Source organism: Ohtaekwangia kribbensis, assembly GCF_042676245.1.
Classification (GTDB): Bacteria; Bacteroidota; Bacteroidia; order Cytophagales; family Cyclobacteriaceae; genus Ohtaekwangia; species Ohtaekwangia kribbensis.
In genome coordinates this window covers 342,688-458,030 of record NZ_JBHTKA010000003.1, presented here as the reverse complement: position 1 = coordinate 458,030, position 115,343 = coordinate 342,688, and the positions used below count along the sequence as shown (strand labels likewise).

Annotated in this window: 107 protein-coding genes and 1 riboswitch (2 of these 108 only partly in view); of the genes, 46 read left to right on the top strand and 61 right to left on the bottom strand. The window is 43.2% G+C overall.

Annotation, left to right across the window (positions count from 1 at the left end):
- Nucleotides 1–294: the end of an agmatine deiminase family protein gene (locus ACFQ21_RS12625; RefSeq protein ID WP_377579535.1), read on the top strand. Its footprint begins 789 nt before the window's first position; the window shows 294 of its 1,083 coding nt (coding positions 790–1,083); its start codon lies off the left edge, out of view; the stop codon is at nt 292–294.
- A gap of 12 nt (nt 295–306) precedes the next feature.
- On the opposite strand, the gene ACFQ21_RS12620 is transcribed toward ACFQ21_RS12625, so the two are convergent.
- The 3 genes from ACFQ21_RS12620 to rimO all read right to left on the bottom strand — a co-directional run bounded on the left by ACFQ21_RS12620 (nt 307) and on the right by rimO (nt 3,978).
- Nucleotides 307–885: a 5-formyltetrahydrofolate cyclo-ligase gene (locus tag ACFQ21_RS12620; RefSeq protein ID WP_377579533.1), complete on the bottom strand. Its 579-nt coding sequence runs from the start codon at nt 883–885 to the stop codon at nt 307–309.
- Nucleotides 886–894: 9 nt separating this feature from the next.
- A complete protein-coding gene (gene bshC, locus ACFQ21_RS12615) occupies nt 895–2,469 on the bottom strand; it encodes a bacillithiol biosynthesis cysteine-adding enzyme BshC (protein ID WP_377579531.1) in 1,575 nt (524 codons plus the stop codon).
- Between the two features lie 195 nt (nt 2,470–2,664).
- Complete coding sequence (gene rimO, locus ACFQ21_RS12610; RefSeq protein ID WP_377579529.1) at nt 2,665–3,978, bottom strand: 30S ribosomal protein S12 methylthiotransferase RimO; 1,314 nt, start codon at nt 3,976–3,978, stop codon at nt 2,665–2,667.
- Between the two features lie 232 nt (nt 3,979–4,210).
- Between rimO and ACFQ21_RS12605 the strand changes: the two genes are divergently transcribed.
- Together ACFQ21_RS12605 and ACFQ21_RS12600 are read left to right on the top strand one after the other, a co-directional pair.
- On the top strand, nt 4,211–5,470 hold the full coding sequence (locus ACFQ21_RS12605) for a DUF6452 family protein (protein ID WP_377579527.1): 1,260 nt from the start codon (nt 4,211–4,213) through the stop codon (nt 5,468–5,470).
- A 10-nt stretch (nt 5,471–5,480) separates the two neighbouring features.
- Nucleotides 5,481–6,167, top strand: coding sequence for a DUF6048 family protein (locus ACFQ21_RS12600; protein WP_377579525.1), 687 nt, complete (start codon nt 5,481–5,483; stop codon nt 6,165–6,167).
- An 11-nt stretch (nt 6,168–6,178) separates the two neighbouring features.
- On the opposite strand, the gene ftsY is transcribed toward ACFQ21_RS12600, so the two are convergent.
- The 6 genes from ftsY to ACFQ21_RS12570 form a co-directional block, all read right to left on the bottom strand.
- On the bottom strand, nt 6,179–7,129 hold the full coding sequence (ftsY, locus tag ACFQ21_RS12595; protein WP_377579523.1) for a signal recognition particle-docking protein FtsY: 951 nt from the start codon (nt 7,127–7,129) through the stop codon (nt 6,179–6,181).
- Nucleotides 7,130–7,272: 143 nt separating this feature from the next.
- A complete protein-coding gene (locus ACFQ21_RS12590) occupies nt 7,273–7,428 on the bottom strand; it encodes a DUF4295 domain-containing protein (RefSeq protein ID WP_377579521.1) in 156 nt (51 codons plus the stop codon).
- Between the two features lie 2 nt (nt 7,429–7,430).
- Complete coding sequence (gene rpmG, locus ACFQ21_RS12585) at nt 7,431–7,613, bottom strand: 50S ribosomal protein L33 (RefSeq protein WP_254082664.1); 183 nt, start codon at nt 7,611–7,613, stop codon at nt 7,431–7,433.
- Between the two features lie 94 nt (nt 7,614–7,707).
- The gene (rpmB, locus tag ACFQ21_RS12580) at nt 7,708–7,947 is read right to left on the bottom strand and encodes a 50S ribosomal protein L28 (protein WP_377579519.1); all 240 of its coding nucleotides are present in this window, start codon (nt 7,945–7,947) and stop codon (nt 7,708–7,710) included.
- Nucleotides 7,948–8,047: 100 nt separating this feature from the next.
- Nucleotides 8,048–8,698, bottom strand: a complete 651-nt coding sequence (locus tag ACFQ21_RS12575; RefSeq protein WP_377579517.1) for an HAD family hydrolase — start codon at nt 8,696–8,698, stop codon at nt 8,048–8,050.
- 93 nt (nt 8,699–8,791) lie between these two features.
- Nucleotides 8,792–10,996 (bottom strand): T9SS type A sorting domain-containing protein, encoded by a 2,205-nt coding sequence (locus ACFQ21_RS12570; RefSeq protein ID WP_377579515.1) that lies wholly within the window; start codon nt 10,994–10,996, stop codon nt 8,792–8,794.
- Nucleotides 10,997–11,083: 87 nt separating this feature from the next.
- On the opposite strand from ACFQ21_RS12570, the gene ACFQ21_RS12565 reads away from it, so the two are divergent.
- Together ACFQ21_RS12565 and ACFQ21_RS12560 are read left to right on the top strand one after the other, a co-directional pair.
- Nucleotides 11,084–12,415, top strand: a complete 1,332-nt coding sequence (locus ACFQ21_RS12565; protein ID WP_377579513.1) for a UDP-N-acetylmuramoyl-tripeptide--D-alanyl-D-alanine ligase — start codon at nt 11,084–11,086, stop codon at nt 12,413–12,415.
- A 37-nt stretch (nt 12,416–12,452) separates the two neighbouring features.
- A complete protein-coding gene (locus ACFQ21_RS12560; RefSeq protein WP_377579511.1) occupies nt 12,453–13,115 on the top strand; it encodes a DUF2461 domain-containing protein in 663 nt (220 codons plus the stop codon).
- A 77-nt stretch (nt 13,116–13,192) separates the two neighbouring features.
- Here ACFQ21_RS12560 and ACFQ21_RS12555 read toward each other — a convergent pair whose 3' ends face one another.
- Nucleotides 13,193–14,455, bottom strand: coding sequence for a sugar MFS transporter (locus ACFQ21_RS12555; RefSeq protein ID WP_377579509.1), 1,263 nt, complete (start codon nt 14,453–14,455; stop codon nt 13,193–13,195).
- A 258-nt stretch (nt 14,456–14,713) separates the two neighbouring features.
- Here ACFQ21_RS12555 and ACFQ21_RS12550 point away from each other — a divergent pair, with 258 nt between their 5' ends.
- Together ACFQ21_RS12550 and ACFQ21_RS12545 are read left to right on the top strand one after the other, a co-directional pair.
- Nucleotides 14,714–15,631 carry a nucleotidyltransferase family protein gene (locus ACFQ21_RS12550; protein WP_377579507.1) on the top strand — a complete coding sequence of 306 codons (918 nt, stop codon included), beginning with the start codon at nt 14,714–14,716 and terminating at the stop codon, nt 15,629–15,631.
- Between the two features lie 45 nt (nt 15,632–15,676).
- Nucleotides 15,677–16,702: a phosphotransferase enzyme family protein gene (locus ACFQ21_RS12545; protein ID WP_377579505.1), complete on the top strand. Its 1,026-nt coding sequence runs from the start codon at nt 15,677–15,679 to the stop codon at nt 16,700–16,702.
- Nucleotides 16,703–16,754: 52 nt separating this feature from the next.
- Here ACFQ21_RS12545 and ACFQ21_RS12540 read toward each other — a convergent pair whose 3' ends face one another.
- Nucleotides 16,755–17,834, bottom strand: a complete 1,080-nt coding sequence (locus ACFQ21_RS12540) for a mannose-1-phosphate guanylyltransferase (protein WP_377579502.1) — start codon at nt 17,832–17,834, stop codon at nt 16,755–16,757.
- Between the two features lie 72 nt (nt 17,835–17,906).
- Nucleotides 17,907–18,875, bottom strand: a complete 969-nt coding sequence (locus ACFQ21_RS12535) for a KpsF/GutQ family sugar-phosphate isomerase (protein ID WP_377579659.1) — start codon at nt 18,873–18,875, stop codon at nt 17,907–17,909.
- Between the two features lie 58 nt (nt 18,876–18,933).
- On the opposite strand from ACFQ21_RS12535, the gene recQ reads away from it, so the two are divergent.
- The 4 genes from recQ (at nt 18,934) to ACFQ21_RS12515 (ending at nt 24,688) form a co-directional block, all read left to right on the top strand.
- Nucleotides 18,934–21,123 (top strand): DNA helicase RecQ, encoded by a 2,190-nt coding sequence (recQ, locus tag ACFQ21_RS12530; protein WP_377579658.1) that lies wholly within the window; start codon nt 18,934–18,936, stop codon nt 21,121–21,123.
- A 265-nt stretch (nt 21,124–21,388) separates the two neighbouring features.
- Entirely contained in the window at nt 21,389–22,675 is a 1,287-nt protein-coding gene (gene purD / locus ACFQ21_RS12525) for a phosphoribosylamine--glycine ligase (RefSeq protein WP_377579500.1), read from the top strand.
- Nucleotides 22,676–22,679: 4 nt separating this feature from the next.
- Complete coding sequence (ricT, locus tag ACFQ21_RS12520; RefSeq protein ID WP_377579498.1) at nt 22,680–24,212, top strand: PSP1 domain-containing protein; 1,533 nt, start codon at nt 22,680–22,682, stop codon at nt 24,210–24,212.
- Complete coding sequence (locus ACFQ21_RS12515) at nt 24,209–24,688, top strand: gliding motility lipoprotein GldH (protein WP_377579496.1); 480 nt, start codon at nt 24,209–24,211, stop codon at nt 24,686–24,688. The genes ricT and ACFQ21_RS12515 overlap by 4 nt, the downstream gene beginning before the upstream one ends.
- A 77-nt stretch (nt 24,689–24,765) precedes the next feature.
- Here ACFQ21_RS12515 and ACFQ21_RS12510 read toward each other — a convergent pair whose 3' ends face one another.
- The 7 genes from ACFQ21_RS12510 to ACFQ21_RS12480 all read right to left on the bottom strand — a co-directional run bounded on the left by ACFQ21_RS12510 (nt 24,766) and on the right by ACFQ21_RS12480 (nt 33,729).
- A complete protein-coding gene (locus ACFQ21_RS12510) occupies nt 24,766–25,842 on the bottom strand; it encodes a transporter (RefSeq protein WP_377579494.1) in 1,077 nt (358 codons plus the stop codon).
- A 55-nt stretch (nt 25,843–25,897) separates the two neighbouring features.
- Nucleotides 25,898–26,971 (bottom strand): hypothetical protein, encoded by a 1,074-nt coding sequence (locus ACFQ21_RS12505; RefSeq protein ID WP_377579492.1) that lies wholly within the window; start codon nt 26,969–26,971, stop codon nt 25,898–25,900.
- A 105-nt stretch (nt 26,972–27,076) separates the two neighbouring features.
- Nucleotides 27,077–27,625 carry a hypothetical protein gene (locus tag ACFQ21_RS12500; RefSeq protein WP_377579490.1) on the bottom strand — a complete coding sequence of 183 codons (549 nt, stop codon included), beginning with the start codon at nt 27,623–27,625 and terminating at the stop codon, nt 27,077–27,079.
- A gap of 113 nt (nt 27,626–27,738) precedes the next feature.
- Nucleotides 27,739–28,968, bottom strand: coding sequence for a homoserine dehydrogenase (locus tag ACFQ21_RS12495; protein WP_377579488.1), 1,230 nt, complete (start codon nt 28,966–28,968; stop codon nt 27,739–27,741).
- Nucleotides 28,965–30,011, bottom strand: coding sequence for a homoserine O-acetyltransferase family protein (locus ACFQ21_RS12490; RefSeq protein ID WP_377579486.1), 1,047 nt, complete (start codon nt 30,009–30,011; stop codon nt 28,965–28,967). Before ACFQ21_RS12490 ends, ACFQ21_RS12495 begins: the two co-directional genes overlap by 4 nt.
- Before the next feature lie 96 nt (nt 30,012–30,107).
- Nucleotides 30,108–31,430 (bottom strand): O-acetylhomoserine aminocarboxypropyltransferase/cysteine synthase family protein, encoded by a 1,323-nt coding sequence (locus ACFQ21_RS12485; protein ID WP_377579484.1) that lies wholly within the window; start codon nt 31,428–31,430, stop codon nt 30,108–30,110.
- A gap of 285 nt (nt 31,431–31,715) precedes the next feature.
- Nucleotides 31,716–31,836: riboswitch (SAM riboswitch) on the bottom strand.
- A 132-nt stretch (nt 31,837–31,968) separates the two neighbouring features.
- The gene (locus ACFQ21_RS12480; protein WP_377579482.1) at nt 31,969–33,729 is read right to left on the bottom strand and encodes a tetratricopeptide repeat protein; all 1,761 of its coding nucleotides are present in this window, start codon (nt 33,727–33,729) and stop codon (nt 31,969–31,971) included.
- A gap of 293 nt (nt 33,730–34,022) precedes the next feature.
- Between ACFQ21_RS12480 and ACFQ21_RS12475 the strand changes: the two genes are divergently transcribed.
- On the top strand, nt 34,023–35,732 hold the full coding sequence (locus ACFQ21_RS12475; protein ID WP_377579480.1) for a GMC oxidoreductase: 1,710 nt from the start codon (nt 34,023–34,025) through the stop codon (nt 35,730–35,732).
- Between the two features lie 47 nt (nt 35,733–35,779).
- The gene (locus tag ACFQ21_RS12470) at nt 35,780–36,382 is read left to right on the top strand and encodes a gluconate 2-dehydrogenase subunit 3 family protein (protein ID WP_377579478.1); all 603 of its coding nucleotides are present in this window, start codon (nt 35,780–35,782) and stop codon (nt 36,380–36,382) included.
- Nucleotides 36,383–36,644: 262 nt separating this feature from the next.
- On the opposite strand, the gene fabG is transcribed toward ACFQ21_RS12470, so the two are convergent.
- The gene (gene fabG / locus ACFQ21_RS12465) at nt 36,645–37,391 is read right to left on the bottom strand and encodes a 3-oxoacyl-[acyl-carrier-protein] reductase (protein WP_377579476.1); all 747 of its coding nucleotides are present in this window, start codon (nt 37,389–37,391) and stop codon (nt 36,645–36,647) included.
- 138 nt (nt 37,392–37,529) lie between these two features.
- Here fabG and lpdA point away from each other — a divergent pair, with 138 nt between their 5' ends.
- Nucleotides 37,530–38,921 (top strand): dihydrolipoyl dehydrogenase, encoded by a 1,392-nt coding sequence (gene lpdA, locus ACFQ21_RS12460; RefSeq protein ID WP_377579474.1) that lies wholly within the window; start codon nt 37,530–37,532, stop codon nt 38,919–38,921.
- Between the two features lie 89 nt (nt 38,922–39,010).
- On the opposite strand, the gene ACFQ21_RS12455 is transcribed toward lpdA, so the two are convergent.
- From ACFQ21_RS12455 to ACFQ21_RS12445, 3 genes are all read right to left on the bottom strand, one after another.
- Nucleotides 39,011–41,266 (bottom strand): TonB-dependent receptor, encoded by a 2,256-nt coding sequence (locus tag ACFQ21_RS12455; protein ID WP_377579472.1) that lies wholly within the window; start codon nt 41,264–41,266, stop codon nt 39,011–39,013.
- Between the two features lie 154 nt (nt 41,267–41,420).
- Nucleotides 41,421–41,801, bottom strand: a complete 381-nt coding sequence (locus ACFQ21_RS12450) for a hypothetical protein (RefSeq protein WP_377579470.1) — start codon at nt 41,799–41,801, stop codon at nt 41,421–41,423.
- A gap of 137 nt (nt 41,802–41,938) precedes the next feature.
- Nucleotides 41,939–44,902, bottom strand: a complete 2,964-nt coding sequence (locus ACFQ21_RS12445; protein ID WP_377579468.1) for a glycosyltransferase family 117 protein — start codon at nt 44,900–44,902, stop codon at nt 41,939–41,941.
- 144 nt (nt 44,903–45,046) lie between these two features.
- Between ACFQ21_RS12445 and ACFQ21_RS12440 the strand changes: the two genes are divergently transcribed.
- Nucleotides 45,047–46,159 (top strand): DegT/DnrJ/EryC1/StrS family aminotransferase, encoded by a 1,113-nt coding sequence (locus ACFQ21_RS12440; RefSeq protein WP_377579466.1) that lies wholly within the window; start codon nt 45,047–45,049, stop codon nt 46,157–46,159.
- A 278-nt stretch (nt 46,160–46,437) separates the two neighbouring features.
- Here the strand turns inward: ACFQ21_RS12440 and ACFQ21_RS12435 are convergent, their stop codons facing one another.
- Nucleotides 46,438–47,076, bottom strand: a complete 639-nt coding sequence (locus ACFQ21_RS12435) for a hypothetical protein (protein WP_377579464.1) — start codon at nt 47,074–47,076, stop codon at nt 46,438–46,440.
- 65 nt (nt 47,077–47,141) lie between these two features.
- Between ACFQ21_RS12435 and ACFQ21_RS12430 the strand changes: the two genes are divergently transcribed.
- On the top strand, nt 47,142–48,374 hold the full coding sequence (locus ACFQ21_RS12430) for a tetratricopeptide repeat protein (protein ID WP_377579462.1): 1,233 nt from the start codon (nt 47,142–47,144) through the stop codon (nt 48,372–48,374).
- A 71-nt stretch (nt 48,375–48,445) separates the two neighbouring features.
- On the top strand, nt 48,446–49,774 hold the full coding sequence (locus tag ACFQ21_RS12425; protein WP_377579460.1) for a hypothetical protein: 1,329 nt from the start codon (nt 48,446–48,448) through the stop codon (nt 49,772–49,774).
- On the opposite strand, the gene ACFQ21_RS12420 is transcribed toward ACFQ21_RS12425, so the two are convergent.
- Nucleotides 49,726–50,628 carry a glycosyltransferase gene (locus tag ACFQ21_RS12420; RefSeq protein ID WP_377579457.1) on the bottom strand — a complete coding sequence of 301 codons (903 nt, stop codon included), beginning with the start codon at nt 50,626–50,628 and terminating at the stop codon, nt 49,726–49,728. The genes ACFQ21_RS12425 and ACFQ21_RS12420 overlap by 49 nt on opposite strands.
- Before the next feature lie 362 nt (nt 50,629–50,990).
- On the opposite strand from ACFQ21_RS12420, the gene ACFQ21_RS12415 reads away from it, so the two are divergent.
- From ACFQ21_RS12415 to panB, 16 genes are all read left to right on the top strand, one after another.
- A complete protein-coding gene (locus ACFQ21_RS12415) occupies nt 50,991–51,824 on the top strand; it encodes an ABC transporter permease (protein WP_377579455.1) in 834 nt (277 codons plus the stop codon).
- Nucleotides 51,821–53,014 carry an ABC transporter ATP-binding protein gene (locus tag ACFQ21_RS12410; RefSeq protein WP_377579453.1) on the top strand — a complete coding sequence of 398 codons (1,194 nt, stop codon included), beginning with the start codon at nt 51,821–51,823 and terminating at the stop codon, nt 53,012–53,014. The genes ACFQ21_RS12415 and ACFQ21_RS12410 overlap by 4 nt, the downstream gene beginning before the upstream one ends.
- Nucleotides 53,007–53,705, top strand: coding sequence for a TylF/MycF/NovP-related O-methyltransferase (locus tag ACFQ21_RS12405; RefSeq protein WP_377579451.1), 699 nt, complete (start codon nt 53,007–53,009; stop codon nt 53,703–53,705). Before ACFQ21_RS12410 ends, ACFQ21_RS12405 begins: the two co-directional genes overlap by 8 nt.
- Nucleotides 53,702–54,433, top strand: a complete 732-nt coding sequence (locus ACFQ21_RS12400) for a class I SAM-dependent methyltransferase (RefSeq protein WP_377579449.1) — start codon at nt 53,702–53,704, stop codon at nt 54,431–54,433. Before ACFQ21_RS12405 ends, ACFQ21_RS12400 begins: the two co-directional genes overlap by 4 nt.
- Before the next feature lie 156 nt (nt 54,434–54,589).
- Nucleotides 54,590–55,609 carry a glycosyltransferase family 2 protein gene (locus ACFQ21_RS12395; protein ID WP_377579447.1) on the top strand — a complete coding sequence of 340 codons (1,020 nt, stop codon included), beginning with the start codon at nt 54,590–54,592 and terminating at the stop codon, nt 55,607–55,609.
- Nucleotides 55,610–55,648: 39 nt separating this feature from the next.
- Nucleotides 55,649–56,590 carry a hypothetical protein gene (locus ACFQ21_RS12390; protein ID WP_377579445.1) on the top strand — a complete coding sequence of 314 codons (942 nt, stop codon included), beginning with the start codon at nt 55,649–55,651 and terminating at the stop codon, nt 56,588–56,590.
- A 210-nt stretch (nt 56,591–56,800) separates the two neighbouring features.
- Entirely contained in the window at nt 56,801–57,628 is an 828-nt protein-coding gene (locus tag ACFQ21_RS12385) for a glycosyltransferase family 2 protein (RefSeq protein WP_377579443.1), read from the top strand.
- Between the two features lie 4 nt (nt 57,629–57,632).
- Entirely contained in the window at nt 57,633–58,535 is a 903-nt protein-coding gene (locus ACFQ21_RS12380; protein ID WP_377579441.1) for a glycosyltransferase, read from the top strand.
- Complete coding sequence (locus ACFQ21_RS12375) at nt 58,532–59,650, top strand: glycosyltransferase family 4 protein (protein ID WP_377579439.1); 1,119 nt, start codon at nt 58,532–58,534, stop codon at nt 59,648–59,650. The genes ACFQ21_RS12380 and ACFQ21_RS12375 overlap by 4 nt, the downstream gene beginning before the upstream one ends.
- Entirely contained in the window at nt 59,650–60,534 is an 885-nt protein-coding gene (locus tag ACFQ21_RS12370) for a glycosyltransferase family 2 protein (RefSeq protein WP_377579437.1), read from the top strand. Before ACFQ21_RS12375 ends, ACFQ21_RS12370 begins: the two co-directional genes overlap by 1 nt.
- A 119-nt stretch (nt 60,535–60,653) precedes the next feature.
- Nucleotides 60,654–61,268, top strand: a complete 615-nt coding sequence (locus ACFQ21_RS12365) for an FkbM family methyltransferase (RefSeq protein WP_377579435.1) — start codon at nt 60,654–60,656, stop codon at nt 61,266–61,268.
- Nucleotides 61,269–61,273: 5 nt separating this feature from the next.
- A complete protein-coding gene (asnB, locus tag ACFQ21_RS12360; RefSeq protein ID WP_377579433.1) occupies nt 61,274–63,142 on the top strand; it encodes an asparagine synthase (glutamine-hydrolyzing) in 1,869 nt (622 codons plus the stop codon).
- Nucleotides 63,139–64,326 carry a glycosyltransferase gene (locus tag ACFQ21_RS12355; protein WP_377579431.1) on the top strand — a complete coding sequence of 396 codons (1,188 nt, stop codon included), beginning with the start codon at nt 63,139–63,141 and terminating at the stop codon, nt 64,324–64,326. Before asnB ends, ACFQ21_RS12355 begins: the two co-directional genes overlap by 4 nt.
- Nucleotides 64,327–64,416: 90 nt before the next feature.
- Entirely contained in the window at nt 64,417–64,893 is a 477-nt protein-coding gene (locus ACFQ21_RS12350) for an Lrp/AsnC family transcriptional regulator (protein ID WP_377579428.1), read from the top strand.
- 51 nt (nt 64,894–64,944) lie between these two features.
- A complete protein-coding gene (locus tag ACFQ21_RS12345; protein WP_377579426.1) occupies nt 64,945–65,451 on the top strand; it encodes a phosphoribosyltransferase family protein in 507 nt (168 codons plus the stop codon).
- Nucleotides 65,452–65,489: 38 nt separating this feature from the next.
- Nucleotides 65,490–66,308: a 3-methyl-2-oxobutanoate hydroxymethyltransferase gene (gene panB, locus ACFQ21_RS12340; RefSeq protein ID WP_377579424.1), complete on the top strand. Its 819-nt coding sequence runs from the start codon at nt 65,490–65,492 to the stop codon at nt 66,306–66,308.
- A 35-nt stretch (nt 66,309–66,343) separates the two neighbouring features.
- Here panB and ACFQ21_RS12335 read toward each other — a convergent pair whose 3' ends face one another.
- From ACFQ21_RS12335 to ACFQ21_RS12325, 3 genes are read right to left on the bottom strand one after another with little or no spacing between them, the layout of a single operon-like run.
- On the bottom strand, nt 66,344–67,243 hold the full coding sequence (locus tag ACFQ21_RS12335) for a methylated-DNA--[protein]-cysteine S-methyltransferase (protein WP_377579422.1): 900 nt from the start codon (nt 67,241–67,243) through the stop codon (nt 66,344–66,346).
- 47 nt (nt 67,244–67,290) lie between these two features.
- Nucleotides 67,291–67,545, bottom strand: a complete 255-nt coding sequence (locus ACFQ21_RS12330; RefSeq protein WP_377579419.1) for an Ada metal-binding domain-containing protein — start codon at nt 67,543–67,545, stop codon at nt 67,291–67,293.
- Nucleotides 67,542–68,240: a 2OG-Fe(II) oxygenase gene (locus ACFQ21_RS12325; RefSeq protein WP_377579417.1), complete on the bottom strand. Its 699-nt coding sequence runs from the start codon at nt 68,238–68,240 to the stop codon at nt 67,542–67,544. The genes ACFQ21_RS12330 and ACFQ21_RS12325 overlap by 4 nt, the downstream gene beginning before the upstream one ends.
- A 137-nt stretch (nt 68,241–68,377) precedes the next feature.
- Between ACFQ21_RS12325 and ACFQ21_RS12320 the strand changes: the two genes are divergently transcribed.
- Together ACFQ21_RS12320 and ACFQ21_RS12315 are read left to right on the top strand one after the other, a co-directional pair.
- Nucleotides 68,378–69,262 carry a DNA-3-methyladenine glycosylase family protein gene (locus ACFQ21_RS12320; protein WP_377579415.1) on the top strand — a complete coding sequence of 295 codons (885 nt, stop codon included), beginning with the start codon at nt 68,378–68,380 and terminating at the stop codon, nt 69,260–69,262.
- 53 nt (nt 69,263–69,315) lie between these two features.
- Nucleotides 69,316–69,642 (top strand): DMT family transporter, encoded by a 327-nt coding sequence (locus ACFQ21_RS12315; protein WP_377579413.1) that lies wholly within the window; start codon nt 69,316–69,318, stop codon nt 69,640–69,642.
- 58 nt (nt 69,643–69,700) lie between these two features.
- Here ACFQ21_RS12315 and ACFQ21_RS12310 read toward each other — a convergent pair whose 3' ends face one another.
- The 10 genes from ACFQ21_RS12310 to ACFQ21_RS12265 form a co-directional block, all read right to left on the bottom strand.
- Nucleotides 69,701–70,780: a beta-ketoacyl synthase chain length factor gene (locus ACFQ21_RS12310; RefSeq protein WP_377579411.1), complete on the bottom strand. Its 1,080-nt coding sequence runs from the start codon at nt 70,778–70,780 to the stop codon at nt 69,701–69,703.
- A gap of 2 nt (nt 70,781–70,782) precedes the next feature.
- Complete coding sequence (locus ACFQ21_RS12305; protein WP_377579409.1) at nt 70,783–71,991, bottom strand: beta-ketoacyl-[acyl-carrier-protein] synthase family protein; 1,209 nt, start codon at nt 71,989–71,991, stop codon at nt 70,783–70,785.
- Nucleotides 71,988–72,260 carry a phosphopantetheine-binding protein gene (locus tag ACFQ21_RS12300; RefSeq protein ID WP_377579407.1) on the bottom strand — a complete coding sequence of 91 codons (273 nt, stop codon included), beginning with the start codon at nt 72,258–72,260 and terminating at the stop codon, nt 71,988–71,990. Before ACFQ21_RS12300 ends, ACFQ21_RS12305 begins: the two co-directional genes overlap by 4 nt.
- Before the next feature lie 24 nt (nt 72,261–72,284).
- On the bottom strand, nt 72,285–73,556 hold the full coding sequence (locus ACFQ21_RS12295; RefSeq protein ID WP_377579405.1) for an ABC transporter permease: 1,272 nt from the start codon (nt 73,554–73,556) through the stop codon (nt 72,285–72,287).
- Nucleotides 73,553–74,302, bottom strand: a complete 750-nt coding sequence (locus ACFQ21_RS12290; RefSeq protein ID WP_377579403.1) for an ABC transporter ATP-binding protein — start codon at nt 74,300–74,302, stop codon at nt 73,553–73,555. The genes ACFQ21_RS12295 and ACFQ21_RS12290 overlap by 4 nt, the downstream gene beginning before the upstream one ends.
- A complete protein-coding gene (locus tag ACFQ21_RS12285) occupies nt 74,299–75,306 on the bottom strand; it encodes a BtrH N-terminal domain-containing protein (RefSeq protein WP_377579401.1) in 1,008 nt (335 codons plus the stop codon). The genes ACFQ21_RS12290 and ACFQ21_RS12285 overlap by 4 nt, the downstream gene beginning before the upstream one ends.
- The gene (locus ACFQ21_RS12280; protein WP_377579399.1) at nt 75,296–75,715 is read right to left on the bottom strand and encodes a hypothetical protein; all 420 of its coding nucleotides are present in this window, start codon (nt 75,713–75,715) and stop codon (nt 75,296–75,298) included. The genes ACFQ21_RS12285 and ACFQ21_RS12280 overlap by 11 nt, the downstream gene beginning before the upstream one ends.
- Nucleotides 75,716–75,833: 118 nt before the next feature.
- Nucleotides 75,834–76,976: a beta-ketoacyl-ACP synthase III gene (locus ACFQ21_RS12275; RefSeq protein WP_377579397.1), complete on the bottom strand. Its 1,143-nt coding sequence runs from the start codon at nt 76,974–76,976 to the stop codon at nt 75,834–75,836.
- Nucleotides 76,977–77,157: 181 nt separating this feature from the next.
- Nucleotides 77,158–78,078, bottom strand: coding sequence for a hypothetical protein (locus ACFQ21_RS12270; protein ID WP_377579395.1), 921 nt, complete (start codon nt 78,076–78,078; stop codon nt 77,158–77,160).
- Between the two features lie 242 nt (nt 78,079–78,320).
- Nucleotides 78,321–79,751, bottom strand: coding sequence for an alginate lyase family protein (locus tag ACFQ21_RS12265; protein WP_377579393.1), 1,431 nt, complete (start codon nt 79,749–79,751; stop codon nt 78,321–78,323).
- Between the two features lie 322 nt (nt 79,752–80,073).
- Here ACFQ21_RS12265 and ACFQ21_RS12260 point away from each other — a divergent pair, with 322 nt between their 5' ends.
- The 4 genes from ACFQ21_RS12260 (at nt 80,074) to pgeF (ending at nt 85,088) form a co-directional block, all read left to right on the top strand.
- Nucleotides 80,074–81,492: a hypothetical protein gene (locus ACFQ21_RS12260; protein WP_377579391.1), complete on the top strand. Its 1,419-nt coding sequence runs from the start codon at nt 80,074–80,076 to the stop codon at nt 81,490–81,492.
- Between the two features lie 167 nt (nt 81,493–81,659).
- Nucleotides 81,660–83,075, top strand: coding sequence for a hypothetical protein (locus ACFQ21_RS12255; protein ID WP_377579389.1), 1,416 nt, complete (start codon nt 81,660–81,662; stop codon nt 83,073–83,075).
- A 323-nt stretch (nt 83,076–83,398) separates the two neighbouring features.
- Nucleotides 83,399–84,160, top strand: coding sequence for a hypothetical protein (locus ACFQ21_RS12250; RefSeq protein WP_377579387.1), 762 nt, complete (start codon nt 83,399–83,401; stop codon nt 84,158–84,160).
- 154 nt (nt 84,161–84,314) lie between these two features.
- The gene (gene pgeF / locus ACFQ21_RS12245) at nt 84,315–85,088 is read left to right on the top strand and encodes a peptidoglycan editing factor PgeF (RefSeq protein ID WP_377579385.1); all 774 of its coding nucleotides are present in this window, start codon (nt 84,315–84,317) and stop codon (nt 85,086–85,088) included.
- Nucleotides 85,089–85,113: 25 nt separating this feature from the next.
- Here the strand turns inward: pgeF and ACFQ21_RS12240 are convergent, their stop codons facing one another.
- From ACFQ21_RS12240 to ACFQ21_RS12230, 3 genes are read right to left on the bottom strand one after another with little or no spacing between them, the layout of a single operon-like run.
- On the bottom strand, nt 85,114–85,479 hold the full coding sequence (locus tag ACFQ21_RS12240; RefSeq protein WP_377579383.1) for a TfoX/Sxy family protein: 366 nt from the start codon (nt 85,477–85,479) through the stop codon (nt 85,114–85,116).
- 19 nt (nt 85,480–85,498) lie between these two features.
- On the bottom strand, nt 85,499–86,179 hold the full coding sequence (locus ACFQ21_RS12235; protein WP_377579381.1) for a DJ-1/PfpI family protein: 681 nt from the start codon (nt 86,177–86,179) through the stop codon (nt 85,499–85,501).
- 10 nt (nt 86,180–86,189) lie between these two features.
- Nucleotides 86,190–87,101: a polysaccharide deacetylase family protein gene (locus tag ACFQ21_RS12230; protein WP_377579379.1), complete on the bottom strand. Its 912-nt coding sequence runs from the start codon at nt 87,099–87,101 to the stop codon at nt 86,190–86,192.
- A 114-nt stretch (nt 87,102–87,215) separates the two neighbouring features.
- On the opposite strand from ACFQ21_RS12230, the gene ACFQ21_RS12225 reads away from it, so the two are divergent.
- Both ACFQ21_RS12225 and ACFQ21_RS12220 read left to right on the top strand, forming a co-directional pair.
- The gene (locus tag ACFQ21_RS12225; RefSeq protein WP_377579377.1) at nt 87,216–87,917 is read left to right on the top strand and encodes a 3-keto-disaccharide hydrolase; all 702 of its coding nucleotides are present in this window, start codon (nt 87,216–87,218) and stop codon (nt 87,915–87,917) included.
- Nucleotides 87,918–88,071: 154 nt separating this feature from the next.
- On the top strand, nt 88,072–89,142 hold the full coding sequence (locus tag ACFQ21_RS12220) for an NAD(P)H-dependent flavin oxidoreductase (RefSeq protein ID WP_377579375.1): 1,071 nt from the start codon (nt 88,072–88,074) through the stop codon (nt 89,140–89,142).
- Between the two features lie 68 nt (nt 89,143–89,210).
- Here ACFQ21_RS12220 and ACFQ21_RS12215 read toward each other — a convergent pair whose 3' ends face one another.
- From ACFQ21_RS12215 to ACFQ21_RS12200, 4 genes are read right to left on the bottom strand one after another with little or no spacing between them, the layout of a single operon-like run.
- Nucleotides 89,211–89,528 carry a hypothetical protein gene (locus tag ACFQ21_RS12215; protein ID WP_377579373.1) on the bottom strand — a complete coding sequence of 106 codons (318 nt, stop codon included), beginning with the start codon at nt 89,526–89,528 and terminating at the stop codon, nt 89,211–89,213.
- Nucleotides 89,509–89,940, bottom strand: coding sequence for a VOC family protein (locus ACFQ21_RS12210; RefSeq protein ID WP_377579371.1), 432 nt, complete (start codon nt 89,938–89,940; stop codon nt 89,509–89,511). Before ACFQ21_RS12210 ends, ACFQ21_RS12215 begins: the two co-directional genes overlap by 20 nt.
- A 19-nt stretch (nt 89,941–89,959) precedes the next feature.
- The gene (locus tag ACFQ21_RS12205) at nt 89,960–90,409 is read right to left on the bottom strand and encodes a transcriptional regulator (protein WP_377579369.1); all 450 of its coding nucleotides are present in this window, start codon (nt 90,407–90,409) and stop codon (nt 89,960–89,962) included.
- Between the two features lie 30 nt (nt 90,410–90,439).
- Nucleotides 90,440–91,540 carry an adenylate/guanylate cyclase domain-containing protein gene (locus tag ACFQ21_RS12200; protein ID WP_377579367.1) on the bottom strand — a complete coding sequence of 367 codons (1,101 nt, stop codon included), beginning with the start codon at nt 91,538–91,540 and terminating at the stop codon, nt 90,440–90,442.
- A 211-nt stretch (nt 91,541–91,751) separates the two neighbouring features.
- On the opposite strand from ACFQ21_RS12200, the gene ACFQ21_RS12195 reads away from it, so the two are divergent.
- Nucleotides 91,752–92,735 carry a GlxA family transcriptional regulator gene (locus ACFQ21_RS12195; RefSeq protein ID WP_377579365.1) on the top strand — a complete coding sequence of 328 codons (984 nt, stop codon included), beginning with the start codon at nt 91,752–91,754 and terminating at the stop codon, nt 92,733–92,735.
- Nucleotides 92,736–92,826: 91 nt separating this feature from the next.
- On the opposite strand, the gene ACFQ21_RS12190 is transcribed toward ACFQ21_RS12195, so the two are convergent.
- The 5 genes from ACFQ21_RS12190 to ACFQ21_RS12170 all read right to left on the bottom strand — a co-directional run bounded on the left by ACFQ21_RS12190 (nt 92,827) and on the right by ACFQ21_RS12170 (nt 96,617).
- A complete protein-coding gene (locus tag ACFQ21_RS12190) occupies nt 92,827–93,336 on the bottom strand; it encodes an SRPBCC family protein (RefSeq protein ID WP_377579363.1) in 510 nt (169 codons plus the stop codon).
- A 95-nt stretch (nt 93,337–93,431) separates the two neighbouring features.
- Nucleotides 93,432–93,908: an SRPBCC family protein gene (locus ACFQ21_RS12185; protein WP_377579361.1), complete on the bottom strand. Its 477-nt coding sequence runs from the start codon at nt 93,906–93,908 to the stop codon at nt 93,432–93,434.
- A gap of 31 nt (nt 93,909–93,939) precedes the next feature.
- Entirely contained in the window at nt 93,940–94,464 is a 525-nt protein-coding gene (locus ACFQ21_RS12180) for an SRPBCC family protein (protein ID WP_377579359.1), read from the bottom strand.
- Nucleotides 94,442–94,786: an ArsR/SmtB family transcription factor gene (locus ACFQ21_RS12175; protein ID WP_377579357.1), complete on the bottom strand. Its 345-nt coding sequence runs from the start codon at nt 94,784–94,786 to the stop codon at nt 94,442–94,444. The genes ACFQ21_RS12180 and ACFQ21_RS12175 overlap by 23 nt, the downstream gene beginning before the upstream one ends.
- 250 nt (nt 94,787–95,036) lie before the next feature.
- Complete coding sequence (locus tag ACFQ21_RS12170; RefSeq protein ID WP_377579355.1) at nt 95,037–96,617, bottom strand: tetratricopeptide repeat protein; 1,581 nt, start codon at nt 96,615–96,617, stop codon at nt 95,037–95,039.
- Between the two features lie 638 nt (nt 96,618–97,255).
- Between ACFQ21_RS12170 and ACFQ21_RS12165 the strand changes: the two genes are divergently transcribed.
- On the top strand, nt 97,256–99,739 hold the full coding sequence (locus ACFQ21_RS12165; protein WP_377579353.1) for a GAF domain-containing protein: 2,484 nt from the start codon (nt 97,256–97,258) through the stop codon (nt 99,737–99,739).
- Between the two features lie 20 nt (nt 99,740–99,759).
- Here the strand turns inward: ACFQ21_RS12165 and ACFQ21_RS12160 are convergent, their stop codons facing one another.
- Genes ACFQ21_RS12160 through ACFQ21_RS12150 form a run of 3 tightly spaced genes read right to left on the bottom strand, consistent with a single transcriptional unit; the run spans nt 99,760 to nt 103,293 of the window.
- On the bottom strand, nt 99,760–100,536 hold the full coding sequence (locus tag ACFQ21_RS12160; RefSeq protein WP_377579351.1) for a TSUP family transporter: 777 nt from the start codon (nt 100,534–100,536) through the stop codon (nt 99,760–99,762).
- Nucleotides 100,537–100,579: 43 nt separating this feature from the next.
- Nucleotides 100,580–101,929: a sensor histidine kinase gene (locus tag ACFQ21_RS12155; protein ID WP_377579349.1), complete on the bottom strand. Its 1,350-nt coding sequence runs from the start codon at nt 101,927–101,929 to the stop codon at nt 100,580–100,582.
- A gap of 2 nt (nt 101,930–101,931) precedes the next feature.
- Nucleotides 101,932–103,293, bottom strand: coding sequence for a sigma-54-dependent transcriptional regulator (locus tag ACFQ21_RS12150; RefSeq protein WP_377579347.1), 1,362 nt, complete (start codon nt 103,291–103,293; stop codon nt 101,932–101,934).
- A gap of 149 nt (nt 103,294–103,442) precedes the next feature.
- Between ACFQ21_RS12150 and ACFQ21_RS12145 the strand changes: the two genes are divergently transcribed.
- Complete coding sequence (locus ACFQ21_RS12145) at nt 103,443–105,851, top strand: ABC transporter permease (RefSeq protein WP_377579345.1); 2,409 nt, start codon at nt 103,443–103,445, stop codon at nt 105,849–105,851.
- A 73-nt stretch (nt 105,852–105,924) separates the two neighbouring features.
- On the opposite strand, the gene ACFQ21_RS12140 is transcribed toward ACFQ21_RS12145, so the two are convergent.
- The 6 genes from ACFQ21_RS12140 to ACFQ21_RS12115 all read right to left on the bottom strand — a co-directional run bounded on the left by ACFQ21_RS12140 (nt 105,925) and on the right by ACFQ21_RS12115 (nt 110,852).
- Nucleotides 105,925–107,529 carry a hydrolase gene (locus ACFQ21_RS12140; RefSeq protein ID WP_377579343.1) on the bottom strand — a complete coding sequence of 535 codons (1,605 nt, stop codon included), beginning with the start codon at nt 107,527–107,529 and terminating at the stop codon, nt 105,925–105,927.
- Nucleotides 107,530–107,752: 223 nt separating this feature from the next.
- Nucleotides 107,753–108,499, bottom strand: coding sequence for a PA3715 family protein (locus ACFQ21_RS12135; protein WP_377579341.1), 747 nt, complete (start codon nt 108,497–108,499; stop codon nt 107,753–107,755).
- A gap of 25 nt (nt 108,500–108,524) precedes the next feature.
- Nucleotides 108,525–108,926: a hypothetical protein gene (locus ACFQ21_RS12130; RefSeq protein WP_377579339.1), complete on the bottom strand. Its 402-nt coding sequence runs from the start codon at nt 108,924–108,926 to the stop codon at nt 108,525–108,527.
- The gene (locus ACFQ21_RS12125) at nt 108,923–109,681 is read right to left on the bottom strand and encodes a class I SAM-dependent methyltransferase (protein WP_377579337.1); all 759 of its coding nucleotides are present in this window, start codon (nt 109,679–109,681) and stop codon (nt 108,923–108,925) included. Before ACFQ21_RS12125 ends, ACFQ21_RS12130 begins: the two co-directional genes overlap by 4 nt.
- Nucleotides 109,669–110,412, bottom strand: coding sequence for a DUF2071 domain-containing protein (locus ACFQ21_RS12120; protein WP_377579335.1), 744 nt, complete (start codon nt 110,410–110,412; stop codon nt 109,669–109,671). The genes ACFQ21_RS12125 and ACFQ21_RS12120 overlap by 13 nt, the downstream gene beginning before the upstream one ends.
- 14 nt (nt 110,413–110,426) lie before the next feature.
- Nucleotides 110,427–110,852 carry a DoxX-like family protein gene (locus ACFQ21_RS12115; RefSeq protein ID WP_377579333.1) on the bottom strand — a complete coding sequence of 142 codons (426 nt, stop codon included), beginning with the start codon at nt 110,850–110,852 and terminating at the stop codon, nt 110,427–110,429.
- Nucleotides 110,853–111,071: 219 nt separating this feature from the next.
- On the opposite strand from ACFQ21_RS12115, the gene ACFQ21_RS12110 reads away from it, so the two are divergent.
- On the top strand, nt 111,072–111,410 hold the full coding sequence (locus ACFQ21_RS12110; RefSeq protein WP_377579331.1) for a PadR family transcriptional regulator: 339 nt from the start codon (nt 111,072–111,074) through the stop codon (nt 111,408–111,410).
- Nucleotides 111,407–114,097, top strand: coding sequence for an ABC transporter permease (locus ACFQ21_RS12105; RefSeq protein ID WP_377579329.1), 2,691 nt, complete (start codon nt 111,407–111,409; stop codon nt 114,095–114,097). Before ACFQ21_RS12110 ends, ACFQ21_RS12105 begins: the two co-directional genes overlap by 4 nt.
- Nucleotides 114,098–114,305: 208 nt before the next feature.
- Here the strand turns inward: ACFQ21_RS12105 and ACFQ21_RS12100 are convergent, their stop codons facing one another.
- Both ACFQ21_RS12100 and ACFQ21_RS12095 read right to left on the bottom strand, forming a co-directional pair.
- Nucleotides 114,306–114,710, bottom strand: coding sequence for a DoxX family protein (locus ACFQ21_RS12100; protein WP_377579327.1), 405 nt, complete (start codon nt 114,708–114,710; stop codon nt 114,306–114,308).
- A 365-nt stretch (nt 114,711–115,075) separates the two neighbouring features.
- On the bottom strand, nt 115,076–115,343 hold the 3' portion of the coding sequence (locus ACFQ21_RS12095) for a DNA alkylation repair protein (protein WP_377579325.1). The gene runs 482 nt beyond the window's last position; the window shows 268 of its 750 coding nt (coding positions 483–750); the start codon falls outside the window, past its right edge — the gene reads right to left on this strand; its stop codon occupies nt 115,076–115,078.

Below are 115,343 nucleotides of genomic sequence, written 5' to 3'. Positions count from 1 at the left end.
AAAGAGTTGAGCAAGCTTCGTCTGGAGAATGGAAAGCAGATGAATATAGTGGAGCTGCCGATGCCGGAAGCTATCGTTTATGAAGATATGCGTCTGCCTGCATCGTATGCTAACTTCTATATAAGTAATAAATATGTAGTTGTGCCTACATTCCGCGATAAGAATGATGATAAAGCTTTGGAGATTCTTCAGAAAACTTTCAACGACAGAAAAGTTGTAGGACTTGACTCGTTAGACATCATCTGGGGACTTGGTTCATTCCATTGTCTCAGTCAGCAGGAACCTTCTATTTAGAGTATATATAGCTTACGATTGAAAGCTGAAGGCTTGTGTAGGCGTAACACAATAGGTTAAGGGGACATCGTGATCTTCGATGTCCTGTATTATTTCTACCGGTTCGTAGAGAGAAAGCCCCACACTCTTAACGGTAGGTCTACACGTTGCCAGAAAGCGATCATAAAAACCTTTGCCATAGCCAACCCGCTGGCCGTTCATATCGAAGGTAAGCATGGGCACCAGTACCATATCAATCTTCTCCGGCTCTGTAGGTATACCTTGTTTTGGCTCGAGTATTCCCCAGGTATTGAGTGTGAGCTGATGCATGCCTTCAAGGAAGAAATTTTCGAGCCCACCCGTTTCGGTATTTATCTTGGGGATGGATAATCGTATATGCGGAAACTCTCTGCGAATGCGATCGATGATGAGCCAGGTGTTAGGCTCCCGATTTTTTTCGATCGGTATAAAGGTGTGCAGCACCCTGATGAACGAGAGATCAACAAGCGCAAAAAAGTTTTCACAAAGCTGATGATTGAGCTGCAGGTACTCTGCCTCTGAAATAGACTTTCGTTTTGCCAGGTATATTTTTCGCAGCTCCGCTTTTGTCATGTTAGCAAATTACGGCTGACTGTTGTAAGAAAGAATATTAAACTGGTAATCGAACGGATCAAATTTTTCAATCAGCTTGTCAATAAACGCTTTGTCCTGCTGGTAGAAATTCAGGAAGTTATCCGTGCGTTCCTGCAGGCTTCCGTTGGGGAAGAGTATATCTTTTACAGCTTCTATTTGTTTAAGCTTGTCGGTATGCAGGCGTTTTTCGGCACGCAGTAATTTTCGTTCTATTTTCTCAAGGCTATTCAGTGCGCGCTTTCCTTCAGCACCGATATAGGCTGTTAGTGTCGTATCAATGGCATCCGATCTTTTCTTCAGCTCTTCAAAAAGATCGAGCACTTGTTTTCGCTCTGCACCAACGGTAAGGTTACGTGGTGAATGCTTCAGCACCCAGTGATTGAAGAGATAATTTTTTTCTTCGAAAAGATCTTTCAACTCGAGTCCTGTCTTGTCGAACTTGCGCATAACGGTGTGTTCCATCACCATGGCAAAATTGCGCGGCATAAGCATCGGGAATGGTGTGTTGAAATGCTCGAATACACTTTTTAATTGAAGCCAGTATACTACTTCTGAAGGACCACCCACATACGCGAGGTTGGGTAATATCATCTCCTGGTATAGTGGTCGTAGAATTACATTAGGACTGAATCGCTCAGGATACTCGTCAATAAGTTTTTTTATTTCTCCTGCTGAGAAAGTTATATCAGTATCAACAACCTGGTAAGTATCTCCTGATTTTTCAATCCGGCTGCGCAGGTCTTTATCGAGATAAAAGAAATTTATATCACGACAGAATACCTGTATTTTATAGCCTTCGTTTTCGAGCGCGCTGTTTGTTTGGTCTACAAGTTTCTTGGTAGTGTTATCAAGTATATCCTGACGAATAACCTCTTTGAAGATCGATTTCAATTCAACGTTATCGGCATCTACTACAACAAGGCCTTCTTTACCAAAGAGTGTATGTACATATTGCCGTACCGCATCACTCAGTGATTTACCTTTTGTATAAGCTTCACGGAAGATTGATATATCTCCGGGGATTTCATTCAGCAAGGGTAAAAGATCCTTCGTTGAAAATCTTCCCACAGCACCTGTTTGATTAGTGCCCCAGCTATATTTCTTACCGTATAGTCTGAAGTATTTTATTTCATTATAATCATGATCTTCTGAAGCCATCCAGTAGACCGGAACAAAATTATAGTCGGGGTATAAAGCCTTTAACTTTTTACAGGTGTTGATCACCGTAACGATTTTGTAAATGAAATATAGCGGTCCTGTAAAAATGTTTAGCTGATGGCCGGTTACAACGGTAAATGTATTAGGCTGTTGCAATGCTTCGATGTTCTGCTGAACAGCCGGAATATTTTGGACAGCTATATATTGTTGCTGAAGAACTTTTGCCAGCGTATGGCGTGTCTCCATTGGGAAAGACTTCTGTTTATCGGCAAGCTGACCTTTGAAATTTTCCAGTTGCGGAAAGCGACTGTAGAATGGCTTAAGAGATTCTTTCTGTTGGATGTAGTCAAGGAAAAACGAACTGAATGATCGCGTTTCAGCGAAGGAAATCTGCTCCAGGTGCATACGTTAAGAACACGGATTGGTGGTACGTGAATTCACAACCCGAATAACGACAATTTCCTGTATTAAGTTTAGGAAAATGTGACTCGAGGTTGTGAATCCTTCATAGCCAGCATCAAAACTTTGTTAATGATATGTTAAAGCTTTAAGCCGGCAAAGTATAACTCCCACAGGTTGCACTATAGCAAAGTAACAAGCCTATTGCACAATGCTGCCGCTAAGATCAAACTCGGTAGCCGATTTGATTTTTACATTCACAAAATCGCCGATGCGAATGTAGTTGTCAGGGCTGTGAATAATCACTTCGTTATCAACTTCCGGTGAATCAAATTCGGTTCGTCCTATAAATGCACCGCCTTCTTTACGATCCACCAGCGTCTTATAGATTTTGCCGATCTTCTGCTGGTTCAGTTCAAGCGATATACCTTGTTGTAACTCCATGATCTCGTCAACACGTTGCTGCTTTACTTCGTCCGGCACATCGTCAGCCATGGAATAAGCATGTGTATTCTCTTCATGTGAATAAGCAAATACTCCCAGACGATCGAATCGTGATCGCTCAATGAAACTCAGCATCTCCTGGTATTCTGCTTCTGTTTCTCCCGGGTGACCCGCGATCATGGTAGTACGAATAGCAATACCCGGAACCTTCTCACGAATGGTGTTAAGCAATTGCTCAGTCTTTTCGCGCGTTATACCTCTGCGCATAATCTGTAGCATGTTGGTTGAACCATGCTGAAGCGGAATATCAATATACTTGCAGATGTTGGAACGTTCGGCCATTACCTGCAGAGCATCCATCGGGAAACCGGCAGGGAATGCATAGTGTAAGCGGATCCAGTCAATACCTTCTACATCCGACAGGCGCTGCAGAAGTTCAGCAAGATTTCTTTTCTTATATAGATCAAGACCGTAATAAGTTGAGTCTTGAGCAATGAGCAACAATTCTTTGGTGCCGTTTTTAGCGAGGTTCTTTGCTTCAAGCACCAGCTCTTCCATCGGGCGTGAAATGTGTCCTCCACGCATTAGAGGAATAGCACAGAACGAACAAGGACGATCACAGCCTTCGGATATTTTCAGGTAAGCATAATGACTCGGGTTCGTGAGAATGCGCTCACCTACGAGCTCGTGCTTATAATCAGCCTTGAATACTTTCAGAATGCGCGACAGGTCGCGGGTTCCGAACCAGGCATCAACATCCGGTATTTCTTTTTCGAGGTCGTCTTTATAGCGTTGTGAGAGACAGCCCGTAACATAAACTTTATCTACAATGCCTTCTTCTTTGGCATCTACATAGCGTAAAATCGTATCGATGGATTCCTGCTTGGCATTATCAATAAATCCGCAGGTGTTAATCACCACAACGCTGGCATCGTCTTCATTTGATTCGTGCACGGCATCAATGCCGTTACCGCGTAATTGCGTCAATAAGACTTCAGAGTCCACCAGATTTTTGGAGCAACCCAGTGTAACTATATTGACCTTCGTTTTCTTATTACCCTTTGTTTTCATTTCAGTTGATACCTCTTGCCTCGTTTCCTGTCACAAACAATAACGCAATTCCAATAATTCAATATTCAATATTCAATAAAGCGTGGTGCGCCAGCATTGAAAGTTTGAATTGGATGCAGATTAGCGGTTTATGGCTGTGACTTCTCTATTCCAGATGCAAAAGTACTAAAAATAAATGGGCACAGAATTTGGGCTTTGGGGCGTTGAAGTATCTTTACGCCCGCAAAAATCTATGAAAAGAACAGGCTGGTTCATCTTTTTTCTTATTCTGGCTGCCTCTTGCCTGGACGACCCCGATTGTTTTCAGCTTAATAATAATTATCTGGGAGTTTCTTTTTATGTAATGGGCTCCGGTGGTGCCGATACGCTCAAGGCCACTGAAATTGTGCTGTCGGGTGCCAGTGTAGTGTATGCTGATACGGCTACCAGCGTTTCGTTGCCGCTGAACTATACAACAACCAACACCGATATTATTATTACGCGGGCTGACGGAAGCAAAGACACGTTGAACGTTACGTATAATGCTCAGATGCAATACGTGTCAGAAGACTGTGGATCTCGCTATATATTGGGGGGGCTTGCTGTAACCGAGCATTCTTTTGATTCGATCAGACTTGTAAGTGATGTGCCTACGAAGAGCGGAGGGACAAACATTGCTGTATACCGGTGTCCGCAAATCACTACCATGGGACTCTCACTTCAGCAACTCTATATCTCCGGAACTACTACGCAATCGGCTACTACACGCAGCACAGAGTTTAACAGCATTACAGCAGATTTTAGTGGTGAGAAGCTCTATGTGGACAAGACTGCATCAACACTATATTTACCGGTGGACCTGAATACAGAGAAATCAAGCTATACATTTGATTTTGCCGATGATTTTGGATTGAAGGAAACCGTGCGAAAGCTTGTGGTAAACTATAAGATTCATAACGTAGAACGTTACAAGCAATGTGGTACGCAGAAGTTTATCGATTCGCTTTATATCGACAAAACTCAAACAACCTTTGATACAGCTGCGATTGCACTTGACAGCGATGGCGACTCACTGAGTACGATTCAGGATCCTGCGGTTGTAAACGTAAAGTTACTTCGCTGCCCGGAGACGAATCTGACGCAGGTTGTATTCAGAAGACCTAATACAACCACAACCCGCGCGATATATATAAAAGGTATAACGATGAATTATTCTGACGATGTACTTTATGCGGGCGATACGACTACAACGGTCAAGCTTCCGCTGAATCCTGATGCAACTACCACCGTGTTCCAGGTGGAGTATACTACTGCCACGAATACTACTACCGTAGTCACAACGATAGCCGTAAACTATACGGTAACTTTCGATACATTATTCCCAGGATGTGGTGTTCAGAATATATATTCCGATCTGACGACTGCTACGAATGCAAGTGCCAATGTAGAAGTACTCACTACAAATGATGTTAAATTTCCAGCCGTAACAAACATTGCCGTTGAAGTCGATTAACATATTGCTAATGGTGCTGTGCAGTTCGCTGGCATGGGCGCAGAAGGATACTACTGCCGTAACACCAGCTGATACCGCGAAGAGTAAATGGTATATACCTACCGGAGTTCGTATTGGAACCGATGCACTTTCGATAGCACGAACATACTATAGCAAAAGCTTTAATGGCTGGGAAGTTAATGGCGATGTTGATTTCGGACGATACTACCTCTCTGTAGACTATGGCTATTGGGCCAGAGATTATGCCAGCGATAAAGGTATATATGATAACAACGGCAATTACTTCAGGGTAGGTGTTGATGTAAACTTTCTGACGAAAGATCCCGAAAAAAATATGTTCTTCATAGGAGCTCGCTACGGACACGCTACCTTTTCGGAGCATCTTGTTGTAGAAGGTATTGAGGACCCGGTATGGGGCACATTAAATGAAGACTTGCGGAACGTCAATATCAACGGACACTGGTTTGAATTAACCACCGGCATAAAAGTAAAGATGTGGAAGTTCTTCTGGATGGGATATACCGCGCGCTTCAAGTTCGGACTTGGCACCAATGAAACCGGAAGACTTGTTCCTGCGGATGTTCCCGGCTATGGCCGCACGGATAAAGAATCAGTGTGGGGATTTAACTATCAGTTATTCTTCCGCATTCCAGTACGGAAAAGTCCAGCGATTATAACGGAGAAAGATAAGAAGTAGCCAGTCCGTTGTTAATCACGTTTGAACAGCGAATCAACAAACTCGGTTCTGTCAAACACCTGGAGATCGTCTACTTTTTCGCCAACGCCTATATATTTCACCGGTATTTTGAATTCGTCTGATATGCCAATTACAACACCACCTTTGGCAGTGCCGTCCAGCTTGGTAATGGCGAGTGAAGTAACTTCTGTAGCCTTGGTAAATTCGCGTGCTTGAATTACAGCATTTTGTCCGGTGCTGCCATCGAGTACAAGCAATACTTCGTGAGGAGCATCCGGTATAACTTTCTGCATCACACGTTTAATCTTGGTAAGCTCGGCCATCAGGTTGATTTTGGTGTGAAGCCTTCCGGCTGTATCTATAATAATTACATCTGCACCTTGATCGGCTCCGGCACGTACAGCATCAAATGCAACAGCTGACGGATCAGTATTCATTCCTTTCGCAATTACCGGTACCCCTACACGCTCGCCCCACAACTTCAATTGATCTACCGCAGCAGCGCGGAATGTATCGGCAGCACCTAAAACTACTTTCTTGCCTTTCTTTTTGAATTGAGATGAGAGCTTACCGATGGTGGTTGTTTTACCCACTCCGTTTACACCCACTACCATAATTACGTAAGGCTTTTTATCAGCAGGTGTCTCAAATTCTTCTATCTCTTTAGCATTGGTTTCTGCCAGTAGTGCAGCAACTTCTTCTTTCAGAATTCTATCAAGTTCAGATGCACCGAGGTATTTGTCACGCGCCACGCGATCCTGGATGCGTGCTATAATTTTGAGTGTTGTTTCAACGCCTACATCAGAAGATACGAGTATCTCTTCGAGATTGTCCAGTACTTCATCATCAACAGTAGATTTGCCGACAAGGGCTTTACCGAGTTTGCCAAAAAAACTTTCCTTGGATTTCTCCAGGCCTTTGTCGAGTGATTCTTTTTTATCTTTTGAGAAAAGTCCGAACATAATATATTCTGAGTGACAAGGTTCAAATATCAACAAAATCCGATAATCAGGTAAATACCAGCCGGACAGGTTGCAAGTTCAATGACGCAAAACGACAAAAAAAAAGTCCCTCATCAGGGACTTTTGTAGCTTTTTAAACCAGCTTATTTTTTAGCAAGTGTTTCCTTTACTAAATCAGCTGGAACGATTTCTTCTTTGAAGGTGTAAGCACCTGTCTTTTCAGACTTAATGGCACGGATTACTTTTGCAAAGCTTTTTCCGTCACCTTTCTTCAGCGTAGCAACTACTTTCTTTGCCATGGTTATTTAATTTCTTTGTGAACAGTTACTTTTTTCAGAATAGAATTGTACTTCTTCAGTTCCAATCTTTCTGTTGTGTTTTTACGATTCTTGGTGGTGATGTAACGGCTCATGCCTGGCTGGCCGCTTGTTTTATGCTCTGTGCACTCTAAGATCACCTGAATCCTGTTGCCTTTCTTTGCCATTGTCTTTTACGTTATTCGTTAAACGCGTTATTTGTTAATCGTCTCTGGCTGTACGGATAACCTATAACCATTAACGACTTTCCGTGATGTATTACTATAGTACCAGATTTCCGTTAGCTCTGGCTTCTTTCAATACAGCCGTTATACCATTCTTATTGATGGTCTTGATTGCTTTCGTAGATACTTTCAAAGTGATCCACTTGTTCTCCTCAGGAATGAAGAAACGCTTCTTCTGAAGATTCGGTAAAAATCTACGCTTCGTTTTGTTGTTAGCGTGCGATACGTTGTTACCAACCTGAGGTCTTTTTCCAGTTATTTCACAAACTCGTGCCATAATCAGCTCAATTTTAGCCCCTTCTAAAAAGGGATTGCAAATATCGGTAAAACCTGTTCAATAATCCAAAGCCAAATTCAAATTAATCCAAAGTCTTTTCTTAAAAAAGCCTGGAAATCAAGGTTTCAGGGTCAAGGCCCTCAAAATTCTCAATAATTAAGTCCGTCTGGTGCAGTTCTTCGCGCGTATGGGTGGTGGTAATGCCCACCACTTTGCATCCTGCAGCTTTACCTGCTGCTACTCCTGAAAGCGAATCTTCAAACACAATGCAGTGCTCGGGCTTGTAGCTCAACGCGGCTGCTGACTTTAAGTAAATCTCCGGATCGGGCTTGCCCTTGCTCACAAACGAATCATCAAGGATGGTTGGGAAGAATCGTTCGGTGTGAGTTTTTGACAACGAGAAATCAACATTGGCACGTGGCGCAGACGTTGCAACCGCACGGGGTATACCAGCTTTCTCTGATTTTTCCAAGAAGCTGATCAGTCCATCAACCGGTTTCACATCGTTGTCGTACAGCTTGCGATAGAGTGCTTCTTTCTCTTCTGTATACTGGCGGATCTTTTCATCGCCTATGTTCCCGAAAATATTCATGATCCAGTCGCGGTTGGTGCGGCCGTATATCTTTTCGCGAAGCTGCTGCTCATCCAGATCATATCCGTGTTCTTTACAAAATTGTATCAGCGCTATTTTATGATAAGGATTGCTGTCAACAATTACGCCATCCATGTCGAAAAGAAAAGCATGCTTCATAATTTACATTCTTTAGATTAATAGATTAATGAGTCAGTCTGTTAGTCTGCTGACTCATGCTTTTGCGGGCGCAAAGATGGAGGAATACAGGAATTAATGAACTACAATTTTCTTGGAGAACGATTTCTCATTCCAGATGAAGCGAAGAACATACAGGCCTGCCGATAGTCTGGCGACATTAGTCTGGCTCGCCTGGTTAGCCTGAATTAAAACCGGTTGTGTGAGTTGTTGCCCGGTAGCAGAGAATATCATCATGAACACAGATCGATCGGATGTTACTGCGAATACATCATCGTTCACAGGATTCGGGTAGACTGAGATAACGGGTTCGCCCGGTAACTCATTAGTGTTGTCATGCTGCAAAACTGTTAGCCCACCCGTTACATTGCCCGTAACGATAGCCGGCTTGGCAGTGCCATACAGGTTTACAATGGTTGGCCACACACGGCCACCGAAGTTTCGAGACTGGTATGTTTCGCTGAGCGGGTTCCACACTATATTATTAATAGCAGCATCTGCATTACTGACTTTTCTGAAATTATCAACGATACGAAGTTCTCCGGTTTGATCGCCAATAACCAAATCAGCCGATCCATCACCATCTAAATCGCCAACTGCGAATGCAAGATTCTGTCGCAGTACACTCGAGCCAATGCCGAGGTATGTACTGTTCTGCAGTGAATAGCTCGGTGCTGCGTTGCTGCCAGAGTTCTTCCAATAATATATAGCACCGTTGCTTCTGCCATGCAACAAGTCCAGTCGACCATCCAGATCTACATCTGTTACCAGAATATTTTCAGTGGAGGCAAGATCGGTTGTAGTTGCCGGGTTGAAGTCAACGGACTGGATATCCGCAGTAGAAAAGCTTAGTCCGGCAGCAGCTTTGTTCGGAATATAGTTGAGCCGGGTAATGCCATCGAAGAAACCCGTAGCGGTAAATACAAGATCCAGGTTGCCATCGCCAGTTATATCTACAAATTGGATCTTTAGGTTGTATAGGGCAAGCGTTGTAAAGTTTAGGTAATTATCTTCAATCAATTTAAAACTTGGTGTTGATGCCGTTCCCGTATTTTCATATACCTGAATGGTAGCAGCCGTAACCTCTGATGTATTCTGACTGATAAAGAGATCATAATCACCATCTACATCAAAGTCAACAAAGGCAGGCACTGCGTTATCGCCTACATCGATCATTTGTTCCTGCAGAAAATTTACTTTATTAAATGCAAATACAGGACTCGCGTTGGTGCCGGTGTTCTTATAGGTCCAATTTGAATTCGCGAGGTTTGTGCCCAAGTCTGTTTTGGTAAATATATTGGGTGTAATGATGAGATCTTTCAGTCCATCGAAATCTATATCTTCATAATACGGAGCGGGATAAAGAAAATTACTCGTATTGGTGGATGGAAAATTCTGATCGGAGTTTATAACCGGATTTAATAGATCTCCCTGATTCGGCAACATAGAAAGCCGAGTACAGGTAGCTTCAGACAGCAGTACATCGAGCTCACCATCCTGCGTTACATCCAGCATCAATAAGCTTTTTCCCCCGGCATGTTCAACACGGCCACCCGTACTACACTCTGTACTGTTGAACGCAAAATTGCCGCAGGTACATTCGGTAAAACCTCCCCACTGTATAGTAAGTCTTTTGAAGTCAAGCGAATCACAACGGTTGTGATCTTCTATACCCAGGTTCTGATGATATTCAATTGTGCCATTGCCAGCGAAGCGGACCGTGAAAATGTCGAGGTCTCCATCGCCATCAGCATCCACGATGGTGGGCAGGTCATCAAACTGAAGTTGCAGGTTAATCTTCTCATCTGAAAATCCCTTGGTTAACAGCACATCACTCTTGGCACCGTTATCGTAAAATATATGATGCTTCCACGTTAGTGTTCCGCCTGTCTCGGTCACGTTATCATATACTTTCATCCCAAGTATGTTGCCGGTAAAAATATCTTTGCGTCCATCGCAGTTCAGGTCGCGTAACAGCAACCAATTAGCAACATCACTCGGGAAAAACGATTCATACTCCGGGGTGTATTTGTATTTATTATCCTGGTTCAGAAAAGTATAGATCTTGTTGGCCATGCGATCGAAGAGTACCAGATCGTCATGACCATCTTCATTCAGATCCATCGTATTATACTGCGCAGTGTTAAGTCCTCCTGCCCACGGCATGCTGAGTGTTCCTTTATCCGTTTCAACGGGAATACTTTGATCCAGTACATAGGTGAATTGTGCGTAAGCACTCAGTGAAATACAGAGGAAGAGGCAGGATAAAAATGGTCTCATCAAAATAATTTTTCTACCTACTATAACGTACTGGTCTGCGAGGCTGTTATCTTGCCACCAAGATACTTTTTCCGGTGCACAATCCCTATGCAGTTTACAACACCGGGCGAAATAAAAGACAGTATAATGATGATGGATATTGGAGAGCTATATTCGAAATTTCTAAAGTCGGGCAAGGTATCAACGGATACACGACAGATCACTCCGGGCTCAATCTTTTTTGCTTTGCGGGGCGATCGCTTTAATGCCAATGAGTTTGCTGCGCAGGCACTCGAGAAAGGTGCCAGCTGTGTTGTGATCGATGATGCAGCCTATAAAGTTGATGAACGCTGTATAGTTGCAGACAATGTTCTGGAAACTTTGCAGAAGCTTGCGCGCCATCATCGCGATCAATTGAAAATACCAGTAGTAGGACTTACCGGGTCGAATGGTAAAACGACCAGCAAGGAACTGGTGAGCACGGTGCTGAGTAAAAAATTCAAGACCTATGCTACCAAAGGAAATCTGAACAACCACATTGGTGTACCGCTTACTATACTTTCTATCGATTCATCATACGAGATGGCGGTGGTAGAGATGGGAGCGAACCATTTAGGAGAGATTGCGTTGCTGTGTTCAATCGCCAATCCAACACATGGTTTTATCACCAATATTGGTAAAGCACATATAGGTACATTTGGCGGATATGAAAATATAATTCGAGCGAAGTCTGAATTGTACCAGCATCTTATCACAACGCAGGGAACGGTGTTCATCAATTCGCAGAATGCTATACTGGCAAATATGGCCAAGCGATTCAGTAGTCCCGTGCTATACCCGGCAAAAGGTGATTACTATCATTGCGAACTGATTGGCGCTGATCCGTTTGTGAAGCTTAAGGCTGAGAACGGTGAAGTCGTAACTACGAATCTGATCGGCACGTATAATTTTGAGAACATGGCCGCTGCGTTGTGCATCGGTAAATTTTTTGGTGTTGATGGTGTTGATGCTAATCGTGCTATAGCGGAATATATACCTTCTAACATGCGGTCGCAGATGGTAACGAAAGGCACTAACACGATTATACTGGATGCCTATAATGCCAACCCAAGTTCCATGCAGGCAGCCATTGAAAATATAGCGGCTATGAAAGCACCTCGCAAGGTTGTTATATTGGGCGATATGTTTGAGTTGGAAGAGGAGGCTGAAAAAGAGCATCGCAGCTTAGGTAAGCTTGTTCGTGAAAAGGGATTACAGGAAGTATATTTCTGTGGTAACCTGATCAAGACAGCATTGGAAGAAGTTCCATCAGCCAAGCACTTCACTACCAAAGATGCATTGATGGAACAACTGAGAAAAGATAAACTGACCGATGCCACTATCCTGGTAAAAGCATCGCGTGGTATAGGACTAGAAACCATTGTAGAAGTTTTCGAATAGCAAACTATATATTAACCGTTAAATCACTACGCTATATATGAATTTTCCCCTCATACTGAAATTTCTCAAAGACCTAGCGAAGAATAACGACCGTGAATGGTTTGAAAAGAACAAACCGAAATACCTGGAAGCGAAGGAATCGTTTGACGAAGTTGTTGCCAACCTGCTCGGCGAAATGATAAAGTTTGATGACTCGCTCGGTGGACTCGATCCGAAGAAATTAGTCTTTCGTATATACCGTGATGTTCGCTTCAGTAAAGACAAACGTCCCTATAAAAATAATTTCGGAGCAGCGATGTCTGCTGAAGGTAAAGGATTGGGAACACCGGGATACTATTTTCAGATACAACCCGGCAACCAGAGTTTTGTTGCTATAGGTTTGTTTCAGCCGCAGCCGGAAATTCTTGCCAAAGTGCGACAGGAGATTGACTACAACGGTGATAACCTGAAGAAGATATTCAATGAAAAGAAATTCAAAAGTAATTTCTCTAAGTTCTGGGATGAAGGTGCGTTGAAGAAAGCACCGAAGGGATATGCGCCTGATCATGCGTACGCAGACTGGCTAAAACTGAAGAGCTTCGTTGTTACGCACGAGTTTAAGGACAGTGAAGTAACAGACAAGAAATTTATGAAGACAGTTGTAGAGACATTAAAGTCTGCTAAGCCTCTGAATGATTTTTTGAAAGAGGCTTTGCATTAGGATAGGATAGAACTGCCTTGAAATGAAAAGAGCATTCAGTTTTGAATGCTCTTTTGTTTACGATTGGTCGGCTTCTACTATGCCTTTCTTCCGGCCTTATAGCCATTAGTTGCAAAATATAGTATATAAAGATAGCACGGCACCATTAGTAAGTATGCATGCTGCGAATTCCAGATCTCAGAAAACTTACCATATACCAACGGCAGTATAGCACCGCCAGCGATGGCCATTACTAACAGAGCAGAGCCTGTTTTTGTAAAGCGTCCGAGCCTGTCAATAGCCAGCGGAAATATAGCGGGCCACATTAATGAATTGGCAAGTCCGAGAGCGGCTATAAACGCCACAGAGGTATATCCGGTTGTTACAACTGCCAGCACAGTGAATGCAACGCCTAGTATAGCACAAAATTTCAACGCCACTGCCTGTGAAATATATTTTGGTATCGTAATAATACCAATAACGTATCCCAGTAACATAAAGGCGAGTGTTATCTGCGTAAAGTATCGAGCTGTTGATAATTCAATCCCCAACGATTTGCCATAGCTGATAATGGTATCTCCTGCCATTACTTCTACGCCTACATATAAGAACAAGGCAAGCACACCAAGCAGCAAATGTGGAAATTGAAATACACTGGTTTTAGACCCATCTGAAGCGTGGCTGCCGGAGTCTTCGCCGTCATCTTTGATATCAGGTAAGCCGGAGAATAATATAGCCACAGCAAGCACAACCAGTACGCCTGCTATAATCATATAAGGAACAATCACACGGCTGGCAAGTTCATCAAGTTTAGCTTCACGTGCTGCAGCATCCATTGTCTGTAAACTCTTCTCAAGTACATCGGCATCATTCAATGCTATATATCCAAAGATAAGTCCGGCAAGTATACCAGCTACTTTATTACATATACCCATAATACTGATGCGGGTAGCAGCGCTTTCTATAGGGCCTATAATCGAAACATACGGGTTTGAAGCAGTTTGTAAAAGAGCTAGTCCGGTGCCTATAATGAATAATCCTACAAGAAAGAGATTGAAGTTGCGCGATTGAGCGGCAGGTACGAAGAGAATTGCACCAATGGCCATGATCGCTAAACCTAATGCCATACCTCTTTTATAACCTGTTTTACTTAACACAAAAGATGAAGGTATAGCCATTACTGTATAGGCTATAAAGAAAGCTGTAGCTACAAGATAAGATTGGAAATCACTTTCGAGCTGGCAGGCAATCTTCAGGTAAGGAATAAGTGTTCCGTTTACCCAGGTTACAAACCCAAAAATAAAGAACAACGCTCCAATGATAATCATCGGCACCAGGTATTCATTCTTCTGCTTTGTCATAATAGGCTTTTTAAGGTTTACGTATTAGGTGGTTCAACTTCTATATAGGATAAGTGTGCATTGAAGCACACATCTTCTCTTAAAACTTTTATTTTTGCGCCCTGATATTTTTTAAAATCGCGTGGTGTTTTTTGAATGCTATTTTTTTGTTCTGCCAGGAAGACAATATAAACTTCCGTTAAAACCAATAAATCCGCTTCAGAGCACGTGTTTGCGGAAACACCACCGTCTAATAATTCTGAAATAAACTAAAACACAATGGACACACCAAATCGCACACAAAAAAAAGTAGCCCTGCTGGTAATGGCCGCGGGCATCGGAAGTCGCTACGGAGGCATAAAACAGATCGATGGATTTGGCCCAAATGGCGAAACGATTATGGATTACTCGCTTTTTGACGCTGTTCGTGCAGGCTTCACAAAAATTGTGTTCATCGTTCGTGATGAAATTCTCGAAACAGTAAAAGAAAAATTTTTGCCTAAACTTCAGGGCAAAGTAGAGGTTGAGTTCGTTGTGCAGTCTATCGACAAACTTATTCCTGCTCAATATAAAAATGCGGAACGTACTAAACCCTGGGGAACAGGACACGCTTTGCTTTGTGCGAAAGACGTGATCTCTGAACCGTTCATCGCTATTAATGCAGATGACTTTTATGGTAAAGATGCATTTGAATCTGTAGCCAACTATTTCAAGAACGATACTACCGGTGCGCATGCTATGGTGGGCTTTACCTTAAGCAAAGTATTATCAGAGCACGGAAGTGTATCGCGTGGTGTTGGTGAAGCTGACAAGGACGGATACCTTCAATCTGTTGTAGAGCGCACTACCATTGTAAAAGAAAATGGCAAGATCATTTCGAAAGAAAAAGATGCTGATCGCGAGCTCGACCCGAATGCTCCTACATCGATGAACTTCTGGGGATTTCACCCGGAAGTATTCAAACTTGCGTCAACGATGTTCGAAGACTTTTTGAAAGAGCATCATCAAAACCTGAAATCAGAATTCTATATACCGCTTATCGTAAATGAACTGATCCACCGTGGTATTGGTAAAGTTAAAGTATTGGGTGGCGGAAATATATGGTTTGGTGTTACGTACAAAGAAGACAAGGAGGAAGTTTCTGCACGCATCAAATCATTGATTGATAAAGGCGACTATCCGCAGAAGTTGTGGTAGTATAATACAAGACTTACTTTAGTCTTCAGTTTTGTATTTTACACCATGATATTGGATAACATTCTGAAAGACTTTGGTCTCGGCATTGATCAGTTCCATGTAGAACCAATCAATGCCGGGTACATCAATCAAACGTATAAGCTCACCAGTACAAAGTCATATATACTGCAGCGACTGAACCGGAATGTATTTAAAAAGCCCGAGACAGTAGCCGGTAACATTCGCGCTGCAGCCGACTATATAAAACAACACCATCCTGATTATTTATTTCTCTCCGGTATAAAAACAACTTCCGGAAAAGAGATGAGCTACGATGCCGAAGGATTCCCTTGGCGACTCTTTCCTTATATAGCCAACACCATTACTATAAATAAGGTTGAAACAGAAACGGAAGCCTATAATGCTGCCAGTGGTTTCGCACGACTTACCCGCATGCTGGAAGGTGTAGAAGCATCGTTATTCGAACCGACCATCGATCGCTTTCATGATCTTAAACTTCGATACCAGCAATTTGAAGATGCTTTAGCAAATGCTGCTGCCGACAGAAAAGAAGCAGCAGCAGATGCAATTGCAGCATGTCAGCGCTATATATACCTGGTGAATCGATATGATCAATTGATCGTGAGCGGAGATTTAAAACTTCGCATCATGCACAACGATACCAAGATCAACAATATACTCTTTGATGCCACCACACGTAAAGATGTGGTTGTGATTGATCTCGATACACTCATGCCTGGTTATTTCATTTATGATCTGGGCGACATGATCCGCACCTTTGTGAGTCCGGTGGATGAAGAAGAAAAAGATCTTTCTAAAATAAAAGTCCGGCAGAATATTTACGATGCGCTCGTGAAAGGATACCTCTCCGAGATGAACGCTATACTTTCAGACAAAGAAAAAAGTTCAATTGAATTTTCAGGTCAGATGATGACCTATATTATGGCGCTGCGTATGTTGGCTGATTTTCTGAACGGAGATATATACTATCAAACAACGTATCCAAAACAAAATCTGATTCGCGCCCGCAACCAGCTTCGACTGCTGGATTTACTGACCGGTGCCGGATAAAAAATATACCTCCCGCTATACTTTGCAAACCAGGCGGGAGGTAAGATATATACTATATAAACTCGGCCGCGTTGGGGCGAGTCTTTACATCGTTCACAAATTTTCTGAACTGCTCTTCTTTATCCTTCTCGCATACAATTACCACGTTACCGAATTCACCGATCAGGTATCCGTTCAATCCTTGTACAACAATGAGTTTATCAGGTGAGCCTTTAATGATAGAGTTACGAGTCTCGTACGTAAGCGCATTCGCAGCGAGTACGTTATTGTTATCATCTTTTTCAGAGATCTCGTGAATTGATCCCCATGAACCGAGATCGCTCCAGGTAAAATTACCAAGGCACACATATACATTGGAGGCTTTCTCCATGACGCCATAGTCGATGGATATACTTTTACTTTGCGAGTATGCAGCGAGTATAGCATCCTTTTCTCCTGTGGTATTAAGCTTTGGCTTTACAATCTCGTCAAACACCTCTGCCATCTCTGGTAAGTGTTGATGGAATGCATCGACAATTGCTTTAACACCCCATATAAAAATCCCCGAGTTCCACACGAAGTCTCCACTCTCCAGAAATTTTTTCGCCAGCGAGAGTTCAGGTTTTTCCGTGAAGGTCTTTACCTTTTTAGCAAAGGTCTTGTCAGTATGATACTGTATATACCCGTAGCCGGTTTCTGGTCGTGTAGGCGTTATACCGAGCGTCATTAATTTATCCTGACTCTTTGCCTGGTCTGCAGCTTTCTTGATCACATCCAGAAACTCCTGCTCTTTTAAGATGAGGTGATCAGAAGGAGTAACTACAATAACCGCTTCAGAATTTTTCTGGGCAATTTTATAGCTCGCATAAGCAATACAACAAGCCGTATTTTTTCGCATCGGCTCGGTAAGTACTTGCTCTTCGTTTAGCGCTGGTAGTTGTTGACGCACGAGCGAGGCATGCTCTTCGTGTGTAACGACATAAATGTTTTCAACAGGACAGATTGGGAGGAACCGATCGAAGGTCGATTGAAGTAGGGTTTTTCCAGTTCCTAAAACATCCAGAAATTGTTTGGGTTTTGAGTTACGACTGTATGGCCAAAAGCGTACGCCTACGCCTCCAGCCATGAGTACAACATATAAGTTTTTGTTCATTGAGTTTTTAGACGTAAGACGTTTTACAAAAGACGTTAGTAGCAGAATTTTATGAAAGAAAATTTTGAAAAATTAGACAATTCCTTCCTTTAATAAGTCATGCAAGTGAACAAAACCGACAACCTGTTCGCCATCCATTACCGCCAACTGGGTAATATTACTCTCTTGCATTTGATGTAAGGCTTTGACAGCAAATTCATCTTTTTCGATTCTTTTGGGAGTGCGCGTCATAATGTCGGTCGCCTTTATATCTGCGAGGTTGGTATTCTTTTCAAGCATGCGTCTGAGATCTCCATCGGTGATAATGCCCAATAGATTTTTGTTTTCATCTATAACGGCAGTACAACCAAGACGTTTCGATGATATTTCCAATATAACATCCTTGAGTGGAGTATTTGCTTTTACAAGCGGTAGCTCGTTGTGAGTATAAACGTCTGATACTTTTAGATATAGTTGCTTGCCTAATGCGCCACCCGGATGATATTCTGCAAAATCCCGACTGGAAAAATCTCGTATCTCCAATAAACTTACTGCTAATGCGTCTCCTAAAGCAAGGTGTGCTGTAGTGCTGGTTGTAGGAGCAAGATTATGTGGACATGCTTCTTCTGCAATCGTTGCATTTAACACGAAATCGGCTTGCTGTGCTAAATATGAATTTGTATTACTAACTAAAGCAACAAGCTTTGATCCTCTGCGTTTGAGTAATGGAACTAATACTTTGATCTCCGGAGTGTTTCCACTTTTAGAGATACAAATAACTATATCATCTTTTTGTATCATGCCTAAGTCGCCATGTATAGCATCGGCAGCATGCATAAAAATAGATGGAGTTCCAGTGGAGTTTAGCGTAGCAACAATTTTATTGGCGATGATAGCACTTTTGCCAACGCCTGTTATGACAACGCGGCCTTTTGCAGAATAAATTTCTTTCACACAGGCTTCGAAATCGTCATCAATAAAATTGGTGAGTTTCTGAATTGCTAAGGATTCATTTATTAATACATCCCGTGCAATTTTTTTAATATTTTTTCCTAAATTCAATGCCTTTTCAAAATTAGCTTTGTCTACGGACAAAGATATAACTTATCAGAACGAAATGATGTTGGTCGAAGAGAAAGATGCTCTAAAAGAAAGACTCAAGGAAATTTTTGGGTATAGCCAGTTCCGTGGTAATCAGGAAACGATTATCCGTAATTTGCTTGACGGACGGAATACATTTGTAATTATGCCTACAGGAGCAGGTAAGTCACTGTGTTATCAGTTACCTGCTATGATCAATGATGGACTAGCAATTGTTATATCACCGCTTATCGCGTTGATGAAAAATCAGGTAGACCAGATGAATGCGTACGGTGTTAACGCGCGCTTCCTCAACTCTACATTAAGTAAAAGCGAAATCACTAGGTTGAAGAAAGAGTGTATGAACGGTAACGTAAAATTACTTTACGTTGCGCCTGAATCACTCAACAAAGAAGAGACTATAGAATTTCTCAAGAAAGTAAATGTCTCATTCGTTGCTATAGATGAAGCGCACTGTATATCTGAGTGGGGACACGACTTCCGTCCGGAGTATAGAAGGATCAAAGCGATGATCCATAACTTGGGTGATATGCCGGTGATTGCACTCACAGCAACGGCTACACCGAAAGTACAGATCGATATACAGAAGAACCTGCAGATGGAAGAAGCAGATGTATTCATCTCTTCTTTCAATCGTAAAAATTTATACTACGAAGTTCGCCCGAAGAAAGAGACGAAGAAGCAGCTCATCAAATTCCTGAAAGATCACAAAGGTAAATCCGGTGTTATATACTGTCTCAGCCGCAAGAAGGTTGAAGAGATAGCACAGTTACTGAATGTAAACGGATTTAAAGCAGCACCGTATCATGCAGGTCTTGATCCGGACGTGCGCATGAAAAATCAGGATGACTTTCTGAATGAAGAAGTAGATATCATCGTTGCAACGATAGCGTTCGGTATGGGTATAGATAAACCCGATGTTCGCTTTGTTGTACACTACGATGTTCCGAAATCACTTGAAGGGTATTACCAAGAAACAGGTCGTGCAGGTCGCGATGGTCTCGAAGGTTTGTGTCTCATGTTCTATAGTCACAACGACTTGAACAAACTAGAGAAGTTCAACAAAGACAAACCGGTGCAGGAGCGTGAGAACGCACGTATACTCTTGCAGGAGATGGAATACTATGCCGAGTCACCGGTATGTCGCAGAAGGCAATTGCTTCATTACTTTGGTGAAGAGTATAAAGAAGAGAACTGCGGCATGTGTGACAACTGTGTGCATCCGCGCGAGCGCTTCGAAGGTATGGATGCTGTGAAGCTTGTTATACAAGCCGTGAAGCAAACCAACGAACGCTTCGGTCTCAATCACCTGGTAAATGTTGTTCGTGGTGTTGAAGATGAATACGTAAAAAGCTATGGCCACTTCGACCTTGCTATATATGGCAAAGGTTCAGAAGAGGATGCTGATTACTGGAAATCAGTTATACGCCAGACATTGATCTATCAATACCTGGAGAAAGATATAGATAACATCGGTGCGTTAAGGGTTACGAAAAGAGGTGAAGACTTCCTGAAGAAGCCTCACTCAATTGAACTGGCGCGCGACCACGACTTTACTACGGAGGTTGAAGAAGAAGAAGAATCAGAAGCACGCACTCCGGTAAATACGAAGTCGTATGATGTGAAGCTGTTTGAGATACTCAAAACACTTCGCAAGAAGATCGCGAAGGATAAGAACCTTCCTCCGTATGTGATCTTCCAGGATCCATCACTCGAAGAGATGGCTACCACATACCCGACAACGAAAGATGATCTCGCGCAGGTCAATGGAGTGGGTATGGGTAAGGTGAATAAGTTCGGAAAAGAATTTCTCGAAGTTATTCAGCAATATGTAGATGAGAATGATATTGAGACAGCGAGCGATGTAGTTGTAAAAGCTTCTGTCAATAAATCGAAGACGAAGATCTTTATCATTCAGCAGATCGATCGCAAAGTTGATCTGGAAGAGATTGCAGAAACAATCAACTTATCATTCGAAGATATGTTGACTGAGATCGAAAACATCTGCTACTCCGGAACAAAGCTTAACCTGAACTACTATATAGATCAGGTGCTCGATCCGCACAAGCAGGATGATATACATGATTACTTTATGAATGCTGATACCGACAGTCTTGAAGCAGCACTCAATGATGACTCGATCGCTGATTACTCCGAAGAAGAGATCAGAATGATGCGCATCAAGTTCATGTCAGAATACGCAAACTGATGAGATGTTAATCGTTATCAAGTATCCGTAAAACGTGAATGGGATTTTTCTCATTCACGTTTTTCATTTCAGGAGTTGTCGTTAATTGCTTGCGTTATCAGCAGCTTCCATCACGATATATCTTCGGCTTTTCTCTTGCATTTATTTACAATAACGGTTAGCGAATAACCGATAACGATTAACGAATAACGGGCCCGCTGCCCGGGGCCGTTTTATTTAACCGATTTCGCGGCTATCTTTGGGATTCAACTAGATTTTGACCTCAATGAATATACTCATTATAGGGAACGGAGGCAGAGAGCATGCTCTTGCCTGGAAGATAAAGCAAAGCCCGCAGTGCGGGAAACTTTATGTTGCACCGGGTAATCCGGGCACGGCGCAGATTGCCGAAAATGTAGCCATCGCGGCTGACGACTTTTTAAAGCTTGGGCAATTCTGCCTGGACAGCGCTATAGACCTCATTGTGGTAGGTCCGGAAGCACCACTGGTAAAAGGTATTCGCGATTTTTTTGAAGCTGATCCCAAGCTTAAAAACATTCTGATGGTTGGTCCTGGTAAACTGGGTGCCCAACTGGAAGGAAGTAAAGATTTCTCGAAGCAGTTTATGATCCGCAATAATATACCAACTGCAAAGGCCAGAACCTTTCAGGTTGCGGAGCTCGATCAGGCGTTTGACTATATCGCTACCTGCAAACCTCCCATCGTATTAAAGGCCGATGGACTGGCTGCCGGTAAAGGCGTTATTATCAGTCTGAGTCAGGCAGAGGCAAAAGCGGTGGTGAAGGAAATGCTTGTAAATAAAAAATTCGGAGAGGCCAGCGCGAAAGTGCTCATCGAAGAATTTTTGAATGGTATAGAACTCTCTGTATTTGTTCTGACAGACGGTAAGGATTATGTGATCCTGCCGGAAGCCAAAGACTATAAACGCATCGGAGATGGTGATACAGGACCTAATACCGGAGGCATGGGTGCGGTATCGCCCGTAGTGTTTGCTACCAATTCTTTTATGAAACGCGTAGAAGATGAAGTGGTAAAACCAACCATTGAAGGTTTGAAGAAAGATGCGATTGACTATAAAGGATTCATCTTTGTTGGATTGATGAATGTTGGCGGCACGCCATACGTTATTGAATATAACGCGCGCATGGGCGATCCGGAAACACAGGCTGTGATGCCTCGCATTAAAAGCGATTTCCTGGAATTGCTCGTGGCTGCTGCAAATGGTTCATTGGCGGGTAAGATTATTGATATAGACGATCAACACGCTGTTACCATCGCATTGGTATCGGGCGGTTATCCGGGTGATTATGAAAAAGGCAAAGTGATCAGCGGTCTTCATAATCATGCGAAAGCATTGGTGTTCCACGCAGGAACAAAACAGCACCAGGAAAATGTAGTTACAGAAGGAGGGCGCGTACTCGCTATATCCGGTAAGGGAAACTCGCTGAACGAAGCGCGTGAAAAGGCGTATGAGACAGCCGAGCAGATACAGTGGGATGGCTTGTACTTCCGCAAAGATATAGGGCAGGATTTGTTGAACTATAAAGTGTAAACAAATGGGATGTTCATGCGGATCTGTAAAAGATAAAAACGGCAAAACAGCCGGTTGCAACAACAACGGAGCCTGTGGCACGGGCGGCTGCAACAAAATGAATGTATTCGATTGGCTGTCGAACATGGACATGCCAACGCAGGATCGATTTGATATAGCAGAGGTACGTTTCAAAAACGGTAGAAAAGAATTTTTCCGTAACACCGATAAATTGCTTCTTACTACGGGCGATGCTGTTGTGGTGGAAGTCCCCAACGGTCATCATATAGGCTATATATCACTTCAGGGCGAACTCGTGCGTCTGCAAATGCAGAAGAAAAAAGTAGCCAACGATGGTGAGATCAAAAAGATATACCGCATCGCGCATCAGAAAGACCTCGAGAAATTCGAGGAGGTGAAGAAGCGCGAGATGCCAACACTATATCGCACGCGCGAGATCATTCGTGACCTGAAACTCGAAATGAAACTTTCAGACATCGAGTATCAGGCCGATAACATGAAGGCTACATTCTTTTACTCGGCTGATGATCGTGTTGACTTTCGCGAGTTGATTAAACTACTCGCGGGCGAATTCAAGATCAGGGTAGAAATGCGCCAGATAAGTTTGCGCCAGGAAGCAGGTCGTTTGGGAGGTATAGGTGTATGTGGTCGTGAACTATGCTGTGCTACATGGTTAAGTGAATTTAAAAACGTAGCCACCAGTGCAGCACGCTATCAAAATCTGTCACTCAATCCAAGCAAACTTTCAGGACAATGCGGACGATTGAAGTGTTGTCTCAACTACGAGCTTGAGACCTATATGGAAGCACTGGAAGATATACCGAAGGTAGAAGCTCCGCTGCTCACAGAGAAAGGTGAAGCTGTTCTGCAGAAGACAGATATATTCAGAAAGATCATGTGGTTCGGTTTCAAAGAAGAGAATACATGGTACCCGTTAAATATACAGCGGGTCAATCATATTCTTCAAATGAATCGTGATGGCAAGCGCCCCGCTACACTTGAGATTGATATAGTTGAAGAGAAGGTAACAACCGGACCACTCAACAGCGATCTCGACCAGATGGACAAGCGCTTCAAGAGTAAGTCACGTAACAAAAAGAAAAAAGGTAAAGGCGGAGCTCCGGGTAATCAGAACCAGGGCAACCAGAATCAGCAGGCACAAACTTCCGGCCCCCAGCCCAACCGTGGTAATCAGGGTAATCGTGACAATCGTCAGCAACGACATAACCAGGGGCAGGGCGATGTACAAGGACCACGTGATAAGCAACAGCAACGTTCGAACCAGGGACAAGGCGATATACAGGGACCGCGCGATAAACAACAGCAACGCTCTAATCAGGGGCAGGGTGATGTACAAGGGCCGCGTGAAGGTAAAACCCAACAACGTTCGAATCAGGGCCAGGGAGATATACAGGGACCGCGCGAAAACAAACCGCAGCGTTCTAACCAGGGGCCGCGCGAGAACCGACCGAACCGAGATAACCGCGGAGGTAATCAAAATCCAAATAAACCAAAGCCAGGTAATCAGCCGTCATGAGATTTTTCTGGATAGTAATAATCATCACCATCCTTGCAACGGGATGTGAAGACAACCGGATCTATGAACAGTATACTGACTTCGAAGAAGGGTATTGGCTCGTAAACAATAAACCGGAATTTGAGTTTGTTATCGATGATAGCAATGTAAAGTATAATTTATATGGAAATGTGCGAAATGCTGTTTCGTATCCATGGTCAAGATTGTTTATGACCTATTACCTGCAGGATTCGATAGGTAATGTAGTGCACAAAAGTCTCACCAACGATTATCTTTTCGAAGCTAAATCCGGAAAGCCGCTGGGCAACAGCGGACTTGGAGATATATATGATCACCGGTTATTACTGCTAAAGAACTACCAGTTTCAGAAGCCTGGTAAATATAAAATCAAGTTCGAGCAGTTTATGCGCACCGATACACTGCAAGGTATACTCGCGGTAGGTTTACGTGTTGAAAAGTCAATGCCAGCCGAGTAACTATATAGTAGCAGATAACGGAATAAAAAAGGAGAGTCATTACGACTCTCCTTTTTTCATGTAGGGGTATATATAGATTATTTTGCAAATCGGAATGCATACGTAACAGACAACAGCCAATCTGCAAAGGCAGCATCTCCCTGGGTGAAGTTACCGCTGAGCTCAGTGCGCTTCTTGTCAATAACGCTTTGCGTACGATTTCTCGCCAACGCTATCGGGAAATTTACACCAATGAAGTGTTTACCGGTAACATAGTTGACAGAAGGTTCAACGGAAAGAATACGACCCGGTCTGCGGAAACCATCGCTATCACCAAATATATCTTCAGAAGGTATACCCTCATAGCGACCGCCCAGCGCAAACTGAAGCTTGTTTACGGAATAGCGTGCACCCAGGCGAACCTGGAATTGATCGCACACCGACATTTCATTTGAAAGTGGTATGCCATCGGTCAGGTTCTGACTTCTTAGTGTTCCATTTGTATTGCGCGGGTTGAACAAGTATACTCCTGTTGAGTAGATCGCAAATTTATGACTAAGCTTTTGCAGGAAGTCAAACTCCGTGATGATCCCTGTTCCGCCATCGCCAGGTTGAATAGACTGATCTACCGGCAATGTTTGTATACCATCGGCTTTGTGGAACTCGTCTTTGTAATTATAGTTACCGGTTGGCAGCTTAACACCAAGTCCTACCAACAATTGTGTTTTTTGATTGTGTGGTAATACGGTATAATAACCGGTAATTCGAACATCGCCTAATCCTTGTGACGATGTGTGGTAACGCTCTCCGCTATTGTTGCCCTTATGCTCGTAGAGAGAAGAGCGGTCGATATATATCAACGGTATAGTAGCACTTACACTCCAGCGTCTGTTAATGGTATAAGATATACCCAGTAATATAGAGTTATCGTTGTTGATAACTTCCGTTCCGTCTTCAACACGATTCTTTTCCTCGTGTGTTCCACGAAAGTGCCTGAAGGATCGGAAGTAACGATAGTTCAGGGAGAACTGCCATGAGCTGCTGGCAGTACTGTCGAATTCCAGCGCACAGGAAGACATGTTGCGTACAGCAACGCAACCTTGTGCCGCGGCCTCGGTGTTGGCGAGCAGTACGCCTGCAAGTACTAAGGATAAATAGTAGAGTTTTAGTTTCATAGATGTGGTTTGGGAATTATATAGTTTTTTAGATAGAGTATATATAGTTAAAATATTAGTGTGAGAATCGGAATGCGTAGGTAACCGATAGTAACCAATCTGCAAAGGCGGCATCACCATGCACATCGTTGCCATCACCGTTTTGATCTTGCAGACGTTGGTCCGCTACGCTTTTTGTACGGTTGCGATATAATGCTATCGGTACATTTACACCTACAACGTGCTTACCCAGACTTACCAATGCCGAAGGCTCAAGCGATACAATGTAGCCTGGTCTTCTGAAGCCGTCTGTCTTGCCGATAATATCGTGCGTAGGTATACCTTCTACGCGTCCGCCTATACCAAGCTGAAATTGTTTGATCATATAGCGGGCACCGGCACGTAAAAACAATTGATCAGGCACCGACATTTCTGCTTCGAACGGATTGCTTCGGTTTGTTTTGGTTCCGTTTGTGTTCTTAGGATTGAAGAGATACGATCCGTTGGCATATACATATATATTCCGGCTAACCTCGCGGAGGAAATCCACTTCGACAATAATTCCTAATCCGCCATCACCGGGTTGAATTGACTGGTCAACAGGTCGTCTGTTATAATTGCCATTTACATACGCATCATCTTCATATTTATAATTGCCAGTGGGGAGTTTAACACCAACGCCTGCGAGTAAACTTCCGGAAGGATTGTTGGGTACAATAGCATAATATCCCATCAGGCGAATGTCACCCAGGCCTTTTGAAGTTGTATAGTGGCGTTCGGGTACACGTTGGCCATCGGCATTACGCGGACGTGACGACCGGTCTATATATACCATCGGTACACCCACGGATACAGACCATCTGCGATTGATGGTATAGTTGATGCCCAGTATCACAGAGTTGTCGTGATTGATCACGTTTGTGTTTTCTTCCACGCGTTCTTTATCTTCTTCGCTTCCTGTAAAATGGCGGAAGGATTTAAAGTAGCGATAGTTGAGTGAGAACTGCCACGATTTACTGGTGGTGCTGTCGAAGATCATGGAGCATGAAGACATATTACGTACCGCTACACAACCTTGTGCGAAGCTATCGGTATTAATAACGAGTATGCCCAACAGTGCTATAGAAAAATAGTATAATTTCAGTTTCATAGATATCGTTTAGTAGTTATGAGATAGAATTACGCGCACGTATATATTCGCATACATGCGCACCATCACATCGTCTGCAGACGATGTGATCACGGAAATAAAATTCTATAACATAAATACTTCCGGAGGAGGCGTATCGATGGCGTGATCGGGTTGCGTTACCGGGGGTGAACTTATTAGAACGACTGTATTCAGAGCAACGGATTCTATAGCAGAGATAGAAATTTTGGTTTCGCTGTGAAAGTCTTTAAAGAGCTTCGATATAAAATTGAAAGCCTGTTTGGCACCAATGGGTAAATTGTTTGCTGACCGTGCGTAGTCCGATAATGTTTCTTCGATGTGTTTTGTCGCTTTATCTTTTACGCATACTATAAATAGCGTATCGTTTACCAGTTTTTGTTTTACGAGTTTATAGTATTCACCGGCATATTCGAAATCGCCATGTACGCGTTCGTAACTGCCGTCAGAAACCGGGTAGGGAAGTGAGAAGGGAATGGTAAATACAACAGCTTCTTCTTTGTTATACTGCGATGCATTCAAGCGCTCGAGCAAATTTTCTTTAGCGTGTTGTTTAATAGCCCAAAAAGCAAGGTAATAGCCACCTGTGTTAAACAGGAAAACCAGCAGAAAGAATATCGCTGTCAGCCTTTTCAATTTTTGGGTTAATTGGTCTTATCATAGTTATCAAAAAACCAGTTAAAAACAAAATAGACCGTTTCAACACGGTCTATTTTTGTAATCTTTTTAAAATGTTTCGGCAGGTAAAGTTATGCCAGCAAGGCTTCTTTCACAGCAGATGTTTTAACAGGAATGAATTTACTTTCCGGTGCCAATATGATGCCGATGCCCGGAGTCTGTGACCACGCTTTCAGTTTGGACAGTTTAACCTGGCCAACCATATACTGTTTCCCGTTGGCAGCGTAGCCTGACTGGAATACTTCGAAATCGGCGATGGAAATTTTTGCATCTTCTTCGAAGCTTATGTAGGCTTCTACGATCAATTCGTTAGAGAATTCAAAACGGTCTGACTGATGAAGCTTTTTATATTCATAAGCATAGTCATAAGACAATGCAGAGAGATCGGATAACACAGCAGAACCGGTCGGGTAACTTCCTGCGCCTTTCCCTATAAAGAGTTGCTTTTCTGCAAAGGCACCTTGCACCTGCACGGCATTATACTCATTGCGAACAGATGCCAGCGGATTGGTAGCTTCAATAAACTGAGGGGCCACAAAGCCATATACCTTATTGTCGATTCGGAACGAGCGTGCAATCAGTTTTATAGTATAGTTGTTATCGCGTGCAAACTTCAGATCAAGGTCAGAGATTTTATCGATCCCGATATTGATCACTTCTTCTGGTTGAATGAAGAGACCGAACGTGTGAGCAATAGCAATTACCAATTTATACTTGGGATCATAGCCTTTCACATCCAGGCTCGGATCGCTTTCTGCAAAGCCAAGCTCCTGTGCTTTTTTCAACGCATCAGCATAACTCTTCTTTTCTTCAAATACTTTGGTAAGTATATAATTGGTCGATCCGTTAAATATACCTTCAATGCTGTTGAGCAGATCATTGTCGTAATACTCTTCGAGGTTACGGAGGATTGGTATACTTCCGCACACAGCACCTTCGTAGAGTACAGGTTTGCCGGTTTGCTGCTGAAGGGTATATATTTCTTCCATGTGCTCTGCCAGCATTTTTTTGTTGGCCGTTACTACAGCTTTGCCATGCAGCAGGGCAGTCTTCACAATTTCATAAGCAGCCTGCGCGTCATCAATCAGTTCTACAACTACATCGATCTCGGCGTCATTCAGAATTTCTTCTTTATCAAACGTAAAAAAATCTTCCTTTACCGGGCGTTGCTTGTTCTTGTTTTTTACGCATACTTTTTTAATCTCTGCTTGCACACCACCATGGGTTTCGTGCAAAACGTGATATAGACCCTGACCTACACATCCAAACCCGAAGAGACCTAACTTCAATTTTTTTCTCATGATAATACCTGACTTAATGTTTTCTGTTGATAGAACTGCTTTATGATGGTGTCCAATTGTTCGAACTCTACTAAAAATCCGTCATGACCATACAGCGATACCAGCTCGGCATACTGTGCATGCGGTATATTCTCTGCCAGGAATTTCTGTTCACTCACCGGGAAGAGTATATCTGTATCTATGGCGATTACTAATGTTTTTGCTTTTATAGTGTGCAGGGCTTCTTTTACACCAGTACGATTTCTTCCCACGTTATGGTTGTCCATAATCTTGGAAAGAGTCCAGTATGTAAATGCGTTGAAGCGATTCACCAACTTTTGTCCCTGGTAACGCTGGTAGGTAGCAGCACGAAACTCATCCAGCTTCTCGTTACCTTTTTCAACCTGTGTCTGATTGAATGTTTCATAATACCGGTATGATATCATGCCTATAGCACGTGCAGCTTTCAGTCCTTCCGAACCGGCACGCACATCACTTTCTTTCCACGTAGGGTCAGCTTCAATGGCTAACCGCTGTGCTTCATTAAAGGCTATACCCCATGGTGAATGAAATGCATTGCATGCCATGGGAATTATATGATCGAATACATCCGGTTGCTGAACGGCCCATTCTACAACCTGTTGCCCTCCGAGTGAACCCCCCAGCAGGGTATGTATCTTTTCAATTTTGAGTTCCTGTCTCAACAGATCGAACGCGCGCACTACATCGCGATTCGTTAACAATGGAAATGTGTGATAAAAAGGTTTACCGTTATCCGGATTGATTGACAGCGGGCCGGTAGAGCCGTAGCATCCACCTAGTATATTGGCGCAAATAATAAAATGATCTTTCGGATCGAAAGCACTTCCTTCACGAAACAGATCGCCCCACCAATCGGTAAAGTCAGAACTGCCCGTCAATGCGTGGCATACCCACACAATGTTAGAGCGTTCGTGGTTGAGTTTTCCAAGGGTAGTATATTTCAACTGGAAGCCGGGCAAAGTTGATCCCGACTCAAGATCGAACGGATGATTGTAGTGAAAGGTGTGATCGTGTTTTTCCATGGTGGTGGTAGTGCTTCACCCGTTTCACCTCTCCCTATGGCGGGGAGAGGGAACGGATGCATTTATACTTAACTTTAACTAGGATTTATACTTTAATCAGGCTATCAATTCTCCTTCATATACTTTTGCAAATGCCTGCTGCAGGTCTGCTTTGATATCATCAATGTGTTCAATGCCGGCAGAAATTCTCAGCAGGGTAGGCAGTACACCGGCTGTGATCTGTTCTTCTTCATTGAGTTGCTGATGGGTTGTAGCGGAAGGTTGAATGATGAGTGTTTTAGCATCGCCTACATTTGCCAGGTGACTAATCAGTTTAAGGCTGTCTACAAATTTAGCGGTGTGTTGCTTGGTACCTTTCAGCGTGAAAGAGAATACCCCACCAAAACCATTGCGTAAATATTTTTTAGCAAGCTTGTGATAGGTGCTGCTTGTTAAGCCCGGGTAGTTTACACTCTCTACCAGTTCGTGTTGCTCAAGCCACTGTGCCAGGGCAAGTGCATTATCTACCGAGCGCTGTACGCGCAGTGAAAGTGTCTCAAGTCCTTGCAGCAACAGGAATGAATTGAACGGACTTAAGGATGGTCCGAAATCACGCAGACCTTCCACGCGTGCGCGGATGATGAAGGCTATATTTGGTAAGCCCAGCGGATTACCTTCACCAAATACTTCCCAGAATTTAAGACCGTGATATCCTTCGGATGGTTCTATGAACTGTGGAAATTTGCCATTGCCCCAGTTATAGTTTCCGCCATCTACAATTACACCACCTATAGATGTACCATGACCACCAATCCATTTTGTTGCCGATTGTACTACTATATGTGCGCCATGTTCCAGCGGGCGGAACAAGTATCCGGCAGCACCAAATGTATTATCAACAATAAGTGGCAGATCATGTTTTTTAGCAAGCGCTGCGATGGCTTCAAAATCAGGAATGTTAAAGCCCGGGTTACCAATCGTTTCCAGATATAGTGCTTTTGTATTCTTGTCAATCAGCTTTTCGAAAGCTTCTGGTTTATCACCTTCAGCAAAGCGCGCATCTATACCGAGGCGTTTGAAAGCAACTTTGAACTGGTTATAGGTACCTCCATATAGAAAGGAAGTGGAGACAAAGTTATCACCAGTCTGAAGAATGTTATTGAGTGCTAAAAATTGTGCAGCTTGTCCCGAGCCTGTAGCGAGTGCAGCGACACCGCCTTCGAGGGCAGCAATGCGTTTTTCAAACACATCGGTTGTCGGGTTCATGATGCGGGTATATATATTGCCAAATTCTTTTAATGCAAAAAGATTGGCACCGTGTTCAGAGTCCTTAAATGTATAGGACGTAGTCTGATAAATAGGTACAGCACGTGAGCGGGTTGTAGGATCGATTTCCTGGCCGGCATGGAGTTGGAGGGTTTCAAAATGTAGATTTGACATAACTATATTTTTTTATTCGGGTGAATGACTAAAATTTCTGAAAGAGGATTTTTGCTATAGAGAAGTATACGTAGCCGTAATCATGCCTGTCACGTATGGCAGATCGTGAGACTCGTCTGTTGCTGAAAGCGGTGCGCTATAGATTAGCAGCAACAGTACGCGCAACAACAACATGCGTTGCACATGCAGTTGTTAATAGCATGAATAATTTCGGAAAGATAAGCACGGAGGCTATGCAAGCCTGACCCGGAAATGATGGTGTTAATGATGCTTTTCATTTTCATCGGTTTATATTTCCCGGCATGGACCATCCAAACCGGAGTCAGGATTTAGCACCTTTTCCTTATTATCGGGAGTGGTTGCTAGCGCTTCTTAGAGCCTGTCTCTCCGCGCTTCTTTATAAATCGATCAAGCAAGAGTGCTTATTCGACTTTGATACCACAAACGTAGAGTCTGCGAAAGTTGTTTCCAAGTCTTGCGGGAAAAATTTTTTACTGCGATTCGCGTACAACTGTTAGTAATTCAGATGAAAATTCGGTCAGGGCTTCTGAAATGGCAATTTTACCGTGAACGCTGTACCTTGATACACTTCACTTTTAACAGACACTTCGCCATGCAAACGCTCCACGGCACGTTTCAAAATATAGAGCCCGAGCCCTGTACCTTCTACATGATCGTTTGCACGGAAGAACATATTAAAAACTTTTGACTGCAATCGCGGATCTATACCTATACCATTATCTTCTACAATAATGATCAGAAAATTATCATCGCGCGAAACTGCAATGCGCACGGTAGGCTCTTTCTCCGGCATAGAATACTTGATGGCATTCTCGATAAGATTCTGCAGAATAGTATTGACAATCGCCCACTCGGAGTAAAATTCAAGACCGGCTTCAACTTCAATGGTAAACCGTATGTGCTTAAAGTTTTCCAGGAAGTGATAGGTAGAGATGCAGTCATTCAGCAGTGTCTCAAAATCTATCTTTGTGCGCTTAACCTCCATGTGGTTCATGCGTGTAATGTTGATGAGATCAAGCACGATATTATCAATGCGCACAATCTGTGACTGATACATATCAATATACTTTAGGATGTGCTCGTCTTTGATCTCAAGCTTCATCAGGTTATTCAAGCCGAGCAGCGAAGATATAGGGCCTTTCAGATCGTGTGAGACACGATAAAAGAATGAGTCGAGTTCGGCATTTTTCTTTTCAATGATCTCTGTTTTGCTGCGCTGTATCTCGGCCTCCATTTCCAGAAATTTTACTTTCGCGATGGCTTCATAACTTTTTACAGCGTTATAAGTATGAGACACGACAAGCGATTCCTTGATCACGATATACTCATCCAGGTAACGAATCGCTTCGTCTAACTTACCTTCACTGCGCGCTACCAGGTGAAGATTATACAGCGATTTATAGCGTACAAACCGGATGTTATACTGGTTGGCCACCTGTTGTGCCAGCTCCAGGTGCTCGCAGGCTTTGTCATTTTTACCAAGCTCATAATAGAGTACACCGAGTTTGTTGTGCGTCATGGCAATACCCAATTGATCGCTTGCTTCCAGGTGTATCTTGAGTGATTGATTCAGGTCTTCCAGCGCTTCATCAAAGCGTTTGAGTTTGATATATACTTTGCCGCGACCGTAGAGTGAAAAACCAAGTCCGCGTATGTCGTTGGTTTGTTTTTTTAGCGTAATACTTTTTTCGACCGTAGCCAATGCAAGATCAATAAGTCCGCGTTTCAGATATATACCGGAAAGCGGATTGTAAGCATTTGACTCGAGGTTGGGATCGTTGGTAAGGCGCCCGGCAGCAACCGAACTTAAATATGAACTGATAGCATTCTCCTGGTCGTCCAGGTATTCATATATAGTACCGAGTGATTTTAGTACGCGCGCTTCGTTATAGTGATCGCCCAGGTTGCGATAGATGAAAAGACAATCGAGCAGGTATACTAATCCTAAATGAAAATTATCAGTTTTATAATGAACTCCGGCTATAGCATATTTTGCATCTGCTATACCTTTCATGTCCTGGTTATTGTCAAAAAACTTCAGGGCATCTTCGGCAAGGCTTAATACTTTATTGTAGTCGCCCCGGATCATGAGGTATAGTGCCAGCTGATTTTTTGCCAGCGCAGAAAGTTCAGCATCTTCAATCTGTTCACTTATCGTGATGACACGTTGCGCCAGTGCTATACTTTTTTGCAGATCATAACTTCTGCAATCAAAAGCCTGCTTCAATAATGTCTTTGCTTCTTCAACTTTATTTTCTTCAGCCCCTGTCTGTTTCATAGTATAACATGCTCACGCATCTTGCTAGCATTCAATAAATATATAGTTATATTCTGTTTGTTTCCAGCTTTTATTCGAGTCTGTGTAGGGTAAATCGCTGTAACGTACTAACTACACGATCGCAGCGTTATTTTCTAATGCGTTTCAGAAGGATGAAATCTTCTGATAAATAAACCTGTATACTGATTAAAATTACACGAATCTGGTTATAAAATGCTGTTGCTCATAAAAAGCAGTTTAAATTTTTCATTCACGATATTAAGTCGTTAATTAATCGTTCAAACCTACCAGACATGAACCTAAATATTGAAGCGCAAAAACAAAATACCTATGATGCTATTGTTGTAGGTACGGGTATAAGCGGAGGATGGGCGGCAAAAGAGCTGACAGAGAAAGGACTAAAAACGCTTGTACTGGAACGGGGCCGGGATGTAAAGCACCAGGTTGATTACCCTACCATGACGAAAGACCCATGGCAGTTACCGCACGGTAATAAACTTACCGAAGAAGAATTAAAATTTTACCCGGTTCAATCTCGTACGTACTGGGTAAACCAAGCCAATAAACATTGGTGGGTAAATGATCTTGAAAATCCATATACAGAAGTAAAACCGTTCGACTGGATTCGTGGCTATCATGCCGGTGGACGTTCTCTTATGTGGGGTAAACAAACATACCGGTTGTCGGATCTTGATTTCGAAGCCAATGCAAAAGATGGTGTTGGTATAGATTGGCCTATACGCTATAAAGATCTTGCTCCGTGGTACGACTATGTAGAGTCATATATAGGTGTAAGCGGTCAGGCAGAAGGTATACCGCATTTGCCCGATGGTAAATTTCTTCCGCCTATGGAATTGAATTGTGTTGAAGAAGTATTTCGCGATAAACTATCCGAGAAATTCGGAAGGAAACTTACGATAGGTCGCGTAGCACATTTAACGGCTCCGCTTCCGCACGATCCTTCACGCGGTGTTTGCCAGTCGCGTAACATGTGCGATCGCGGTTGTCCGTATGGTGCATACTTTAGCAGCAATGCTTCTACGTTGCCGGCTGCCATGAAAACAGGTAACATGACGTTGCGTCCACACTCTATTGTTCATTCAGTAATTTATGACGAACAAAAGCGCAAGGCTATAGGTGTTCGCGTGCTGGATGCCAATACAAAAGAAGAGATTGAGTTTTTTGCGAAAGTTATATTCCTGAACGCATCTGCATTGGCGAGTACATTTGTTCTGTTAAACTCGATTTCAAGCAGTCATCCGCAAGGGCTCGGTAATAACAGTGGTCATCTTGGTCATTACTTAATGGATCATCAATACCGTACCGGTGCCGAGGCAGACGTAGAGGGCTTTGAAGATAAATACTATATCGGTCGCAGACCAAACGGTATATATATACCACGCTTCCGGAATATAGGCAACGATAAACGTACAGACTATATACGTGGTTTCGGATATCAGGGTGGTGCAAGTCGTGAGAGTTGGGCACGTGGTGTTGCGGAGATGTCGTTTGGAGCAGATCTGAAGAAGTCGTTAGAGAATCCGGGGCCGTGGAAGATTGGTATAACCGGTTTTGGCGAGTGTCTGCCATACTATGAAAACAAAGTAACAATCAACGCCGATAAGAAAGATATATATGGTTTGCCGACACTCAACATCGATGCCGAGTGGAAGGAGAACGAAAAAGCAATGCGCAAAGACATGAAAGAGTCAGCCGCTGAGATGCTGGAAGGTGCGGGTTTCAAAAACGTAAGAACGTATGATGTAGCCGATAACATGGGACTCGGTATTCATGAAATGGGCACGGCACGTATGGGTAAAGATCAGAAGACATCGGTACTAAACAAATGGAACCAGGTGCACGATGCGCCCAATGTGTTTGTAACAGATGGTGCCTGTATGACATCTTCTGCTTGCCAGAATCCATCGCTAACCTATATGGCGCTAACAGCTCGCGCAGCAGACTATGCTGTGAACGAATTGAAGAAAGGAAATCTGAAATAACAAGACTATATATACTGATTATCGGTATCAACAAAAATATAAATGCTATGAACAGACGTGAAGCATTACAACGTACAGCCCTTGCACTGGGCTATGCCGTAACCGGACCTGCATTGATCGGCATGCTGAATGGTTGCAAGGCCGCTCCTGAATTAAATTATGCACCCCAGTTCTTCACACCCGAGCAGGCATTGCTCATTGCCGAACTTGCTGAAGTGCTCGTACCTAAAACAGATACACCCGGTGCCAAAGATGCTGGGGTGCCTGCTTTTATAGATGGTATATTAAAAGAGGTTTATCCGCAGGCTGATAAAGACAGGTTTACAAAAGGTCTTACAGATTTTGATGAAGAAGCGAAGAAGACATACGGAGAACCTTTTGCTACATGCAGCACTGACGAGAAAATAGCGCTGGTAAAAAAACATCATGAAGATGCACTTTCGAAGTCATCCGGAGGTGGTTCTGTTGGATGGTGGAGGGCCGGAAGTGATGGCGGAAAACCATTTATACTAGAGATGAAAGAACTAACACTATTAGGGTTCTTCACCAGTCAGGCCGGAGCAACACAGGTACTGCAATACAACCAGGTACCGGGACCATACAAAGGCTGCGTGCCGCTAGCCGAAGTTGGCAAAGCGTGGGCAACGTAGAAGGAAAGGCTGCGAGCTCTGAGAGGAGAGACAAGTTGCTGGTTGCTAACTGCGGGAGGGAGCCGGTATAGGAAAAGATTACTGCTGAAAAACATTCAGTACTTATCAAAAAATATAGGTATATAATTCTAAAAGTTTCAGAACTATATACCTATTTCAATTTACTTGATATCACTCAATTTATGAGTACTGTTAAATATGCAGTGCACTTCACATTCCCACTCATGCCTCACACCTCTAACAAATAGTAATTAACAGCTCTTTAAGTGAGCATGCCCCCATCAACCTGCAACACCTGTCCTGAAATATAGGTCGACATATCGGACCCTAGGAACACACATGCATCAGCTACATCTTCAGGTCTGCCACCGCGTTTCAGCGGTATAGCATCACGCCACGATTGAACTGTTTTAGGATCGAGTACAGCAGTCATTTCGGTTTCAATGAAGCCCGGAGCTATAGCATTGGAACGGATTCCGCGTGAACCTAATTCCAGCGCAACAGATTTGGTAAAGCCAATGATACCGGCTTTCGATGCAGCATAATTGGCCTGGCCTGCATTACCTTTTATACCTACAACCGAAGTCATATTAATAATAGAGCCGCTCTTTTGTTTCATCATTTGCTTGGTAGCAGCCTTCACCGTGTTGAAGCACGATTTCAGGTTAACGTTGATAACCTTGTCCCACATTTCTTCCGTCATGCGGAGCAATAAAGTGTCCTGCGTAATACCGGCATTGTTTACCAGTATATCCAGCGAGCCAAAATCTGCAATAACATCGTTTACAAGTTTTTCAGCCTGCGCATAATCTGAAGCGTCAGACCTGTAACCTTTTGCTTTTATACCTTTTGCAGCAAGTTCAGCCTCCAGAGCTTGTCCTTGTTCAACGCTGGATAAATATGTAAAGGCAACATTAGCACCTTGTTCGGCATATTTGAGAGCGATTGATCTTCCGATACCTTTCGAAGCCCCGGTAACGAGGGCGGTTTTTCCCTGTAAAAGTTTCATGTTTAAAAATTCAAGGTTTAAGGTTCCAGGGCCTACAGCCCGGTCCGTTAAGCGGTCAAAAATAGCAATCCTTTTTTAAACTGTATGTAAATGTAGCGTCAGCCATTATCTTTGGCAGCGAATTTTAAATACTATGCTATGTCAAAATATGATCTGATCGTAATCGGAAGTGGTCCTGGCGGATATGTAGCTGCCATTCGGGCATCTCAGCTGGGAATGAAAGTGGGTGTGGTAGAAAAAGCTGAAATTGGAGGTATCTGTTTGAACTGGGGCTGTATCCCAACCAAAGCACTGTTAAAAAGTGCCAATGTCTTTGAATATATCAAGCATGCAAAAGATTATGGCGTAGATGTAAAAGACTTCAAAGCAGATTTTGATGGTATCGTAAAACGTAGCCGTGATGTAGCGGCCAGCAATAGCAAAGGCGTTCAGTTTCTTTTCAAAAAGAATAAGATAGACCTGATCGAAGGCTTCGGTAAACTGAAAAAAGGTGGCAAGGTAGAAGTAACGGATGCTGCCGGTAAAAAAACAGATTATGAGGCTAAACATACTATACTGGCAACGGGCGGACGCTCACGCGAATTGCCAAGTATGAAGATCGATGGCAAGAAGATCATCGGCTATCGTGAAGCAATGATACTGAAAGAGCAACCTAAAAAATTACTCGTAGTAGGTTCAGGTGCTATTGGTGTTGAGTTCGCTTACTTCTATAGCACACTCGGTACAGAAGTTACCATCGTTGAGTTCTTGCCACGTATTGTACCCGTAGAAGATGAAGAAGTATCAAAAACACTTGATAAAATCTTCAAGAAGAACGGTATGAAGATCTATGTTAACTCGGAAGTAACGAAAGTAGATACATCTGGCAAAGGATGTGTGGCTACGGTGAAGACTCCGGATGGCGAGATCAAACTTGAAGCCGATGTAGTTCTTTCCGCTGTAGGTGTTGCCACAAACCTGGAAGGTATAGGTCTCGAAGAAGTTGGTGTAAAGACTGATAAAGGAAAAGTAATTGTAGATGATTTCTATAAGACAAGCGTTCCGAATGTATATGCTATTGGTGATATCGTAAAAGGACAAGCGCTTGCTCACGTAGCATCGGCGGAAGGTATAATTTGTGTTGAGAAAATTGCCGGCCAAAATCCGGAGCCTCTTAACTATAACAATATACCGGGCTGTACCTACTGCTCTCCTGAAATTGCTTCTGTTGGCTATACCGAAGAAGGTGCGAAGAAAGCCGGATACGAAATCAAAGTTGGTAAGTTCCCGTTCAGCGCTTCTGGTAAAGCGAAAGCAGCCGGAGCAACGGATGGTTTTGTGAAAGTAATTTTCGATGCTAAATATGGCGAGTGGTTAGGTGCTCACCTCATTGGTGCCAACGTGACGGAAATGATCGCTGAAGTTGTTGCTGCGCGCAAGCTGGAAACAACAGGTCACGAGATCATCAAATCTGTTCACCCGCACCCTACCATGAGTGAAGCCATTATGGAAGCTGCTGCTGCTGCTTATGGTGAAGTGATCCATATATAGTATATACCGCATGGACCTGGTTTAAAATAGGAGAAGCCCCGCATCACGGGGCTTCTTTGTTTTAAGCAAGTTTGACTTATTACTACACGCTAAAAGAATACTGAAACTCCTGCCTTTAAGAAGAAAGGTGTTCCCGGTGTAAAGTGTATTTCAGAAACAGGTTCAGCCTCATTAAATAATCGCGACTCCGTGTCGAACTGCGCTTCTTTCCACTTGGTATTAAATATATTCTCGGCAGTAAAGCTCAGCTCGAAACGCGTCCGTGTATATTTCACAATAGCATCTGCCAGAAAATATCCATCAGCTACTACCGAGTTATCTTCATTGGCAGCACGATCGCCCATATACCGATAACGCAAGCTGCCGTTCAGGCCGTTCTTCATGCGGAAGGTAAGTCCGCCAATGCTGGTAAACGTAGGCGCTAATGGTATATAATCTTGTCCTTCCGGTTCGCCTTTGGATTTCGGATCAGTCAGGTTAACATCAGTATCGAAATATAGCCAAGGTGCCACCTGGTAACGAATCGATACGTCAATTCCTTTCCGTGACGTTTTTCCGCTTGGCTCTACAATGCCTTCATCTCCTACATATACAAATTCCTGATCGAGATCGAGTGTCCACAGCGCAGCGTTTACAATAATAGAATTCCCCAGCTTCCAGGTACCCCCTATGTCTATACCGTACGCTTTGGGCAGAATATCTTCGCCACTTTCAGCCACAACAACACGTGTATCGTTGGAGTGAAACCCTATACCGCTTTTAATGAAGAGGTTCAGATTCGGTGTAGCGTTATAGCTGATGTTAAACTTCGGTGATACAGCAGCTTTACTGACACTCTGCTTTTTGTAATCGGCTGTTAAAGCATCTGTATAGTTAAATGTAAAATGATCGAGTCGCACAGCAGCATTCAGCGAGAGTCTATGCGACAGGTAAAGCGTTTCATTCACATACGCGAATAAATTAGTCTCATCTATATCACCACGGGCTACATCATTGATGAATTGCTTGCGCGAACGAGTATGGTATAAATGAATATCATTCACATCATCATACCGAAAGCCCGCACCGATTTTACTGAGTAATGTTTTTTGTCCTAATAAAGATTCGCGATGATAGTTGCCGTGGTACCCATATATATTTCGAGATTCACTTTGTGTGATCTGATCACCATTAACCGGATCGTTCAGAAAGAATGTAAAATTCGAGATGAGTTTAAAGTGATACTTGGTATAGTATAATTGATTCTCAAATATACCTCCATCGTCCTGGGCTACAGTATGTTTTACCCACGCGTTGGTGCGCGAAGTTTCTCCGCCTTCAGTGGGGTCGATGGAACCGAAGCGTGATATGACTCCACTTTCAACAGCTCGTTCCGGTACTTGTCCCGAAGCATCCCAGCTACTGGTAAATGTAGAGGCGCCTATGGTGAGCGTCTGGTTATCATTTATCGTAGTGTTATACTTGGTCATCAGGTTAATCCGGTTGAAGTACTGGTTATACTGAAAGTATCCGTCTGTTCTGAAAAACTCGGAAGCTATATATAGGTTTTCGCGCTTGTTGCCTTCGTTTCGCTTCAGAAGATTGATCGCGTTTACATTTCGCAACGTGCCGAATCTTCCACCCTCAATCTTTACCATATTCTGATCAAGTGAATTACGCGTAAGGAAAGATGCGTAGCCAGCAGTGGTCAGGTTGCCTTTATCAGCATAGTATGGTCCTTTGTTGAAATCGACATGATCAACGAGTTCCGGTATAAGAAAGTGAAGATCGGAGTAACCCTGTCCATGTGCATGCGACACCATGTTTACCGGTAAACCATCTACTTCCAGGTTTATATCAGTGCCATGGTCAATATCAAAGCCTCGTAAAAATATTTGTTCGGCTTTACCACCACCGGCATGTTGGGCGATAAATAAACCGGGCACCATGCGAAGTATATCCTGCGATGTGTTAACAGGTCGCAGTTTGATATCAACCTGCGAAATAGTGTTGGCATCATGATCTGGCTGACCGGTAATTACAACATCTGATAAAAGTAAACCTCCGGGTGTTAATGCAGTCGTGAGAGTTGCCGTTTCGCCATCCTTGATTATTACTTGCTGACTTACGGAGGCATAGCCTATATTGGAGACCGTTACATTGTAGTCTCCCGGTGGTATATTTCTAAATTGGAAACGCCCCAATTTATCGGCTGATGTGCCACGTTGCAATGATTGTATAAAAATGTTTGCATCGGGCAGTGGGGTGTTTTCTGAATTAGTAATCACTCCGGTAAGTGTTCCTTGCGCCACAGCTATATGAATGGCGAACAAAAACATACCGAAATGAAGTATGGTATATTTCATTGGTTTTAATAATCAAATAGTAGAAAAATGAAAACAGTATATATCCTGACGAAGGATACATCTTGAAGAAAAAGTCCGTACAAGTGCACCTGGCAATTTTGTTTGCAAAAGCACGTCATCTGGTGAAATCACCAGAATAGGAGCATATATATACTTATGCTATTTGAGGAGGAGGTGTTGATGGATTACTGTCAACGTGCTGAAGAGAAAATGTGCCAGGCATTCCCAATATACCCGTATAAGAGATGATAAATGAAAAGGACGGACGTTGCTGATAGTAAAGAAAGAAATGAATTAAGGACGGGAATTCTGTACCCTCAGCGGAATTATTTTCAGAAAGGTGATGATGATCGTGTGTATCATGATGATGTTCATGATCATGAAATGTGTGATGGTGATCATGATCGTGATTATGCAGGTTGCTATGATAATGAGTTGCCATCCAGTGCAACATATCGTGCCCTATCTCCAACGATCCATAGCTGAGCATGGAAAGTGCGTAGAGTGTTAACAATATGGCGGTAACCTGTTTCACAATCAGAATAACAAGAGCTTATCCCCGGACCATAAAGTTCAGGAAACAAAACGGCAATAAAAAGATTTAGCGATGATCCGTTAAAAAGAAGCGATTAAAAAACCCTTCGGGGATTCCGAAGGGTTCTTGTATTTAGTTTAGTAGTTGGATCGATCCAGCTGAAACGTTGAAGAGTGTTTCGAGTATGCATCTTCAATTTTCTTGGCAAGCTCCTCTTCACCGTAGCGGTGTAATGTATTTTGCAACTCGCCCAGTATAACAATGTTGATCTGTAGCTCGCGGCCGTATTCACGTTTCTTGATATAGTATTCGGCCAGTTGATCAGCACGTGTCCACATGGCATCGGCAACTTCAATGGCTTTTTCTTTTTCACCAACTTCGAAGAGTAAGCCTACTGCCTGTGCAGATGTATAGTCGTAACGAACAGAAGCATCCGGCATTTTTGCAAGACTGAATAACAACACTTCGCGGGCTTTTGCTGAATCACCTTTCTTGATCAGCGCTTCAGCCAATGAATTGAAACTGCTGCGGTGGTTCAAAATAAAGTTACGGTAATCCTGTGTATAGTATACCGAAGGGTCGTCCACATTTCTGAACTGGAATTTCTTCGTCATGTTTTCGAAGCTTACAGTAGTGTTCACCAGTTCTGACTGGTTAAACGGCTTCGGATTCAGTACCGGTAAAATGCGATATGCATTTCCTTCCTGTACAACATAACGGCTCAGGTCTACATTAAACTGCGCCAATGATGTATTGTTAACATATAGCGGGCGCTCCCAGTTTCCGGTAGCGAGCAGATCAAGCATAGCCAGATCTTTACGCTCCAGTGAATTTCCTTTTACGCGTAAATGCATTTCAGGTACCACGAGGCTATCCATTCCTTCCGGAATTATACCGAGTTGTTTTACCCTGTCGACATCTACTTTCAATACAATGTCTTTGGTAGGAAGCATATAGCGCTCGCCACGGTATTCAGGGTTCAACAGGCTCTTGTTGTTATCGCGCAGTAACTGGAGATACTTAACAAGATCCATTTGTTTGATGCCGGCATTATAGTATGGTATATATTGCGTTTTATCGTCACGGTAATTGGCAAGGGTTAATGTATATGGGAACGGCTTCGACTCGTATGCACTGCGCGTAGTCTGCTCGATGTACCAGTCTGTATTGTAGTAACTCAATACAATAACACGAAGATCAGTGCGCACGCCTTCAACATCCTGTGCATACCATAGCGGGAAGGTATCATTATCACCACCCGTAAAGAGCACACCATCCTTCGCGCACGACTGCAGGTAATTCACGGCAGAGTCAACCGAGAAGTAACGATTAGCACGATCGTGATCGTCCCAGCCCTGCTGTGCCATCAGTACCGGTGCAGGCAGTGCAATGAGTGTAGCTACAATGCCGGCTGTTCGCAGATTGCCCAGATATTTACCTAATGTCTCCGCTATAGCAATTACAGCAAAACCTATCCAGAAGCAGTATGCATAATACGATCCGGTATAGATATAGTCACGCTCGCGCGGCTCGGTAGGAGGCGAGTTCAGGTATATAACAAGGGCAACACCGGTAAGTATAAACAGCAGCGCTACAACAACAAAGTTACGCGTGTTGTGCACCGACTGGTAGAACATACCTACAAGTCCGAGTACAAACGGAATCATAAAGAAGTTATTCCGTCCACGGTTTTCAGAAAGCATAGGCGGGAGTTCTTCAAACCAGTTTGAGGGGCCCATCCAATCAGCATTCTGAATATCACTTTCGCGACCTGCAAAGTTGAAGAAGAAGTAGCGCACATACATCCAGCCAATCTGATGCTGAACCATGAAGCTAATGTTATCGCCAAAACTTGGCTTCTGTCCTTCCTGTAATCCTAATGTCTCACGGTATATCTGTGCATGATCCGGATCGCTGCTATAGATACGTGGTAATATAGTTTGCTGACCGGGTTCATATTCATACTCAAACTTATGATCCTTGATCTCATACTTGTCTTTTCCTTTCTTATAAATAGCGCCACCTTCTTTTATACCGATAGGTTGTGCCGTGAAATAAGGACCATACAACAACGGACGGCTTCCGTACTGCTCACGCTTCAGGTAGCTTACAAAGCTCATCACATCCGAAGGGTCATTCTCATCGATTGGTGTATTGTCGTTTGAACGGATAACCACCAGTGCATAAGATGCATATCCGATAAGTACAAAGGCTAGTGCATTTAATGCCGTATTGAGTAACACGTGTTCTTGTTTTTGAGAATATATAATTCCCCATATCAGTGCAGTAAATAGTAATAAAGCAAAGATGATCGCACCCGAACCGAATGGAAGACCTACGCTATTGATAAAGAATATCTCAAACTTGCCAGCTAATGTTGGCAGTCCCGGGATAATTATATCGTTGATGAAGAAAATGATCAACAGACTTACCAGCATGGCACCAATAACGCCCCAGGTAGTAGGCTTGTATTTTTTGAAATAGTAAATCAGTGCCAGGGCAGGGATCGTAACCAGGTTCAACAAGTGGACACCAATGGAAAGTCCCATCATATAGAATATAAGCAACAACCAGCGGTTGGCTTTTGATTCGTCTTCAATAACATCCCACTTCAACATCGCCCATACAACAAAGGCTGTGAAGAAAGATGACATAGCATATACCTCTGCTTCAACAGCCGAGAACCATGCAGAGTCAGTAAAGGTATAGGCCAGTGATCCGATCAGACCAGCGCCCATTAATACCCATGTTTTATCAGATGTTAATTCTTCTTCGGTTCTGATCTTCATCAGCTTGCGGCCAAACAGAACGATAGACCAGAAGAGGAACAATGCAGTGAAGGCACTGGCCAGTACACTGCTGAAGTTTATCCAGTAAGCAACTTTTGTTACATCACCGAAGGCAAGGAAAGAGAAGAGGCGGCCGAGCAAGAGAAAGAAAGGAGCTCCGGGCGGGTGAGGCACCTGTAACTTATACGATACCGAAATAAATTCACCACAATCCCAATAGCTGGCGGTTTCCTCCATGGTGAGCCAATACGTAATGAGAGCAACGGCAAAAACTATCCAGCCGGTGATGTTATTGGTTTTCTGAAAATTCATGTTGTATGAAAATGATGACCTGTAATTTAAAAGCCCGAAAATAAGGGAATTTTTACTTTTTCCGTGGAATAGATTTATAGAACGGCTACGGGTAATGAAGACGTGTATCTTTGAATCGGAAAAGTTTAGTTATAGGCACATCGCATGAGTAAAGAACCTATACCATTTTTATCGCTGGAGCCACAACACACTATCATAAAGACAGCCGTGCAGCAGGCTGTTCAACAGGTTTACGATCGGAGCGCTTTTGTGTTGGGCGAAGAAGTAAATGCCTTTGAAAAGGAGTATGCTGCATGGCATGAAATCCCCTTCTGTATAGGTGTCGGCAACGGGCTTGACGCATTGACCATGAGCTTGTTGGCGTGTGATGTAAAGCCGGGTGACGAGGTCATCGTTCCAGCTCATACTTACCTCGCCACATGGCTCGCTGTTAGCCGAACGGGTGCAACGGTTGTTCCGGTAGAACCGGATGAGAGTACGTTTAATATCGATACTTCAAGAATAGAAGAGGTGATAACACCCCGCACAAAAGCAATTTTACCGGTACATCTATATGGCCAGGCCTGCAACATGACAGCGATAATGGAACTGGCTGAGCGTCATAAACTTTTTACTGTTGAAGACAATGCGCAGGCACAGGGCAGCCGCTGGTTAAAGACTTTTACAGGCAGTTGGGGAACGATCAACGCTACTAGTTTCTATCCCACAAAAAATCTTGGAGCGTTGGGCGATGGAGGTGCTGTGACAACAGCTAGCGAACAACTCGCGACCTTCGTAAAACAGTATAGGAACTACGGACTTAAAGAAAAGAATATAGCACTATATCTGGGCGTGAACTCACGGTTGGATGAGATGCAGGCAGCAATTCTTCGCGTAAAATTAAAACATCTCGAAGCCTGGAATGAGCAACGCAGAGAACTTGCTTCACTATATCTTGAACAACTCAAGCATGTTGGTGATATAGTACTCCCGTTGTCTGATAAAGAAGCGGATCATGTATACCATCTGTTTGTGGTCCGAACGAAGTTCCGCGATAAACTCAGCTTCTATCTTACAGAACGTGGCATTGGTACCATGATTCACTATCCTGTTCCGCCACATCTACAGAGACCATACGAGTCGCTGAATTTTCGTAAAGGCGATTTCCCAATAACCGAAAAGATAGCAGAAACTTGTTTGAGCCTCCCCCTCTGGCCGGGAATGACAGAGCAGCAAGTAGCTCAGGTTTGTGAGGGAGTTAGGAAGTTTTTTCGATGAGGGAAGAAGAGAAGTCGGAAAGTTCGGAAGACCGAAAGTAAAACCCAGAAGATAGAATGTCAGAAATAAAAAATGTAGGGCTAAGCGGAGAAATTTAGAAGTAGAATTCATAGAGCTGAGAGTTCGAAAGCTCGTGGTGCGTAAGCGAGTAATCCATTGAGTATATATACCTCATCTTCCGGACTTCCGGTCTTTCTAAAGTTCGGACTCTAGAGAACGGCTCACCTTCTATACTTCAATTTTCAAGAAAGCCCACCAGTTTCCTGACTTCGGTCCTCTCAATCATACACCATAACATAAAACAACAACCACAAAAAGAATAGCAAAATATAGGAGCACGACACGATGATCCATACATATTGCTGGTCTTTGCGGGCGTAGTGATTAATGCCCATTACGAGCATATACCAATAGACTATCTCAAAAAGATTTAATGCGCGCAGCGGGTAGGCCCACCGTTTGTCGATGGAGTAATAATCAAAAAAATGCATGAGTGAAAACGGGTAGAAAGCACCAATGTCGTTGTAGCTGGGATCTGTCTCAATCACCATAAACCACATGATCTTCAGAACCTCCGGGATAAGAAAAATATATTCTGCACCGATTACCACACCCCAACATTGCGTATAGGTTACCCGGTAGCCGAACATGAAGCAACCAATCCAGATCACGAAGGCAATAACCGTGAATTTCCACAGGTAAATGAGCGGGATGGAAAACAGCTTCAGGCCGGCAATGATCTTCAGAATCATTCCTTCCGGACGATCCTGGAGAAACTCAAAGGCCGCAGTTTCGTTTTCGATAAAGGCGATTTTGATGTAGAGCAACAAGAGTGTTATCAGGCACAACAGAATGAATAACAATCTTTTGTCGGTAGCGAAGAATGATTTAGTTTCGGGTTCCGGGAATGTCGTCATGGAAAGTCGGGATTCAAATCTTCGGCCTTGATGCCGCAGGTTTTAATAAAGTTTAAAGCAAATAAATGGTAAAGCGTTCAGCGTTTCAAATGTATAAAGGTTCGGTGTTTGTCAGGCTTTTGATTGTTGCCTTTCTATTAGTAGCAGGTTTCTCTGCAAAAGCACAACTCACAACCCGAAAAGATACTACGATCATTTTGCTTTCCAGCGTGAGCGTGCAACTGGAGTGTACACAGGCATTGAACGATCTGTACAACTTCAAATTCGAGCGGGCCGAATTTCAATTTCATTACCTGCGCGCCCGGTATCGCTGGCACCCGCTTCCCTATTTTTTAATGGGACTGATCGAATGGTGGAAGATCATGCCGAATACAAAAGATACTTCGCACGATGATACTTTCCTGGCCTATATGGACTCAACCATTGAAGTAGGGGAAAAGCTTTACGATGATTACCCGGCTTACCGCACAGAAGCTGCTTTCTTTATGGCGGCTGCCTATGGTTTCAAGGGAAGGCTATATGCAGATGAAGAAAGAAAGAATTGGCGTAAAGCGGCATCGGCAGGTAAAGATGGCCTGGACTATCTCGAAGAATGTAAAGAGAAACAAGACTTAAGCCCGGAGCTTTTATTTGGCGATGCACTCTATAATTATTTTTCGGTGTGGGTGCCTGAAAATTACCCGGCATTAAAACCAGTTTTGTGGTTCTTTAAGAAAGGTGATAAAGCGTTGGGACTAAAGCAACTGAAGGAAGTGTCGTATAATGCATTCTATACCCGAACGGAAGCAATGGTATGGCTGATGCGTATACTCAATAGTTATGAGAACGATCAATATGGAGCATTTCAGATCAGTGAATATTTATACCAGACTTATCCTGACAATCCATACTTCCACCGGTACTATGCGCGCATGCTTTATTCCATGGGGCGCTTCACGGAAGCAGAACCGGTTTGTAGAAATATTTTAACACGCATTGATAGCGGCATGGTTGGTTATGAAGCCACCAGCGGCCGGTATGCATCTTTTTTTCTCGGGCAAATCTACGAGGCTCGCAAGCGGCTGGACGAAGCCAAAACTTACTATGAACTCTGTATGAAGTTTGCCGAACAGATTGAAGCTACCGAATCAGGATATTATTTATACTCCATGATTGCGCTTGGCGAAATTGCACAGAAGCAAGGCAACAAAGCAGAAGCCAAACGCTGGTTTAACCTGGTGAAGAAAAAGGCTGGCAGAAAAGATGAAGCTTATAAAGATGCCAAGCGAAGGTTAAAAGGACTTGAAAAGGGCGATTGATAACAGACCGTGATTGCAGTTTGTATTATCAATTGTAAAGGCTGAACTTTAAGCGTTGAAGATTTAAGAGCTTGGAACTCCGCGATTTCATTGTTACACCCATCGTCATTCTGATTGTTTATATTGTTGCCTATATATTGCGCAGCCGTATAACCGATGAGATAACGCGGCCTTATTTTTTTCCTGCACTCACCGCTAAAATTCTGGGCGCACTTGCCCTGGGGTTTATTTATCAATTTTATTATGGCGGAGGTGATACCTATAACTTTCACTCTTACGGCAGCCGACATATATGGGAAGCCTTTATGGACAATCCGGCTACAGGTTTCAAGTTGTTGTTTAGTGATGGCTCCAGTGAAGTAGGAATTTACAAGTACTCATCACTCATTCCTTTTTTTCACGACCGCTCATCATTCATGTTAATTCGCATTGCAGCTATATTTGATCTGTTTACATTCTCTTCATACTCCGCCACTGCCGTTTGTTTTGCCGTGATAAGTTTCATCGGGTTGTGGATGTTGTTTGTCGCGTTCTATGAGGTGCGGCCAGACTTGCATAAACTTATTGCTATTGCAACGCTCTTTATTCCGTCTGTTGTTTTTTGGGGATCAGGTTTGTTGAAAGATACCATTACCTTGGCCGGGCTCGGTATAGCAACGTTACTTATAAAAAGAATTTTCCTGGACAGAAGAATAAACATTTTCAGTGTATTGCTGTTGCTGCTTTGCTTTTACATTATTTTCTCGATCAAGAAATATATACTACTAACCTATTTGCCCGCGATAATGATATGGGTATATGCTACCAATTTATCGAAGATACGATCGATGGCATTTAAAGTTATGATGCTGCCGTTTGTTGCAGCCATTACAGTTGTATCCGGTTATTTTGCGATTAGTCAGGTTGGTAAAGATGACTCGCGCTACGCGTTGGACCAGCTCGGTAATACCGCCATGGTTACAGCCTATGATATAGCTTACCTTACAGGACATGATGCAGGAAGCACATATTCGCTGGGCGAACTTGATGGCTCTTTTGGTAGTCTTGTAAAACTTAGTCCGCAGGCTATAAATGTTTCGTTATTCAGGCCCTATATATGGGAAGCACGAAATCCGTTGATGCTGATGTCGGCCATGGAGTCGTTGGTGCTGTTGTCTTTAACAGTATATGTAGTATTCAAGCGTGGCTCAACGTTTTTTGCAGCATTAACAAACCCGCACATAATTTTTTGTATTGTCTTCAGCTTAACGTTTGCTTTTGCAGTAGGTGTATCCACCTTTAATTTCGGCACACTCTCGCGCTATAAAATTCCGTTACTCCCGTTCTATACCCTGGCACTCATCCTGATCTATCATGAGAACAAGGACAGGAATGTGGAAGAATTAGAAAGCACCGAGTAATGTTCAATCACTTTCTTTCTTCCCGCGGCACCAATGCGGTGTCGCAATGTCTCATCCTGAAGGAGTTTGTCAATGGCGTTAAACCATTCTTCTTCCGAAGAGCATAAGAAGCCGTTGATCCCCGATTCTATAATTTCAATATTAACCCCAACAGGCGAAACCACAGCCGGAATTTGCAGCGCCATATATTGCAGTGCTTTGAAGCCACATTTACCCTGTGCCCAGATATCGTCTGTTAAAGGCATAATACCAATATCAATTTTGCTCAGGTCTTCAATTTCAGTTTGCTCCTTCCAGGGAATGAACACGAGGTTGTTCAGTGGTAATTCAGGTTTTTTATTCGCGATTACTATAAACTGAAATATAGCACCATACTTTGTTTCAAGTTGTTTGAGAACAGGTATAACAACATCTATATATTTTAAAGTAGAGTGCGAGCCTGTCCAGCCAACCGTGATTTTCCCACTGGCATGTTTAGAATAACAGGCCGGATTGTGATGACCTTCCGTATCAATAGTTGTAGGATTGAACACAACATGGCGATTGAATTGCTTGGCAAAGCCGGCCAGGTAATTATTTCCGCAACTTACGCGATAGCTCCATTTACAAATCGATTGTGTTTTTGAATGCCACTTGATAATTGAGACAATCCTGTTTTCCGCGGAGGTGTTTGGAAGCCAGATCGCATCATCGAAATCATAAATAATTTTTTTTCGGAAAATTTTTGCAATGATCCATTCGAACACAGGCGGACCTACCGGCATAATTTCGCGGTGAATGAAAACGTAGTCAGCCTTGCCTATTTTTATAAGTAAGAATATTCTTTTTAATATTCCGGTTAAAAAACCAGCCACTTTTTGTGGTGTATGGCCACTTTTATAAAGAACACGCCAGGTTTTTATCCCCCAAAAAGATTGGTTATAACAACGAACTCCCGAATTTTCGAGCAACTTAAAATATTGTTCAAACCTGAAACGCTGCGAAGGCGACTCACTTAATGGGTAGGGGAATAAAAAGAATACATTCATGATTACCTTTGCAAAAATATTAAAACACAACAAACAAAAGCCTTCGTGATAGCACGTGTTAATGTGAGACAACTTTTAGAGTTTTATCCCAATCAGGGAAGTTAGATTTTTTAAAGTATTATGTTTTACATTGACATGTAGTGCGTTGCCAAAAATGGCTTACATGTTGTAACCGAAAGTCCCTTGCTATGAGTCAGTCACCCCCGGATACCGTAATTGAACCAGCCAGTCGCCTGTCATTCAACTTCAGGGAGCTATGGAGCTACCGCGAGTTGTTTTATTTTTTTACCTGGCGCGATATCAAAGTAAAATACAAGCAGACTGTTTTGGGTATTTTTTGGGTGATGCTTCAACCGCTGCTCATGATGATCATCTTCACGTTCTTCTTCGGAAGAATGCTCGGGGTTAACACAGGTGGAATTCCATATTCTGTTTTTGCTTTCTCAGGTTTGTTGCTTTGGAATTTCTTTTCAACATCCGTAACAAACGCAGGTAACAGCATGGTGCTGAACGCACCCATCATCAAGAAGATATATTTCCCCAGGCTGATTATACCATTATCATCCGTACTGGCATCACTCGTTGACCTCGCTGTTGCGCTTATTCTTTTTATTATCTACTTATTCTTTGCCCCGGTATCTATTAATATTCTAGAGCTTGTTTTCTTCTGGCCACTTGCTTTTGCATTGAGCCTTGTGGGAGCTGTGGGATTAGGTTGCTGGTTATCAGCACTTATGATCAAGTATCGCGACTTCCGTTTTGTAGTTTCGTTTGTAATGCAGGTAGCTTTTTTTCTCACGCCTATAGTATATCCTGTGTCGCGTATAGATTTATCTTTTCTCAGATACGTGTTAGCCTTAAACCCGATGTATGCTGCAATAACATTTTTTAGAGTGCCTTTAAGCACTGACCCCTTAGATCCGGTATTGATTACCATTAGCATTTGTGCTTCTATTGTATCGTTACTGTTAGGTCTTGGTTATTTTAGAAAAACAGAATTATTCTTTGCAGACCTGGCATGAAGCCTATACTTGAAGTTCAAAATATTTCCAAGAAGTTTCTGATCCAGCATCAGCAGCTTCCCTATTTAAGTTTCCGTGATAAACTTTCAGGTTTGTTCTCGGCTAAAGAAGCTACTGAAGAATTCTGGGCTTTGCGCGATATATCATTTGATGTACAACCTGGAGAGTCTATCGGTATCATCGGTAGAAATGGTGCCGGTAAATCTACTTTGCTGAAAATTCTATCACGCATTACTCCACCTACTACCGGTCGCATTACCGTACGCGGTCGCATTGCGAGTTTGTTGGAAGTAGGTACAGGATTTCACCAGGAACTTACCGGTCGCGAGAATATATTTATGAACGGCTCCATCCTCGGAATGAAACATGCCGAGATAAAAGCGAAGTTCGATGAGATTGTTGATTTCAGCGGTACCGAAAAGTTTCTGGATACACCACTGAAGCACTATTCAAGCGGCATGCAACTACGACTGGCATTTGCAGTAGCAGCACACCTGGAGCCAGAGATATTAATTATAGACGAAGTGCTCGCTGTAGGCGATGCCGAGTTTCAGAAGAAGTGTATAGGTAAAATGGAGACCGTAAACAAAAGCGGAAAAACCATTTTGTTTGTGAGTCACAATATGGCCGCTGTAAGTAATTTATGTCGAAGAGCTATACTGATAGAAAAAGGAGGACTAAAAAAGCAAGGCACCGTATCAGAAATCATTCATGATTATCAGGCTGCTTCACTTGGTGGTAACACAGCACAGTGGACAACTTCAGCGCCTGGTAAGTCAGCAGCCTATATCAGCCAGGTGGCTCTTCATCTTCAGGGAACACAACCATCCCATACTTTATCGGTAAAAATCGGCATTGCATCACAATCAAGACATAAAGATTTGTTTGTTGCATACGATATTTCAAATTCTATTGGTGTTCCTGTTTTGCAGGCGACACCAAAACAGCAACCTTTTATTAAGTTTTCGGAAACAGAACAAATTATAGAAACCGAAATTGAGCTGCCGCCTCTGATTCCGGATCAATACAAAGTTTCCGTGTGGATAGGAGAACACAATACAGAAACAATGTGTTGGGAGAAAGAGATTGTAGCTTTCGAGATTTCAGAATCTCCTGCAAAAGGCAGAAGCTTCCCACACTCACATAGCAATGGATTTATAGTACCCAACTCTCGAATCGTAAATGCATAGGTCATTAATAAAAAAAGTGTTGCGCCTGGGTGGTGTAGATGTAAGGCGCTATAACAGAGCGTTTGATCATTATGCTTCTCTATATGAAAAGTATAATACATATACCATGATACCGCAGGATTACTTTGCGCTTAACCTGGATTTGTGCAATGCATTTAAAGATATCAAGGGTGACTATGTAGAATGTGGTGTATGGCGAGGTGGCATGAGCGCTGCCATTGCTGAAGTATTAGGGAATGAAAGACGAGTTCACCTCTTCGATAGTTTCGAAGGACTACCGCCTGCAAAAGAGATTGATGGCAAGGCAGCAATGGCATGGCAGCAGAATGTGACGTCTCCGGGCTATTATGATAATTGTACGGCAGAAGAGTCGTATGCACATGACGCGATGAATCTGGCCGGGCACAAACTTTACAAAACGTATCGCGGTTGGTTTGAGAATACTTTGCCAACGTATGAGAAGCACCCTATCGGTATACTGCGTTTGGATGGAGATTGGTATGATTCCATCAAGACATGCCTGGATAATTTATTTCCCCATGTTGTACCGGGCGGAATAATTATTCTTGACGATTACTATACATGGGATGGCTGCGCACGTGCCGTGCACGATTATCTTTCGGCTACGCATACGCCAAGCAGAGTATATCAATGGAGAAATACGATCGGGTATATAATTAAGAAGAATTGAGCGCACTTTATATACATACTGAAAACGTTCATAACCTGACAGCTCCTCGCGAGGTGGCTCCATTGATTATGGAATTGATCGCGCCATCCAGTATACTCGATGTTGGCTGTGGTATCGGTACATGGCTTAAAGCGTTTGAACTGCTCGGTGTAACTGACTACTGCGGAGTAGACGGGAGTTATGTTAACAGAGATCTGTTGCAGATTCCTCAAAGTAAATTCCACCCGCAGGATCTTCGTCAGGAATGGAATTTAAACCGACAGTTCGACCTGGTTATTTCACTCGAAGTAGCAGAGCATCTTGACGAACAGTTTGCAGGGCATTTTGTTAACACTTTGATCAAACATGGAGATGTGATAATTTTTTCGGCAGCTATTCCGAAGCAGGGAGGGCAGAATCACGTAAACGAACAATGGCTGTCATTCTGGAAAGATAAGTTTGATTCGGTCGGGTATACTTTGTACGATGTGCTTCGTCCGGTGATATGGACAAACTCGAAGGTTGATGTGTGGTATAAACAGAATATGGTTGTTTTTTGTAAGGAAGGTCATCCGTTGAATGCTAAACTAAAGCCACTCTCTTCTGGCTATGTTGATGTTGTTCATCCCGACTTGTTTAGCTTCTATCGATACCAGGCAGAACGCGCTGAACTTTATGAGCAAGGCCAACTTGGTTTAAAGTTAGCGTTTAATGCGCTGGTGAAGGCTCTGACAAAAAGACTGCGATAGGTTGTACGTCTTCCGTTACATAACTGCGGGCTTACTATTTACAATTGACAAACGAAAGGATGGTATTCACATTCTACCAGACCAACGATTCAGAAAGCAAAGGATAAGATAGACCTTACATTTAAGGAGGGATAGGAAGATTTAATAACCGAAAGTATGCGTAATATGCCTGTTATTTCAGTCTTAATGCCAGTTTACAATGCTGAGCTTTATCTCCGCCAAGCTATTGATAGTATATTATCGCAGCATTTTGAGGACTTTGAGTTGCTTATATTTAATGATGGTTCTAAAGACAGCTCGAAGGAGATAATTCAATCTTTTTGCGATCCCAGAATCCATTTAATTGATTTCGAAAACAATCAGGGATATGTAACGCTGCTTAACTTGGGATTGCGAAAGGCCAGAGGAAAGTATATTGCACGAATGGATGCCGATGACATTGCACACCCTTACAGATTTCAAAAGCAATATGAGTTTCTTGAACAAAATAAAGAATATATCCTGTGTGGAACGAATTTTAAAATTGTTGATAGAGATCAAATAGTAAAGCTTCCATCCGATGATGAAGAAATTAAATTAAAACTACTTTACATAAATGCTTTCTGTCATCCATCCGTAATGTTTCGTGCGAGTACGATTAGAGAAAAAAGGATTCTTTACAGCACGGCACATATGCCTTTTGAAGACTACGAACTTTGGGTTAGAATTTCTGAGTTGGGGAAACTTAAAAATTTGCAGGAAGTATTGTTATGCTATCGCATACACGATAAAAATATTAGTTTAAAACAACGCACAAAGACGCAGCAGGAACTTAAACGTGAAACTCAAATCGGGTATATAAGAGAGTTTTTCAGGAACATGAACTTTGAACACTCAGAAGAATTGACTCTGCATAAGTTGTTCCATAAAAATTCCGGGTTTACACGTGATGAGTTAAAGTCCGTAGGGAAGTTAGTTCGATCTATTATTGATAAAAGTACAGTATACCCCGTGTCTACAAGAGCAGTGCATGACCTTTTAATAAGTATGTATTTTTATAGATGCACAACGTCTACCCACATCGGGTTACATTCTTTTATTTTGGCAAATCAGTTTAAACTGAAAGGAATATCTTTTTTTCAGAATTTAAAACTGTTGATCAAGGCTGTATTTAAATATAAATCTGTAATTGAATAGACGAAACTTTCATCGCGGTGAGATTAAATTAGAGAGTACATGGTGACAAATCCAATTATAAAAGTAGGTTTTTGTGTTTCATATGATTGGGAACTTCTGAAGAAATCGATTCCAAGAATATATGAACACGCTGATGTGATCTGTTTGGCAATTGATAGAGACCGGAAGTCGTGGGCGGGCAACGTTTATGATTTTGATAATGAAAATTTCTACAATTTTGTTTCATCGATTGATCGAGACGGTAAAATCAAGATTTATGAAGATTGCTTTTCATTACCGGAATTGAATGCTCGCCAAAATTGTAATCGTCACAGAATGTTGATCGCCGAAAAACTTAGGCCCGGAGGATGGCATATTCAGATTGACAGCGATGAATACTTCGTGGACTTTGGTTCTTTCGTTAAAGAGCTGAGGAAAATCAATCCTAATCCAACCGGGAAAGAAAAACCCTTAAATGTTTGTGCATATTGGGTTCCACTCATAAAGAAAACAAAGCTCGGATATATATATGTATCATTCCCAGATTCTATTCCTGAAATGGTTCCGATTGCCACTACTTTTCCAGATTACAAGCGAGCAAGGCACAACGACCATTTTAATCTTATAAGCCAGCATTATATTATTCATGAAACGTGGGCGAGATCAGAAAACGAGCTTTGGTTTAAAATCAATAATTGGGGACATGCGGCTGAAGAATTACAGGAGAAACAAAAGAGGTTAGCATATTATAATATGTGGAAGGCTTTAGATGAATATAACTTTCAATACGTAGCAAATTTTCATCCGGCGTCAGCAACCACTTGGCCCATGTTAGGTTTCTCTCCTGGAGAATCGGTTGAAGCGTTCATGAATAATTTTGTGGTTTCTAAACTTCCCTTGACAGGTTTTCAATTATTTTTAAGGAATAACCGAAATATTGCCAGAATAAAATTCTATTGGGATATTCTAGTATCAAAAATCGCTTACAAGCGAAATAAATAAATATGAGATTGATACCATTTTACTTGTACTATTTGTTCCCATCGTTTACCCGAGCTCTGTTCTTATGGCGTACCCTATTTGTTTTGATATGTACTATGAGCAATTCAATAGCTTTGGTGCGTCTCATCCCTCATGCAACCCATTGATTGCTTCAGGGCTTCACAAATCAAGACTGGTAAGTATATAAATAACAATTCAAGCAAGTTAATCATGGCAGCCATTAATCCTCAGGTCTCCATAATAATTGTTAATTACAATACTTTCGAATTTACCTGCAAATGTGTTCAGAGTATACTTGAAAAAACAAAAGGATGCTCATACGAGATAATTGTTGTAGATAATGCTTCTGCGGAAGTAGCGATAAAGGGCATTAATAAACTTTTTCCATCTGTTACTTTATTAGAGAGCGAGGTAAACCTCGGCTTTGCGAAAGGAAATAACATGGGAATTCGCTACGCAAAAGGAGATTTCATTTTATTGCTAAATAGTGATGCGGAGTTACAAAATGATGCGGTATCGATTTGTCTTAATTTTCTGCGACAAGAGCAATTGGTTGCAGCTGTAAGTGGTGCGCTTAAGTACCCGGATGGGAGAATTCAGCATAATTGTCAGCGATTCCCTTCTATCAAATATAAATTATTCGAACTCTTCAGGCTTCAGAAAGTTTTTTCCCGAGTAAGGTCAGGGAAGATGTTGCTCGGATTCTTTTTTAACCATTCGGAAGTTGTTTATCCAGATTGGGTGTGGGGGACATTCTTTATGTTTGAGAGAAAGCTGTTGAGTTTGTTGCCCGAGCAAAAACTTGCTGATGATTTTTTTATGTATGTTGAAGATATACAGTGGTGTATGGAGTTTCGTAAATTGGGCTACTCCATAGCCTTTCAACCGGCAGCGCTAGTAACACACCATATGGGAAAAAGCGGAGGAGCTAAATCTGTAATGATAGATGAAAACATGAACAAATTTATGGAAGCATATTATTCTCCGTGGGAACGGAAGCTTATAAAGTTACTGGATCGAATACTGCTTAAAAAATAAGCCTATGTCGGACGTAGAAGTTTCTGTTATTATTCCGACATACAACGGTGTTAACAAAATAAATGTTTTATTAAATGCTCTTCTTAAACAGACCTACACAAAGTTTGAGCTTGTCGTTGTTGTTGACGGCTCTACAGATGGTACCATCGCTGTATTGGATGATTATCGGAACAAATTTGCAGCCTACAAAGTGATTGTTCAGCCAAATAAAGGCAGGGCAGTTGTTCGTAACAGAGGAGTAAAAGAATCGTCAGGTGATCTTTTAATTTTTTACGATGACGATATGGAACCGATGCACGATTCGGTGAGCAGGCATATCTCCTTTCATGATAATTATCAAGGTATATTAGGCGGTAATCAGATAGAGGAGCGGGACGTAAAAAAAACAGACATACAAAATTATAAAGCTACGCGTAATGAAATTTGGATGAAGAAATATTCAATCGGGCTTACGCGACTAGATTATTCGAACTTATTCTTTACTGCAGCAAACTGTTCTATCAAGAGGAAAACTTTTTTTGCGTTGAATGGATTTGATGAGAGGCTTTCAGATGCAGAGGACTATGATTTTGCTTATCGAGCGATGCAAGAAGGAGTAGAAGTCTTTTTCGATAAGAGCAATCAAGCATTCCATCATGATCCAATTACAGCAAAAAGTTATATTCAAAGATTAAGACAATATAGCCAAGCACATGCAATATTAGAAAAGTTCTATCCTGAACGGAGGATGTTTAAAAGGAAGTGCTTCTTTTTAAAAAAGTTCGTCTATAGCAGCTTAGCATTACGTTTTTGGGTGATACTAATTGATCGAGGTTTCTTAAAGGGACTACCAGAATCTGCTCGATTCAAATTATATGACCTTATTATACAGGCATTAGCTATAGAATATCCAAACAGAGGTCTATGAATAAAGCAAAAGTAGCCTATATAGTGTCAGACATCGATAAAGCTTTGGCCTTCGAATGGATTGCAGATTACTTACACTCCAACATCGATTTGTTTTTTGTAATTATAGGTATAGAGAATTCCGAATTAAGTAAAATGCTGGCTAATAAGTCCGTTAGGCATTACGTTGTTAGCGACAAGAAGTTTACATCGAATGTAAATAAGTGGTTAGAGATTATCAAAATTTTGTGGAAAGAGAAACCGGCGGTTGTCCATACGCACTTGTGGCGCGCTAATATTCTTGGTCTCACGGCAGCGTGGTTATTACGCATACCCAAACGCATATATACGCGCCATCATGCTACGATTCATTATCGTGAATATCCATCGGGTTTGAAATGGGACAAGCTTTGCAATCGGTTAGCCACGCACATTGTTGCTATATCACATAATGTACAAGAGATTTTAACCACTCGGGACAAAGCTGATTGTCGTAAGATAGTACTTATCCATCATGGATTTGACTTTCACTATTTTAACAGAGTCTCAACTGAACGTATCTATGCACTAAGGGCCAAAACAAACCTTCACGAAAAGTCTTATCCCATTGTTGGTGTAATTTCAAGATATACCGAATGGAAGGGGGTGCAGTATATAATTCCTGCATTTCAGGAGCTGCGAAGGCAATATTCGCAGGCGCACCTTGTTCTTGCTAACGCACATGGCGATTATGAACGCGAGATAAAAAAGCTTTTGTCAAATCTTCCCGCAGATTCATATTCGCAGATTCGCTTTGAGAACGATCTGGCATCGCTCTACCGCGTATTCGATATATTTGTACACGTACCAACAGATCCACACGCAGAGGCATTTGGACAGACCTATATAGAGCCGTTAATTGTTGGCGTACCCTGTATATTTACACTTTCAGGTGTGGCCCATGAGTTTGTTCAACATGCAAAGAATGCTTTGGTAGTCGATTTTAAAAATAGCGAACAGATCTTGGCCAGTATCAGAACATTACTTGGAAGTGAAACCCTGCGCTCGAATCTGGTGAGACAGGGACAGCAAGATATCAGCGGCTTTTCGGTTGAAGAATACGTAAAGAAATTAGAGAATCTCTACCTGGTAAAGTAATGATGAGCGCTCCACCAGTTTCAATAATCATTCCTGCGTTTAATAGTGCTAACTATATTGTTGAGACCATAAACTCTGTACTTCAGCAGTCGATGCAGGATTTTGAAATTATAGTGGTTGACGATGGTTCAACCGATCAACTGAAAGAAGTACTCGCTCCTTTTATCGTAAAGAAACAAATAAAATATATAGCACAGGCTAATCTGGGCGTATCTGCAGCGCGTAACCATGGCTTTAAAAAATCGCGGGGCCAGTATATAGCATTTCTAGATGCCGATGATGTTTGGTTAAACGATAACCTGGAAGCCAGATTGAACAAATTTAAATCCGGAGACTTTGGTTTGGTGCATGCGGATGCATTTGTGATTGACGAGAAGTCAAATAAGCTTCCGCAAATACTCTCAGGTAAAGAGGGAAATATCCTGAATGATATATTGGCTTGGAATGGAACACAGGTTCCAGGACCGAGCAGTATTTTGGTAAAGCGTGAAGTTGTAGACACAGTTGGATTGTTCGATGAACAACTTTCTACTTCTGCCGATCAGGATTTTTTTATTCGTGTTGCTGCCCAGTACAAAATAGGAAGGGTTGATAAAGTTACCTGGATGTATAGGATCCATACTAATAACATGCACAAAAATATAGCACGAATGGAGCATGATGTCTTACGCGTCTTCGAGAAGGCGAGAGAAGCAAACTTGTTTGAAAGTGCCGCTTTTAGGCGCAAATGTTTTTCCAGGATGTACCTTATATTAGCTGCCTCGTGGGCTGGCGATGGACAGAATATTAAGCGCGGTTTTTATTTTTTTATAAAAGCCATTGCCAAACGGCCCAGTATAATTGGTACCGTAACAGAAAGGATCACTAAGAAATGGTTTCGCTAGCATTGCTTCCCAGATATATAATCAGCTTGGGCCTTTGGTCCGGTTGCAGAACTTTTTTCAACGTTGAAGTGCTGCAGTCGGAACGTGTACAGTTGGCAGGGTATAAATTCCCTATTCACATGCGACCTGGTACCACCGATAGGCAAGTGTTTCGGGAAGTTTTTCTTTTTAAAGAGTATAATTTTCCGCTAACCCAGAATCCTTCGATAGTTGTTGATGCGGGTGCAAATATTGGTTTAGCTACTGTATTTTTTAAAAACCGATTTCCTGAAGCTCTTGTGTACGCTATAGAACCTGACTCAAAAAATTTTACGGTACTTACACAAAATGCAAAAGCGTACGAGGGTACTTACCCGATGCATTCTGCATTGTGGAGGGTTGATTCTTATTTGCGAATAAAGGATAAGAATGAAAATGCGTGGGCGTTTCAGGTAGAAGAGTGTAATCAAGAAGATCCTGATTCCTTTTCTGCGATATCCATCGAGACACTTATGAGGAGCAATGGCATTGAGCGCATTGACCTTTTGAAGCTAGATATAGAGGGAGCTGAGAGGGATGTATTTGCATCCAACTACGACTACTGGTTGCCAAGAACAAAAGTTATTATTATAGAGCTGCATGATTGGATGAAGGAGGGATGTTCGCGTGAGTTCTTTCGTGCCATTATTAATTATAGATTTCGAGTATCGATATATGCAGGAATGCTGCTCTTATATAACATTGATTTAGATTGATAGATATGTGCGGCATAGCAGGAATACTATCAACAACAACACTAAACAAGCCGGCCGTTAGCGGCATGGTGAACGGTATACTTCACCGCGGACCCGATGCTAATGGTATATTTGTTGACAAGACAGGCATGGTAGCGCTGGCGCATACGCGGCTGAGTATAATCGATCTTAGTACAGGTGCCAATCAACCTTTTTACTCGGCAGACCAGCGATACGTTGTAGTCTTTAATGGTGAGATATATAATTTCCTGCAGATTCGTGAAGAGTTGAGTTCGTGTTATGGTGTATCGTTTAAAACACATTCGGATACTGAAGTTATAGCGGAAGGCTTTGCGGTATGGCGAGAGAAGGTTGTTGACAAGCTTGAGGGTATGTTTGCTATTGCTATACTCGATCAGCGGGAACATAAAGTATATCTCTTCAGAGATCGTGCCGGTAAGAAACCACTTTTCTATTTTCAGTCGGATGAGATTTTTGCATTCGCTTCTGAGATAAAATCACTGCTTCAGCATCCCGTTATTCGTAGCCAGGTAATGGTTAACCGTAATGTTATCGCAACCTTTTTACACCTGGGCTATATACCGGAACCAGCTACGATCTATACAAATATATTTAAATTTCCTGCGGCACATTATACCGTTGTGGATAGTAATCTCAACACGAGTCCCAAGCCATATTGGACTCTTCAGGAAAATATACATCCGGGTGAAATTAAATCACCGGAGGATGCTAAAAAACAGTTGGCACTTCTGCTGGATAAAGCAGTACAGGAAAGATTGATCGCTGATGTTCCGCTCGGAGCTTTCCTGAGTGGGGGTACCGATTCATCGCTGGTTTCGGCCGTGGCTTCGCGGTATACATCAGCTCCTTTAAAGACCTTCAGCATAGGGTTTAAAGAGAGCAAATTTGATGAAAGTAAATATGCGCGGGATGTAGCGAAACACCTGGGCACAAACCACACAGAATATATACTGACCGAGCGCGAGGCAATCGATATACTCGAAATATACCTCCGTCATTATGACGAACCGTTTGCAGACACCTCAGCGATACCAACCATGCTGGTTTCGAAGTTGGCGCGCAAAGAGGTGAAGGTTATTCTTACAGGGGATGGAGGAGATGAATTGTTTCAGGGGTATGGCTCCTATACTTGGGCAAACCGTCTGGCGAACCCGCTCATGAAGATTGCACAGCGACCGTTGAAATTGGCATTGCAGTTATCGGGGAAAAGTCGGCTGGAGCGGATTGCAGAATTGCTGGAGCCGGTAAAGATCGGCAGTATACGAAGTCATATTTTTTCGCAGGAGCAGTATTTCTTTTCTCAGGAGGAGATCAGGGATCAGTTGCTGAAAGACAAGAGTACATTCAAAGCTTTTGAGTACACAGATTCATCTCTTCACAAAGGGAAATTAACGGCTGGAGAAGAGCAGGCCCTGTTCGATTTTCAATATTATTTAAAAGACGATCTTTTGGTAAAAGTTGATCGTGCTTCCATGTACTATGCTCTCGAATGTCGTTGTCCTTTACTCGATCATCGTATTGTCGAGTTTGCTTTTTCATTGCACCCATCGTTGAAAGTGCGCAATGGCAAAGCCAAGTGGTTGCTGAAGGAGTTGTTACGAAACTATATACCCGATGCGTTGATAGACCGGCCGAAGTGGGGTTTTAGTGTGCCGCTGGCGAATTGGCTAAAGCGTGATCTTCGGTATTTAATAGATTCATACCTGAGCAATGAGACAATTGAATCGATCGGGTTGTTTAAGCCAGACTATATTCGAAAACTGGTTACAGATTTTCTTGCCGGTAAAGATTACCTGTATAACCGCGTCTGGGTATTGATCGTGTTGCATAAATGGCTGAAGGAAAATCAATGAGAGCATCTTCGAAGAAAAATATACTATATCTTTCGTACGATGGCCTTACGGACCCGTTAGGACAATCGCAGATACTGCCGTATTTAGCCGGACTATCAGAAGCTGGCTATAGCATCACAATTATCAGTTTTGAGAAGCCTTATCGATTCGCATTATATAAAGACAAAATTCAAGCATATTGTTCTGCAAATAAATTGTTGTGGGAACCTCTTTCGTATCATAAGAGTCCGCCAGTGCTCTCTACGTTTTATGATTTGTCGGTTCTTAGAAAACGTGCACGTCAATTGCATCGGGAGCGAAATTTCTCAATCGTACACTGCAGAAGCTATATAACTGCCTTAACAGGTTTGTGGCTGAAGAAGAAATTCGGCATCCGCTTTATTTTTGATATGCGCGGCTTTTGGGCAGATGAGCGTGTAGAGGGAGGGTTGTGGAATCTGAATAACATAATCTATAAATCAGTGTATAGATTTTTTAAAAAGAAAGAACAGGAATTTCTTGAGGCGGCAGATGCTATAATCGTTCTGACGGAAGCTGCCCGGCAGGTTGTGCGATCATGGAACGTTAGCGGTGAGACTGATAAAGTGACAGTCATTCCCTGCTGTGTAGACCTTAATCTGTTCAGTCCTGCGAATGCTTCGGTTGAAAAGCAATCGGCATTACGCGCAACGCTCGGACTATCGGCAAATGATTATATCGTGCTATACCTGGGGTCCATTGGTACATGGTATCTATGGAATGAAATGGTGTCGTTCTATAAAAGGATCAAGGCACAGAATCCTGCTGCAAAATTTCTGGTACTTACACCCGATAAACACCTGGTTAGTAGTGACAGCGATTTTATTGTACACGCTGCAGCACGCGAAGATGTACCAGCCTATATAAGTATATCTGATCTTTCTCTTTGTTTCATCAAGCCATCGTTCTCCAAAAAAGGATCGTCAGCTACCAAAATGGCCGAAGTATTGGCGATGGGTATTCCCGTTGTTACCAACGCGGGCTGGGGCGATGTTGAATTTCTGCGGGGTCGTATGAAAAATCTATATGTGCTGGATAATCTGGATACACAGCCCGCGACTAGCGACTATCGTGCTGACCATCAGGATGAATTCTTCTTCGACCTCTTCTCGCTGCAGAGCGGAGTGGCCAAATATCGCCAGGTTTATGCGGCCTTATTAAGTTAAATAATTAACATCTGTTAGCCATACAATTCTATTTTTCTCTTATTTTTGGCCAAATTTTATTTGGAAGACGAACTCTCATCTGCTATGAACATGAAGACCAACATTAAGTTAGACGCCACCGATCGTAAGATCCTGGAGATCCTTCAGAAAAACTCAAACATAACCAATGCACAATTAGCCAAAGAGATCGGCTTGTCGCCAGCTCCGACTTTGGAGCGTGTTAACAAGCTTGAAACTTCGGGCGTGATCAGAAGTTACCACGCGGTGATTGATCCGGCCAGCGTTGGCTTAGGTGTAAGTACATTTGTTATGGCATCACTGAAAGGTCACAATAAAGAGAACATCAACAAATTTATTACCGCTATAAAAAGCGTAGATGAGGTAGTGGAGTGTCATCACATCACAGGCTCAGGCGATTTTATTCTGAAGATCGTTTGTGCAGATATAGCAGCTTATCAGCAACTCATGCTGGATAAAGTATCCAATATCGAAGTGGTGGATAGTCTTCAATCCATGGTAATTCTGTCAACATTTAAAGACAGCAAATCTTTACCTATACCAGGTTAGTATTTATAGGGTCTCAGGAATTTTTTTGATCATTCGTATGTACTTACTGCTATGACAGCTGAAAAAAGTTTAATACTCGATGCCGACCAGGTAAAACAGAAGATCAAGCGAATGGCCTTCGAGATTTACGAGCATAACTTTAAAGAAAAAAATATTGTCATAGCAGGTATTGACGGGCAGGGGTATGTACTTGCAAAACTGTTAGCCAAACAGGTTGAGAGTATATCTCCGATTGAAGTGAAACTCGTTAAGATTAACCTTGATAAACAAGCGCCACAGGAAAACGAAATCACGTTGGACTGTGATGTGAAAGAAGTAAAAAAGAAAACCATTGTATTGGTGGATGATGTGTTGCATACCGGCCGCACCTTTACCTATGGTATGAAACCTTTTCTGAACATTGAAGTAAAGAAAATAGATACCGCGGTGCTGATAAACCGCGGTCACACGCTATTCCCGATCTATTCGCTCTATACCGGGTATGAGCTTTCTACTACGATAAAAGATCACGTGGAGGTAAAGCTCAGCAAAGATGAAATGGCCGTTTACCTCCATTGATCATATCCTATATTTATTTCTTTTAAAATCCACCTATCATGTCTGTTCATAAACAAGATGTTAAGCGTATTACTACGCATCAATTACAGGAGATGAAGAATCGCGGTGAAAAGATCGCGATGCTTACCGCATACGACTATAGCATGGCTCGTCTTATTGATAGCGCAGGTATAGATGTTATACTCGTAGGCGACTCAGCATCCAACGTGATGGCTGGACACGAAACAACTTTGCCGATTACACTCGACCAGATGATATACCATGCCGCATCGGTTGTACGTGCTGTTAAGCGTTCACTGGTTGTGGTTGATCTTCCGTTCGGTACATACCAGGGAAGCTCAGGCGAAGCGCTTCGCTCTTCCATTCGTATTATGAAAGAAGCCGGTGCACACGCTGTAAAGCTCGAAGGTGGAAGTGAAGTAAAAGATTCTATCGAAAGAATTTTAAGTGCTGGTATACCGGTAATGGGACACCTTGGATTAACGCCACAATCCATCTATAAATTCGGTACATATTCCGTGCGTGCCAAGGAAGAAGCAGAAGCCGCCAAACTTATAGAAGATGCTCAACTATTGGAGGCTTGCGGATGCTTTGGTATTGTTCTTGAAAAAATACCTGCCGTGCTTGCCAAGAAAGTAGCAGAGTCTGTACATATACCGATTATTGGTATAGGGGCAGGTCCGGATGTTGATGGACAAGTCCTCGTGATGCAGGATATGCTTGGTATAACACAAGAATTCAAACCTCGTTTTCTAAGACGTTATGCTGATCTGAGCAGCATTGTAGCTGGTGCTGTAACACAATACGTTTCGGATGTAAAAGCTAAAGACTTTCCGAATCAGGACGAAAAATACTAATATACTATATATATAGTTTTAAGTCTGTTGGAGATTTATTCTCCAGCAGACTTTGCCATCTCCCAGCCGATTATACTTTTCTTTTTTACCGAACTCCACCGATATTCTCCTAATATACCATCTTTGCGAATAACGCGATGGCACGGTATCAGATATGCTATATGATTGGAACCCACGGCCGAACCAATGGCTTGTAAAGCCCTGGGGTTATTAACAGATAAAGCTATATCCTGATATGTGGTGAGATTTCCCATAGGAATTCGCAGCAATGCTTCCCACACTTTTACCTGGAAGTTAGTACCCTTTACAAACAAATGCAGTTTTTGTGAAGGTGCTTTGTCGCTAAATATCTTTTCTACAAAAGTCTGTGTGACTAAATGATCTTCATGGAATATAGAGTTGTTCCAGTGATGTTTCATTTGTTCGAGCTCGAAACGCGGATCCTGATCGTTGGTGAGAAACGATAACCAGCAAATGCCACGCTCCGTTATACCAATGAGACAAGTACCAAAAGGCGTTGCATGAAAGCCATACTCAATGCGTATACCGGCTCCTCGTTGTTTATACTCCTGTGGTGTCACGGCTTCCAGCGTAGTGAACAGATCATATACTCTTGACTGACTTGAAAGACCTGCGGCCTCTGCTGCTTCCACCAGGTTCTTCGATTCCTGTAGTTTCTCTTTGAGAAAATCGATCGTGAGAAACTGGAGAAATCGTTTCGGACTAATGCCCGCCCATTCGGTAAACATGCGTTGAAAGTGGAATGAACTCACGTGAATCTTTTCGGCCACCTCTTCTAGTGCAGGTTGACGCTTGAAGTTTTCCTCCAGGTAGCGTATAGCTTGCTCGATGCGCTGATAGTTGATCTGATTTTCGTTGTCTGTCACAGTTGCAAAAGTAGCCACTGATTTCGGGATGCTATATAACGTGTTCATGATTAGTTGTGTTTATTTGTTGTACAAAGGTGCAGCAACACCGGGCGTTACTCAACCTGCTTCTTGCTCAGTTTCCATCGCTGGTATGCAGCATGCATACAATGCGCACACGGACGATAGCCCTCGGCAATGGCTTCTGTTTCACTTTGAAAAAATACGCGGTTTGCCTTCTTCATTCGCTTGCCGGAGCGGCAGCGAAGTGTGCCATATATTTTTAACGAAGCATTGCCACCGAAGCATATAGCATAACTGTGTATCATACGATACAGTTCGCGATTGGTAAGCGTGCTGTGGTGTGTCATGTGGCGTCATGAAATATAATTCCCAATGCGTGCCGTATACCTGATTTTACTTCGCTTACACCATGTTTCATGGCTGCACGATAATATCCGCGAGTCCCCTTTACCGGGCGGAAATTGGTTGTAAAGATTATAGCATCACCTTGGTTGGGTCGCATTATCATGGCTTTTGATTGTGCTCTCGGTATTTGTTCTGTAAATACGAGTTCTCCTCCTTCGTAATCTGTACCCTGTTGACTCAATGCAAATACTACCTGGAACGGAAAGTATACATCACCGTATAGATCCTGGTGAAGCGTATTGAATCCACCCGACTCATAACGAAGAATTAATGGTGTCGGCCGCAGTTGTCCGGCCCGGTGGCAGTGTGCTATTAACTGTTGATGCGTTAACGGAAATTGTATATCCAACGAGAGCTTATTCATCCATTCATTCGCAATAACCGCTAATGGACTATATATCGTTTCGCGAAGTTTTTGAATTCCGGACGGAAGCGGATATCGGAAATATTTATACTCTCCCTTGCCAAAGCGATAGCGTTGCATATTGATAACGCTTCTGTAAAGATTTTCCTGGGTATAGTATGCAGCCAGTTTATTACATTCTTCAATAGATAATAGCGCAGGTATATGCGCGTATCCTTTCTCGTCCAGTGATTCTTGTATTTTATACCAGTTTAAACTTTCTATAGCAACCATACACTTTTTAACAAATGTCAGATGACTCGCCCAGGGTATCAACCCGAATCTTGCGCTTTCCGTATTTGTTTGTTGAACTTTCCATAACCACAATTCATTTAGTAGTATTGCATGCATCGTAATGCGAAAGACTCTCTATGAAAACTTTTACAATTCCGGTTCCGACAGAATTTGATTTTAATTTATCGTTGGATTTCCTGAAGCGCTCTCCGCGCGAGATCCTGCACCGTTGTGAAGAAACCAGTGTAACTAAGTTATTGAAAGTTGACCACGATGCAGTGTTGTTCAATGTGCAGCAACAGGATCGTGAAAATCTTCGCATACATGTACTCAATACGAAACTCACGCTATCCATTAAAAACACATTAGAAATATATATCCGCGACTGGTTTGATCTGGATACTGATATAAAGCCATTCTATACGTTATCAGCCAAAGACAAATACATGAAGAACCTGGTTGAGAAATTTTACGGCTATAGAATTGTGGGGCAACCTGATTTGTTCGAATCGATTATATGGGCCGTGCTTGGTCAGCAGATCAACTTGTCATTTGCATATACACTCAAGCAACGTTTTGTAGAGCAGTTCGGTGTGAAGATGATCTTCAATGGTATAGATTATCACTTGTTCCCCAGACCAGACGTTGTAGCATTGTTGAATGATGATGTGCTTTTACCGTTACAATTTTCACGACAGAAGAGTAAATATGTAGTTACTATTTCTGAGGCCTTTGCAAGTAACGAAATATCGAAGGAGAAACTTGCCGGATTATCACTGCAGAATGCAAAGGAGAAGTTGATGAAGATAAAAGGTATAGGCAACTGGACGGCCAACTATGCGTTGATGAAAACGTTTCATTACCCGGATGCTTTTCCGCTGGAGGATGCGGGCGTTCACAACGCAATTAAAAATCTGAAACGTATGAAAGAGAAACCTACACTCGATCAGGTAAAAACTTTCTATAAGAAATACAGAGGTTGGGAGGCTTATGCAACCCTTTATCTATGGAAGAGTTTATAGTGACGGCAAAGCAGGTATATTTGATAACGTAGAACTAATTGTAAATAACAATCATGAACTGGATCATTCTCATTATTGCCGGATTATTTGAAGTGGGCTTTACAACATGCCTGGGCAAAGCGAAGGAAACATCGGGCACAGCATCGGTGCTGTGGCTCATTGGATTTTTTGTTACCATGACCATCAGTATGTATTTACTTTATCGCGCAACACTCACGTTACCGATGGGCACTGCGTATGCTGTGTGGACCGGTATAGGTGCTGTGGGCACGGTGATCATTGGCATCATCTTCTTTAAAGAACCTGCTGATTTCTGGCGTCTTTTTTTTATCGCTACGCTGATCAGTTCTATTGTAGGACTAAAGTTTGTTTCGCATTAGCAGATCCTATTACCAGATGTATATTATATAAATGCTCCGAAAAACATCGGGGCATTTTTTATACCTGTTTTAACAGGAAGAAAGAGAAATTCTTATTCATGTATTGATTCACAATAAGAATGGTATTCAGTTGTGCAGGATGTTTTTCAGTATGTACCTTGATAGCAGCAGGTACTTGCTGATGTCGCAGTATCGATGCTCCAAGCCAGAGTGCAAATGAAGATGCCGTGCAGGATTCTCCGCAGAGATGCTTGAAGCGTGTATGGAATATATCTTTGAATGTAGACGCTGCGAGGTCGTTCATCATGCGGTCGTGTTCAATGTCTCCGCTGGCGCCATCAATCCATAGATCTATATCCTGTATCGATATAGAATTTTTTTTGAGGAATGATGCTATACTTGTTTTTACCTCCGCTATATCAACCGGGTTATAAACAAATTGCATGTCGTGCAGTGCGCACCACGTTGTGTCAGATGCTTTCCCGGATAACATAAAGAAAGCTGCACCTTCACCTTGTATAGAACCTTTTGTCGTAGTATTAAAAAGATCGAGATTGTTAATTTGCTCGGTTTTAAAATGACTCGCACGTGTACTTGCCAGAAACTGTACTTCCGCGGCTTCATCAAATGCACCAACTAAATAATTAGCATCCGGTGTTTCGATCAGCTTTAGCATCGCATCATCGAGTACATTTTCAAACGCAAGGCCTCTGCTCACATAAGCGTTGTTATACCCCATACATTTTACTGACAACGCAATCAACCCCGAAAGCGCATTGTATGTACTTTGCATGAAGTAGGTAGGTGTGAGTTGCTTCTCATGCTGCTCCAATAGCTCACGCAGAAACTTTGCTGTCTCATCCAGAAAGCCATAACCCGTTCCGGTAATGATACCCTGGGGAGTTTGCACTTTAGCATCACGCAAACAAATGGTAGCGGCTGTAAGACCTATACGGAGCATGCGGCTTAGTCTGCGTAACTGTATCGGGTTAATATAGTTTTTAAACTCGGGTGTAACGCAGGTAAGTACATTTTCATGATAGGACGATAGCTCTGCCAGAAAGACATCATTGTCGAATGTCTTCTGCGGAGAAAGTATACCTATACCGTTAATGTAATATACTGGTTGCCCCGTCATACTTATACCGATGCTAATAATAATGAAGATGTGTTGCCTCCAAACCCAAACGAATTAGACAGCACATTTGTTAAGGATGCAGTTCGTTTTAATTGCTGCACAGGCGTGATGGAGAGTTCCGGCATTGCGTTCTCAAAGTTCAGGTTAGGCCATATCATCTGGTGCTGAAGTGCCATGATGCAATATATAGCTTCCACACTTCCGGCTGCTGCCAGGGTATGGCCAGTGTAAGGCTTTGTAGAACTGAAGTCAGGAACGTGATTGTCGAATAAACGCTGTATACCCAAACCCTCTGAGAGGTCGTTGTTTTCAGTAGCCGTACCGTGAGCATTGATATAGTTTACTGCTGACGGTTGTATACCTGCCATCGCTAATGCCTGCTCCATCGCTATAAATGCTCCTTTGCCATCGGGTGATGATGCAGTCTGGTGGAATGCATCATTTGCGTTGCCATAGCCTTTCAGTTCAGCGATTGGTTTTCTGCCGGATCGTTCTACTTCCTGCTCTGATTCCAGCACAATATAGGCTGCACCTTCGCCAAGGTTAAGTCCTTTACGCGTGCTGTCAAAAGGTCTGCAATGTTCGGTGTCGAGGATCATGAGCGAGTTGAAACCGTTGACGGTAAATTTGGACAACGCTTCGGCTCCGCCACAAATCACACGATCGAGTTTTTTATGTCGTATCAACTGTGCGCCCTGCATGAGCGTGTTCGCGGATGATGAACAAGCTGTACTGATGGTGCCTATATATTTTTTTATTCCGACAAAGTCGGCTAACCGTTCGCAATGTTCCCCTGGATTAGCAGTATCCGTAAACCGAACGAAGTCGCCACGTTGTGCAGGGTCCATCAGTTCGTAATAATATTTTTCGAACTCACGGATACCTCCGTTGGTTGTTGCAGAAAGTAAACCTGAATTGCGTACTTCTTGTTCTGTGAGACCTGCCATACCGATGGCTTCCATCAGCGCAGTTAGCCCCAGTAAGGTTGTGCGTGTATAACCTGTATCCGTAGCGATGTTCAGCGACTCGAACAATTGCCGGTCTGTAATTTTTACTTCGCACGCGTGCAGGGTTGCACGATGAATGGTGTCAAGCACCTCCAGTGCACCATACCCGGCTTTACGATCAATAAGTGACTGAAGATTTTCCGCTGCGTTTTTACCAAGTGATGTTATGATGCCATATCCTGTGATGAACACACGTTGGCTCATATACGGTCGCTATTCTGATGAATATACTCTGCCATGGTACGAATGGTATAGAATACATGGCGGCCTTCTTTCGGATCTTTCAGTTTAATGCCATAGTTCTTGTCGAGCAGTACAACAAGCTCTAATGAATCAATAGAATCAAGACCAAGGCCTTCACCGAATAGAGGAGTGTTTTCATTAAATCCTTCCGGAAGCATGTCTTCAAGATTCAATTGCTTGATCAGTTCAGCCCGGAGTTCTACAACAAGTTCGTCTACTGTTTTCTTCATGTTGGGGTATAAATATATATTCGGTTATAAAATCGTTCGTGACTTATGGATGATAACACTGATAAACAACGCCACCAGTGAGAACCCCGTTAATCGCAATACATTGGGTAAAATACTCTGTATTGATGCCTGACGCAAAAATAAATCATTAAAAGCTTCCAGCCCCCAGCTCATGGGCGAAAATCGGCTAAGGGTCTGTAAAATCTCCGGCATTACATACACCGGTACCCACACGCCTCCAATGGCCGAAAGAATTACCACTGACACAGAACCAAACGAAAGCGCCTGCTGCGGTGTACGAAAGTATACGCCAATAAGTACTCCGTAACCGGTGGCCGCCATGGCTACAGAACATGCCACAAGCAGTATACCCAAAATATTAGTGCCCAATACAAGTTTGCTCAAGCCGAGCAAAGGCATAATGTATATACCTACTGCAATCATCAATATAAACTGCAGCAGACAAACCATAAAATAAAATGCAAACTTGCCCGAGATAACCGGGAACTGCGAGCCGGAAATAAGACGCAGACGAAGCATGCTGCCTTCTTCACGTTCCTTTATAAAATTACCCGCCAGCGGATAGAGTATAAAGAACATGGCAAACATGGTCCATGCAGGAACATTGTGTTGAACCGAATTGAGCATCAGTCCTTCGTACTTCTTTTCAGAAGCATACTGTTCATTTACCTGTATAATTTCGGTGAGGTTTACCGGAGTCTTTTTAACATCGGTGCGACCTTCACTGAGTTGATTCTGTAATTCATCCAGTATCCATTCCGCCTGAATACCGGCTACAATTTTTTGTACACCACCGGTTAGTGTTTGTTTATAGTTTGATTTGATGGCAGGATCAAACAAAATCTTTATACCGATTGCTGCAATGTCGAGGGAATCCTTCGGAGCTTCAGTCAATCCGAAATTGGAAAATACTTTGACGATAAGCTGTCTTGTTTTCTCGCGCAGTGTCTCACTGGAGTTAGCCGGTATAACAATCGCAGCCTTGAAAGCACCCGAACGCACCAGTTGTTTTACTTCAGCAGTGTCGGTCTTTACCACCAGGTTTACATTAGGAGAAGCATCAAACGCCTGCTTTACTTTTGCGCTGAGTGAGTCGCCATCCTGATCAACAAATAATACATCAAGTTTTATTTCCTGGTAATCGCGAAAGGGAGCATCCTGTACCAATGCCATAACGATAACCAAAGCCAGTGGCATGATAAAGATCAATGCCAGTCCGCCCGGGTCACGCACCAACAGCAGAAACTCTTTATATATAGTAGCCAGTGTTTTCAATCGCGAATATTTTTACCGGTTAACTTTAAAAATAATTGCTCCAGGCTCTGGCAGTCAGAGTGTGTATTCATAATGTCCACAAGTGTACCCTCCGTGATAAGTTTTCCTTCATCAATTACACCCAGGTGTGAGCAGATGCGTTCAGCTTCTTCCAGCACGTGCGAAGAGTATATAATGGTGGTACCTTCACTTTTAAGGAGCATTAAAAAATCAAGAATCATGTTTCTTGATTGAACGTCTACCCCGGCCGTTGGCTCATCGAGTATAACCAGCTTGGGTTGATGAAGTAATGCAGCCATCAGGTTGAGGCGTCTCTTCATACCACCCGAAAAAGTATGGACGATTTTTTTAGACTTCTCAGTGAGTCCGAATACATGTAAATATTTATCGATCTGCTGTCGGATCATCGATCCTGACATGCCATACATACGACCGAAGTAAAAGAGATTTTCGTATGCTGTGAGTGTTGGGAAGAGCGCTATATCCTGTGAGGCTACACCTATCTTTTTCCGGATCTCAACACTTTGAGTCTCCATGTCCATGCCGAGTACATTTACAGTGCCTGCATCGGGACGCATCAGTCCACAGAGCATCATTACTGTAGTAGATTTACCGGCACCATTCGGACCGAGCAAACCATATACAGCGCCTTCGGGTATATGAAGGGTTAAATTGGAAACAGCGGGTTTGGTGCTTTGAGGGTACTGCTTCGTGAGATCGATGAGATGAACTGCACTTGTGCTCATTTGGACCGGCTCACTTCGTATAGTTCACTAAATATAGCCTGTTCCTGTTGTGAACATTCTTCGAGTATATCTCCCAGCTCAGCAAATGTTTTGGTATCAGACTTGCGATTCTTGCATACGCGGCCCGCATAATATGCAAAATCGCGAAGCTTGTCACCGTTCTTGGTAAGCTGTTTCGAGAGATCAATCAGCTTGGGGTTATTTAGTTTATGGCCGGCCTGATCCAGAAACGCAGCATATATAAAACGGAAACCTGCACCACCGGTACCGATCTCCTCTTGCATACGGATAAGATTACCAAGCCAGAGTATAGCTTTACGATCGCCAATGCGTTCAGGCCATTTGCGCATGCGACCTGCCAGGTACTTCATACCTTTAGTTCCAACCAACGGCATGGGTATACGCGTCATGTGATCACTGGTTTGTTTTATACCAGTCCACAACGCCTTCTCTACACTGAACTCGCCCGGTACACGCAACGGATAGTACATACGTCCGCTTGGCTCCGGCATGCCTTTGGCAAAGCGTGCACGCGCCAGGTCTTCGTATGAAATATCGGTAGTATGTTCCATTACCGGGTCACTCACCAGGTAGCGGCCATTCTCTTTTCCAAAAACAATAATGTTATGCGCATTGAAATGGAAACGGTATGCCGCAGGTAAATAGTCAAGGAAGAACACAGACGTAAGCATACCCACAGGCTGACCTTTATCAAGCATGCGATCAAGCTCATCCATGGCCTTTGCCGGATTCGAAAATTTCTGGCGTTCTATTTTTATTCCGATGCGATCGGAAAAGCGTTTGAAAATTTGTCCCGGCCAGATACGATAGGCAACTCCCGGTATACCATTTACACGCACAAAGGGTAAATATGTAAAGAACAGTCCGGAGCCTATACCAAATACCATAGGCTCATCGAAATCCATTCCGTGGAAACGAAGCAGGTTTGACACAACACCGCTCTCGCAGTGAGCAGATTGTTTATGGTCGAAATTAACGGTCATTTTTTTTGAGTCTTTCGATATCGGTTAATTCTTCAACAGAGATGCGGAATGTATAGGCGTATTTTTCAAGTTGCTTTTTGCTGAGCCTGTTAAAGAAAAAAGGCTTGCAATGCAGACGAACCAGAAATCCAAAAGTAGAAGCGTAGGCAGCCACCATGCCGGTGGTCATAATATTTTTTTTGATCCAGTAGAGCAGCGGACTGGCTTCACCATCAATTACCTTTTTACGGGCTGTCTCAACTTCATCGTTTACTACATCCCAGGCTTGCTGCATGGCAACCGTTTCAGGTTCCCATCCTATACTATTTACTTTTACATAGTTGCCTTTGTCATCGGTGGCATAGTATAGCTTGGCCAACTTGCCTTCGTTAAGGTTTTCCTGGTCCTGGGGTACTTGTTCCTGCTTCATAGCCGTTGTCTTTTGGAATATAATATTAACTGTTATCTGTTAATCGTTTACCTGTTAACAGTTAAAAAACGAAAGAACGGATAACAGTTAACGATCTGCAGACATTACGGCTACCGGTTTATACTACCGTAAGCATTACATAGCCGTAATTGAAACGTGCACTTTCCGGAATCATCATCCAGATTGTATCGCCCTTCTTCATGCGGCCCGAGTTAAACAACTCTTCCAGCATAAGCAGGGGAGAAGCTGCACCCACGTTACCAACCCACGTCAGGTTTGTAAACCATTTGGATGATGGTATATCTATGTTCAGAACTTCAAGTTCTTTTGCTATTCGCGATGCAAAATATTGTGATGAAAGATGCGGCAGGAAGTATGTGAGATTCTCTACATCTATATTGTGCTTCGTTACCAGTTCTTTCATAAACTCACCACCCTTCTTCACGATAAATTCTCCGAGCAGTTTGGTGTCCTGTTTCAGTGCAAAGGCAGATTCGCCCGCCCATTGCTGCTGCTCCAGATCATTCCAGCCAATGAAGTTACCGTTCTCATCTTTCACCGCGCCATAATACATACAAGCCGGAAGCTCGTGGGCATATGATTTTTGTTCAATCCAGTCGATGCGCAAGGAAAGTTTGTCTGGGTTCGGTTTATCTTCCAGTAATACAGCCGCTGCTCCGTCTGACAACATGAAGCGAAGGAAATCTTTTTCAAAAGCAATCATGCCATCGCCACCTTCAAGCATCGATACTTTTTCTGCTTCTTCTTTAAAGAATTTCGCCTGCATCCATTTCGAAAAACGATCGGAACCGGTACACACTGCGTTGGTAGTATTACCAGACAATACAGAAAGATATCCGAACTTAAGCGCCTGTATACCGGCACTGCATGAACCTGCAGCGGTGTTGATCTCAACAGGATGGCCACCCATTTCACCATGTACCATGGCTGCGTGTGGCGGAAGCATCTGATCAGGTGTAGTAGTACCACACGAGAGAAGCTGCATGTCTTGCTGCTTGAATTTATCATCAAACAGTTTTTCAATAGCAAGACGTGTCAGGTTCGTATTGGTGTGCGTAGTTTTTCCTTCTCTGTCAAAAGAATAAAAACGTTTTTTGATCTGGTTGTTGCGCAGGATCAGAGGTCTGGCCTTGGATGGCTGATCATTGATCAATCCCAGGAACTTCTCAATGTCATCATTCGCTACCGGCTCGTTGGGGTAATAACTTGCTAATTTGGTAATATAAACACTCCTGTTCATCCTCTAATGTATGCGTTTTATATACAGATTTTTGATTTTCAATTTGAGCCCGAAAGTACTGCATTCCTGTAAAATTTAAAACTTCGTACCCCAGGTCGCGTCATCGTACAGGTTTTAAAAAATCCCTTTTAGTACAATTGTAAGATTAGGATTGTTTCAGCATAAAGCTGAAATGCAATCTCTACTTGCTGCGCAGTGAAATATGTTTAAAATATTCCACATCCATCAACAGCTCCTTACGCTTTACCGTGAGCAAAATTTTGGATAAAAGCCATAATAAAGGCGACAAGAAAAAGATAGCCGTAGGCAGTAAGTACATGAATATATACACTCGGATCTTACGACCTGTAGAATGCACTGCGCCTCCGGATGCTATAAATTTAGACCATACCGAAAATGCTTTTTGTCCGCGCCTCTCCATAAGCACCAGGTTCGGTTTAATATCGATGGCACCTTCTTTCAATAGCTCGCTCTGAAGTGTATCGAAATTATTGGAGGCAATGTGGCCGCTGATCAAACGGCCAAACATTTCTGCATGATCAACATCCTGGTTGGAAACACCAGCCTGCGGAAAGAACCAGAAAGGTTTACGATTGCCTGTAAACATCCAGCGAAGAATAGTAATGAGACTCGTCAGGTTGCCGGAGCGATCTACCATGGCAACATGTCCTACGAGTTTTGCTTTTGCATCGAGCAGGCGTTGCTTTACTTTTTCCTGTGCTCCGAGCCACATGTTACGGCAACCCAGAATCGTTACAACCGGTTTGCCATTCAAAACCCGCTTGCCATCATCGCTTTGTAAAAATGAACTTACCGGGCGCGATGGTGTAAGAAACCACGGCTGGTAACCCAGTATAACAAGATCATAATTGTCGAATGCTTTTTCAGATAACCGCTTTAGTTGCAGCGGCTTCTGTGAGAATGTTTCCGGAAAGGCATTGAAGAATTGGAAAGCACTCCATGGAAACGGAAACTTCTCCTCGGGTTGTATCTCTTCAAAGTGAACGCTATGCCCTGCACTTACCAACGGCTTGGCTAACGACTGAAGTATTGATAATTGAAGACCAGACTGAGTATAGTATATAATCAGTATTTTTTTCATGGCGGTTCAGTAGGTAAAGGGTGCAAATTTATAATTTTTTTATCCGTTTTTTCGCACCCGGTTCAAGTCTGCCGTATTTGTTTACGGATACACCGTGAACTGTTCACCAGCGAACATCCTGAAGTGTTTTTGTTGTAACAAGCTCAACGTTTGTTGACAGATCATTACACACTGATAACCAGATGTGCCCATCATGATCTGACAACGTTCTCACATCATGAGGCACATGGCTTCAAGGTTGATTATTTTTTTATGATCTTTTTCACAACGGTTCGTTTCGATCCCGAAACACGCAAGTAGTAGATGCCGGGCGCCAACGTGCTGATGCTGACAGTATACGTTTCTGCGGTAATATCTTTTGCAAAAAGAAATTGTCCGATGTCGTTATAAACCTCCAGTCGGGAACCAGTTTCCATTCCATTGGAGAGCGTAACTGTTACCTGATCTTGCACCGGGTTAGGCGACACAACGACACCGCTATCCGCCTCGCGCAAAGAAGCGGCTTCAAGAGAATCCTGTGTATATAGCAGTGTGCCGTAGCCGAGCTGATCATAACCACCGCTGCTCGGACCATAATTTCCACCGCCACCTTCGGGTCTTATTTTCGCAGCGAACTTAGCAGAATACGGAGCCGATAAACCTTTGCGATGAACGTAATGATTATATACCAACTCCCATATCGGCCGCGTATTGCCACGTCCTGCTGAACTGATCTGTGTTTGATTTACATTGAGACAATTGTTGTAAGTAATATATGGAACGTCTTCTCCTAAATTATACTTCGCTACATACTCGGCACCTTTCAAAAACCGATTGTCGTCATAGCCATAAAGATCATCGCCCTGATTCCACGCCATTTCACAAAAAGCTCCCATCAATGCTATACCCAGTGAAGCGTGGCCCTGGTCGCGGCCACTTTCCTGCCATTGTCCTAAGCCATTTTCATGAATATAGTATACTGCGTTGCCAATGGCTCCGTTGCCGGCACCGTGCTTGAAATAGTTAACGGCTTCATTATAGTATTCGCGATTATCGCAGAGTACACCAATAGCAAGTATCGACATCATGGTACACTGATCCCAGTTAGCGTAGAAATGCGTGATGCATCGCTCACGTCTTGTAAGGAAATTATGATTGACCGGATAAAATACCGTTAACATCATGTTTTTGAATCGCGTAAAGTCTTCTTTCTTCCAGCCGCTATACGTGCGCATAATCTCAGCGGCATTGGCAAATTCGTAACCGTATAAACCGGCAGCGAGTACACGATCGTTATCACCTCCTAAATATTTCAGTTTGGCAGACCATGCATTCAGAATCTCGATCGACTTGTTCGCATACGCTACATCACCGGAGACTTTCCAGCGTATAGCCGTAGCGTAGGCTGCCGCTATATCATTGTATAGTAATTTATAGTTTTCAGGATGTATACCATCGTTGCCACGATATACCGTATCTACGGCACTGTTGACCCAATTAAGTGAAGCATGTGAATTGGATGTAAGCCTGTTCCAGCCCGATAGCCAGGGTTCAACGTTAGCTTTCACTTTGGTGCTCATGCGAGTGAAACTTTCTTCTGTTTGAAGTAGTCCGGGATGCTTGAATGACTGCGCTATTGAAGCGATAGATGATAGCAATAATAATAGCGCGAAATAGTATGGAGCTCGTCTCATAGGCCGGGTAGGAGTATTATACTGATTGGGGTATAAAATAATGTTGTCTCAAACAAGCTATCGCCAGTATAGTAATTCACTATTGATTTTCGATGTTGAGTATTTATGAGATGATGAATGGTGCGTCCACATCGATAGATTTTTTCAGGCATCATCCATCACGGGTATGATGCACGGAATATATGGGGTACAGATATAGTCTTGCTGTATTTTGCCGATGGTTGCCCGCTTGTGTAAGTATCTGTTGAGACACTTTAAATAAATATATATCCGCTGCCCTATTGGGTACCAATTAGTTGTATATTTATTCAAAACCCTGTCTATGCAAATCTTAAGAAGAACCCTGCTGCTTCTTATAGCAGCCGTGTTGGCATATTCCTGTGCTGACGAAAACGAAAGCCCCCGCTACACTGGTGAAATCCAGTTCTCCTTCAACCCAAATGCAACGATAAAACCCGGTGGAAGAACCGCTGTCGATTTTCCGGATGGCTCGTACCTGATTGTTACCATTCAAAGTGCAAGTGGCACTCCTGTACTTACGCGCGAACGGGTTGATCTCGTACGCGTTGGTGATGAATATATAGGCGAACCACTTGCTTTACCGGAAGGTAATTTCAGGCTTACTGATTTCTGGGTGGTGAGCCCGACACGTGTGTTGCTATATGCTGCTCCGAAAGAGGGCGCTCCGCTGGCCGGCCTGGTTGATGATCCATTGCCACAAACATTCTCTATCAGCAAAGATCAACTGTCCAATGTAGGCGTGCAGGTAATTGATGTTACCGACAGCAGTCCGCAAGACTTTGGCTATGTCTCATTTGAACTGGATGTGATACGAAAATTCCAGATTTCTGTTTTTACAACGGGTGAAGGTGGACTGACATTGTCTTCTGCAACGGCTACGCTGCTGAACGGAATTGATACCCTGCAGCTCGAAGCATTGGAAGCTAAAGTAAATACATTTGTGTTTACAGAAAATCCTGACGACAGCGTAACACTCGCTGTTACTAAACCCGGCTATACGCGCTATGCACGCAAATTTACCTTTAACCAATTGAAGGAAGAACTGAATGGCGATCCGTTAACGGTAGTTCTTTCTCCGGCTGTTACGTTTGTAGCTTTACATGATGTTACCAATGCACTGGATTTCAGTATACGTGTAACGGGGCCATCCGGACAGATAACAATAGATTGGGGAGACGGAACGTCAGGTATATATGATCTTGATACCGATGATGCGCAGGAACATGACTACGCGCATTCCGGTAAATATTTTGTAAGTATCACCGGTGACTTAACCAACGTAACTGATTTTTACTCCTTCTATGGTGGAGGTCCTATGGTTGATCACATTGACGTATCGCAGCTAACGGAGATGGTCGATATTCGCATAGGACTGACCGTGAGCCCGCTAAGTATAGACCTCACGAAGAATAAGAAACTTACCGGGCTGATGCTGATCGGAAATAACATGGGCGAGATATTGATTGCGCCTGACAATATACTTCAGTTTATATCAATTGACGGTCCTAATAACTTTACAACGGCTTCGCTGGACGCCTTTGTTAATACACTATATCAGTCAGTGGTGGAGACCGGTCGTACAGAAGGTTATATTTCACTGTATGCCATTTGGTATGAAACAGAAAATAACAATATGGTCGGACCCCCATCGGAGGAAGCTTTAACCAAGTTACGCTCATTGCGTGATGACTACGGTTGGGCGATATCTCCTAATCCGTAGCGTTATAGCGCCAATGATCTTATAAGCAGGAGGTATAGTATCTCCTGCTCAATTAAGTGTATTGGTACTGTAGCCATGCGTTGAATAGTGAGCAGACTATATATAAACCCGCGCCATACACGTTTTGCGTTGGTTGTACTTTATTTTATTATTTAAAACCCAGTTTTATGCAATTATTAAAAAGAACCCTGCTGCTTTTTGTTGCAGCGATGTTGGCGTATTCTTGTGCTGACGAAAATGAAAGCCCCCGTTACACTGGCCAAATCCAGTTCTCCTTCAATCCCAATGCAACGATAAAACCTGGTGGAAGAACCGCTGCCGAATTCCCGGATGGCTCGTACCTGATCGTTACTATTCAAAGTGCCAATGGCCAGGCTATATTTACCCGCGAGCAAGTTGAATTGGTGCGTGTTGGCGATGAATATATAAGCGAGCCGCTTCCACTGGTGGAAGGTAATTTCAGGCTTACAGACTTTTGGGTAGTAAGTCCATCGCGTGTTTTGCTATATGCTGCTCCGAAAGAAGGTGCTCCGCTGGCTGATCTTGTTGACGATCCGTTACCGTTAACATTCTCCGTTGGTAAAGATCAACTCTCCAACGTTGGGGTACAGGTAATTGATGTGTCGGACACCAGCCCGCAGGATTTTGGCTATGCTTCATTCGATCTCGAAGTAGTTCGTAAGTTTCAGATCTCCGTTTTTACACCCAGTGAAAATGGACTCGAAATGTCTTCTGCAACGGCTACGCTACTGGACGGTCTAGATACCCTACAGCTAGAATCGTTAGATGCAAAAGTAAATACACTTGGTTTTACAGAAGCTCCCGATGATACCATGACACTTGCCATTACCAAACCTGGCTATGGAAGATATACCCGCAAATTTACATTCAACCAACTGAAACAGGAATTGGGAGGTACTCCACTCACGGTAGTACTCGAGCCTGCCGTAACGTTTATAGCCTTGGCAGACGCCAATAGTTTTAACCCCTATAGCTTTCGCCTGAGTGGCACTGGCGGGCAGTTTACAGTAGACTGGGGAGATGGTACGTCCAGCCTATTTGATATAGGGGCGTATGAAACGTATGAACACGTGTATACCAGTAGCGGTACTTTTTTTGTAAGTATTACCGGTGATCTGCAAAATGTAGTTGAGTTCTCGTCTTTCTATGGCTTGGGGCCGATCGTAGATCATATCGATGTCGCAGCGTTTACGGAGCTCAATGACCTCCGTATAGGCCTTACAACAAGTCCTACTTCTATTGACCTGACCAAAAACAAGAAGCTTACTTCCATTATGTTTATAGGAAATGATATGGCGGAAGTAATTATTGCTCCAGACAATATACTCACCTATGTTTCCCTGGACGGTCCTAATAATTTTACTACAGCTTCACTGGAGGCTTTTGTCGACATTCTTTACCAGTCGGTTGTAGCGAGCGGTCGCACCGGAGGGTATATATCTTTATATGCCATCTGGTATGAAACAGACAATGCGATGATAGGGCCGCCATCACCAGCCACTTTGCACAAGTTGCATTCCTTGCGTAATGATTATGGGTGGCAATTGGATCCTCTGCCATAGTATATATAGTTGTCTCAATTGAGTTTACACCAACGCTTTCACAGAAGAACTGTGGAGGCGTTGTTTTTTTTCTAACTGTCTGAACAAAAGGATTATATATTCTTACAGGTTGAAACAACCAAGTCCTACCGAGAACAGATTAAAAAATATTTCAATTTATACCACAATGTGGGGTCACTTTATCCCATGAGACGCTATTAACGCCCAGTCAACCGAAGCAGTAGACTATGCGTTGTAGCACCAATTAGTCCAACTGTCTGATATTGTGTCAAATAAAAAAACATCATAAATAATTTATCCTAACCTTAATTAATCCCTCAGTTATGAAAATGACTAAATTCCTTTTGCTTGCAGTAGCATTTTTTGCGTTCTCGTGTTCTAGCGATGACGAAGAAGCAAGCTCAAGTCTCGAGAACCAGACTTTGAGTCTTACCGAAAGCAATACCGTTGTGGTTGCGCCAACAGCTATGCAGAATTCTTCTGACACCTATGCACAACAGGCCGTTGGATATATACAAATGGTGAACCAGATGAGCTCCTACCTTTCATACATGAAGGTGCCAGACGGAGCGGCTAAATCTTCTGCCAGAATCACAGCAGCGAACGGTCGCGTAGATGCAACCGGTGATGTCGTAGTATATACCTGGAGCGATGCTCAATCAGGTTATAGTGTTGCTTACCAGATCAGCGAAACATCGGATAGCTATGCATTCGAGATCTTCATTACCCAACCCGGACAAACAGGCTGGTTGAAATACTTCCACGCTGAAGAAAAGAAAGACCGCAGTTCAGGCTTCATGAATATCTATGATATATTCGGTTTCCATAGCGATGATACTTCCGTTATACTCCTTAACTATAAGTGGGGCCGCAGTGGCGACATCTTCACGTTCACGCTGACAGATAACACTGGCGACTTCAAGTTTGTGCTTAACATAAACGAAAAGACTAAAGCTGGCGATGTGGTATACTACCTCGGTGGTGTTAAAGCATACGAAATGGAGTGGAACGCACAAGGTAGCGGAAGCTGGGTATGGTACGATGAACAAGGTAACGTTGAAGACAGCGGTACCTGGACTGTGTAAAAAATATATAGCTTTAATCTTAAAGAGGGTGTTGCTTTTGGCAACACCTTTTTTATTTGTAATCCACCGTGTTTGTCTTCCGTGGCATGCTAATCTTACTGTCCAAATCATTTTTTATATATTTGAGACAACGAAAGACAGGAGGGAATAGATTATGAAGAAGCTACAAGTCGGCAACCTGGCACTATGGCAATTTGAAGATCTGCAAAGAGAATCCTCCATCCGTCATTTTGTTACCGATCGCGATTCGAATGTTGGCGGAAATGAATTTACCCTGAGCTATTCCAGTTCTCCTGATAAGGAATTGATCCGTCATAATCGCCATCTGCTGGCAAAGGCCATGGGTGTAGATGATGCAAAACTATATTTCCCTTCGCAGGTACATAAAACGCGAATTGTTCGTGTTGCAAGTCATACGTCAAAAGAAGAACTGATGGATACCGATGCACTCATTACCAACGAGCCCGGTATATGCATTGCCGTGATGTCTGCTGATTGTGTTCCCGTTCTTTTATATGATAAGAAGAATAAAGCTGTTGGCGCAGTTCACTCCGGGTGGCGCGGCACAGTGGCGCGTATACTCGAAAAGACATTGCATGAAATGCGGGTAACATTCGGAACAAAAGGTGAAGATCTTGTTGCCGGTATAGGACCATCCGTTAGCCAGGACTCATACGAGGTAGGCGAGGAGGTTGTGAACGAAGTGACCAGTGCATTTAGTGGTGCCAGTACACTACTCATTCCCCAACCGAATAACAAAGCGAAGCTTGACCTCTGGAAAGCGAACCGGGTACTGCTGGAGGAATTTGGTGTACATCCGTCCAACATCGAGATATCCAATCTATGTACCATAAAAAATAACGATAACTTTTTCTCCGCCCGTAAAGGCGATGCCGGCAGATTTGCAGCGGGCATCATGATTATATAGGTATATATATCGTTATTACGTCTGTTTACTTTGCTGATTTCGCTTTTGCTGTGGTCTTTTTTCTGGCGGCTTTTGCTTTTTTGTTATACTCCAAAGCAAGATCAAGCCAGTGATCCAGATTCTTTTTTGATTTCAGAACATCTTCGCTCACATACACAAAACCCTTCATCGTTTTGCCATTGTGAATCATGGCGCGACAGCCGTCATGCTCTAACATCTCTTCATATATAGCAGGATCAATCCGGCACATGATCTCATCTTCATTCACACAAACACACATCTTGCCATTCACCATAAAGCACATGCCCCTGAACATTTTCTTCTCTTCAACATTACGTAAATCAGAAAATGCTTCACGTATTCGGGTTGCTATTTTTTCACTGTAGGCCATAATATAGTATATCTGGTTTTTAGTTGCCGGGTGATAGCAGTTGCTGAATGATCTTTCGCCTCGATTCGAACACGGGCTGCGATGCTTCGTGCGCACGTTGAAATATATGTGGTTCGGCAGTGCCGGGAGACCCTGATTGGAAAGGTGGCTCCGGGTTATACTCGAGCATCAATTGAATGGTCTTGGCCATCTCTTCTCCTCCAAGTTGTGCTGTTAAAGTCAATGCAAAATCGATACCCGCGGTAATGCCGCCACCGGTAATACGGTTGCGATCGGTAACAACACGTTCGGTTATCGCTTCAACGCCCATCGTGGTGAGTAATTCCATGGAGCGCCAATGCGTAGTTGCCTTGTATCCTTTTAAAAGTCCTGCTGCAGCAAGGAGTAGTGCACCCGTGCATACGGAAGTTATATACTGCGCATGCACCGCTTGCTGTTGTAGAAATGCATGATAAGTTTTGTTGAGCAATAACGGTGTTATACCCCGGCCACCCGGAACAAAGATTATATCCAGCTGTGGACAGTCTTCAAAGGTGTGGTCGGCCTTGAGAGTAAGCCCGCCCTCTGCGTGTATCCATGAGGTTGTCTCCGAAATAGTATATACTTCAAAACAGCCAGCTCTTATAAACACTTCATACGGACCGATAAAATCCTGAATGGTTAACTCCGGAAATAGCAGCATTCCTGTTTTGTACTTCATAGCAGTTTTTCTAAAGTCCCAGTGCATTCATTTTGTCTTCCTCATACCGGCTGTCTTCGGCAGGATAGCGAAGTATAGATTCATACGAACCATTCTCTTTCGCCAGCGACCAGATAAGACTTTCTCCGGCCGGTACGGTGGAAGGTGTTGACCTATAGACGGCATCGGTATAGGCATCCGCGGCATTCAATGTTGTCCATCCTTTAGCTCTAAACATCTTGATAAGGTCTCCGAGGAACAAAGCAGACACCAGGTTATGATGCAGCAGCAAAGTATGTTTGATATGACGGCCGGTTAATTTATAGGCGAGGTCTTCATAATACAATGCCCGTTCATATATATGGGCCAGGTAAAATTGTTTAAAAGCTTCAATGTTTGCCTTGGGATCCTGACGCAATCTTTTTATCAGGCGGCTGTCTACATACCAGTCTGATGCATCAATGGTAACATGACCATTGCTATAGCCTTGCTCTTTCAGAAATACCCGAAAGCTTTCAATCTTTTCTTTTGTGTTGCCTTCCTTTAGATATGGAAAGCGAAACATCCGTATATAGTTACTATACGGTTTAATGATGGAGTCCGTAATAAGAAGTTCGCGCTTGAATGTCTCAAAAGTTATTTGACTGCTGCCGTAATTCTTATGAGAGAATGTATGGTTGCCAATTTTATGACCACGTTCACTCCATGACATTAACAGTTGTTTCCCCTTTGCGTCTGTTTTGTTAGAGCCCATAACAAAAAAGATAGCTTTCAGTCCGGCATCGTCAAGGTGTTGCAGAATTTTGCCGTTCCATTGTTCAAACGTATATCCGGGCATGTCATTCGTGTTACCATCATCAAACGTAAAACTGATAGTCGGCTGTGCATAACTATAGCTTATTGACGTAATGAGTATAAGAAATACAAAATTCAGACTGCGCATGAATAGGGGAGTTGGGGTTTGAAATTATCTTACAAGATAGTAAGTTCCTGAATCAACTTTCATTTGTAACTTTCCTGTCTATAAATTTTAACATAACAACCTGTACGTTTATTTATGAAGAATCGACTGACTTTGATAATGATTGCAACGGTTGGGCTGGGGCTTTCATTCTGTGCAACAGCACAAACTAAATCTACAAGTTTATTCAACGGAAAAGATCTCAGCGGGTGGCATGCCGATGTACCTGAAATGGACAATAATCCTGCTGTGAAAAGTCCGTTCATCGTGCGAAACGGAATGCTCGTAAGTCTCGGTACACCCGGTGGACATTTAATCACCGATTCAGTATATCAGAATTACCGTCTTGAAGTACAGTATCGTTTTGCTGGTAAGCCTGGTAATTGTGGCGTACTAGTGCATGCTTCAACACCACGCGCGCTCTACGGCATGTTTCCAAAATCGCTTGAAGTACAAATGATGCACGAGAATGCCGGAGACTTCTGGTGTATAGTGGAAGACATCACTGTGCCTGACATGGAGAAAAGACGCGGCCCCAAAGAACAGTGGGGTGTAGATGGCGATAAGAAACGCAGGATCATTAACCTTACCGATAAATCTGAGAAACCATTAGGCGAGTGGAACACCATGGTAATTGAATGTGTAGGCGATGCTATCAAAGTATGGGTAAACGGAGACCTTGTTAACTACGGAACAAACTGCACAACTCAAAAAGGACAAATAGCCCTGCAGGCTGAAGGCTCAGAAGTAGAATTCAAAAAAGTTATACTCACGCAAATCAAGGCGTTGGGGTCGTAGGTGTAATGTATTTCCGTATTTCGGATCAGTATCCTAAAAGACAAAGAAAGGGATTCGTAAGAGTCCCTTTTATCTTTAAAAAGTGATCTGCATCACACCAATTCATAAATCGATGGAGATAGCCTTACGTTAATAGGGATATATATCGAATACTATGTGGACAAAAACAAAATTTACGGAACTACTGGGTATAGCCTACCCGATTGTGCAGGGGCCTTTTGGTGGAAGACTCTCTTCTGTTGAACTGGCTTCCACCGTATCAAACTTAGGCGGCATGGGCTCTTTTGGTGCGCAGCCTTTGTCTCCGGAAGAAATTATTCAAACGAATCATGCGCTTCGTAAAGCAACGGATAAACCGTATGCTTTAAATCTGTGGGTTAATGATCGCGATGAACGACTGAAAACTTTTGGACAGGCCGAATATGAAAAGCTCAAAGAACTTTTTGCGCCTTACTTCAATGAGTTCAATGTTCCGCTTCCGCCGATGCCTGTAAATTTTGGTGCATCATTTAACGAGCAGGTGCAGGCTGTATTGGAAGCAAAACCTCCGGTGTTCAGTTTTATATTCGGTATACCTTCGGGAGATTTGCTCGAAGAGTTTCGAAGAAAAAATATCAGAGCCATTGGCACTGCTACCACGGTTGATGAAGCTATAGCATTAGAACAGGCGGGTGTTGATGCAATTGTTGCCACCGGTTTTGAAGCGGGAGGGCACCGTGCTTCTTTTCTTCGCTCGGCTGAGGATTCGCTTACAGGTGTCTTCGCATTAATTCCACAAGTGGCTGACCATGTATCTGTGCCCGTAATTGCTGCCGGTGGTATAGCAGACGGCAGAGGTATACGGGCAGCACTAACGCTCGGTGCACATGCAGTACAAATAGGAACGGCTTTTCTGGCCACACAACAATCTGCTGCTACAGCAGAGCATAAACAAAAACTATTTTCTCCGGAAGCAAAATATACCACGCTTACAAAAATATTCTCAGGCCGTCTTGCGAGAGGAATTCGCAGCCGGCTAACCGATGAGATACGCGGTAAAGATCATCTGCTGGCGCCATACCCTATGCAGAGTCATTTTCTGAGTGCGTTGCGTTCTGCTATGCAGAATACACATCAAGATGAGTATATAACATTCTGGTCAGGGCAATCCGCTCCGCTTTTAAAATATAAAGATGCAACGCAGCTCTTTCAGGCACTGCTCTCACAAGCTGACGTTACTGGCTGAAAAAAATAAGCAGTATATCGCCTATAGATATACTGCTTTTAGTTTTTGATGTTTGAGAGTGATTTATATCAGTGAAAGCTCATCTGGTGAATTGGTATACCGATCGTAGTATCATCCGGAAGAATTTCAGCTATAAATCCCCGATCATATAGCAGATCAATGAGTACATGTGCCTGAACAAAACCCGAGGTTGATTTTACCCTCAGAATTTTATCACAATCTTCCAGATCAAAATTAGCATTGTAGCCGTCAAAGGTTTTATGAATGCAGTCTATCAGCATCGCTGCATGATGCGGGTCTTTTACGTTGGTTTTAAAAACTTCTACCATGCTATATATGTTTGCTGATTCTGAAATATAGTACCGGTTATCTTCTCGGATTTTCATCGTAGTTCACCATCCACTGCACTCCGAATTTGTCAGTGAACATGCCGAAGTACGCACCCCATGGCGCTTTGTCAAACGGTACGGCTATTTGTCCTCCGGCAGAAAGACCGTTAAACAAATGTTTTGCTTCCTTTTCATCATCCGGACTGATCGCTACGGAAAAATTAGTGCCAAAGGTTACTGTGTGCCCTGCTGATTCTAGCGCATCGGTTGCCATCAGTATATTTCCTTTGCCAATGGGTAGTGCAACGTGCATAACTTTGTTTTGATCCGCAGCCGGTACATTGGCTGTTTCGGGCATGTCTTTAAAACGTTGCAACACCAGAAACTCTCCTCCAAATACAGATTTGTAAAAGTTAAAGGCTTCTTCCGTGTTTCCATTGAAGTTGAGGTAAGGATTAATGCTTGCCATGGTTGAAAATATTTAGGGTTTATGAATTGTTAACAATCGTATTGATAGCTTGGTTTTCGGGTACACGTATGCGCACCATGCAGCGTACTTCCTTGTCATTTATATACCACTCTACGCACGGAAATGTTTTGTCTAGCCATGGCGTTGTGAGCAGCCGGTTGAACGAATCTTCGATCAAATTAGAATCCTGCATGAATTTATGTATTGTCTCCGCGAAATAATCTCCTTTGGTAATGATGAAAGTTTCGCAATTATACTTTTTTGCTTCGCCGGTATATTCTTCTTCGGCTGCGGCTTTGTATACGATTTTGCCGTCAGTGTCCATATAGGAAATCCCAAAGAAGGTTCGCTTGCCGATGGACGGATGTTTGCTCTCCAAGGTCCGGAAGGCTTCCAGTATACCATCCGGAAACGACCTGGCTGTAACGCACATGATGCTGATATCTTTTTCCAATCTATAGTGTTCCATAAAGATCGATGTATAGTTTGTTGTCGTTATTTAGCTGGCCAGTGCCAGCGGTTTGAATGAGCTTAACAATACTTCTTTTTCTTTGCCTCTTAGCTTAATAGCACCGAGTGGCATGGGTGTATAGTTACTGGTGAGACTAAGATTTGATATCAGATCAGAGGAAGCAATGATCTCAGCATTGAATTCTTTACACATACTGAGAATGCGTGATGTCGTGTTCAATACATCTCCCGAATAGGTTATATCTCTTTTTATGATACCAACTTCACCGGCTACAACTTTACCACAGTGTATACCTGCTTTGAACGAAGGCACAAGTCCGTAGCGCTTCATATACTTTTCACGTTTCTGTTCGATATGCAGTTTAATATCGAAGAAGCATTGTACACAACGGTTGCTTTCAACACCGTCATCATATTTCCACGCAACGATTACTTCGTCTCCTACATATTGATAAATCTCTCCTTTATTGGCCAGCACCGGGTTGGTTATATCAGCAAAGAAATCTTTTAACAGTTCATGATATTTTTCATCGCCCAGTTGCTCTGCCATAGTAGTAGAAGAATTCAGATCGAGAAACATAAAGATGCGGTTCTCTTCTTTAGGGGTATTGTATTTTCCGCGGATAATGTTCCCGAAGGTGCCCTGACCAAATTTACTGCTGATCTGAAACAACAATTGTGTAATGGCTACTACAATAAACCATACCATGGTGTTCTTAAGACGTGAACTGTCGAATAGGAAATTTCTGAATGCTTCCTGCGTGATAGGATCGGAGAGTGGTCTTCCGGTTTTTAGCGGAACAGAAACAGACCCGAGTACAAGCATAATGATAAGTATGATGATGAGGAATGAGACACTCACTGCCATGATTGTATATCCGTAGGATTTATCCTGGTATTTTTCATTTACAAAGAAAACCATGAAGCTTCCGCCCAGTGCTGCACCGATGAGAGCAGAGCCAAGGTTGAAAACCAGCGAGAGAACAAAAGAATAGTCTGCTGACGGGCCGAGTGAATTGTTGGTTAGTAAAACCAGGTGATCGTATACGGTAATGAGTACTCCGACCACGAGCCACGCGCAGGTGATGACGCCAAGCTGTCTGAATTTAAGTCGTGTTCTTGGGTTCATAACTTTAAAGATTTTGTTAAAACAATAGTTCAATTCTCTGCTGCTCGTCTTCCCACTCCCGCTTAACTACTGTACAAAAGTAGCATGTGCAAAGGAAGTAGCGGGGGTGTAAATACGGCAATAAAAAGGGTTGACTGCGACATTATCTTCTGCTAGTTTTGGGTAGCTGAAACGGTATTTTCAGAAGATTACTTTCTAAAATATTAAACCCATGAAACACATTTCTATTCTTGTTCCGAAAGGTGCTGCCGCCTTAAGTTGTATTGAAGGTGCGTTTACCTGTTTTACCAAGGCGAATGATTTTCTGGAGAGTATGGGAAGACCTCGGTTGTTCAATGTACAACTGGTGGGTATAGATAAGGATGCACAGGTATATGACCGCTTGTTTAAAGTATCGCCAGATGTATTGGTAAACGATGTGAATAAGACAGACCTGATTATTATACCGGCTGTAAATGGTGATATGAATACAGTGATCGCTGCGAATGCAGAATTTTTTCCGTGGATTGTGAAACAGCATAGTAGAGGTGCCGAGATAGCGAGCCTTTGCGTAGGTGCGTTTTTACTGGCGGCTACGGGCCTTGTAGATGGCAAGCGCGTTGCAACGCACTGGCTATCCGTCAATGAATTCAGAAGAATGTTCCCATCTATAGAACTGGTTTCGGACAAAATTATAACAGACGAGCAAGGCATTTATTCCAGCGGTGGTGCAAACTCGTTCTGGAACTTGCTGCTTTATATATTGGAGAAATATACCGATCGCGAACTGTCCATATTGGCAGCTAAATATTTTGCCATTGAAATAGATCGAAGTAGTCAGTCGGCATTCATTATGTTCAGGGGACAAAAAGATCACCAGGATGAATCGGTAAAGAAAGCGCAGGAGTTTATTGAACAGAATTTCCAGGAGAGAATTACAGTCGATCAACTGTCCGATATGTTTGCTGTAGGCAGAAGAAGTCTTGAGCGCAGATTCAAAAAAGCTACTTGCAATACCGTATCGGAATATATACAGCGTGTCAAGATAGAAGCTGCGAAAAAGAGTTTTGAAACCAGCCGCAAAAATATCAACGAGATCATGAGCGATGTCGGGTACTCGGATACAAAAGCTTTCCGTACCATCTTCAAGCGCGCTACCGGGCTATCACCTTTGGAATACAGAAATAAGTATAATAAAGAAGGCGCGTTTGCTTAACGATCTTTGATAAGCTATATACATGAAAGGCGTAACTTCTTGTTACGCCTTTTGTTTTTTTATGGGACAGTATTGCTATATATTGCGTATACTACTGAACATACTTGAGCTCTTCTTCAAGATTATCCAGCATTTGTAACCAGCTCGGATATGCACCGGTACGTTTGGCCACAGATTCCAGAGCTGTCTGGTGTAATGTTACTTTCGTACTGCCATCGTGCTCTTCGAATGTTATGGTGACAACAGTTTCCGCAGGCCATTCCGGATCCATGCCGGCATCTGCCGGACTCACAAGATTGCCTTGTTCATCAGCAACTGCCATGGTATATACCAGTCGCTTGGGTTCAGCAACTTCCAGAAATATACCTTTGCACCAGCAGTCGTGATGTTGCGTACTACGAATGCACGTGTGAAAGGCGCCACCTTCTCTTGCATCGAACGAAGCAATGTGAAGTGTGCAGCCAACCGGTGCATACCAGCGCACCAGGTGTTTAGGATCGGTAAAAGCTTTGAATACAAGTTCACGAGGAGCATTCAATACGCGCGTGATAACGACCTGGCGCTTTGCCGTATCGTTGATGGATTCATTAATTTGTACCATGGTGTATTGGGTTGTCGGATCGGTGAATCCGGTGTTTTAGTTTATGTAATGACGAGTAAAATATAGTTGTACGGATGTTATTACTCCGATATGTACTACATCGTAGGTAAATATGCTTCGAGACGATCCAGAGTCTGATTGCCTCCCTCTACAGCGCCAAACTTCTTCGCTTCTGCCAATGCAGCGGCTGATTTTAAAACCATACGCATTGTAAGTTTTGTGTTTTTGCCCTGATCTTCGAAAGTTACCGTAACATGGAACGAATTCGGATCATTGTCATCATCAGAGCCGTGCGTGTAGACCAACCGTTCGGCTTTTATCACTTCTTCAAAAACAACCTTGTTCGGATAATCGGTGCCGTCTGGTCCGTGCATCATAAAGCGCCACACGCCTCCGGGTTTTACTTTCATTTCATATATTGTATTGGTAAAACCTTTTGGTCCCCACCACTGTGCTATATGTTTGGGGTTCGTCCATGCTTCATATACGAGATCACGCGGTGCATCGAGTATACGCGTCATTAGCAGTTCGCGGTCTGAAGTGTCTTGTTTGGTTTCAATTTTAGCAGTCATAAGATTTTGGGTTGTGTATAGTATATATAGATTACATCGTTTGGGCCAGGTAGGTTTCCAGGACATCGAATGTACCACCGTAGCCCTGCTCCATAGAGGAGAATCCTTTTAGAAATATAGCGTGCTCTTCTTCTGTAGCACGCAGAGGATAAGCACGCAGCGTCAGTAGTGTCTTGTCTCCTTGGTCAATCAGGTTGATCTGATTATATATTTCAGACGGCCAGGGCTCGTCAAACGGAGGAGCTGTTATATTACCTTCTTCATCCGAGAATGAATTGATGAACGATATTTTTTCAGGTGCAATAATTTCATTGTATGTAAATCGTCCCCACATATCGTTTTTGCGATCAGGAGATTGCATACAATAATGAAATATACCTCCAGGTCGGAATTCCAGTTTCTTTACAACAACCTTGAACCCAACCGGGCCCCACCAGTGTGCGAGGTGCTTTGCTTCTGAAAACACATTGAACACAAGTTCACGCGGTGCATGCAGTGTACGCTCCAAAGTAAAGTCGCGTGCCTCAGTCACGTTAGCGAGTTTTTTTTCTGCCATGTTTTTTTTTATTTGATTGTAATTCTTTCAGATAATCTTCCAGGTTATCCAGGCGTTTGGTCCATACTTCACGGTATTGCTCAACCCAGTCTGATACTTCACTTAGCCGATCCAGTCGCGCCTCGCAAAAACGTTCGCGGCCTTGTTGTTGAATCACTACCAGGCCACACTCGCTGAGTATTTTAAGATGCTTGTAAATGGCGGTGCGGCTCACATCAAAATTGGAGGCAACGGAATTTACGTTCAATGATTTGTGTGCAATCATATTCAGTATCTCCCTGCGCGTAGGGTCTGCTATTCCTTGAAATACGTCTCGTCTCATAATGCAACCTTTTGGTTTCACAAAGATATATGAAACCTTTTGGTTTCTAAAAGCGATTTTAAAAAAAATATTTACGGGAATGAAAAATGCAGCACGCGACCTGCAAACGCAGTTTATGCGATTATGCGTGTTGATACAGTTATGGTGAAAAAAGCAATGATCGCTTCGTTACAGCAACAGATGTGTGGCAACTTAAATGCGACCGTTATAGGCGAATACCAAACTGTATATAGATACAGGCTGAAAGAAGTTACGAAGCCGCCTTCAAATAGGTAATCTTGTTAATGAAATCTTCCAGCGTTTCTTTTTCGGGCAGGTCAAATTTCTTTCGGAGGCGGTAACGCGATTTCTTTATACTCTCCGGAGATATACCCAGCATGGATGCAGATTCTTTCAGCGACAGCTTTAGTTTTATAAGTGCAGATAACCGAAGCTCGGCAACCGTAATATCCGGGTAATGGTAACGAAGCTTGGCGAAGAAACGTGGATACACTTCTTCAAACGCCTTCTTGAAATTCTCCCAGTCTTCATCGGTAAGAATGGCTGCATGAAGGATCTTGTTGTATTTATCAATCTCGGTATCTTCTTCAGCAGATTTCTGTTTGAGCGTTTCTATATCCTGGTTGATCTTATCGATCATTTCGGATTTCTCGCGGAGATTTTGTGTATAAAAATCGAGCAATTGTCTTTTTGCTTCCAGCCGCTTCTTCATGATCATGTGTTGCCGGTTGTACACCAGTGCACCAATCACCAGCAGTGCGAGGCACGCTGCTATAAATGAATTTCTGCGAATGATCTTAACACGCATTTCATGATTCAATGCTTTGATCTCAAGTTCCTTTTTGTCAAGCTCATAATTCGCTTTCACTTTTTCAATATTGCTCAGGTTCTCCGAACTTTTAAGACTGTCGTTAAGCGCTACATATAGGGATTGGAACTCATAAGCCTTCGGATAGTTTTTAGCAGCGGCATATACTTTCGAAAGCTGCAAGTAGCTGTCGGCTACATTTCGTTTCGAGTCGATCTTCTTGCCGATTTCAAGGGCACGCTCCGCATGGGACACTGCCTGGCCGGGATTATTCCTGACCAGGTATAGATCGCTGAGAGCAGTATATATACCCGACTGCAGGTTGATGCTTCCGGTTTCAATGGCAAGTTGCAAAGCTCGTTGCTGATATTTGAAAGACTCATCATAACGCTGACTGCGGAAATAGATCTCACCCATCGCATTGAGTATATTACTCACGGCCGACTTATCCTTTGTCTCTTCATTTATAGCCAGCGACCGCTGATAATATTGCAACGCAAGAGAATCATTCTTTTCGGTTTCATATACATCTGCAATGTTTCCGAGTGCACGTGCAATGCCGCTTTTATAGCCTTGATCGGTCCACGATGATAGCGCTTTGTTAAAGTGAAGTAAGGCAGACTTTGTATCGTCTTGCGAAAGATAAATAACGCCAACGTTGTTGTTGCACACCGCGACCTGGCGGTTATCCGGTATAGCCTCGAAGATAGCGAGAGCCTTCAGCAAAAATTCAATGGCACGGGGTTCATTGCCTAAACGGTGATAGTAATACCCCATATAGACGTACCCTTTTCCTTCACCCTTTTTGAAGTCAATTTTTTGAGAAAGGTCAATGGTTTCGGTCGCTACTTCCTGTACCCGCTTGGTATCGCTATACGAAAGCACTCCGCACAGCTTGAGAAGTGTGTTAACACGGGTTGTATCCTCCGGAAGAGTTTTTAATAAATTGTCAAGACTGTCAATTTTAGAAGAATGGGTTTGTGCCGTTGTATAGGAATTTAGTCCCAGAAGAAAGATAGCCATACAGGCCACTATTTTTAATTTTCGGAATTCCGAAAATGTATTTCGCGAAACGGACAGGAGTATATCCATTATCTGGTTGATTGGGTTCTTTATATGTGCAAAGTAAGGCTTAATTCATGAATGGTCTACCCAATTGTCCACTTCTACCACGCTCATGTTAGTTTTTGCGCGAGTTTGTATAAATTTTCAACAGTGCTTGCGATGTCCAGGTAACACGCATCAAAGCCAGATGAGCCCGTTCTGATAGACAGTATATACCGTTGATCCGGATATTTTCGTAAATGACCACCAATCTGTCTTGGTATTTTTTTATGGATTATCCGAAAGTTGTATTGCTTGCACTCTAAACCCGATTGGTCAAACAAGTCCCGCTGTACAGCATCCGTTCCCCGGAGAATATAGATTACAGCCAGTGTTCAGCGCTTTACCTTTCCTGAAGTATACCGGTGAGTACCGATGTGTCGTGATGAGGCAGTCCTATATACACAACCTTTTGCGAAAAGGAGCAAGAGGAATGTAAACAACAATTACCGCATATAAAGTGATGGTAATGGATGTACGGAAATGGCTGAAAAGCCTGTCTCCATCGCTTAATACAAGCAGATATACAACAACCGGTAACCGATTATCATTTTGCAATGAAGTATATACAAGGGCTTACTATAAACGAGAAGTATAGACTGATCATTCTGTCAGTTATACTATGCGCGGCAATTCTGGGATTGTCGGCATGGAAAATTGTTAACTCTTTTAACGAGCAGCGGCAAGCAACCGAGCAAATCCAGGAACTTGAGGCCCGCCTGTTGCGCATCAGGAACAATGTGTTGCGTGGCGAGCTCCTGCAAATGTTTATAGCCGATCGCGTAACTCAACAGGAGTATATTAAAGATGCTGATGAAACCATCCAGGAGCGTATAAAAACGCTGACAGATGAGCGTAAACTGGTCAACACGCGTGAGCTTCCTGAAAATATAGCGAAGCCGTACGCAGAATTCAGTCGGAGCATTGACGCCTATCTTGCCTTTGTCGAAAAGAATCTGAACGATGTGCAGACCGTGTCTGTCCATGATTCGGCACGATATGCGAACGTACGTAATGCTTTGCTCATCGACCTTAATCGCGAATTTACTCCGCTTCGCGAAAACGCGACAAAGGTGGTGAAGGAAACGCAGGACTATAAAAACAAAATCATACAGGATTTCGACCAGCAACGGCAGATCATGTTGTGGCTGTTCGGATCGATCGCCCTTGTAGTATTGATCGTTATCATTGTATTTATATATATCGTGAGCCGGTCCATCATCGTATCAATCGCACAGACGCGATCTATACTCGAGCGATTGTCGGAAGGTGAACTGCCTTCAATTGAGCATCAGCCCGGTAAAAACGAGCTTGCTGCCATGCAGAATGCGCTATATATATTTACCCGGCAGATGCGTAGTCTCATGGACTTTGCCGGTAACGTTGCGAAGAATAATTTTGAAATGCAGGCTACCATGTTCGATGGTAAAGGTGCTATAGCGCAGGCACTGATCGACATGCGTGATAATCTCCGGTATACGTCTGAACAGGAGCACGAGCGGAAATGGCTGACGCAGGGAATTGCCGAGTTCGGTAACATTGTAAGACGTCACAGCGATCAGCATAAACTATACGACCAGGCGCTGAGCTTCATCATCAAATATACGTCCGCGAGTCTTGGGACTTTGTTCGTGTCTGATGATCGTGATGCAATTGATGCAACGCAGCGCACACTGCAGCGTGTAGCAGTATATGCCTACAGTCGAAAGAAATACATCAATGGTACCATTCGTGCAGGTGAAGGTTTGGCGGGACAGGCATTTCTGGAACGTGCCGTCATTACGATGAACGAAGTGCCGGACGATTATCTGAAAATTGAATCCGGATTGGGGCAAGCACAACCTGCTTTCATTGTGGTATCGCCACTTATATTGGATGGTGAGCCCTACGGTGTACTCGAACTGGCATCCTTTAAAGAAATTGAGAAGTATAAAATAAATTTTATAGTCAGTATCAGTCAGGAGCTGGCATCGGTTATTAAAATAGCGCAGGCGAATGCACGCACGCATTATCTGTTGGAGGAAACAAAGCAGAAAGAAGAAAAGCTGCGCGCCAACGAAGATGCGATGCAACAAGCTATTGAAGAATTGCATGCTGCGCGACAAGCAGAAGCAACACGTGCGGAAGAACTCGAGCGTAGCAACAAGCAACTGGAAACGCAGAAGCTGCTGATGGAAAAGACGTTGTCGGAAATCAGAACGAAAGAGCAGGAGCTCAAAGTCAAAGATCAGTCGTTAATGGATACGCGCATGGCGAACCTGCATGCACAGGCATCACAATTATCTGTTTCTATAAAGACATTGATCGATGTAGCCCTGGATGCTTCGCGAACCTGTGCCCATGTATTTACAGTATTTGCTGAAGCACCGCGGCTTTTTGTAGATGCGCGAACGCAGGCCAACCTTATGCTGCAGAGTATACTAAAAAATAATCCGTCATTTCTGGCTACGTATACTCTTTGGGAACCCAACCAATTTGACGGAAAGGACACGCAATATATAGGGAACCCGGGGCATGATGCCACAGGCAGATTTATACCATATTGGACAATACGTGGAAATGATTTTTGCCTCGAACCGCTGCTGAATTATACACAGGATGGCGCGGGTGATTATTTTATTCTCCCACAGCGAACACGGCAGGAAGCCGTGATTGATCCCTATATATACCAGGTGCAAGGTAAAGATACCTGGATTCTCTCAGCTGTTGCTCCCGTTATGGTGGGTGATGATTTCAAAGGTATCTGCGGAGTTGATTTCGCTGTGGACAGCATTATGGATATGATCGATACGCTGAAGTGGATTGAGACAGGCATTACCGTAGCGCTCATTGCTCACAATAAAACCATTGTGAGGATCTCCGATAACAGCATTGCTACCGGGCAGTCATGCCACGCGTTTATTCCGGAGGATAGATTGTCGAAGGAATGGAATAAGCCTTTTGAAGTAATCTGGGATAATTGTACGTACCTGCTGGAACCTGTACAGTTCGGCAACACACAAACTCCGTGGCTTGTTTGCGTACGAACTCAGCAAATGTAAGCGATATATTAGATAACGATTTACAATATACCCGATGCCAGCGCCAATGAGAGTATAATCAACATAGCGGTAACAATTACCTGGATTACGTTCAGCGTTATTTTCTTTAGCAACCGGTTTCCGATGTAAGCGCCCAGAAACGCAGCGGCCGTGGCGACTATAACAAGACCGATTACATCCTGTAATCCGGTTTTTAAAAAGCGGGTAGTATATATACCAAGTCGCGATAAATCTACCAGGCAGGCTATAACAATTCCTGTTGCAATGAATGCTTCCTTGTCAAGTCCGCTCCGAATCAGGAAGGCGCTGCGTAATGCTCCCTGGTTGCCAGACAGCCCTCCAAAGAAACCACTCAATATACCACCGGCAACAAGCTTGTCTCTATCGAACTGAATTTTTTTGAAGTATGGTATGGATTCTACCAATGCAAAGAATATAAGCAGTGCTGCAACAACCAATTTTACCGGTGTAATGGAATGTATTGTCTCGTTTAAGATATAGGTATGGATAGCCGGCAGATCGTTAATGAATACCAATAGGTACGCACCTGCTATGGCGGCAATGAAGGCAGGTATGCCAAACCGCATCACCACCTGTTTATCTGCTTTCATGCCGATAAGGGATAGCTTGAACAGGTTGTTCAGAAAGTGGACAACACCGGTTAATGCAATGGCGAGATCGATTGGGAAGAATATAGCAAAGACAGGTGTAAGAATTGTGCCCAACCCAAACCCGGTAAAGAAGGTGAGCAACGATGTAATGAACGCAGCTATACAAATGACGATGACTTCATGCATGGGTGTCGACTGGTATAAGTATGAGGATATAGAGCAACATCATTTACCACTCCAATGTAAATATACTGCCTTTCTCTGGCAGGTGTACCTGTATCGTGCCTCCATGCAGTTTCATGATTTGCCGCGAAAGACTAAGACCGATACCTGAGCCTTTCGATTTCGTGGTAAAGAATGGAACAAATATTCGTGGTAACACTTCCGGATCTATACCAGAGCCATTATCTGTCACCGCTATCGATACACGATTATTTTTTTTGCGTATATCGATGCTGATGATGCCGGTGCCGTCATGCTCAACCGCTTCCAGTGCATTCTTTACCAGGTTGATCAGTACTTGTTCTATCAATGCTATGTCGGTCTTTGCTTCCACAGCAATAGCCGGACTTTTAATGACGAGCTGAACGTTTGACGCTTGCAGGTCAGGTGCAAGTAATACAGCAACACGATTAACAATATCGGTAACATTTACAGATTCAAATTGAGCATGAATTGGCTTCGCGTATGTTTTATAGGTCTTCACAAAGTTCATCAGTCCTTTGCTGCGCGAGCCGATTGTAGCGAGACTGCTGAATATATCATCGATGTGATCATCACTCAATGTGCTCAAATCTTTTCGTGTGCCGTCCGGGTGCTTGAGTATAGATTCCACGGCAGCCGTTAATGACGCTATAGGTGTAACGCTGTTCATGATCTCATGTGTGAGCACGCGCATTAACTGGTGCCACGCTTCAATCTCTTTTTCTTCAAGTTCCTGGTTCAGGTTTTGCAAGAGTATAATGCGGACAGGTTTACCTTGCAAAACGATCTCCTTCGCCTGTACGCTTAGCTGGTATGGATCTTCCCCTATAAATACCTGCACAACTTTTCGCTGCTCCGGTTGAATCTGTTTTATAGCATGGTATAATTCGGTATCGATATCCTTGAAATGACTAAGAGTGACAAGCGAAGGATGATTCAATAAATTTTTCGCTGCGGAATTCATCATCATTAATTTTTCTGCGGCATCAAAACTCAGAATAGCAACGCTGATATTTTCATTGAGGGTCTGAAGGTATTGGTAATGTAATTCTTTTTCGAGATTGAGTTTGCTGAACTCGGTAACAATATCATTCAGGGCGCCACTCAATTGTTCATATTGCTTGCCGCGATTGCCAGAAGTATAGGATTCTGTAAAGGCTCCCTGTCGTATAGAAAGCAGAAAATGCGTGAGATCTTTATTTGATTTATCGATATACCGGATCAGGCTGACAACACTTACCAGTAGCAACACAATGACTGTTGATAGCGCAAAGAACATCGGGCGCTCTACAATAATAAATGCCAGTGCAAGCGATAATGCTACGATGCACAAAACGCGAATGATAATGTTGAGCCGGAAATTCTTATAGATCATAGTTACTTGTCAAGTCCGTATTTCTCCATCTTCCGGTATAGCGTAGTGCGGCCTACACCAAGTTCTTTCGCTACCTTGCTTAAATTGCCGTTATACTTTTGAATCGCGGCCTGTATCGTTTTGCGTTCTATTTCATCGAGATTAAAAGCTTCTGTGTTTCCGGCAACCAGCGTGGTTGATGAGAGCATGAAATCACGCTTCTGTAACGTTGTCTCATCACTCAGGATAACGGCCCGCTCTACAGCATGCTGTAATTCACGAATGTTACCCGGCCATGTATACTTTTGTAAGTACCGTATGGCATCCTGCGAAATGCTCTTTTCTTCTTTGTGATATTGCCCGGTATATATCTTGATAAAATGATCAACAAGCATCGGTATATCTTCTGTGCGATCACGCAACGGAGGCAGTGTGATAACAATGGTATTTAGTCGGTATAGAAGATCTTCGCGAAATTGTCCGGATCGAACGGCTTGTTGAAGGTCAAGATTGGTTGCACAGATCAGTCGCACATCAACTGGTATAGATCGGTTGCTTCCTAACGGAGTTACTTCGCGATTCTGCAATGCCGCGAGTAGTTTCACCTGCAATGATACCGGTATATTTCCAATTTCATCAAGGAAAAGCGTTCCGCGATTGGCGCCTTCCATTCGCCCGATACGATCCTCACGCGCATCGGTAAAGGCTCCTTTCTTATAGCCGAACAGCTCTGACTCAAACAGTGTGGCCGGCAAAGCACCTGCATCAACTTTTACAAAAGCTTCATCCTTCCGCTGCGAACGCTGGTGAATGAGACTTGCGATCAACTCCTTACCAGTTCCGTTTTCTCCCAATAGCAAAACGTTGGCATCGGTGCCCGTTACTTTATCAACAGTTGCTATAACCTGTTTGAAAGCCGGAGATATACCTATAATTTCTGTTTCCCGGGAGCGCGATGACGCAGATGTCTTCGGTGAGGAATTTTCTTTTTTATCCACGGCACGTCTATACGCAGACTGCACGGTGGCTTCGAGCTTTTCATTTTCCCACGGCTTTACAACAAAATCGGCAGCGCCCTGTTTCATGGCGTCAACAGCCAATTGTATATCGCCATACGCGGTGATCATAATCACTTGTTGATGCGGATTCTTTGCCAGGATCTGGTTAAGCCAGAACAATCCCTCATGACCCGAAAGCCTGCCGACAGCATAATTCATGTCCAGCAGAATTACATCGTAGCGATTCTGCTGAAGCAATGTAGTAAGGCGCTGCGGATTGCTCTCTGTCTCAACAGATTCATATTGCTGTCGCAATACCACGCGTGCAGCAGTGAGTATATCGGCATCATCATCTACAATCAATATCTTTGCGCGTGTCTTCGGCATGTCGCAATAAAAATATATGTTTCATTGTGATACACAAAAGTGTTTCACAATGAAACAGTACCTGACACGGGCTGGAATTTAAGATGTTCGTGTTCAATCATTTAATAAAATGGTATATCGTTTGGCCTTGAGACAGTAAATTTATCTGTATGCTTCAGAACTACCTCAAGATCGGCTTTCGAAACCTGGCGAAGAATAAACTCTTCTCTTTAATCAACATCAGCGGCATGGCCATCAGCATTGCCTCATTCCTGGTTATTGCATTGTTTGTGTATGATGAACTGCAATTCGACAAACACGTGCAGGATGTAAACCGCAAGTATCGTGTCTACAATGAACATTTTACCGATGATGGTCGCGTGATGAGAGGCGCCATGATTCCACCTCCGATCGGACCTACGCTCATGGATGAATATCCGGAAGTGGAAGCGTATGCACGGTTCATGAATTTTAATTCTCCTGTATTGTTTGAAGCGGGCGATCTGAAGTATACCGAAGACAAGGGTGGTTGTGCCGATCCTGCGATGCTCGATATGTTCAGTCTCAAACTCATTGAGGGTGATATGGAGACTGCGCTGCACGATGTAAAAGAAATAGCGATTAGCCAGACGCTGGCAAAAAAATACTTTGGTGATAAACCAGCCGTAGGTGAAACGCTGCAGGTGTTTAACGAGAACTATAAAGTGACAGCTGTGTTTGAGGATTTCCCGGAGCACTCACATTTGCAGCTCAACTATTTTCTTTCCATGCAAGAACTGCTTACTACTATTCCGGAGCGTATGCGTGGCTGGGGATGGAGTCAGTTTCATACCTATATCAAATTAAAAGAAGGGACCAATGCAGTACAGTTCGATGCCAAGTTGAAAGATTTTGCAGCGCGCAACGCCTGGCCTACTACAAAAGATCATGGCAGCTATTATATACCGCACATTATGCCGATGTCCCAAGTACATTTGCATGCTTCTGACCAGAAGTGGGATATAGCAGTGCGCGGCAATGCACAGACTATCTATATACTTTCTGCAACTGCTGTTTTTATCCTGATTATTGCCATTCTTAATTTCATAAATCTTTCTACGGCCCGAGCTGTGAATCGCGTAAAGGAAGTAGGCGTTCGGAAAGTAGTAGGTGCCTTTCGTTCGCAGCTTATATACCAGTTCATCAGCGAGTCGGTTGTAATTGCCGGTATAGCTTTATTGATTGGCGGACTGATGACTGAGCTGGTGCTGCCGGCATTGAATAATTTTACCGGGAAAAGTATACCTACGGGTATATTTCTCAATCCATTGCTCGTTATTGTATTGCTGGTGGCCACTGCGTTGGTTGGTGTGGCGGCAGGTGCTTATCCGGCTTTTTATATATCCGGATACAAGCCGGCACAGATACTGTCCAATAAAAAATCCGGACGGTCTGGTAAAACCGTGCTGCGTAAAAGTCTTGTGGTGCTGCAGTTCATTCTTTCATTCCTGCTCATCATCGCTTCGTTTGTTGTATCGGAACAACATACCTATATGCGTACCAAGGACATGGGCTTTGATAAGGACAATGTTATAATTGTAAGCCTGCGCGGGAATATGCAAACCAATCTGGAGGCAGCGAAGAATGTGTTTGCCAACCATCCGAATATACTCGGTGCTACCTTGCAATACGGATTGCCGGGTGAAGCGTTTGCCGGTGACGGTATACGCGATCGCGTAACGAAAAAAGATCTGTCGCTTTCCATGTTGCTGGTTGATCATGACTATATAAAGACACTCGGACTTACGTTGGTTGCCGGACGCGATTTCTCAAAAGATTTTCCTTCTGATGCAGACGATGCATTTATTGTAAGCGAAGCTGCTGCCAAAATGTTGGGACACACCAATCCGAAAGATGCGCTGGAACATGAGGTTGAATGGAACCGTTGGGACAATCCCGATTCTTTGAAGAAAGGTAAAATTATAGGTGTTGTAAAAGATTTTCATTTGAACAGTCTGCGCGAGAGTATATCTCCCGTTGTGCTGCATATTTATCCGAAGGGATACTCTTCGATGGCGTTTGGCATCAGGTCGGAAGATATACCGGCTACTCTTGCGCACCTTGAAGCAACGTGGAAAAAATTTAATACGGAATGGCCGTTTGAGTATCACTTTCTCGATGAAAATTTTGATAAATTATATAAAGACGAGGAAAAGCTCGCTACGCTGTTTACCTTTTTTACAAGCTTCGCGATTTTTGTTGCCTGCCTCGGTCTTTTCGGGCTGGTGGTATATAGTACATCGCAACGATATAAAGAGATCAGCATCCGTAAAGTACTCGGTGCCGATGATGCCAACCTCGTTTTCGGATTGTCAAAAAGTTATTTACTCCTGATCGTGATTGCCTTTGTTATTGCTATACCGGTAAGTTACTATGCAGCAGAACAGTGGCTGCAGAAATTTCCGTATCGCATCGAGGTAACGTATTTACTCTTTGTAAAAGCAGCTTTACTGATCATGGCAATATCATTATTAACTGTGGGCATTCAATCGTTCAAAGCTGCACGAACCAACCCGGTAAATGCCCTGAAGGAACAGTAAAGAAATTTATATACTCTAAAAAAGAACAGGCTGCCCGAATGAGCAGCCTGTTGCATATATACCTGTAAATATACTATTGTACTTTCGCCAGCCAGAGCGAAGCATTCAGGTGAAGAGCCGGGTGTGAAGTATACCCGGTTGGAGCATCGCCTGACCAGCCGTTGAAGAGATTGTCGTTTGTATCGCCCGTGCCATCGTCTGAAGGTGAGCTGTCGCCTACAAATACAACGCGGCCGGTGCTATAGGTTGCCAGCAGGGCCATCACACCGTTGTTACTGCCAACGGTGCTGCTTGTGCGCCAGAATAGACCTTGCACGCTGCTGTTGTTGGAAGGATATAGTGTAGCCGTTGTACCTGCATAGAATGCGAGCTTGTTAGCGGTACCCGCTACTCCGTTCAATACAGCCTGAGCATTTGCATTGCTGCCGGTATATACTTTCGTAGTAGGCTCTTCATCAATATCCACATAGTCTACAACGAAGCCGAATGGATTGCTGTTGTTTATACCGTTGTTCGTCATCAGATCATTCCATACACGGGGAGAATCAAAACCATCACCATCACGATCAGAAGGATTATACCCATTTGAATCGGTACCTCCTGTTGTAGCGGCTGTGTGATCGGCTACCATCATCAACCCGCCACCGTTGGCAACAAAGTTCATGATTGCAGTTTTCTCAGATGCACTGAAGAGACGGTTCGGTTCTATTACCATGAATACATCATAGTTGCTAAGGTCTTGTGCATTCGATGCATTGCCATAAGTAATTGCAGTGCCCACCGGTAAAGATTCAACAAGATGTCCGCGTTTCACCAGTTCAACAGCCCATGCAGACATACCGCCTTTCCAATACGTTTCAGATGTACTGGATGTTATACCGGTATAAGAAGGTGTAGGATAACGTTGAGCTTTTGTCTCAACGGTTGTACCACCGGTATAGGTTGGTACATTCTCCGTTCCATCAGCATCGATCTGCCAGTCTGCGCTTCCTGCATTTTCATAGTGTGATGCATCGAACAGGAATTTTTTACCGGTAACACCACCGCCACCACCGTTGTCGTTGATGACGATATCATCAATGTTGATACGGTTCGAAGAGCCAGTCAACTTGCGTATCTCGAGTCTCACAGTGCCGGTAACATTCAAGGTAAATGACTGTGTTTGCAGGGAAGATGTAGTGGTAATGTTAGAGCCAGCCTGAGTCCAGGTGCTGCCACTGTTTACCGAGTACCACAATCCCCATTGACTCGCAGCATCGCTTCCATAGGTGCCATGCTTAACAGTAACCGTGCTGATACCGGTAGTGACATTGAACAGCATGGTAATTTTACCCGTGTTACGTATGCGTGCAGACCATGATCCCGCTTTCAGATCGCCTGCTAAATTACCAACCAGTGCATCATATAGATTCCATGAGCCGCTGGGAAGAGTAACGTTGTCTCCGCTGGAAGAACCGGTTGGTGATACATCGTAGGCAGTCTTTGGACTTGTACCACCCACTTCAAAACTTTCCGTAAGCGATACGGCCAACAATGATGCAGTTGCATCAGTAGCACGTTCACCGGAAAGATTTATACTTTGATTCTCTTGTATAAAGTTGTCGGCACAGCCAACCATGAGTAATCCTGCAGCGCATACTGCAGCAAGCACACGAAATGATTTAGAAATAACATTCATAATAATAGCTAAATAGGTTTAGTGAAACATGAAGAATAAAAATACAGATATCTGCAGAATATATTTCAATTCGCAAGACAGACGACCAAATGTATAGTTAAAATACAACACTCACTTTAAGCAAGTGTTTTGTTTGTGTAACGAAATGTTTTGAAATAGCTGCGAGCTTTAGCTGTGAGTGCTGGTGCTATAGTATAGTTAGGAGTTGTAACAAATGTTGGTGTTACTTTTTGATGGCTCGATACTGATTCTCTTTGAGATTAAATACAAGCTTTTGACTGGATTTTGTTTCGGTGTCGCTGGATATACAGTCTTCGTTCCTGACCATGTTTTCGGTTTCGGTTGTTTTTGTGTTTACCTGTATGTTGTTATAACCATTGGTTTTTTCCGGGAGGATTACCAGTACGCTTTTGCTGCTTGAGAAATTTCCGGCACAGTTTGTATCCCACTCTCCGGTTGACTGATAGGTTACAAAATCATGCAACACCTTTACGAATGTTTTGCCTTGCTGTATATATAGCGACAATGTTTCTTCGCCAAAAGGATTGGGCCTTGAGCTGCCGGTATAGCTGGCACGTAAGCCAATGGCGCGTACATTGGCAGCAAGTTTATAAGGTGCCGTATCGATTTGAAAGCCGGTCAGTCGAATAGCATCGGAAGTATATCGTTCCTTTTCAGCAAGCGAACAAAGTATAGTTCCTGTTTTTGTATCGGCCAGTACCAGGTAAATATCGAAGGTGCGCGCATCTTCTTCCTCGCCTTGCGGAAGGCCTAATAAAACAATGGTTACATTCTTGTTTTCCGGATGCGGTTTTGTCACGGTAAATTCTGCATCTATAGCTTCAGCCTTCAGCGATAGATTTTTCGCTACGTTATCAATAAGAGTCTGGTCGTTTTGCGCCTGCGCGAATGTTGCTGCGACACAAAGTACTATAACTGCTGTTGGTTTAAGACCGTTCTGAAGATACATAAGGAAAAAGTCTGTGCTATTTATACTATACCTGCTGCCAATATACCAAAAAGAATACGTAACTGAAGTAGCTCCACAATATAGAGAATACTATGTGCACAAAAGTTTCCAGTTTCTTGCCGCGCCATACCCTGGGAGAGTATACAAAGAACTGGAACAACAGGCGTGTGAACCAGAAGATGAAAAGCCCCAGCGATAAATGTTTGCCCAAAGTAGAACTGGCAAGTTCAGTGCCGCTATAGAGGCAAAGCAATCCCATCAACAGAACAATAAAAGCTATAAAGAACGTATGTACATACATAATCTGTTTGGAGATGAGACTCAATCCCGAGAGTTCCTGTGTCCAGTTAAAATACCGCGGCATTACAACATGCAGAAGCGAGAGCAGTATCAGGAATGTGCCTACTATTTTAATATGGAATATCATGGTTTTTTGCAGAGTATAAACAATGCCAGAAAGGGTGTAAGCGAAAGTTCTTGTTCGAGCGCAAAGCCGGCTTCGGTAAAATTACGTTTCCATTCTGCACGCGAGTGAAAATGAAAAAAGCCGATGTTGTAGGCAATAAAGTTGGGCAGATCGCGCAGGTGCTCCACAATAACAATACGTCCCGCAGGTTTTATACCGGAGTGTAGCTGTTTTAGAAAAGTAACGCGCTCGGCAGTGTTGCGTATTTCGTGCGCAGCGAAAATGTTAAATATATAGTCTGCCGGATTCGTTGTTAGCGGAATGTTATTAGAATCCACTTTTTGTGTATGCGGATAAGGGGAGTATAATTTTCGCGCACGTTCAATTGAAACTTCGGTGTGTTTTTGGGGATCGTAAAAATCAAAAACCTGCAACGTACTGGCAGGGTACCGTTGGGCGAGCAGGTGGCTCGTCTCATCAAACCCAGCGTGGATGTTCACCAGGCTTGCTCCGGGTGCAATGTTTAATGATTGAAGCCAGTCTAGACTATAGATATTCGAATAATCATAGATATAGTATGATACGCTCAGCGAAAGTGTAATACTTGCAGCAGCGATGGCAATTACCACGGGTATGACCCATTGTATACTATCCGCGAGGAATAAATTAACTATAGCCAGTATACCGATCAGCGTAAAGGCAATGACATAGAAATGCCAGTTAAAGCGGATGATGTTGATCACACCCTGAAACGGTTTTCGCGTTACGGTTTCCATAGATCAATTTTTCCTTTCTTCCAGTAGTATGGAATATCTTTAATCACAAATGCATTGGCGAGTACGATCGGGTGCAGATTCAGTTGATCAATAAAACCCGATTCGTGTTGAAGTACCCGCACGGGGCGTGGTGTCCAATCTTCGCGCACACCTTCTATCATCAATACCTCTTGGGTTTCGGCTTTGTAGGTAAAGGTAAAAGGTAATGGTCCGGCAAATCGCCTGGCTTCTTTCCATTCCTGGAAAGGTGAACCTGTGGGTAAAGGTATATCGCCTGTTTCATTCACATCAACAGTAACATTCAGTTTGGATTGAATGGATTTTACCTGTATGGTAGAACCGTTTTTGGTGAATTCGATATCCGTAGTCTTATAATGATAGTGCGTAAATATATTTCCGAAAAAGCTCATGCGCGCTTTATCCGTTTCAGATCGAAGTATATATAGTCCACGCAGGCGTTTCCCCTGGCTCGTTGTATACCGCACAAAAATGCGATAGCCGGTAAGAACGAAATCGTTGCCCATGAAAGTCGGAAATCCTTTGGGGCGAAGATTTTTTGTCTTTACCATCGCTGCTGCCACAAATGCCCATCGGTCCTGGAATGTATCCGGTGTAAGGCATTCGGGGAGTAATGGAGCCAGCACTTCTTTCGGTACAGCATACGTTAGTACCAGCGATGTATCAAAGAATGCCTCAACAGCAAAAGGATGATTTTTAAGAGACGATACCATGGTTCGTTAGTGGCTCATGAATATTTTCGATTACCGGTAAATATATACCGAAGACCTCGATCGTGGTGAAGTACAAACTCGTTGATATATACTACCAGGACAAAGACCGTGGCAAAAAAAGCATTGAACCTGCCAAACAGAAGAAGGTCGGGCACGAGTATAAACTCCAATATGTTCATCATTGCCACAATGCACATTTGAAGCAGCGCACACCAGCGGGATTTGATTCCGCTCGCAATCCAGATGGCCATTACAATTTCGGAAAGTCCGATCGCAATAGTAAGTATTGGGGCATGTGTTTCGCCCAGGATGCGCGCAACGATCATGCGGTGTCGCGGCACGTAGTTCAATACCTTACAAAACAAACCGTTTATAAACCACACCAACGTGATGGCTACTGTAAGCAGTGTCGGGAGAATGCGGTTAGGAGTATTACTCATGCACGGGAAATTCTCTAAATGTAAAACATCCCGGTGAATAGAACGGTGCTATGTAAGGTATCGTTGCATATACCACTCCGGTTATGGACGAATGTGTAGTATTTCCGGACGCATAGACTTTTCATGAACCTCCTGAAAGTTTGAAATCCTTTCAGAATCGATGTTTCTGTTGTGGCCGGGTATTTGGTCAGCAAAAATAGAGTAAATAACTCGTGTCCTATGAAACGAACGTATCTCGGAGAGTTTGAAGAGATTGTATTACTGGTGGTAGCGATGCTCGATCGCCAGGCGTATGGTGTAAACATTACGCATGAAATTGTAGAGCAGACCAGTCGCAGTGTGCGGCTTAACCAGGTGCATGCTGCCTTGCATCGCCTGGAAGATAAAGGTATGATTAGCTCGCGCATGGGCGACCCAACACCCGAACGTGGTGGCAGACGAAAAAGAATCTTTTCTATTACAACGTATGGCAGGCAAACGCTGCGCGATATACAGGTGGTGCGCACCAACCTTTGGAATTTATTGCCTTCATCGATGAAACTCATTACTGATTTATGAAACACCGCTATACTAAACCGGTTCCACCACGGTGGGCTACACGCTTGCTGCAATGGTATTGTGCTCCCCATGTAAGCGAAGAAATACAAGGAGACCTGGAAGAAGAATTTGACTACCAGGTAGAGAAGTTTGGTGTGAAAAAAGCGCGGCAGGACTATATCTATAATGTACTCGGTTTTATAAAACCTTTTGCTATAAAAAGAAGATCATCATCCACTTCAACCCCCATACTATCTATGAATATGTATAAACACTACCTGGTTGTTGCTGCCCGGAATGTGAGCCGGTATAAAATGTTTTCATTCCTGAACATTACCGGACTGGCACTCGGCATGACGTGCTGCCTTTTTATTTTCCTCTGGGTAAATGATGAACGCAGCGTTGATAACTTTCACGCGCATGGCGACCAACTCTATAATATATACCAGACGGTTCGCTCAAGCAATTCGGTTACGGGGTCATACACCACACCCATTCGCAGCCGAGAAAACAAAACCTATATTCCGTTGACAGATATACAGGCTGCAGTGCCGGAAGTGAAGTATATAAATTTCTATGCTACGGGTTATGAACTTCCGTGGGGACATTCGGAAACATTTCAGGCAGACGATAAGCTGCACAAACTGGAAGGCTCGCGCACGGGCAAAGATTTTTTCCAGATGTTTGATTACCCGGTTATAGCGGGCGATGCCAAAACAGCACTCGCTGATCTGAGCGGTATAGCGATATCCAGAAAAATGGCTGCCATGTTTTTTGAGACACCGCAGAATGCCATTGGCAAAAGTCTGCGATATGAGAATCGTCTCGACTTTGTAGTAACGGCTGTGTTTGAAGATGTACCTGCTAACAGTTCACTCAAATTTGATTTTCTTATCAACTGGGAGTCGCACATGACGCGGCTTGACTGGGCGTCCGGCAACGTGCTTACAACGCTACAGCTACACGAAGGTGCCGATGTTAAAAATGTAGAAGCGAAGATCAACCGTTTTGTACAAACGCAGTTGGACAAGAACGAACCATTTAAAATAGAGCTTGGCCTGCAGCCTTACCGTGATCAATACCTGGTGGCGAATTTTGTGAATGGCAAACCCTCCGGAGGGCGAATAGAGTATATACGTATCTTCAGTGGTGTGGCTATATTTATATTGATCATTGCCTGCATCAACTTCATGAATCTCTCTACGGCACGTTCGGTAAAGCGTGCGAAAGAAGTAGGTGTTCGCAAAGTGATTGGTTCTACACGCGGCAGTCTCATCGGACAGTTCTTTGGTGAATCCATTGTACTTTCATTCCTGGCATTATTACTATCGCTGGTATTGTTGCACGCATTACTGCCGGCCTTCAATATATTTACCGGCAAGCAAATTGTTTCGCCTCTTGCAGATCGTTCGTTGCGGTTGTTGTTGCCGGCACTCATTCTCTTTACCGGCATAGTGGCGGGAAGTTACCCCGCATTGTTCCTGTCATCGCTAAAACCAGCGCGTATACTTAAAGGTGTAATGCGATTCACCAGCAGTGCGCTCTGGTTCCGTAAAGGACTTGCTGTTTTTCAGTTTTCTATATCCATTATACTGTTGATCGTTACCATCGTTATATCGCGACAGACAAACTATATTCAGACATCACACCTTGGTTATGATCGCGAGAATCTGATCTATATACGCGTTGAAGGCGAACTGGCAAAGCAGGATAAATATTTAGCATTTAAAAATACGGCAGAGAAAATGCCCGGTATAGCAATGGTAGATCGGGCCAGTGAAGCTCCCCATGCGATGGGCTTTGTGGTGGATGACCAGGATGGCGTAGCCGAAACCAATGATATAGATAATGATGCTATAAAATGGGAGGGAAAGGAAAAAGGAACTTCCGTTGGTTTTAAACCGGTGTCTGTTGGCTTTGATTTTCTGAAGATCATGAATCTGAAAGTCGCGGAAGGACGTGGCTTCTCACGAGAAGTTACTACCGATACATCTGCATTTATGATAAACGAAGAAGCAGTAAAACAAATGGGAATAAAAGATCCGATCGGCAAATGGATTTCAGCCTGGCAGAAGAAGGGACATATTATAGGTATATTAAAAGACTACCATACCCATTCGCTGCACGAACCTATAAAACCACTCATTGTGGATGTCAAAGAGTATGAGTATTTCGGAGTAATTATGGTTCGCACAGAGCCCGGTAAAACGAAAGAAGCATTGGCCAGCCTTGACCAGGTATATAAAACCATTAATCCGGATTTTCCATTTGCATACCAGTTTCTCGACCAGGAGTATGAAAAGTTATATCGCAACGAGCAAATCGTTACCAAGCTCTCGAACGCGTTTGCTATACTCGCTATTCTTATTTCGTGTTTGGGATTATTAGGACTTGTGATGTTCTCGGCCGAGCAGCGTACAAAAGAGTTTGGTATACGCAAAGTGTTAGGTGCCACCGTAACCAACATCGTACAACTGCTGTCGCAGGATTTTCTTCGCCTCGTGCTGATATCGTTTTGTATAGCCACTCCGTTGGCCGGATACGCCATGTATCAGTGGTTGCAAAGATTTGCATACAAAATAGAACTCTCGTGGTGGATATTTATACTATCCGGAAGTATAGCATTGTGCATTGCACTGGCTACCATTTGTGTGCAGGCGTTTCAGTCGGCTTTGGCTAACCCGGTGAAGTCACTCCGATCGGAATAGCTGCGGGCTTTGAGCTTTGAGCCGAGAGAGAGAAGAGCTGCTGGCCTCTGGCTGCAGGGGAATACCGCTGTGAGAGAAAAAAAGGTTACTGGTTACAGGCTGCTGGCTGCAGGAAGGTACAACCACGCGTACAAGGTATATCTCGTGTTCGCTTAGTAGAATCTTCCTGCAGCCGGCGGCCAGAAGCCAGTAGCCAGTAGCCTTCCCGCTATTTCTCACTTCCCAACACGAGTGTGCGTACTCTTGCATCGCGCAGGTATAGTCCGAGCCAGACCAGTACCCCGAAGGTTATGGAAAAATATATAGGGAGTTTGGCTTGTACCATGATGGCTGTTGCACCTCCGAGGTAGGCCGTTAGAAATATAGCACCAATAACCGCGGTGCGTGGTATAATATATAGAATGGTGCAGATGAGCAGCACAACACCGATTGGTATTACGGCACTGTCGGAGAACCCGAGTTGTGTGGTGCCTTCTACCGAGTGCGATTCACGAATTATCTTCATAATCGCATCAAAGAGTAAAAAGAGTATACATAAACCACTGATAATGCGGCCTGTCCAAAGTGCAGCTTTGGAAAATGTTTTTGGTTGTTGAATTGTTGCAGTTTCCATAGTCCGATAATGTTTTAGTTTAACGTTTAAATGTTTCGTTGTTTGATGATGTAAAAGTACAGCAGTACCGTGTACAGCAGGTTATGCAAAAGCGACATTTAAACGGGGCGAATACGACAAAAAAATAGTCATGCAGAATTATCTCTCCACGTAGCTATATTTTTTCCAGCAGCTTGAAGCTGGCAGTCGGGAATGAAATCAAGTTGGGAAGTCAGTAAAGTCAGGAAGTCAGAAAGTCCGGAAGCAATGATACTAGGGTATACGTTTATGGTACTTGGGCGCAGCTTTACTCTTTCCCGTAACCAGCAGCCTGAAGCCAGCCGCCTCTTCTTCCTTTCTCACGGCTCACAACTCAAAGCTCGCAACTATTTCATATATATATCCCGCTGCTTCTTACTCAAGTGTTCTATAGCGTAGCGAAGTGCCACGCGTGGCATCGTAGCTGCGTGTTTGTCGAGGAAGAGAATGAGTTGTTCAGGACTTTTTCCTCCGGCAGCGCGGAGCCAGCTTCCGGTGGCTTTGTGAATGAGATCTTCCTTGTCTTTTAACAAGAGTTCGGCAATGCGAAATGTATCTTCAACATCACCTTGGCGTATAAAAAAGTATGTACTGACGATGGCCGTTCTGCGCTCC

Bases quoted from the DNA above. Each gene is read 5' to 3' on its own strand.
- ACFQ21_RS12505 (WP_377579492.1), bottom strand. From the start codon at position 26,971: ATGAAACTGAAATTATACTATTTTTCTATAGCACTGTTGGGCATACTC.
- ACFQ21_RS12390 (WP_377579445.1), top strand. From the start codon at position 55,649: ATGGTGACAAATCCAATTATAAAAGTAGGTTTTTGTGTTTCATATGAT.
- ACFQ21_RS12195 (WP_377579365.1), top strand. From the start codon at position 91,752: ATGAAACACATTTCTATTCTTGTTCCGAAAGGTGCTGCCGCCTTAAGT.
- ACFQ21_RS12310 (WP_377579411.1), bottom strand. From the start codon at position 70,780: ATGACGGGGCAACCAGTATATTACATTAACGGTATAGGTATACTTTCT.
- ACFQ21_RS12570 (WP_377579515.1), bottom strand. From the start codon at position 10,996: ATGAGACCATTTTTATCCTGCCTCTTCCTCTGTATTTCACTGAGTGCT.
- ACFQ21_RS12345 (WP_377579426.1), top strand. From the start codon at position 64,945: ATGACAGCTGAAAAAAGTTTAATACTCGATGCCGACCAGGTAAAACAG.
- ACFQ21_RS12510 (WP_377579494.1), bottom strand. From the start codon at position 25,842: ATGAAACTAAAACTCTACTATTTATCCTTAGTACTTGCAGGCGTACTG.
- rimO (WP_377579529.1), bottom strand. From the start codon at position 3,978: ATGAAAACAAAGGGTAATAAGAAAACGAAGGTCAATATAGTTACACTG.
- ACFQ21_RS12435 (WP_377579464.1), bottom strand. From the start codon at position 47,076: ATGACGACATTCCCGGAACCCGAAACTAAATCATTCTTCGCTACCGAC.
- bshC (WP_377579531.1), bottom strand. From the start codon at position 2,469: ATGCACCTGGAGCAGATTTCCTTCGCTGAAACGCGATCATTCAGTTCG.
- ACFQ21_RS12455 (WP_377579472.1), bottom strand. From the start codon at position 41,266: ATGAAATATACCATACTTCATTTCGGTATGTTTTTGTTCGCCATTCAT.
- ACFQ21_RS12485 (WP_377579484.1), bottom strand. From the start codon at position 31,430: ATGTCAAATCTACATTTTGAAACCCTCCAACTCCATGCCGGCCAGGAA.
- ACFQ21_RS12370 (WP_377579437.1), top strand. From the start codon at position 59,650: ATGATGAGCGCTCCACCAGTTTCAATAATCATTCCTGCGTTTAATAGT.
- ACFQ21_RS12165 (WP_377579353.1), top strand. From the start codon at position 97,256: ATGAAGTATATACAAGGGCTTACTATAAACGAGAAGTATAGACTGATC.
- ACFQ21_RS12330 (WP_377579419.1), bottom strand. From the start codon at position 67,545: ATGACACACCACAGCACGCTTACCAATCGCGAACTGTATCGTATGATA.
- ACFQ21_RS12355 (WP_377579431.1), top strand. From the start codon at position 63,139: ATGAGAGCATCTTCGAAGAAAAATATACTATATCTTTCGTACGATGGC.
- ACFQ21_RS12265 (WP_377579393.1), bottom strand. From the start codon at position 79,751: ATGAGACGAGCTCCATACTATTTCGCGCTATTATTATTGCTATCATCT.
- ACFQ21_RS12385 (WP_377579443.1), top strand. From the start codon at position 56,801: ATGGCAGCCATTAATCCTCAGGTCTCCATAATAATTGTTAATTACAAT.
- ACFQ21_RS12565 (WP_377579513.1), top strand. From the start codon at position 11,084: ATGCAGTTTACAACACCGGGCGAAATAAAAGACAGTATAATGATGATG.
- ACFQ21_RS12180 (WP_377579359.1), bottom strand. From the start codon at position 94,464: ATGGCAGAAAAAAAACTCGCTAACGTGACTGAGGCACGCGACTTTACT.
- ACFQ21_RS12130 (WP_377579339.1), bottom strand. From the start codon at position 108,926: ATGATATTCCATATTAAAATAGTAGGCACATTCCTGATACTGCTCTCG.
- ACFQ21_RS12365 (WP_377579435.1), top strand. From the start codon at position 60,654: ATGCGACCTGGTACCACCGATAGGCAAGTGTTTCGGGAAGTTTTTCTT.
- ACFQ21_RS12230 (WP_377579379.1), bottom strand. From the start codon at position 87,101: ATGCGCAGTCTGAATTTTGTATTTCTTATACTCATTACGTCAATAAGC.
- ACFQ21_RS12235 (WP_377579381.1), bottom strand. From the start codon at position 86,179: ATGAAGTACAAAACAGGAATGCTGCTATTTCCGGAGTTAACCATTCAG.
- ACFQ21_RS12430 (WP_377579462.1), top strand. From the start codon at position 47,142: ATGGTAAAGCGTTCAGCGTTTCAAATGTATAAAGGTTCGGTGTTTGTC.
- ACFQ21_RS12325 (WP_377579417.1), bottom strand. From the start codon at position 68,240: ATGGTTGCTATAGAAAGTTTAAACTGGTATAAAATACAAGAATCACTG.
- ACFQ21_RS12550 (WP_377579507.1), top strand. From the start codon at position 14,714: ATGGACACACCAAATCGCACACAAAAAAAAGTAGCCCTGCTGGTAATG.
- ACFQ21_RS12120 (WP_377579335.1), bottom strand. From the start codon at position 110,412: ATGGTATCGTCTCTTAAAAATCATCCTTTTGCTGTTGAGGCATTCTTT.
- fabG (WP_377579476.1), bottom strand. From the start codon at position 37,391: ATGAAACTTTTACAGGGAAAAACCGCCCTCGTTACCGGGGCTTCGAAA.
- ACFQ21_RS12315 (WP_377579413.1), top strand. From the start codon at position 69,316: ATGAACTGGATCATTCTCATTATTGCCGGATTATTTGAAGTGGGCTTT.
- ACFQ21_RS12490 (WP_377579486.1), bottom strand. From the start codon at position 30,011: ATGGAAAAACACGATCACACCTTTCACTACAATCATCCGTTCGATCTT.
- ACFQ21_RS12255 (WP_377579389.1), top strand. From the start codon at position 81,660: ATGCAATTATTAAAAAGAACCCTGCTGCTTTTTGTTGCAGCGATGTTG.
- ACFQ21_RS12220 (WP_377579375.1), top strand. From the start codon at position 88,072: ATGTGGACAAAAACAAAATTTACGGAACTACTGGGTATAGCCTACCCG.
- ACFQ21_RS12275 (WP_377579397.1), bottom strand. From the start codon at position 76,976: ATGAACAGGAGTGTTTATATTACCAAATTAGCAAGTTATTACCCCAAC.
- ACFQ21_RS12100 (WP_377579327.1), bottom strand. From the start codon at position 114,710: ATGGAAACTGCAACAATTCAACAACCAAAAACATTTTCCAAAGCTGCA.
- ACFQ21_RS12560 (WP_377579511.1), top strand. From the start codon at position 12,453: ATGAATTTTCCCCTCATACTGAAATTTCTCAAAGACCTAGCGAAGAAT.
- ACFQ21_RS12260 (WP_377579391.1), top strand. From the start codon at position 80,074: ATGCAAATCTTAAGAAGAACCCTGCTGCTTCTTATAGCAGCCGTGTTG.
- ACFQ21_RS12155 (WP_377579349.1), bottom strand. From the start codon at position 101,929: ATGATCTATAAGAATTTCCGGCTCAACATTATCATTCGCGTTTTGTGC.
- ACFQ21_RS12270 (WP_377579395.1), bottom strand. From the start codon at position 78,078: ATGAAAAAAATACTGATTATATACTATACTCAGTCTGGTCTTCAATTA.
- ACFQ21_RS12300 (WP_377579407.1), bottom strand. From the start codon at position 72,260: ATGAAGAAAACAGTAGACGAACTTGTTGTAGAACTCCGGGCTGAACTG.
- ACFQ21_RS12475 (WP_377579480.1), top strand. From the start codon at position 34,023: ATGAACCTAAATATTGAAGCGCAAAAACAAAATACCTATGATGCTATT.
- ACFQ21_RS12280 (WP_377579399.1), bottom strand. From the start codon at position 75,715: ATGAAGCAGGAACAAGTACCCCAGGACCAGGAAAACCTTAACGAAGGC.
- ACFQ21_RS12105 (WP_377579329.1), top strand. From the start codon at position 111,407: ATGAAACACCGCTATACTAAACCGGTTCCACCACGGTGGGCTACACGC.
- ACFQ21_RS12290 (WP_377579403.1), bottom strand. From the start codon at position 74,302: ATGAGCACAAGTGCAGTTCATCTCATCGATCTCACGAAGCAGTACCCT.
- ACFQ21_RS12405 (WP_377579451.1), top strand. From the start codon at position 53,007: ATGCATAGGTCATTAATAAAAAAAGTGTTGCGCCTGGGTGGTGTAGAT.
- ACFQ21_RS12495 (WP_377579488.1), bottom strand. From the start codon at position 28,968: ATGAGAAAAAAATTGAAGTTAGGTCTCTTCGGGTTTGGATGTGTAGGT.
- ACFQ21_RS12185 (WP_377579361.1), bottom strand. From the start codon at position 93,908: ATGACTGCTAAAATTGAAACCAAACAAGACACTTCAGACCGCGAACTG.
- ACFQ21_RS12285 (WP_377579401.1), bottom strand. From the start codon at position 75,306: ATGACCGTTAATTTCGACCATAAACAATCTGCTCACTGCGAGAGCGGT.
- ACFQ21_RS12620 (WP_377579533.1), bottom strand. From the start codon at position 885: ATGACAAAAGCGGAGCTGCGAAAAATATACCTGGCAAAACGAAAGTCT.
- ACFQ21_RS12140 (WP_377579343.1), bottom strand. From the start codon at position 107,529: ATGAATGTTATTTCTAAATCATTTCGTGTGCTTGCTGCAGTATGCGCT.
- ACFQ21_RS12145 (WP_377579345.1), top strand. From the start codon at position 103,443: ATGCTTCAGAACTACCTCAAGATCGGCTTTCGAAACCTGGCGAAGAAT.
- ACFQ21_RS12335 (WP_377579422.1), bottom strand. From the start codon at position 67,243: ATGAACACGTTATATAGCATCCCGAAATCAGTGGCTACTTTTGCAACT.
- lpdA (WP_377579474.1), top strand. From the start codon at position 37,530: ATGTCAAAATATGATCTGATCGTAATCGGAAGTGGTCCTGGCGGATAT.
- ACFQ21_RS12575 (WP_377579517.1), bottom strand. From the start codon at position 8,698: ATGAAGCATGCTTTTCTTTTCGACATGGATGGCGTAATTGTTGACAGC.
- pgeF (WP_377579385.1), top strand. From the start codon at position 84,315: ATGAAGAAGCTACAAGTCGGCAACCTGGCACTATGGCAATTTGAAGAT.
- ACFQ21_RS12440 (WP_377579466.1), top strand. From the start codon at position 45,047: ATGAGTAAAGAACCTATACCATTTTTATCGCTGGAGCCACAACACACT.
- ACFQ21_RS12210 (WP_377579371.1), bottom strand. From the start codon at position 89,940: ATGGCAAGCATTAATCCTTACCTCAACTTCAATGGAAACACGGAAGAA.
- ACFQ21_RS12135 (WP_377579341.1), bottom strand. From the start codon at position 108,499: ATGTATCTTCAGAACGGTCTTAAACCAACAGCAGTTATAGTACTTTGT.
- ACFQ21_RS12170 (WP_377579355.1), bottom strand. From the start codon at position 96,617: ATGGCTATCTTTCTTCTGGGACTAAATTCCTATACAACGGCACAAACC.
- ACFQ21_RS12225 (WP_377579377.1), top strand. From the start codon at position 87,216: ATGAAGAATCGACTGACTTTGATAATGATTGCAACGGTTGGGCTGGGG.
- ACFQ21_RS12125 (WP_377579337.1), bottom strand. From the start codon at position 109,681: ATGGAAACCGTAACGCGAAAACCGTTTCAGGGTGTGATCAACATCATC.
- purD (WP_377579500.1), top strand. From the start codon at position 21,389: ATGAATATACTCATTATAGGGAACGGAGGCAGAGAGCATGCTCTTGCC.
- ACFQ21_RS12375 (WP_377579439.1), top strand. From the start codon at position 58,532: ATGAATAAAGCAAAAGTAGCCTATATAGTGTCAGACATCGATAAAGCT.
- ACFQ21_RS12305 (WP_377579409.1), bottom strand. From the start codon at position 71,991: ATGAGCCAACGTGTGTTCATCACAGGATATGGCATCATAACATCACTT.
- ACFQ21_RS12600 (WP_377579525.1), top strand. From the start codon at position 5,481: ATGGTGCTGTGCAGTTCGCTGGCATGGGCGCAGAAGGATACTACTGCC.
- ACFQ21_RS12240 (WP_377579383.1), bottom strand. From the start codon at position 85,479: ATGGCCTACAGTGAAAAAATAGCAACCCGAATACGTGAAGCATTTTCT.
- ACFQ21_RS12250 (WP_377579387.1), top strand. From the start codon at position 83,399: ATGAAAATGACTAAATTCCTTTTGCTTGCAGTAGCATTTTTTGCGTTC.
- ACFQ21_RS12445 (WP_377579468.1), bottom strand. From the start codon at position 44,902: ATGAATTTTCAGAAAACCAATAACATCACCGGCTGGATAGTTTTTGCC.
- ftsY (WP_377579523.1), bottom strand. From the start codon at position 7,129: ATGTTCGGACTTTTCTCAAAAGATAAAAAAGAATCACTCGACAAAGGC.
- rpmB (WP_377579519.1), bottom strand. From the start codon at position 7,947: ATGGCACGAGTTTGTGAAATAACTGGAAAAAGACCTCAGGTTGGTAAC.
- ACFQ21_RS12410 (WP_377579453.1), top strand. From the start codon at position 51,821: ATGAAGCCTATACTTGAAGTTCAAAATATTTCCAAGAAGTTTCTGATC.
- ACFQ21_RS12540 (WP_377579502.1), bottom strand. From the start codon at position 17,834: ATGAACAAAAACTTATATGTTGTACTCATGGCTGGAGGCGTAGGCGTA.
- ACFQ21_RS12515 (WP_377579496.1), top strand. From the start codon at position 24,209: ATGAGATTTTTCTGGATAGTAATAATCATCACCATCCTTGCAACGGGA.
- ACFQ21_RS12480 (WP_377579482.1), bottom strand. From the start codon at position 33,729: ATGAAACAGACAGGGGCTGAAGAAAATAAAGTTGAAGAAGCAAAGACA.
- ACFQ21_RS12160 (WP_377579351.1), bottom strand. From the start codon at position 100,536: ATGCATGAAGTCATCGTCATTTGTATAGCTGCGTTCATTACATCGTTG.
- ACFQ21_RS12110 (WP_377579331.1), top strand. From the start codon at position 111,072: ATGAAACGAACGTATCTCGGAGAGTTTGAAGAGATTGTATTACTGGTG.
- rpmG (WP_254082664.1), bottom strand. From the start codon at position 7,613: ATGGCAAAGAAAGGCAACAGGATTCAGGTGATCTTAGAGTGCACAGAG.
- ACFQ21_RS12590 (WP_377579521.1), bottom strand. From the start codon at position 7,428: ATGGCAAAGAAAGTAGTTGCTACGCTGAAGAAAGGTGACGGAAAAAGC.
- ACFQ21_RS12415 (WP_377579455.1), top strand. From the start codon at position 50,991: ATGAGTCAGTCACCCCCGGATACCGTAATTGAACCAGCCAGTCGCCTG.
- ACFQ21_RS12175 (WP_377579357.1), bottom strand. From the start codon at position 94,786: ATGAGACGAGACGTATTTCAAGGAATAGCAGACCCTACGCGCAGGGAG.
- ACFQ21_RS12150 (WP_377579347.1), bottom strand. From the start codon at position 103,293: ATGCCGAAGACACGCGCAAAGATATTGATTGTAGATGATGATGCCGAT.
- ACFQ21_RS12350 (WP_377579428.1), top strand. From the start codon at position 64,417: ATGAAGACCAACATTAAGTTAGACGCCACCGATCGTAAGATCCTGGAG.
- ricT (WP_377579498.1), top strand. From the start codon at position 22,680: ATGGGATGTTCATGCGGATCTGTAAAAGATAAAAACGGCAAAACAGCC.
- ACFQ21_RS12205 (WP_377579369.1), bottom strand. From the start codon at position 90,409: ATGGAACACTATAGATTGGAAAAAGATATCAGCATCATGTGCGTTACA.
- ACFQ21_RS12190 (WP_377579363.1), bottom strand. From the start codon at position 93,336: ATGGTACAAATTAATGAATCCATCAACGATACGGCAAAGCGCCAGGTC.
- asnB (WP_377579433.1), top strand. From the start codon at position 61,274: ATGTGCGGCATAGCAGGAATACTATCAACAACAACACTAAACAAGCCG.
- ACFQ21_RS12605 (WP_377579527.1), top strand. From the start codon at position 4,211: ATGAAAAGAACAGGCTGGTTCATCTTTTTTCTTATTCTGGCTGCCTCT.
- ACFQ21_RS12200 (WP_377579367.1), bottom strand. From the start codon at position 91,540: ATGAACCCAAGAACACGACTTAAATTCAGACAGCTTGGCGTCATCACC.
- ACFQ21_RS12320 (WP_377579415.1), top strand. From the start codon at position 68,378: ATGAAAACTTTTACAATTCCGGTTCCGACAGAATTTGATTTTAATTTA.
- ACFQ21_RS12545 (WP_377579505.1), top strand. From the start codon at position 15,677: ATGATATTGGATAACATTCTGAAAGACTTTGGTCTCGGCATTGATCAG.
- recQ (WP_377579658.1), top strand. From the start codon at position 18,934: ATGTTGGTCGAAGAGAAAGATGCTCTAAAAGAAAGACTCAAGGAAATT.
- ACFQ21_RS12555 (WP_377579509.1), bottom strand. From the start codon at position 14,455: ATGACAAAGCAGAAGAATGAATACCTGGTGCCGATGATTATCATTGGA.
- ACFQ21_RS12380 (WP_377579441.1), top strand. From the start codon at position 57,633: ATGTCGGACGTAGAAGTTTCTGTTATTATTCCGACATACAACGGTGTT.
- panB (WP_377579424.1), top strand. From the start codon at position 65,490: ATGTCTGTTCATAAACAAGATGTTAAGCGTATTACTACGCATCAATTA.
- ACFQ21_RS12395 (WP_377579447.1), top strand. From the start codon at position 54,590: ATGCGTAATATGCCTGTTATTTCAGTCTTAATGCCAGTTTACAATGCT.
- ACFQ21_RS12115 (WP_377579333.1), bottom strand. From the start codon at position 110,852: ATGAGTAATACTCCTAACCGCATTCTCCCGACACTGCTTACAGTAGCC.
- ACFQ21_RS12215 (WP_377579373.1), bottom strand. From the start codon at position 89,528: ATGAAAATCCGAGAAGATAACCGGTACTATATTTCAGAATCAGCAAAC.
- ACFQ21_RS12470 (WP_377579478.1), top strand. From the start codon at position 35,780: ATGAACAGACGTGAAGCATTACAACGTACAGCCCTTGCACTGGGCTAT.